This is a genomic window from Metabacillus kandeliae, assembly GCF_021166585.1.
Classification (GTDB): domain Bacteria; phylum Bacillota; class Bacilli; order Bacillales; family Bacillaceae; genus Metabacillus_B; species Metabacillus_B kandeliae.
In genome coordinates, this window is the sequence record NZ_JAJOZE010000002.1 from 173,015 (window position 1) to 284,091 (window position 111,077).

Sequence of the window (111,077 nt, forward strand, 5' to 3'; positions counted from 1 at the left end):
AGCCCTTCCTTTATGAAAAATTCCTGCTTCAGTCTCGTGAAGACGGTCCCGTAGCCTGTCGGAAACTTCAGCTTAAATTTGTATTTCCCCTCAGTCTGAATCAGGTTTTTATCCTTTTGCAGGGTGTTGGAAATATGAAACATGTAATCTCTCGCCTGTTTGATCGGGCTTTTGACTGCTGCCTGCTCGCCCTTCGTGTTGACGATCGTCCAAGTGTCTGTGTTAACTTGCAGAATCGTGTTCTGTGTATAATCTTTTACTTCCAGCAAAACCAGTCCAAGGTCAGGGCCAATAATGACAAAATCAGGATGCCTGCCATGAATTTCAGGTTCATAGTAAACAATATAATCATCAGGCAAATATTTTTTTAAGGTAGAAAACAGCAATCTCTCCCCTGCTGTTGCAGAGCTTCGGATTGTCTCAGGGATTGTGTATGCCACTTGATTTCACTCCAAAAACAGTGTAGGTACTTTTATCATATAACATTTTTTACATAATTGTCGCAATTTGTAAAATATAGTTCTTGTTTTTTTGTCAGATTCGCCAAAAAGCTCTCAAAGCACTTTCTCTACTGTCTTGTTGTCAGTTATATAAAAAACCTCTAACTCTATCCATAAACAGATATTTCTCATCCTTTTTTCCAGCTCCTATACTTAAAGTAATCAACTGAAAGGGGCGAACAGCTTGAGATACAGCAAACTGGGCAACAGCGGACTCACTGTCAGTAAAATTGCTTTTGGGAACTGGATTAACCATGGTGGCAAAATAGATGAGGAGATGGCCCATCAGTGTGTAAAGGCTGCACTTGAGGCTGGCATCACCACCTTTGATACAGCGGATGTTTATTCCGATACGAAGGCTGAAGAGGTTTTGGGACATGCCTTAAAAGGCATCCGCAGAGATAGCATTGAATTGTGCACGAAGGTGTGCCATCCGACAGGTCCGGGACATAATGACAGAGGATTGTCGAGGAAGCATATTTTAGAAAACTGCAAAGCTTCCTTGGACAGGCTGCAAACAGATTACATTGACGTTTATTATGCCCATCGCTATGATCCCGGTACGCCGCTCGAGGAAACCATGCTGGCGTTTGCCGATCTGGTCCGCCAGGGGAAGGTTCATTATATTGGAGTAAGCGAGTGGACGGCAGAACAGATTACAAGAGGAGCGGCGCTTGCCCGGCAGCTGAACATTCCGTTTGCGGCCAGCCAGCCGCAGTATTCCATGCTGTGGAGGATCATTGAGAAGGATGTGATTCCCGCATCACGGAGAGAAGGTATTGGCCAGGTTGTGTGGTCGCCGCTGGCACAGGGGATTCTGACCGGGAAATATTTGCCCGGTCAGCCGCTTCCGGAAAACTCAAGGGCTAACTCGTCTTCTGGTAAACCATTCTTTCAGAGATTAGCCAGCCAGTGGATGAAGGAGGAGGTCCTTCAGGCCATCCAGCAGCTCAAATCCCTCGCAGAAGGAGCTGATTTGACTCTTGCCCAGCTTGGCATTGCATGGGTATTGCAGAATGAGGATATCTCCTCTGCCATTATCGGCGCATCAAGTCCCGAGCAAGTGAAGGAAAATGCCCTTGCTGCAGATGTGGTGCTGGAGGAAGAAATGATGAAAGAGATTGATTCCATTATCTCAAGGCATGCAGAGTTTGATGCCTCTAAAACAGGATAAGGAGAAAGAAAATCCAGCCATTTTATCGGCTGGATTCTTTTATGTCATTTTTCCTTCTCAGCATTTCTAAAAATCGAAGCACCACTGGAGAATCTTCATCCCTCCTCCAAGCTGCATGCAGATGAATCGGTGGAGCAGGCTCCTGTATTTCCTTGAAGACCACTCCTGAAACCGGAGTATCTGCGAGCGTCGAGGGTACAATGGAAAGCCCAATTCCGGTTTTGACCAGATTAAGGATGGTATGCATCTGAATGGCTTCCTGAACCACATTCAGCGAGATGCCGTATTCCCGAAAATAGCTGATAATCAGATCATAGAAATGATTCCCCAAATGACGCGGAAACAGGATAAACGGTTCTCCTGCCAGCATTTTCATCGGAATGCTTTCTTTCTCACACAGAGGGTGGTTTTCAGGCAAGACAAGCAGCAAAGATTCTTCGGAAATGACCTCAGACTGCAAAAAGTCTTGATTCTCCGCAGACCGGACGAACCCGATCTGTATCTGTTTTTCTGCAAGTGCCAGAACTTGCTGCTCCGTTGTCATTTCTTTTAAGGTTAAATGAATACGCGGAAACTGCTCGCGAAACTCCTTAATCAAAGCAACGACCAGATTCGATGAGTCGACGAATCCAACCGTAAGATTCCCCAGTTTTCCATCGCCTGCAAGCTGTGCCGCCTTCACCGCCTGCTGAAATTGAAGGAGTGTCTTGCGCGCTTCCTTAAGAAAAACCTTCCCCGCTTCCGACAGCTCAACTTTTCTCTTCGTCCGGTGAAAAAGCAGCACCCCGATCTCCTCTTCCAGTTTGCGTATCTCCTGGCTTAAGGGCGGCTGCGCCATATTCAGGCGTTCAGCAGCACGGCTGAAATTCAGTTCCTCCGCTACCATGATAAAGTAGCGCATTTGTCGCAGGTCCATTTAAATCACCTCTCTTTCTAATAGGATGGGCAATTGCTAATGGGTATAGAATTGCTTGTTAGTAAGGGTAAATATCAACAACCAGCCTTAACAGAGACAAATAAAAAACAATGGCATATTTATTTTACCATTGCGTTTCTTGAATATAGGCATCCGTTAGTATGAGGTTAATAATTCTATAACACACTTAACCAATCCGTTACACATAAATAAAATAACACAAACAAAATATGCACGAACTTAAGAAAAGAAGAATCATAAATAACTTTATTAAATACCATGGTAATAAATTAACAAGATAAAGTAATATATCCCCTAAAATTTCTGAAGAGCCAGTATTGAAATCTTCATTTTGATAAAATTCTTTATTTTTAAAGGAAAAAAATATTAAACCAAAAAATGAAAAAACAGCAAAAATAATCGTTAAAATAGTCACGCTGATTCCCCTATAATTTAAATTATTATAACATTCCTTATTCCATTAAACTGCCCCATAAATTGCTAGAAGCAACCTTCGCCCGCGCAACCCCAATGTACAGGAGGGACACTCTATTTTCCTCTAACTGAACTTTGACTCAACTCAAAGTGAATCTTTTCGATTTTGATCTGAATTGTAATAGGCGACTTTTAAATCTATGATTCTTAAATTCTTTTTTAAGTCATTAATTTGCCGAAGCACCTCTTTGCGATGAGCCTTCATCATTTCCTTCCGCGTCTCAAAGGTCTTCTCACCTGCCATACTTATTTCCATATAGCGTCTAATTTCTTTAATGGACATACCCGTGTCTTTTAAGCAGCAAATCAGTTTCACAAGTTCTAAATCTCTTTCAGAAAACTGTCTGTTTCCGTTACTGGTCCTTGAAATAAATGGAAGGAGTCCTTCTTTATCATAGAATCGCAAGGTGTGGGCTGATATGTCCCAAATCTCGGCAACTTGATTAATGGTATATATCACTGTTCCTCCTAAAAGCCCTTTTTAAAAAAAAGTTTGACTTTGATCTTACTCTAAGCATTACCATCAAGTATAAACCATGGTTAATTACTTTCAAAGGGGCTTCCAGCTGTCTGGAATGAGTAACTTTTCACCTTATTTTAAAGTGGCTAAAAGCAGCAAACTATACAAAGAAATTCGCTCCACAAGAATTTCTTGGATTTGGAGGATACAAAATGGCTATTGAAAAGTTAGAACATGTTGGAATTATGGTAAAGGATTTGGAAACTTCCATCTCTTTCTATCAAGATATTATCGGACTGGATGTAATCGATAAGTTTCATCCTGCTCCCTCTATCAAAATCGCATTTTTAGGATATAAAACACGCGGAGAAATTATCATTGAGCTCATACAAGGTTCGAAGGAAGGTCTTCCAGCAGAAGGCAAGGTTAATCATATCGCCTTTACCGTAAGTGAAATTGAGAAAGAAATGGAACGCCTTAAGGCTAAGAAGGTTAACTTTACACAGAAAGACATCCATAATCTTTCAGGATCTAAATACATTTTTTTCAGGGGACCTGATGGTGAGCTGCTTGAACTATTCCAGCCTGCAACCTAACTTTAATGCCTGTCATTTTTATTTTTTAAAATTTACGTTTCGGAATCCATGAGACCGATGAATTCCCGGCTCGGCTGTCGTCAATATAAACGAAGGCTTAAATGAAACAAACTAAAACGACGAAGAGGTGTTTTAAAAATGGCATTACAATCCTCATTCACGAGCTTCAACCTGCCTGTAAAAAACGTAAAACAATCCAAAGCATTCTTCACCGGACTCGGATTCGAGCTCAACCCGCAATTCCCCGAGAGCGAGAATTCGGCAGCGATCGTGATCGGCGACAGCCTGCAGGTCATGTTGATCCATCAAAAATTCTTTAATACGCTTACAGAGAAGGAATCCGTCGATACGAGCAAGTACGCGCAGATGACGATCGCCTTGGCCTTCGAGAGCCGGGAAAAGGTTGATGAAATCGTGAATACAGCGGTCTCCTTGGGCGGGAAATTGCATGCTGAACCTGAAGAACATGAGTTCATGTATCATTGGGGCTTTGTTGACTTGGACGGCCATCTGTGGGCCATTAACTTCATGGGCATGGATGCGGAAAAAGGTTAAGGTTAACGGAGAACACGCTCGTACAGGTTTCTAAAGAAAGACGCCGGGCATCTTCCCCAGCGTCTTCTTTGCGATGATTCGTTTCGTTCGGTACTTGAATGACGGCTTGCACGGTTACTTTCGTGGGTTGACTATTCTCACAATCCGATCAGGGAGCCCAAATCTTGAAAATAATGGCGGATGAATGAAGTTTTGAACGTGCAGGATTTGATTTTCTTTGGTTTCGATAACATGGATGCCCCAAGGTACCAGGCCAGAGCCCTCTTTACCCGGCATATACTGTGCCAGCGCCGGATAACCGCCATTCACCGTAATGGGTAACAATCGCGAACCTTCGCAATGCCAGCGGGTAAGCGAATAGAACGCGGCCAAATCGTCCTTGCCGCGGACCCACATCTCGAAGGGCGGCATCGACATGCAGCCTTCCTCATGGAACAACGCGACGAGCGCAGCAATATCGAATTTCTCGAAAGCCTCCACATACCGGGACAGCAGCTGCTGCTCCGGTTGCACGGCCATGCTGCTGAGCTCATCCGAGCGAAGCTGCGCCCGGTCCATCGTCTCCCTGGCTCTTTGCAAGGCGCTGTTCACCGCTGCCGGCGACATCGCAAATGTTTCTGCGATCTGCTTGGAGGGCCATTCAAATACATCCTTCAAAATGAGTACCGCACGCTGCCGCGGAGGCAAGGTCTGCAGGAGAGCGACAAAGCACAATTGAAGGGTATCTCTTCGGAGGAGCCGATCCTCCGGATTGCCTCCAAAGTCGCAAGACGGCCAGATCCAGGCAGAGTCCGGCAGCGTGCCGCGCGGCTCGACGATGGCGGCGGCCGGATCGAACAGGTCAACAGGAAGTGCGCGGCGTTTGGAGTGTCTCAGCTTATCCAAGCACAGGTTGGCGGCAATCCGATAGACCCAGGTTTTGAACGAGGAATCCTGTCTGAACGTGCTCCATTTCTGCCAGACCCGAATGCTCGTCTCCTGAACAGCATCGTCAGCATCATCCATGGAGCCCAGCATTCGGTAACAGAATGAGGTTAAACCCGGCTTTAAGCTTGCAAATAATGATTCGTCAAATGCGGTCTTGTTCATCGCGGCCTCCTTCAACGATTTCTCCAGCAAGAAGTCATTAGCCTATTCTTTTTATTCGATGCTGTATTTTCATATTCCTTTCTTCGGAAGATGCTACTTTAAAGCTTCCCCGCTATTCAATCTTCCAAAATATAGTAAAATAATCATAACCTAACAGATTGAAAGGAACAGATAAAAATGCCAGAACCTAATAAAACAGCAGTTGTCGTAAAAGGGATCATCCTTTACGAAGAGCGGATTCTTTTAATAAAGCGCTCCCCAAAAGATGCTTTCGGGGCTGAGACATGGGAGTGTCCCGGCGGCAAAATTGAATTTGGAGAGAGTTTAGAGGATGCTCTTGTCCGGGAAGTGACGGAAGAGGCGGGACTGGAGGCCGCTGCAGAAAAGCTGGTTTATGCTACTTCCTTTTTAACAGATCCTGCTCGGCAAGTGGTCATCTTAACGTACCTTTGCAGAAGTGAAACCAATCAGGTCCTCTTGTCAGCGGAACATACTGAGTATCAATGGGTTCCGCTTGATCAAGTCAACAAATTCCTCCCTCCAGGTATCCTGGCTGATTTTGAAAAAAATAATGTGGCGGCGCTGCTGGAAGACTGCATGACGAACCGCGCTATCCAGCGAGCAACTTAAAAGGCTGGTGAGAAAAGTTTGTTCCCTTCCCTAATAGAGAGCAACCTGATCGAAAAGCTTCGGACAGCTGGCTCTGTATTTGCTGAAGAAGAAGCCAAGCTGCTGCTTACTGAGGCAAAATCACTGGAAGAACTGAATACCATGACAGATAAGCGGATAGCTGGCATGCCTTTAGAATATGTCATTGGCTGGGCGGAATTTTGCGGGCACCGGATAAAGGTAAGCCCCGGTGTTTTCGTTCCCCGCCGCCGGACAGAGTTTTTGGCTGATCAGGCAGCTTTTCTCCTTAAAGAAGACGCTGTTGTGCTGGACCTTTGCTGCGGTACTGGAGCTGTAGGAGCTGTGCTTGCCTCCTCTCAAAAGATTGACCTGTATGCTGTTGACTTGGATCCGGCCGCTGTCCGCAGTGCCCATGAAAATACGGAAGCTTTCGGTGGTAAGGTTTTTGAAGGTGACCTATATGCCCCACTCCCTCTTTCTTTGAAGCACAGATTTGACCTCATTGCGGCCAACGCGCCTTATGTTCCATCAGGAGAGATCGAGTTTATGCCTCGTGAAGCCCGCCTTCATGAAGAGCGGATGGCGCTTGACGGCGGCGGTGACGGACTGGATGTTCAGCGGAGGATTGCTGCTGAGGCTGATCAATGGCTTGCTCCAGGAGGCTGTCTTCTTATTGAAACGAGCGAACGGCAGGCACCTGTGACAGCTGATATTTTTGCGAGGCATGGGATTAATCCGAGGATAGTACTGGATGATGACCTGCATACTGCAGTTGTTATTGGAGTGGCACGCTAAGACCCTATTGAGCAGGAAGTTGGATCTTTTTCATTTTTGATAAATTACAGGTTAAATGGTGCTTTCAATTGCCTGGGAGAAAAATGCGTAGGTTCTAACTCTGAGGAGACCTTCCTTACAAGGTCTCCTCTTCTATTTAACCCGGCACGCCTCCCCCTTCTCATCAAACGCCCGCTTAAAATCAAAAGCAAAAGGAGTAGACCCTTTCTCCAAATAGTAGTCGTATCTCTTAAATGCCTCCAGCCACGAAACATCCATCACCTTCTCTGTCCACCACAGCACATAGGGCTTGTGGTCCTCATGAGGTTGCATCCATTTGTTCCGGTCCCTGAGTGCCTGGCTGTGAACACCGGAATAGCTGAACTGAAACAGTGCTGAAAGACTTTTCCATATAGTCAAGGTAAGAATAGGGGCACCTTCCCCTTTTGCTGCATCCGGAATCGGCACTCTATTCGAAGGCAGCGCATCGATCATGTCCCCTGTGTTCATTGCCTGCTGAAAGATAGCATTTCCCTTTTCAAAAAAATCCGTTGTGACTGTATGGCCTTCGGGGTATTTCACACTTCCGACGGTATAGATCACAATATAAGCGATAACAAAGCCCTCCCTTTCCCATTTGTGAAGGTTGAAACTACTTGGATCAGGCAAATGAATGACATTCTATCTTTGAAATGAGTTTTTGCGGGTATTTTCGGAGAAATTCGTATAGACCTGCTCTATATTTCGCTAAAAAGATCATGTTTTCCTTTCACAATATAAGGAGAGATAGATATATCGGCGGATGGCATGCTGATATCGGCGGATTTTTCATTATATCGAGCACTTTCCAAGTTATATCGGCGATCTCCTCATTATATCGGCGAACTGATAAAACCGGCCTTTTTATTAACAAAGAGCCGGTTTTTCTGGCGGGTTCTTCATCTGGAAGCCGATTTTGGTAATTTAGCATTATTTTTAATAAATCATCATTAAGTATAAAAAATTCATCATAAAACGAAATGGGGCACAGCAGGATTTCTGCAGTGCCCCTTGTTAGTCATATTTACGTTCTGCTTTTCTATTTCGCCACTCCCATCCTCCGCTGATGAAAAGGAGGACTCCAAATAGGATCAGAAAAATAGAAGGAGAGAAAATTTTTACAAACGAGAGCCCGAGCATGATGATTCCCACTAGTAAATAGTGGTGGACAGCATGCACTCGGTAGGAAGGCTTTTGAATATGCCATGCCCGGAAATACCCTTGCAGAAAGCCCAAACCGATTTGCATGAGAAGTGCTGCATATGGAAGCATTTCGATCGGAAAAACCATCCATCCTGCTGCCATATAGATCAGTCCCATTCCAATATAAATGGAAAAAATATAAGAAGCTGTATATGGCTTTTTTACAGAAAATGTCCGGTATCCCCATGCAGCAGAAAAGGAAAATACTGCAAACAGCCAGGCGAAAAGGGTAAAGCTCATCGAAACTTCTTTTAGCCAGATAATATAATAGGGGAAGATGACAACCTGACCGACTGTTACAATAAGCGGAATCAGCCGCTGACTATTCTTTTCCATGGCAGTCCCCTTAATCTTTCAGGTAATGATCATAAAACAAATTAACAAAAACTTCGTTCGGATCAGCCCTTTTTTTCTGCTCTCTAAATGCCTCCCATTCTGGATAGGCTCTTCTAAACTGATCTTTTGTTTGATAAGGATAATAAGGAAGATAATATGTACCGCCATATTTCAAGGTTGCTTCGGTCCATTTCTGGATCATATTCTCTGCATGCTGCATTTGTTTGTCATTCACTCCATGCTGAATCAGGACGACCAATCCAAACATATCTTCTTTTGCGTAGCGAAGATGTGTAAAGGAATCCCTTTCTGCAAAACGGACGGTTATATTATGAACTTTAAAATCCTCGTTTTTGTCATTGGAAGGAAGGGTATTTTTCAGCTCATTTATGTATTCCTCAAACGAATCAACTGGAACAAAAAACTCCTGCAGGACTTCGACCCTCCCCGGGACAGTGAATTCCATAAAACCAGATTCAGAACGCATGGCATTATTCCGCGTAACGGCGTCCCCGTTAAGTGACCGGCTGAATTGTTTTTGGCTCTCCCAGAAAAGATCTTCAAGCCTCCCGCCGCTTCTTCCCAAGTCAAGTGCGAACTTACTGAGTCTGACTGCACTTTCTCCTTTAAGCGGAGTGGTGTTATCCTTTTCTCCCGTCATATTGTAATCAATCGCATACATTTCATTTAAGAATGAACCAGGCGCCACACTGATTCTTGCATAGTGCAGCCCGACCTTTTCGTTTTTTATTACTTTATGAAAATATTCTTCGTATTCTTTTGTTCGGAGTTCTTTCGTATGCAAAGAATAAACATCGTTGTCAGTAAGTTCAAGTGTCACATCGGCAATCACTCCAAATAATCCATAGCCTCCGAGCACTTCCTTCATCAATTGATCTCCACGTCTTAATTTCTTCACTTCTCCTGCTGGAGTAATTAGCGTCATATCTTTCACAGTACCCGCCATAGATCCATTTCGGATATCTCTGCCATGTGCGTTAACGGATAGGGACCCGCCAACCGTGAATATCGATTGTGATTGAGTTACTTTTAAGGCAAGTCCATATGGATTGATGGCCTCTTGAATATCTCCCCATGAAGCTCCGGCCTCAACACGAACGGTTTTCTCCTGTTCATTGATTTCAAGAATCTTATTCATATTCTTCATGTCAAGTACTGTTCCGTTTTTATAATAGGTATGTCCGCCCTGGGAGTGCTGGAGGCCGGCTATGGATATGTGCTTTCCGTGTTTATTTGAATTTTTTATGATATTTTGCAGCTGCTCAACATTTTCGGATGGAATAGTCTGCTCGATTTTCTCAGGAAGAAGGCCAGTGTAATCTGTAGCAAGCCCGCTTTGCGACAAACCGTATTTTCTTTTTTCAATCGGGATATTCCATGCAGCCATACTTGCAAAAGTAATGACGAGAAGGGCTAGAAACCAAGGTTTCTTAGTGATGCTTATGATTGTTTTCATAATATCTCCTGATTCATTTTTTCAGGTAAGGACTATATTGATTATACCTAAAAAATGGAAGTCGGAGAGACATAGAATTATTTTCGGGAGGAAGATTTCGTTCATCATTTACAGGGAAAGGCTGTTATTCTCACCTCAGCTTCCCAATGCAGTTTCCTTTATAGGCAAAACAACATACAAATACAAAAGACAGCCGATAAGGAGGCGTTACTTTTGTACAATCAACCGTTCTATGATCCTTCCGTCCTTTATGATCAGAGGTATTATTCCGGTTACCCTTATGAGGGGTACCGTCCAGAAAGCTTCGCTGATTCTCCGCAGACTCCGCCGCCAGGTCAGATCCCAACATTGCCTGAGTCGTTTTCTGCTGCACCCCAATCAGGCCAGGTAAGAACGCGCATGTGCTCTTGCTTAGGAAAATGGGGACTGCTGGGCCTAAGATTTCAAAGTCCGTTCGGCAGGGATTTTTGGTTTTACCCGACTGATATCCGCATCAACAGTGTTTCTGGCTATGTCTGGCAAGGAGGGCGTACCCGCAGCGAAACGTACAGGTACTCTCAAATAAGAAATTTCATGTGTGCTACTTAAGCGAACGGATAGAACCTGCTGTTTGAGCCACCAGCAGCCTATTTGCCTGTAGAAAAGCACATTTCAAAGACATGGCCCATAGGATAGATTATCATTTTGAAGGGGCTGAAAAAATTGTACCCTGCTGCAAGTGTAAATCCTTATCAATACAGGCAAATTCCTTACTATACCGGCTATCCGGTTTATGCAAGCTACCCGGATTACAGGCTATTTGGGCACCCCAGAAATCAAACCCGCCTCAAAGATTATGGGCCCAACCCATATGTTGTTAACATCAATCAGGCCGCCAAGCAGAACAATAACTACCGAACGGCCATCTGGACAGGTCAGCATTTGCAGGTCACCTTGATGAGCATTAATGTTGGCGAGGACATTGGTCTTGAAATTCATCCAAACATTGACCAGTTTTTGCGTATTGAACAGGGCCAGGGAATCGTCCAAATGGGCAAGCGGCGAAACAACTTAAACTTTGTCAGAAGAGTCTCCGATGATTCTGCCATCATGATTCCGGCGGGCACATGGCATAATGTCACCAACACCGGAAATATTCCGTTAAAGCTTTATTCCATCTATGCCCCTCCGCAGCATCCTTTTGGAACCGTTCATCGAACGAAAGCGGAGGCACAGGCTGCAGAATAAAACGCAAAAAATCTTTGCCGAGTTTTTGGTAAAGGTTTTTTCACAAAGGACAGGCCTCTCACAAACTCTGTCTTTTGGCAGATGATTTCCATTTAGTTTGCATGTATGATGGAAGAAAAGAATCCGGGAGGGCGCTTTATGTCATTAGAAATGTGGATTGCGATCGGTGTGGCTCTTTTTAGCGGTGTGGCAGGAAGTGTTTATTTGAACAACGGGAAAAAGAAATAGTTCCATTAAATACTTAACTTCATCAGCACAATAATGATTAGAAAAATGACAAGCTGGGGAAAAACTATTTTCAGTAACTCACGATGCTTAAATACTATAACCAAAATACATGAAATCACATTAATACATACCAGCCCTAAAGGAAAATAGCCTGCTATTCCACTGAGCTGAATAGCTTTGCTGTAACTCAGCAGTTCAATGACCCCCGTGGCAAAAAGCAAGGCCCCTCCCTGCACAGTCATTACCCTGACTGAACCGGTCAGTGTCTGATCCGCACCTAAATCCGCCAATTCTTTTAATAGCTTTTTCTCACCATAGAGTACATGTATGACACTCAATATGATTAGGATAATGCCTGTTATTAATTTCACTTGTCTTCCCCCGTGTCTCATCCTTGTAACCGTATATCATTGTATGCTGTGTTCTTAATTATAAAATCTAATTTCACTTCAAATGCCTGGATACCTGCTGTGAATTGGTGCACGAGGAAAGAACAAAACGCATTTTTAAGGTATAGTAGAAGAAGACATTACTAAGAAAAAGAAGGAATGCATCTTGCAGCAAAACAAAACATTGTCCCTGCTTGTGACGCTTTTATACGCGCTCATCGGCGGATGGATATTCCAGCTTATCCACATGCCGATTCCATGGCTGATCGGCTCGATGGTTTTTGTTCTGATCGGCTCAAAGGCAGTCACTAGAATAAGGCCCTATTGGCCAGTACAAATTAGAAATACCGGCATGATCATCGTCGGTTATACCATTGGGCTCTCGTTTACGATGGAAACACTGCAGCAAATCAGCCAGCAGCTGCCTGCTATGATTCTTTTAACTGTTTTATTGCTATTGCTTGCTGCATTTATTGCCTTTATTGTATCGAAGCTGTCCGGCATCCCTTACCCAACCCTGCTGATGGGAAGCATACCAGGCGGTCTCAGCCAGATGATCCCGCTTGCGGAGGAAACGAAGGGCGTTGACATTACCGTTGTCACGTTCCTTCAGGTTTCCCGGCTCATGATGATCGTCTTTTTTGTGCCGCTCCTGATATTCAGCCCTCTCTTAGGCAGTTCAGGCCATCACCCTGTGCACGACGCTGCCAAAGCAGCAGCCACCTTTCAAGGTCTGTCCCCTCACATTTTCGTCTTTGCGATTGCGTGTACGCTATGTGCGATTCTCGGAAACAAAGTCAAAATGCCGACTGCCTTTATGCTGGCGCCTATGATCATCACGATTATCATAAATCTCTCCGGCTACAGCGGTCCGCAGCTTCCTCAGCTGATGCTGAACATTTCACAGGTTATGCTCGGCACGTATATTGGGCTGATGCTGAAGCCTGAAGCACTGGAGCACAAAGTTCGCTTTACGATACTCGCCCTGCTCAGCGGATTTCTGCTGATTGGAGGCTCGATGGGAATGAGCTATCTGCTCGCAAACATCCATCACGTACCATTTATTACAGCCTTCCTCAGCCTTTCACCAGGGGGCATGGACCAAATGGCTTTAATTGCGAAGGAAGTGAACGCCGATCTGTCCATTGTCGTCTGCTACCAGCTGTTCCGAATCCTGTTTATTTTTATTGCAGTCCCTCCTCTTATCCGGCTTGCGTTTAAGACGGTGCTGAAAAAGCAGGTAGCAGAGGCTGCTGGGAAAAGGGGTTAAGGGATGAAAGGAAATTGGAATGAGTTTATGGAGCAGAATTTCCCAGGGCTGCTGCTAAGGCCGCCCCTTTTCTATGAGTGGGATGTTGGGATCCGGTATGAGCTTGGCGTTGAATGGAAAAGAAAATATGATTACCCGGACAACCCTTATTTGAGGGGCTGCAATAAACGAGCATTTGCCCTATTTGAAGCTCTGCATTCTTCTGGGGATGATCTCATAGTGGTGCTCGATGTAAGTGACTTTGATAAGGGCCGCTCCCTTCAGAGGAAGTTAAAGAACTTTTCACCATATGTTGAAAAGTCATTATTATACAAGATAAAACATCAGACAATGCCCTATATTGAAGATGATGAAGAGGAATCCTATCAAACGCATCGATTTACGTTGGGATGTAAAGCCAGGGAATTAAAATACAAGCCCTTATTAAAGGCAATTTGCAACAAAGATTTTGCGCTGCACCCCCGAATGGAGCACAGAGTTTATTTCCTAAACCTGAACAAAAAACCATCTTTCACGTTTACGATGACAGAGGCTGTGACGTATTGGCAGATTCTCCTGAAAAAATAAGAGATCTTTATGTAACATTCAATGACTGGATTTTGGATTATGACAGAGCAGAGATTGATCAGGTCTTTGCTAATTGAGCAGAGGAATCATTAATTAAGCTCGTTGGTTTTAGGAGAATAGAATGAATTACATCTGATTGCCAGACAGCCTTAATGGGGGCTGTTTTTTTTCAGCTTTCCTGCAATTCTTACAAATTCATATATTCTGCAATTGCCTTTTTATTTTAAAAGAAGCTATTATACTTAAACCGCAAAAGCATAAAATATCTTGAGGGGGGATTGGCATGGAAAATCAAGATTTCAACAACCATACAAGGGTTCATCCGCTTTATCATTATGTATTAACCATTCTCGTTCTGGCCGTTCTTGTATCAGCGATTGTTTATGCTGTCTTGGGAGGAGATCTTTTCGCCGCATTATTTATGTTTCTGGTTTCAATCAGCCTTATTCTTATTCTTATTTTAGTGCGGACTTATCCTCTAAAGGCACAGGACCGTGCCATCCGGGCAGAGGAGAACCTGCGGCATTATGTGCTGACTGGAAAGCTTCTCAATCCTGCTCTATCAATGAAACAAATTGTCGCTTTAAGATTTGCTTCTGATGAGGAACTTCAAGCGATCGCAGAAAAAGCAGCTGCTGAGAACCTGTCGGCTAAGGATATTAAACAAAATATACAGTCATGGAAGGCAGATCTGGATAGGATTTAATCTTATTATCTTAATAAACCCTGCTTTAAAAAAGCGAAGAGCATCCATATACGGGATGCTCTTCTTGTGTTATCTCCTGTTATACCGCTTCATAAATGCCTTCCTGCTCAGCGTCTTCCAGTCGTTTTCATTTTTCAGGTCGGAAATTTTATCCTCCATAATGACTCGCATCTCATCCACTTTCTCATTCAAGAGCGCCATATGCTCCAATACTTCATTCATTTTTTCAGGCGGCACGATGTAATTTCCGTTCTCATCCATTTGGACTTCGTCGTAAAAATCCATAGTATGATCTCTCCTTTACTGCTTCTTAGTATGAAGCATTGGGGGAAAGATATACGAAACGGGCTGTCTCCCTATAGGAAGAGTGTGCCTGTACAACTTTAATTGCGCTATTTCTCCTTGCTTTGATTAGGACCAAAAGTTACGCAATAATATAAACCAGAAGCCTGATCAATATGAGGCTTCACCCCATCTTCCAATGACGTCTCAATACGTGTTTTTTCTCCTTGCTCTGCAACACCCTCATAAAATTCAAACTGTATCCCTTCAGCAGAAGTAAAGCCGCCTTTCACAGATGTGCAGTGATGGTCGGCAGTTCTCGTCACTGTTTCTGGTGCCACACTGTTCCAGTTCACTTTGTTATTCTTATCATTAAACAGAAACGAAGCAAATCCAAAGCCTTCGTCTCCTTTTGCCGTTTTAAAATAATATAAGGCAATTTTTTCGCTTCCGACTATCTTTGATTCCCATACGATCCGTTTCATATCTGGTCTTTCCTTTTGTGCCGCTTCAAAAGCCTGCTGTTCGGAATTGTATTCCTTTCCTTGCCTTTTTGACGCCTCCGTATTTGCACAGGCTGTTCCCATTAAAAGGCTGATTACGATGAGTGCGATTTTAAATATCCTCAAACCAATCCCCCATTTGCCGAATGGTCATTATTAATACAAGCATACCTTACAGGTGCACAAAAAGGAATATATTGGAATACAAATAACGGCCTGTTCACCTTTGAACGAGCCATTTTATTTTATTAACTTGCGGGAAATAATCATTTGAGCATCATTTTCATTCATCTTTTTCTTCCAATCGCAATTACAGTAGCAGCGAGCGTCACAAGAAACATCCCAATCAGCCCAAGGCTGTAGCCTGATCTGAAATTCCCGTTTAACATCACCAGGATGAAAATCAGGCACAGCACTTCCATGCCAAGCACAATGTAAAAGGCATATTTCGGGTAGCCTTTAAATACACGGAGGAGACCCATAACGAGGATAAATAGCATAACAAACGTCATCAGCTGCAGAAAGAGAAATATCATATAGTGAGTCAGCTCTGCGCTTCTTGCACATAGGATAGGATTTTCTCTTTCAGTCCGCCCGCGCTTGTGAACAATAAATAAGTCTCATTGGCAGTTTTCACAGAAACCCGGTCCGTATTGCCATATGGATACCCGATTCTCCGTGCCTGGGCATCCTCTCCTCCATACGAATCATCGTTTTTGACTTCTTTGATTTCAGTCAGAGGAATTTTAACTTTGCTCAATTGCCACTGAATCAGCAGGTTTTCACCTTCCTTTGAAACGTGCAGATCATATATTTGCATGGCCGTCCTCCTGTTGTCAATATTTACCTAGAAGTATACTATTAATCTATCAAAAGGAAAACAGTGCGAAATTGGACGATTTTTTGTGCTTTTTGAAGATTTTGAAGCAAATTTGGCCTGTTTTGCAAAGATTTCTCCATTTTCGCTTTATTAAGGTAAAGGATTCCGTCAAATACATGCGGGTTTTCGAAGTTTATATGCGGGTTAGAAGATTTTATTTGCAGGTTTTGGGATTTTAATTGCTACTTTTAAGATTTTATTTGCAGGTTGTTTCATTAAGTTGCAGGCTCGATCCGTTATATGCAAGTTCAGTTTTTTATTTGCGGGTTCATGCTTTTAAATGCAGGTTCTGCTTTTTACTAGCCAAGCCATCTAGAAAAAGTTTCTAAACATGATGTGAAGAATTGACCCCCGCACAAGGATTGGGAATAACTGCAAAAATGATTTGAGATAAAATATATTCTCTACCTTCAATAAAATAGTTTAAGCAGCTGATAAATAAATTTGTAAAAGGCAGCTGATATAAGTTGGATATGGAACAAGATATTTTATGCACGAAAAAGCGAGTTATTTGGGGATGCTTAATAGGGGCAGTTGTTCTAATTTTTGTACCCATTCTTTTATTTGCCGGTTATTTTTATTACCAGACAGAGATTAAGGAACGCACACTTATAGTTAGTCATTCCCCTAACGGTGCCAACACTATTGAAATTGCAGAAAAGGGTGAACCAGCCTTTTTCGGCCCCTCCTCTGTCAGAATTAAATATCAAAATGATCATATAGACCAAAGTATTAGTAACGATGGGAAAACACTCGATGATTCCAATACCTCTATAAAATGGGAAAGTAATGATACTGCCCTTATTACTTTAGAAGGGGAAGAACAATTTCCAGAAACCTTCGTATTTAATAAAAAAAATCGTAAATTTTTCAAGAATGTACAAATTCAAGTCGATTCTAATACTTTATTGACAAGTGAATCGCCCGACCATAAAAAAATAATTGAATTAAGAGAAATAACCAGGTCTCAAGGACAAAAACCTAACAGGCTTTTAAGGATTTATTATGGAGAAAAAGGAAGTAAATTAACTAAATATAAAGAATATAACCAGCTTGATAGAAGCTACGAGGCAGACCAGCTTCGAGTTGAATGGACGAACAACACCCAAGCATCTATCCGAATATTTACAGATAGTGATGTAGATTCTGTTCAAATTGCCTTTAATAAGCAACTTTAAAAAGGCAGCTGAATCGCTGCCTTTTTTGTTGTCCAATTTACTCTTATTTCAATTATTTAAATACATTTTCCTGCTTTTGACGGAACCCTTTAAAAATAGGGGCCCTTTTATCGGTGCTGCTCTTCTTTCTCTTCCTCTTCCAGCTCTTTCATCTCCTGATGGGTCTGCGGGATGCCGTTTGCCACCCACTCAGCACGCTGTGCGGAATCTAGCTTTGACAACCCTTGCTCTTCCGGGTCAACAGTGGCATCCTGGCTTTCTTCTTGATCAAGTTTCACACTGTTGCGCATGTCTGTATCTTCAAGAAATTGCGGCTGCTGTTTTTTCTTCGTTGCCATAACAGCCCAAGCCGTCCCTGCGGCTGCTGCTGCAGATCCTAGAATTGTAAACAAAAGTGATTTTTTCATAAAGCCGATTCCTCCCCATATAAAAAATTTCCTCTTATATGGTTTACCCCATTTTTGTATTTTTAAAAAATGCGTTTTGTTCAGCAGTTATTTTTCAACTGAATTTCGCCTGCATTTCTTTTAAAAATACTTCAGCTGCAGCGGAAAAGATCTGGTGCTTTTTCCAGACAATATTAAGGCCAGACTCAAGTTTAGGCTCCATAGGCCTGAAGCATAGGCTGCTGTCTTCAGAGGTGTTCACCAGCTTATCAAGGGTAACCGCATAGCCGATTCCTTCATCCACCATAATCGCGGCATTGTAGACAAGGTTATATGTTGTCACTACGTTTAATTTTTCAAAGTCATCCCCAAACCATTCTACAAATTCGTTTTTGGACAATGTCTGCTGCATCGCCTGCCGGGAAAAGATGAGCGGTAGATTGATTAAATCAGCAGCTGCAATGGTTTCTTTAGAAGCAAGGGGGCTGTCTTTTCTCATCACAACGCCCCATACATCTGTGTCCGGGATCTCTATAGAATGGTATTTTGATAAATTGGCCGGCTGGATTAACAGGCAAAAATCAAGCAGTCCTTTATCCAGCCGTTCTGTTACATCATCCTCGTTGCCGCTGTAGAGATGGTACCGGATGTTCGGATAGCTTGCCTGCACTTCTTTTGCCGCGCGAGCAAGCTGCCTCATCGCTTCTGTTTCCCCGCTGCCTATGTAAACATCACCGCTTATCGTGTCTTCCATGTCTCTGAATTCCGCCTCCAGCTTGTCAGCCATCTCGAGGATTTCCTCTGCTCTCTTTCGCAGAAGAATGCCTTCTTCTGTGAGGAAGATGCTGTGGCTGCCGCGGGTGAACAGCTTTTTCCCCAGCTCCTGTTCAAGATCCTTCAGCTGTCTCGACAGCGTGGGCTGAGTCACATGCAAAAAATCAGCTGCCTTCGTTATGCTTCCTTCTCTTGCAGCTGTTAGAAAATACCGCAGAACTCTCAATTCCATCAAAAGAACCTCCTTCATTCATAAATGCCTTTATTCTATATCATGACATATGATATAGGTATTTGCTATACCTGAAGAGCAGAGCTAAACTAACAACTAGAAGGAGCTGATCTTCATTATGGCAAAAAAGAATAAATTAATGATTTTCATCTTAACTGTCGGCGTTTTCGGCATTTTAAATACAGAGATGGGGGTTATTGGGCTATTGCCCGCCATCGCTGAACATTTCCATGTGAGCATATCAGCAGCAGGCTGGACGGTGAGTCTTTTCGCGCTCGCCATTGCTGTCTCTGGGCCAACGATGCCATTATTGTTATCCGGATTGAACCGAAAAAAGGTGATGATTCTCGTATTAAGTGTATTTGTTGCAGGAAACATTGCTTCCGTCTTTGCAGCTAACTTTACTTTCCTGTTAATCATTCGCATCGTGCTGGCTCTTTTTCATCCGGTATACTGTTCCATCGCATTTACAGCAGCTGCTTCCTCAGTCAGGCCGGAAGAAGCTCCGAAGGCTGTTTCGAAAGTTTTCATCGGAATATCCGCCGGGATGGTAGCCGGAGTTCCTATTGCAAGTTTTATCAACAATGCAGTTTCGTATGAAATGGCGATGGCCTTCTTTGCTTTTGTCAATATCATTGTGCTGGCTGCTACATTGATTTTTCTGCCATCGATGCCTGTGAAAGAAAAACAATCGTACGGTGAGCAGCTGGCTGTCTTAAAAAAGCCGGTGCTGTGGATTTCGATCACGGCTGTTATTTTACTGAACGCTTCTGTATTCGGGGTGTACAGCTATATTGCCGAGTATCTCGAATCTGTTACAAACATGTCTTCAAACATTATCAGTGTCACGTTATTTGTTTTCGGCGGAGCCAACATGCTTGGAAACATCGCTGCAGGAAGGATGCTCACGAAAAATCCAATGAGGTCTGTTACACTGTTTCCTTTGTTACTGGGTGCCGTTTATATCCTTGTTTTCTTTGCAGGGGCATCTCTCATTCCTATGCTGTTGCTCACATTTCTATGGGGGCTTTTGGCTGGAGGAATCATGGCAAATATTAATCAATATTTAATCTCATCTTCAGCTCCGGAAGCACCGGATTTCGCCAATGGCTTATTTATATCAGCCTGTAACGTGGGAACGACGGCGGGGTCAGCGGCAGGAGGATTCTTTATCGCTCAGATGGGAATTTCTTCGGTCATACTCGCAGGATTAGTGTCTGTCATCCTAAGCCTTGCTGTTCTCTTATTAAGGAATAAAAAATATTTTCCCGCAGAGCAAGGGAAAAAGCAGCTGGAAGCAGTTACAAATTCAAACTCTCACATGTTAAAATAAGGAAAAAAATTCCGGGGGTACTGTATGGCTGAAGACTGGTTTTTCAACTTTATGGAAGGGGCGTTTCCGTTCTTTTTTTTCGGGATTTTTGCTCTTATTGTGATCGTGATTTTAAGCGCCGTCATTGGAGGAATTGTCCTTTGGAATAAAAACAACAAATCGCCGAAATTGGTTGTTCCGGCTAGAGTGGTATCCAAACGGACAAAGATGACCGGCGGGAGCGGGGATTCAAGCAGCTCCACCTGGTACTATGTCACCTTTCAAGTGGAAAGCGGCGACCGGATGGAGCTTCCTGTAAATGGCAATGATTATGGCCTTATGGCAGAAGGTGATCAGGGAAAACTGGCGTTTCAGGGAACAAGGTTTCAGGGCTTTGACCGAAGTGCCTGAGCCTTATTTTTTCATCAAATCCTTAAACGGGCTGTTCTTCATTTTATTCAGAATCATCAGCACTAAAGCAATCGCAGCCCCGAAACCAATCACCACAAAACCTTGCGTGCTTTTCATGGAAAGACCGTAAAAGAAAACGGCAAAAAAGGCCGCAATGATTAAAATATGATAAATGAAAAATTTCTTCATATAAATTCCGCCTCTCTAACTAGCTCCTATCAGTATATCAATAATATGAACTCTTCAAAAGACCGTTCCAAGCGGTCTTTTCTTTTTGTCTAAAATTCAATTTTCTTAGCCAAAAAATAAGAAATATGGCGCAAAAAACCAATTTTGTATTGCTATTAGAAATCGATTGTCCTAATATAAGATTGCCAGAAAATAGAAACTGAGGAAGGAGGTATCAGATCATGAAAAAAGCAACGTCCATTGCTTTGTCCTTTGTTCTTGTGACTGGCTTCTGTTTTAACGTTCAACCTGTTGAAGCTAAAACAAAAATTAAAGCTTATGCCAGCTGCAAGCTTATGAATGCAGTGTATAAAGGCGGAATTGCCATCTCTTCCAAGGCAAAGAACAAGGGAGGAAAACTTCATTATAAACAGTACGTTTCCAAAGAACTTTACCTTAAAAATACGGCAAGAGATCGAGACCATGACGGCCTTGCTTGTGAACGCTAATTTCAAGGGTCAAAGCAACCACTCTCAGCCTGTCGCTTCTGCCCCTGACTCTCCCGTCTCATCCTTCAGCGATTCTAATTCCAGCTCCAGTTCCAGCAATGATTCCAACCAGTCTGAGCCGGATTCAGGATGCTAACGTCTATTACAAAAACTTTACTGACGCAAGAGCCGCACCTCTCCGCACAGGCGATCCAGGATATGCGCCTCATTTGAATCGCGATGGTGATGGCTTGGCGTGCGAATAGCAGCATATAAAAAGCTCGAAGATCCTATCTCCGAGCTCTTTTCTATATCACTGTATGATTCTCTTTCAAATAGCTCACAGACTGCCTGATCATATCCTTCAAAACATCCGTATCAATATCCGCCACTTTATTAATGTACACACAAGCTTTCCCTGTCGTATGCTTCCCAAAGTTCTTCAGCATTGCTTCGCGATTTGGATCCCCTGTGGCAAAGTACAGACTGATTTTCGCTTTTCGCGGAGAAAAGCCAACCAGTGGTGCATCTCCTTCATGTCCCGATTCATACTTATAATGATAAGCGCCAAACCCAATGATGCTCGATCCCCACATCTTTGGCTTATATCCTGTCGCTTCGGTAAAAAGATCCAACAGCAAATAAGCATCTTCCCGCTTTTTGAGGCTATCGACTTTTTCAATAAACTCGATTACACTGCTGTCCGTTTCTTTTGTTTTCAGTTGATATGCCATTTTCCCATCCCCCTCTATTTTTCTATCATTTTAAAAGAATTCGTTTAAATCAGGCTCAAACCTTCATTAACATTTATGGTAAAATTAGGTTTATGAGCGTTTTTAAAAGGAGAAGAATAATTGTTGAACACATCCATTAATTATCCTGATAACCCGATTTCGATCATTGCAACGCTACTGGCCTACTGTGTCATCGCCTATGCTGCTAACCGAATTTTTCAGTCACAATTTCAGAAGCCGCCAATATGGAAGGCAATGGCCGCGGGATTAGCCGGCCTTTTTGCCATAAATATTAATTTCCCCATTATGGGCACTCTTATTGGGCTGCCAATTTTGCCTCTTGGCGCCGGGATTGCCTACTTGTGGCTAAAAAATAGAGAAGGCGGCTGGAGTACCTATCGCCGTTTCATTTGGCTCGGATTCCTATCCAATTTTCTTTTTCTTGCCTTTTCGCTGCTGGCCTTGGGTCTGTTTCATGTTGTCTATCCAGAGAATAAGCCGTCTACTTATCTCTCAAATGTGGAGAGAGCTGCTGTTGTTTCAAGCGTTCCTGTGCCGGTAAAATACAGTCTGGATAAAGAAAGCTTATTAAAACAGGTTCATTCTTTTAAAGAAGAAAAAATCCAAAGTGATTTGTGGTATGAGCAGGCTTCTAAAAGATCAGAAGCTCATCAGCGTTCAGAACGGTTTCCCTTCCTGCTGACAGGAATGCAAAGCAAATGGGGCAGTAATTTTCAGCCGCTCGTGTTTGTTGAAAAGGATGGAAAGGGCCTTTTGCTAACAAATGGAGGAAAGCAGTACTATTTCCGTACTGCGGCTTCGATCCTGAAGGAGGACGTTAATAAATGAAAAAGCCCATGCTTTGGGTTGCTGCAGCAGCCATCTGTGTACTCATCTTGGTTTACTGGTTCTTCTTTTCACAGCCTGATTCCTTCTTAGAAAAGGATCAAACAGTAGAAAGCATCAACAAGTCCTCTCCAAGGGCATATGCCCGTGAGATACAGGACGTTGTTGCGATTGATAACAAGCATATGCTTGTCCCGTATATTTCTAAGCAGAAAAATTATGGGCTTAGTTACTGGGAATGGGAGTTCCATCAGTGGAAACTGAAAGGCGTCGAAAATAGTTTGCGGCCAAACATTTGGATGACCGATGTGAATGACCCTTCATCCTATCGGATTGTATGGAATATTGCCCCAGAGCAGAAACTGCATTCCTTAGATTTTTACTTGCTGATGAAGAGAGGCTACAGCAGTTCTGCTGACAGGGCAACCTACCAGCCAAAAATCCAAATGAATAAAACCGTTGCTCTAACGCAAAAATCTTATGGAGCCGTTCCTCTGCCAAAAGAATGGATAGACTTTCTTACTTCCATGCAAAAGCAGAACCCTGACCAGCTTAATAGCATCCTGTATCAGGATATTCAGCTTGGCTATATCCCTGACAGGGAATTAAACGAGGAAAACATCCACCCTGAACAATTCTTCGGTTCTTTTACTAATTTACAGATGTTTCCTTTAATGGAATTGCGAAAAGAAGACCTATAGCCTTATTCCTTCAACCTGCTTTTCCGATAAATTATGTATTTTTTTCAATTATAGTGCCTAGGGATCATTAAGAAAATAGAAACAGCTGACACAACACTTTGTCTCAGCTGCTTTTTTATTTTCCTGGTTTATTCTGCCTTATCTCCCGGGTATAGTAGCAAAAAGTGACAAAAGTCCCCTGATATTTCCTTAAATAATGATGATTTTCCCATTCAATCACCCTAATTCCATCCTATATCATAGAATAATGATTGCTAGTTTCTTCCTATTTCATCAATAAAGGAGGTTTTGTTGGAGAATGTCGTACATATCTATGCTGAATGAAAATCTGCGGGAGGCTGAAGAGAAGCTTTCAAAGCTTGAAGCTGCCAAACCAAAGCTTGAGGACATTCAGTCTGAATTCAAAGCGAAAGCCCATCTCTGCACAGATCCTGCTCTTTCCGGCAAAACATACAAGGGCGAACATGCGGATGATTTTGAGGAGATCCGCACTGATTTGAAAGAACGCTATCTTCATATAAGCGACACTCAGCTGGAAGGCACCCTGCAGCAAATAGAAAAAGAAATCACGAATGCAAAAAACCAAATAGCGATGCTTAAGCAGCAGATAACAGCTGAAGAAGCGAATATCAAAGCTCAGGAAGCAAGAAAAGCAAAAGCCCAATAAGAAAGGACGTTCAGCTGTATGAGCGAAGAAATCAAAATAGACTATGGTCCGGTGAGCGATGCCCTCTCTGAGATAAAATCGTCTGCCCAAACGTTCCGCTCTTCCCTGCCAAAGGATTTTGCCAGCGGAAATCTCTTGGAAGCCGTTAAAAAGATAGAAGCTCTGCACAGCCAGCTTCAGGAATCAGCGGAAGCTTACAAAAATCTGCTTCTGCAAAACATTGAAGCCACCGAACAATCGGTTCAGGCCATGAAGGAAAAAGATGAGAAGCTTGCCGCTTCAATTAAATAGCTTGATGGAGGTCAGAATTTCATGAAAATATTGGATGCCGACTCTCTGAACCAGGGAATTCAGAATACTTTAAAAGAGATAAAAAGCCAAAAAGAGCAGCTCAGCAAGCTGTCAAAAAGCATTTCAAGCCTTGAAGGCCTGAGTACAAGCCTGACAGGCAAAGGCGGGCAAGCGATCCGTTCCTATTATGGGGATGTTCATCAGCCAATCTTATCCTATTATGATTACTTATTCGACGACCTCTCCCAGTTTCTTGATGATATGAAAGCAAGGCTGAGCGACCTCGAATCTGACAAATCCGCTCATATTCATCAAGGATTTCTGGAGAGCGAACTAAAAAACGGACTGGATAAAACGAAAAACTACACAGCAGACCTGACAGATGAAGCCAATGGAATAATTGACAGCTTAAGCGGAATTGCCTGGCTTTCGCCTCTTGACGACGGAGAAGTCCTTGATAAAGTGGAAGAAGGAAAGAAACACATCAAAGAAACCATAGAACAGCTCAGCGACTTTGACAGCCAAACCTCCTCCTCTCTATCATCATCAGAACAAAACATACATAAATTAAAAAGCTCGATCAATGAAATATCCGGAATGTACAAAAGCGGAAAATTATCCGTTGGCAGCTATTCCCCTTCTCAGCTTTCGGAAGCTAAGAAGTATGATGATTTGAAAGGGGATTTGTTTAAAAAGCGAATAACCAGCCTGGGTGAAACACTCACTTCTCCGTTTTCCACTTTAAATGAGAACCTTAGCTGGGCAGATAATGCTTTAATCCTTTCCCAATTGGGATCACTAGGCACAGCAAGCTACTTTTCAAAGCATTTAAAAATACGATATAAAGGCGGAGTAAAACCCAGCCTTCTGGACCGGCTGCGTGGTAGATATAAATTTACAGTGAGCACAGATCCATCATGGACTTCAAAAGGAAAATACAGCAACAAATGGGCTAAAATGATCCGTAATTTCTTAAAAGCCCCTGAACCGTCAAACCCCTTTCTTAAGCTGGCTTATAAGTACGGCAGCACGTATCAAAGCCCTGCACATCTGCTTAAGCATGTCATGGGGTATCCGAAAAACTTTAATGGGTGGCTTGATGGGAAGTCTTTTAAAACTGGACTAAAAGCTAGGATTGAAACTGGATCTAAAGATATTTTAAAAACAGCTATGGATGCAAAAGGATTTAGAAATGCAGCAAAGCTGGTGCCTGGAGCTGCAACAGCAATTTCCATCATTGGAAACACAGAAGAATTATTCAGTCCAGAGAATGCCAACAAAACTTATGCAGAAAGAGCCGGACGCACCTTCGCCGGAATTGCAACGGATATGGCTGCAATTAGTGCAGGGGCAGAAATCGGCGCTATCGCAGGTACAGCGATTGGCGGTCCGGTTGGAACGATAGTAGGAGGTGCAGTCGGTGGTTTAGCAGGCGGTATAGCCAGTTCCGTAGTAGGCGACAAAGTTAAGGATATTGGGGAAAAGGTTTTTGGAGAAGGGGAAAAGCTGGTTAAAAAAGGATACAAAGAATTAAGCAAAGGGGTAGAAAACACCTTTCATTCTATTAAAGGCTGGTTCAACTAATGCAGCATCTACTACAAAAGGAGAGACATGATGATACCTATTGCAATAATTGAAGTTATTGAACTATGCCTTATCTTAATTTTATGTGCTCAAAATGCCTATGCCTTTGTTATTTTACTATTAGGTCAAGTGCAAATTAAATATTATGAATGGGGTATATTTGAAAATCCAGAAAATTTTTTGCAAAAATCCGTGAATTTTTTTCTGAAATTTTTTGTTGGTGTTGGCCCATATATTTATAAAAAAACTGCCAACCATTCCTGGTTCGTCTCAAAACTTTTATATTTACTTTATTTCTTGCTGTTCGGGATTGTAAGCATCATATTTTTCAACATTTTTAGCCATTTAATCAGACTGCTGTCTTATTAAAAGGTTATATTTATGATTCTAGAAGAAGCACCAGAAATTATAAGATTATTCATCGTATTCCTTCTATCTGCTCAATGTACAATCGCAGGATGTTTGTTTATATTAGGCAACACTCTCTTGCAATATTATGAAGATGCTTTAGTATCTAATCCTAAAAATTGGTTTACCAAATCCTACAATGCTGTCTTTTACATTCTTATGGGTGCCGGATTCTATTTTTACAAAAAGGTACATCAGTATAACTGGATCATGAGAAGGCTTTTATTTGTCCCTTGGTTTTTGCTTATGATTATCAGCAGCGTAATCATTTATTTTGTTTTTAAAGGCCTGCTTGGTCTTATGACAGTACATTAAGTTGATGGGATAATGTAATGGTTCACGATATTATTGCTCTTCTCTTAACTTCTCAATGTGCTTATGCATTTGCTTTATTACTTGTAGGAAATACGCTACTGGAATACTACGAAATGAGCACTTTTGAAAAACCAAAACACCTAGTGCCTAAAGGATTAAACCTTTTCTTTACATTAGTTTTTGGAATCGGCCCTTTCTTTTACAAGAGGCTTCAGCACTATTCTTTTATTAAGAGAAAGATCTTGTTTTTATTTATTTTCATGGGAATGGCGGTTCTGAGTTTCCTAGTTTATCTAGTGCTCAGTTATTTTATCGATCTTATTCTCTCATATCTTTCAATTTGAAAGGAGCGTATCATATGGATTTCCAATTCACCTGCACAACAGAAGAACTGGCTGTGCTCGCCTCCCTTAGCGGCTATCCTGAATTTGCTAAAGGAATTGCGGCAGCGTCCTACAGTGAACGGACGGAAGCAGAATGGAATGTAGCTACAGATGTAACAATCCCGCACCTGATCATGAAAGGGATTTGGAACGAAGAAAGAGAAGCAAACGGATTGAATCCTTTAACAGATAATATGCAGGAATTTATTAAGGCTTACGCTGAATCCCGAAGAATGATCCGCTGCTCCAACCCTCTATACAGCAGCTCATTCGTGTTTCATAAAGTTCAGCAAAACACTTGGCTCGTTCATAGCATCTATAAAGATATCATTCACGACTTTTCTTTCGCTGAAGCTGAGGAGATTCCCCGCCTTATTAAAGAGTATTACAATTTCGAAATAACAGGCGACCACTCTTCTTCTTCTTTCTCGCTGACCGATGCGGAATTTGATGCCTTAAGCCAGGCAGAAAATGCAGAACAAGTCCTGAATGGCAGGGAATTTTCAGAGCAGCACAAAAGCGCTTATCACAAATTCACTGCGGATCTAAAAGAAAATAACTGGTCCTTGTTCAATATCTCAAATTTTGTTCTTGCCGAAAGCGAAGAAGATACATACCTCGAAAATATAATCTTTTTTCTTCCTTCTGATAATGGCGTATGGATTGCCGAATATACGGAGGATCCGGCCTATCCTGTAGCGGTTACCCTGGAGCAGGCAGAAGAATGGACACAGCGGGTGAATGGTGTAGGGTTTATTGCAGCAAATACTGCTGAGTAGGCGAACAGGCTGCAGGTGCCTCCTGCAGTTTTTTTCAATGGAGGAAACATATTAGGAGCTATATTAGAGGAGTTCAAACCATGAAAGAAATAGCAGAATTAACTAAGATGATCATCCTGTTTGTTCTCATTGTTCAATGTACATATGCTTTTTGCCTTTTCCTATTAGGGAACATTTTATTTAGGCAATTTGAGAATGGTATGATAAAACAGCCGAAAAATGGTTTGTTTAAAGCCTGGAATGCTGCTCTTTTTTTACTTTTTGGGATTGGCCCCTTTTTTTATAGTAAGCTATTGCATCATAACTGGATTGTGAGAAGACTATTCCTGCTGATGATTATTTTTCTAATGGTCGCTGCTGCAGAAATTTTCTACCTTGTAATGGGGTCATTTATCCGGGTGTTTTTGAGTTGATTTCACCGAGGTAATCCTATTCCTCAGTGTGCAGGAGTCACCTGCACACCCACTAATTAAAAAAACTTCCGGCATTTCGAACAGAAAGGTGCTCCTTCCCCTCGCCTTACCTGTTGCTTGCAGCTAGGGCAAGTTACAGAGGCACTTTGTCTGGATTCTCCTTCTTCTATGGAGATAACTGTATATTTTGCCCGAAGCCAAATAAAGAACCCTGCCAGAATCAATGTAATCAGCATGTACATAAGAGATCTCCTATTCTAATAAAATGTAAGTATATTCAATATTATACCATTATATGGTTTTGTAATATACTAAAAAAGAGCAGTTCACCTGCTCTTTATGCTACTTACTCCTCTCCGCAGCCGCTATCTCTAATTGCAGCGGAAGCCCAATAGCTTCAAACTGCTCCAGTACTGCTGGCAGATCGGATTTTTTCAGGTAATTTACTTGAACGTTCAAGGCCGGGAAACCTGATTTGCGGCTGAACTTGGCTGTTCTTCTTATTTTGGGCGGCATCTTTTCCAGGTGCTCGTCTTCGTTTTTCAATACAATTCCTATAAATTTTTGTCCATTCAGTTGATAGGGTACCACTCCGTCAATCTCTGAATGAGAAAGTTTTTGAGGGAAGTTTGGAGCCGGGTAGATAGTGATGGCATCATTTTCAAAAATCAGGTAAGGGTTTTTGCTCTTTATTCGGGCGACCGCTTTGGTCATGGCCCATATTGTCAGAGCTACAACTACCAATGAAAGAATAAAAAAAGTGAGTCCGATTGATTCAGGGTCAACTGCATAAAGAATAACCGGAATTAAAAATCCGATGGCAATCAGAATGGTTAATCCCAGCAGCATTCCAAGCTTTGTTTTATTTTCGTAAATTTCAAGTCTCTTCATCTCTTTCCTCCGTCTTATGTACTGGTTTTTCTCCTATTTCTTTACCCACACCCAAGGTAAATTAACCCATAATTAAAAAAACTTACCTTTTTAAGGCAAGCTTTAATACGGCATGTTATATACCAAAAACTTTTCAGAAGGATCTTTTTCATAGAGTCCTGAGAGCTCGATTATTTCTTTCAGCTGGAAAGCCGTCTGAGTGTCGAGAAAGAGCATGTACTCTTCAGAAGGATAGTAAAGCAGCAGCTCCACATCCCGTTCATGGTCCTCCAGCGATCGCATGATGTTGGTGACGATTTTATAAAAAATTTGGGGTGAGAACGGATTAAAAAAATAAAAGCGGTTGTCACCCGGCTGAATGCTGTAATCCTCGGCAAAGCAATGGTAAAACTGAATCCTATCGGCGTCATTTCCATTATAGGATTCTTTATTCATAAGTGCCTCCAAGTGCAGTTCTTCATCCATTTCAACGCCAGCCACATGTGATTGAAACAGATGATTCACATAGAACATCAGCCGCCCTTTGCCTGAGCCAAAGTCCACGATTTGGTCGCTGCGCTTCATTTTATATTGTGAAAACAGCTTTTCAAGTGCCTCATACGGTGTTGGTTCGTATGGATGATAATGAAAATTTCCTACATGATTTCTGTCTCTTAAGCTCATCCCAGTCGAGATGTTCAGGAGCCTGTCGTACTCTTCCTCTTCCATCAACTCACTCCTAATTTGTCAGCCTCCAGACTATTTTACTCTACAAAAGGCCTTGAGGACAGCGGACTCTGCGAAAAGGCTAGAAACTGGGCATAACTTCCTGAACTTCCTCAGCCTGCTTACCCCTGAAAAATTATCCTAAACCTTTTTCGCAAGACATTATTTTCACTCCATCCAACAAGAATTCACCTGAGGAAAGCTATTATTCACAAAAGTTGCTATAATTTAAGATAATCATAATCCACACAAACGAGAGGTTTAAAATGGATCCCAATATTAACGAAACAGAGAAGCTCCATGAAGAAATTCGCCAGCTTAAAGAACAGGTTGATCAGTATGAAAATTTAATCAAAGAGATTTCGGCACCCGTTATTCCCTCTATTGTCCCAGATACGATTCTGATACCGATTGTAGGGAGGCTGTATCCTGAGCGCTTTGATGCCATTATTTCAAAGATTCTTAGTGTTTCCAGCTCCCAGGAGACCAATACGGTTATCATTGACTTTTCTGCGATCACAAAAAATGAGATTGGAGAGCTGGAGGTTTTTGAAGAGTACATTAATCATATTAATTCTGCTCTGACTCTAATGGGGGCGCAAACTCTTTACGTCGGGTTCACCCCTGCTGTTACACAAGCTCTTGTTCATTCAGGACTTCAATCGATTAAAGAGCTTCATACCTTTTCGACTTTCCGGACGGCTCTTGCCTATTTAATGGATGAAAAGGGTATCGAATTTAAGAGCACAGATGCATAAAAGGCGGTTTATTCAGCCGCTTTTTTTGCTTTTCCTCACCTGTTTTTCTGCTGAAAATATAATAAAAATGAAGCCAAAGCCAATGCTGTACGTATATAGGGTAATGATGAATAGGAGTTGATGAAGCATGTTCCTTGATGAATTGCAGCCAGAAGAGAAGGCCGCATTTCTTGAATTGGCTTCTCTGATTGCAAAGGTTGATGGAAAGTTATCGATATTTGAACATACGGTTTTCAAAAAATATAGAGAAGAAATGGGCTTTGAGGAATATCAGGTGAAGGGTTTGGCCATTGAAGAAATTCTTCATTTGTTTAAAGATGAGCGTTCCAAAAATATTGTTTTGGCAGAAATACTAAGGCTCATCTATGCGGACGGGGTTTTTCAGGAAGAAGAGCAGGAATCAATTCGCTTGATTAAGCAGCACTTCGGTTTTCATCCAAATGAATTCAAAAGTTTGAAGGATTGGGTAGGCAAAATTAAAGAATTATCCGCACCGGAATAAGACGTGAAAAGCAGCCTGGCTAAAGGGCTGCTTTTTCATTTGCGCTTCTTTTTTTCCGGTCCTTTCGCCGAGCCGCTAAACGGATTAATTTCATGTGTTAAGTCCCTTCCCGCCTCTCTTTCTTCCCGTGCAATTCTGTAGCCAAGGGCAACATAATACCAGATCCATGCTCCGCCAGCTAAAATCATGCAGATAATAACGGCCCAAGTTACTCCGTCCATGTAAAATTCCTCCAATTATATTTCTTTTAATATACCATTAATAACCATTCCAAACATCCGATATAAAGATAGAGAGTTCAAATTAGGCAGTTCTAACCAACATGAGTTACACTGAAAGTAGTACAAATTAACTATTAATGAAAAGAGGAAGAGTCATGGATCTAAGAAAATTGTCGTTATTTCACGAATGCTTTGGAGCTGTTGAAGGAGAAACAGAGCTGCTTGAAAATGCTTCCCTCAGCCGGCTGAATGCCCAATCCCTTAAGTATGAAACAAGTGTCCCTCAGCTTGAGTACATGTGCCTGATGATGGAAAACATGGTGCTTTCCAAAAAGCTGAAAGGCAATGTATATGCAGGATTTCAAAAGTTTTCCCGCACCGTGAATGTCCTGGATCGGTTTCAGGCAATGACAGAGTATTCCAATGTGCATATTTTCGGAGAGCCTGACATGAAAATGGATCCGGCAGACGGCATCGATTACATTGCCCTGCCGCCAAGAAGCGAGCTCATGAGAGAATGGTTTCTTGTCATCGACACCCCCGTTTTTAAATCAATGATGGTGGCCTACGATTTGGAAGGCTTTGGCGTTCACAAAGTGGAAGAGGGCCGCAAATTCAGAGGAATCAAAACATCAAGCCCTGCCGTGGTGAAAAAAGCCGTTGAGCTTTTAGAACCTCACACTTCAGGGCTTGTGCTGAAATAAACCAACAGAACGGCAGCTCCTGCAGCTGCCGTTTATTTAAAGGAGCTATAAACATGCCAAAGCTGCAGAAAACGATCACGATTGCCCTGATGTCTTCCATCAGCCTTCTGCTATATTACTTTAAAATACCGCTCCCCTTATTCCCGGGCTTTTTGACATTGGATTTCAGCGACCTGCCATCTCTTGCCGCTGCCTTTATTCTCGGTCCGGTTGCCGGCATTGTTGTCCAGCTTGTCAAAAATATTCTGGATTACCTGCTGCACGGAAATTACGCAGGTCTGCCGATCGGACAATTGGCCAATTTTCTTTCCGGTTCGATTATGATCGGCCTTATCTCTGTTTTTTTCCTCTGGCGAAAAAAGTTGGATTGGAAAAGCTTCGCTGGCTCCATCATTCTTTTCCTTGCTGCTATGTATGCGCTGAACCTGTATTTTATATTGCCCGCCATTATGAAGCTGCTCGGTTTAAGCACAGCGCAGTATCTCGGCGCCTTTACGCCATTCAGCCCTTTTGTGAAGAATCTTAGCAGTGCTGTGCTGTTTGTCGTTTTACCGTTTAACCTGCTGAAAATCTCTCTCGTTTACCTGATCGGCATTCCCTTTGCCATCAAGCTAAAGGGAGCATTGCAAAAAAGGAGATTTGCGATATGAAAAGAAAGATTCTTCCCTTCATTGGTCTATTGGCAGCAGAGGCTGCTCTCTCCCTTTATAATTACTTTATTCCCGCCTTATGGGCAGCCCTTTTAGGAACATTGGTTTTTACAGGCATCCTTTCATTTTTCCTTTTTCGTAATAGCAGTCCTTCTTCTCCTGAAACAGAAGAGGCGCCGGATAATGAAAACATGGTTGCTGCGCTGGAAGAATTGCGCCATCTGGAAGCTCACGGCAAGCACCTTCAGACGATGAACTCCCAGGTGAGCACATCTACCGAGCAGGTTACGATGCAGCTCATGGGGATGGGCCAGGATATTGACCATCAGAAGGAAGTCATTATTACATTCGGCGAACGTCTCGGTAAAATCAACGGCATGATTCAAAATCTTGATGCCATTATTGAAGTAACCAATTCAACCGTGAAGGATGTTACAAACTTATCTGCATCAGGGCTTGAAAAGTCTCACGCCTTTGGTGAAGCCTTCTCAAGGATTATGGCGAGCACCGACGAGCTGTCCTCTTACAATGATGAGCTCACGGGAAAAATGAAAGAAGTCACACAGGCACTGGGCGCGATTGACTACATTGCAAGCCAGACCAACCTGCTCGCTTTAAATGCGGCCATTGAAGCAGCAAGGGCCGGCCAGCATGGAGCAGGCTTCGGCATCGTTGCCGGCGAGATCCGGAAGCTTTCCGCACAGGTTAAAGACAGTGCTGTCGCGATCGAAACCATTATCGAAAGCGTCCATATCAAAATGAAGGAGCAGGAAGACGCCTTCAGCCTGAACCGGGAAGTCATCGAAGAAGGAAAGTTCAAAAACAAAGAAGTTCAGTCCATTTTCCAGGATGTTAAAACAGCCATAATCGGAGTAGCTGACCAATCAGAACTCGTGAAAAAAAGTTCAGAAGAAGTAGAAGCAGAAAACCAATTTTTAATAGATCAAATGGCTGCCATCGTTCAGCTTGCTGAAAACTTAAGCACCGCAACAGAAGGTTCTGCAGGCATGACAATGGAGCAGCAATCCTACATGATGGAGCTTGAAGTAACAGCAGACACCATTCTTCAGCATATGGAGGAGATCCAAAACAGCCTAAAGAAACAGATTGGGACGGATGATAACGTCACTTGGATCCGCCCAGGTGAATTGAAAGAGAGAAAGCTGCAAACAGCAGCAAATGAATAATGCTAATAAAAAAAGGAGCACTTCCCATTGGATATGGGGAGTGTTCCTTTTTTATATGGTGATTGTCCAAATACTACATAATCGCCTAACTCTTCTATCCATTTTTTTACACCAACCAGCTATAATAGAACAAGGAGGGAACCAATGAAAAAAATCATTCTTGCTCTAACATTTGTATCAGCTGCTGCCCTATTATATATTCTTTTTCTATCCATTTTTCAATGGCCATCACTATCAAATGGCAACATCCTGATCGTCTGGTTTGCCGCAACCATTGTCGGCTTCATTTCCTTTTTTGCTTTAGGAAAGCCTGACAGCAAAGCAGCAGCAGCCAGCAGAGCGGTTGCCTTTGGATCGTTTCTGTTAAGTATTTGCATGGCTGTTGCTTTAATTGTTATTTCTTCGATTGTTCATTCTATGCCGTGATAAAGGGAAAACCGCTTGGTTAGCGGTTTTTTTGCGACTAAATTTCCGGAACAGGTATTACTTTTTTGTACGTCATATAATAGTTGCCATCAATATCAGCAAGATATGCCGTTTTTCTTTCTATCTCTCTATCTTTATTTAATAAAACAGCATGGACTTCAGCATTCAGCCAAAAGACTAGTAATACATTCTCTAATTTAGACATTTGTTTCGCTTTAACAATCAGTTCTTCCATTTTCTCTTCAGTCTGGACTTTTAGAATCCCAATCGCATTTTGAGGACTCAGCATGTCCCTTTCATCAAAAAGTTTATGCAGGGTTTCTACATCTTTGTTAAAATAATTCTCCCGTTCTAAATGCAGAATAAAGTCATTCCATTGATCATCTTCATAGTTATCCCACCAGGTTAAATCCATTGGACGATACTTGCCGTTGCATGTATCTTCTGTAAATGGATCATAACCTATCATGGATCCTAGTCGGGAAAAATACTCAATTTCCGTCATTGTAAAGGAGTGCTTTCCATGGTTAACAGTTAATTTCAGTGTATGATAATTTTTCACATATCCGTCAAACAGCTTCATTAATTGAAGAGGCATAATAACCTTCCTTTGAATAGTTATATTTACCTAATATATTCTAATTTAAATCTCTTGATTTTTCCACACCCTCTTCTTGTTCCAAATCTGCCAATCTCCCTCTTGTAATTGCTATACAGCAAAATCCTCTCTATACTGTAATGTAAACGCTTTATCATTACGAAGGGAGAGGTCTTTTTCATGCATGTACCGCTGTTATTGACTGATTTTCTCGACAGAGCTGCCGACTTATATGGGGATAAGAAAGCGATTTTTGATGATCATCGTGTTTTTACGTACAGCGAAATGAAGAAAAGGAGTAACCAGCTTTCCAGGGGGCTTGTTTCATTGGGGGTTGAAAAAGGAGATAAGGTGGCGTTTTTAGCGCCGAATTCGTCTGAAATGCTTGAAGGCTTTTATGGTGTCTTTCAGGCTGGAGCTGTAATGACGCCTTTGAACACACGCCTTCAGCCAGGTGATTATCAGTTTATTTTGGAGCACAGTGAAAGCAAAGTTCTTTTTGCGGACTATACTCTTTTTCCTTTGATACAGCCTACTTTGCCGAATCTTCCAAGCCTTGAGCATGTGTTTGTACATGGCGGGGAAACTGAAGGCGCTCCAAGCTATGAGGCCTGGCTCTCCTCTTTTTCAGATGCTCCTTTTGAAAATGTTTCTCTGGAGGAATCGGATATTGCCTCCCTTCTCTACACAAGCGGCACAACGGGAAATCCTAAGGGGGTTCTGCTGACCCATCGGGCGAATTACCTGCATGCGATGTCTGCGATGCATCATTTGCGCGTCACTGACAAGGATACCCTTCTCCATGTGCTTCCAATGTTCCATGTGAACGGCTGGGGCTCCCCCTTCTACTATACGGCAAACGGCGCCAGCCAAATTATGCTCAGGAGGACAGATCCGAAGCTGATTCTGGAAAAAATTCAAAAGTACGGCGTAACCGTCCTCCATATGGCTCCGACGGTGTTAAATATGGTCATTGAGGCGTTTGAAAAAGAAAAGCCGAATATTCCGCAGGACGTTCGTGTGGTGATTGCCGGTTCTGCTCCCCCTCCTGCTTTTGTAAGAAAAGTAGAGGAAACGCTAGGCTGGAAATTCGTACAGGTTTACGGCATGACAGAAATTGCCCCGCTGATCACAACATCAGAACTGCGGTCAATGGACCTGGATCTCTCTGCTGAAGAAAGGTACCGCCTGAAAGCAAAAGCAGGCTATGCGATGATTGGCAGCAAAGTAAAGGTTGTCGATGAACTCGGTGATGAAGTGCCGCATAACGGCAAGGCAATTGGAGAAATTATTACCCGCACCAACAACACGATGGAAGGCTATTATAAAAATGAAGAAGCAACAAGCGCAACCCTTCGGAACGGCTGGCTTTACACGGGGGATATGGCAGTTGTGGACGAAAACGGCAACATTGAAATTGTTGACCGCAAGAAAGACGTGATCATCAGCGGCGGAGAAAATATCTCTTCAATTGAGGTGGAGGGCGCCTTGTACGAGCATCCGGCGATCCTCGAAGCAGCGGTCGTGGCCATTCCTGATGATAAATGGGGCGAGGTCCCGCATGCTGTCGTTGTATTAAGAGACGGCGCGATACTGACAGACCTGGAACTGATGGATTACTGCCGCGGCAAGCTGGCCCATTTTAAAGCACCGAAAAGCGTTTCATTTATTGAGGAGCTTCCAAAAACCGCTTCAGGGAAAATTCAGAAGGTGCTGATCCGGAAGTCATACTGGGTTGACAAGGGCCGATTAGTGAACTAATGAGAAAAGACTCCTTTTGCAAGGAGTCTTTCTTCTATAAAATATGCTTTACCATTAATACCTGAAGTCCTTTTTCAGCATGATTGTATCTTTCCCCGCTGTCCTTAAAGCCAAGATGCTCATAATATGGCAGGTTGGAGGCTCTTGTTTTGCACCAGAGAATATGGATTTCTTTTTGAGCAAGCAGATTTTCTCCAAATAAAATCAGCGTCTGTCCCCTCAGCTCATTGCGGTGCTCCGGATCAATCGCAAGCCCCTGCAGGCGGTACATGTTCCCGCCCTTCAGCTTTGCATTGTGCTCTTTATAAAAGGAAGCTGTCCCAACCAGCTGCTCTTTTGCAAAAGCCCCGATATGCATCGTTTCTTTATGGTCGTCTCCTAAGTACCGGCAGTCTTCAAGGCTTGCACTTGGCATAATAACCTTTTGGCGGAGCGGCATCGCGTCCGTTAACTCAATCTTTTTTAATTCAAACACTCTTTTGCCTCCTATTTCAGAGTACAAACATAGGAAACTTTATTTTATAAGAGGTTTGAGGGGATGTAAAGTTACAGACTATGAGAAATGACTGTATTTCTATCTATGAAATGGTTCCCTGTACGGATAAGGTGGATACGGCAGGTAGTGTCCTGTGCGGCTGCCTTGCTGACTGCAGTTTGCATATGGTCCGATATAGGTGGAAGGCTGAATGGGCGCGGTCGTCTTTTTCCACTGATTTTCATCAAGGCAGTAAGTGTGCGCCATAACAGAGGCAGGAGTGAATTTCAAAATGTCTGAGCCCAGCACAACTTCCGGATTCGGCGCATCAAAAATGGCGAGGATATGCGTCTGGTCAGCATTGGCGATTTCAAAGTGCCACCAGCCCTGCGGGACATTGGCTATTTGACCAGGGGTAATAGTGAACGTTTGAAATTGGCTTGTGGCAGGGTTCATCATGGAAACACCAACAGAACCGGATATGCAATAAACGAGTTCCGCTGCGTTTGGATGGTAATGCGGCTCAATCACATTGCCGCGTGTGAAAAAAATATCTAACAACGATGTGTTTTTTAATGAATTGACTTGCTTATTTCCCGCAATATTAATGTAATTTTGATTGTCTTTTTGGAACAGCGGGCTTTTGTTTAAGTCGAAGGTGTACTGTTGCGATGATTGATCTGCATAGGAGTGCACAGCTGCTTTCACCTCTTTTTCCAAAAAATACGGCACAGTAAGCCTATAGGCATTTTATTCATTTGCACTTTTTTTGTGTTTTTCCTTTTCAAATAATTGTCATGATTCCAACGGAAAGACTATGCTACTATGAATTTATCCATCATTAGCAAAAAGAGGTCGAAACGTTGAAATACAATCAAATTAAGTGGCTGATTCTTATTATCCCTACTCTCACGATTGCGTTATGGGAGTACACCAGGCATGCGTTCCTGCTCCCTTATATCTCAATGGAGGCCGGAAACATTCTTTCCCCTATTCTTGTTTTTGTGATCACGCTGATCTTTGTCAGGCATTTATTTCATCTGCTGGAAAAGATCCAGGAAGAGCTGCGGACAGAGAAAGCGAAGAAAATGGTGCTTGTGGAACGGGAAAAGCTGGCGCGAGAATTGCATGACGGTATAGCCCAATCCCTTTTTCTGCTCTCTGTCAAAATGAATAAACTCGGGAGAAAACATGACCTTGATCACGATCCGGAATTTCAAAAAGCCCTGCAGACCATGCAGCATGTTCACAGTGATACAAGACAAGCCATTTCCAATCTTAAATACGAGTCAAATGAAGAGCTTTTCAGCTGGACAGACAGCATTCAGCACAACATCACAGAGCTCGAAAACACCCATTCCGTCAGCATTGATCTGGATTGGCATATTCATGAAAACTCCCTTTCTCCAAAAGAAAAAGTAGAATTGATGGCCTGTATTAAAGAAGCTTTCATTAATGTCATCAAGCATGCCGGCACTGATCATGTATGGATTGAGGGAAAAGAAACAAAAAAAGGGTGGATTTGCCTCATTAAAGATCAAGGCATTGGCATAAATCAACAAACAATAGAAGAAAGCAGGGGCTTTGGACTTCGGATTATTCAGGACAGAGCACGTGAAATGGGATGGAGCTTTTCGATCGGCCGCATACATGAAGAAACCATTATGGAAATTAAAAAGGAGATGGCTTAATGCAGCCATATCGAATATTGCTTTCGGATGACCATATTCATGCCAGAGAAGGCATCCGGGAAATATTAGAAGAATACGAGGATTTTCTAATTGTCGGGGAAGCCGTAAACGGGGAAGAAGCTCTTTCCCTTGCCGAGGAACTGATGCCGGATATTATCCTCATGGACATTCAGATGCCTGTTATGGACGGTTTAGAAGCGACAAAAAGAATAAAAATGAAACTGCCTTATATCAAAGTTGTGATGATTACGGTCTCAGACGACATTAAAGACTTGTTCGATGCTCTGAAAAAAGGCGCACAGGGCTATCTCCTGAAAAACATTCAGCCTGAAGCCTGGTACGAATACTTAAAAGCCTTTGCTCTTGATGAAGTTCCGATGTCAAAAGAGATTGCCTATCAAATTCTAAAAGAATTTCCGCAGGAAAAAAAAGAAGTAAAGGAAGAAAAAACACCACTTTCTTCCAGAGAATTAGAGGTGCTTCAGCTAGTAGCGAAGGGATTCTCGAACAAAGAAATTTCAGAGACCCTTTTCATATCCGAGCACACCGTAAAAAGCCATTTAAAAAATATCTTAAGCAAACTGCATCTCGCCAATCGGGTGCAGCTGACCTATTATGCTTTTCAGCAGAAACTGATCTAAATGAGAACTGCCTTTTTCAAACAGGGCAGTTTTTTTATGTTGAAAAATCGTCAAACTCCCTCCGTGAAATCACTCTAAAGAGTGATTAGTTCTCCTTTCTATCAAAATATAATGAAGATGAATCAGGAAATGCGAGTCTGGGAGGGGAGCCTCCATGCATGGATTAACTGAAGGAAGGCGATGCTGTGTATAAAAGAATTTTAATGGCATGCTGTCTGATAGCAGCGGCGGGATGTTCAGCAAGCATGAGTGAAACTGAGACACCGAAAGCGGTGGAAGCGAGCATCCTTCTTCCTGACAAGATTGAATTGAACAAGCCCAATCTTCTGAAGGTTCAAGTTGCCCAAGACGGAAAAAATGTCGATGACGCAGAAGATGTGGAGTTTGAGATTTGGCAGTCAGGAAGCAAGCAAAAAAGCGAATTAATAAAAGCCGCTCATGTAAAAGACGGCGTGTACCAAGTTAAAAAAACATTCACAAAAAACGGCATTTATTTTATCCAAACTCACGTTACAGCACGCAGCATGCATGTGATGCCTAAAAAGCAGCTGGTTATCGGCAAACTCTCAAAAAAAGACCTGCAGCCGCTAATGAATTCAGACTCGCAAAACCATAAAGAGATGCACCACCACTAACAAGATTGGAGATGTTCTAAAAATGAAAAAAACAGCCAGTATCGTCTTTTTACTCTTACTGCTTTTTTTAAGTGTAGCCAGCGCTCATTCAAAGCTCGTAGATTCCAACCCAAAGGCTGGCGCAACAGTAACAGGTGAACTTTCGCAAATTCAGCTGACATTTAACACACCTGTAGAAGAAACAAGCAAAATTTCTCTCAGCGACGGTAAAAATGACATTCCGGTTACAGATCAAAAAATTGACGGCAGCAAGCTATCCGGCAGCATCCCAAAAGACTTGAAAAACGGCACCTATCAGCTTTCCTGGGATATCATCGGGGAAGACAGCCATAACGTGAAGGACTCCATCTCTTTTACAATAGACAGAAAAGAACAAGCACAAGCTCCGAAGCAAGAAGAAAAAGCACCGGCAGCGGAAAAAAAGACTCAGCAGCATGAGCACACAGAAAAACCAGCGCCTGAAAAGACTGGGAATGCCCAATCGGCTACGCCTTGGGTGATTGGCGGGATTCTTGTGATCCTGGCCGTAATTGTTATTGCATTAACCCGAAGAAAATAATGGAAAGGGCTGCCCTGAAATATCAGGGCAGCCCTTCCGTTTTATTTAAGGATTCACATCTATCCCAGTAGGTCCGTCACCAACAGGTACGGAAGTAATGGCTGTATTGGTCACAGCATCAATGACTGAAACGGTGTTATCAAATTGATTTGTCACATAGACCCTGTTTGTCAGCTGGTTAACAGCTATTTCCGAAGCACCGCTTCCCACCGGCACAGTGGCAATAATGGTGTTGGATACCCCGTCGATGACAGAAACATTGGAAACGCCCGCATTAGCCACATAGATTTCGTTAAGAGCCAAATCAATTCCTGCAACAAACGGATTGGACCCTACTGCTACTGTAGCCACAACAGTGTTGGACGCACCATCAATGACTGAAACATTGTTAGTGCCGGTATTCACCACATAAATGCGGTTATTTCTTGAATTGACGGCAATTCCAAATGGAGTCAGCCCTACGGAAACTGTCGCTATTACCAGGTTTGTTACACCATCAATGACCGAAACATTATTGCCTCCAAGATTCACCACATACACTCGATTGGTGGCTGGATTCACGCCTATTAACTGAGGTACAGCCCCAACTGGTATAGTAGCAACAACAGTGTTGCTGAGCGCACTGATTACAGAAACATTATTACTGCCAGAGTTGGAAACATAGACAGTATTTGTTGAAGGATTGACGGCAGCCCCATCTGGATTAGTGCCGACTGGTATCGTAGCAATAATCGTGTTGCTTGCTCCATTAATGACAGACACATCTGCTTCCCCGTCGTTCGTTACATAAACCCGGTTTAACGCGGAATTAACAGCTACTGCAAAAGGTGTATTTCCGCCTGGTATGGTTGCAATCACTGTATTTGTCACACCATCAATAACTGAAATGTTATTTGAATTTTGATTGGCGACGTAGATTCGGTTAACAGCGGTTGCTCCTCCTGTTGGACCAGTAACACCTGTTGCTCCTGTTGCTCCTGTTGCACCTGCTCCGGTTGGGCCGGTTGGACCTGTGCTTCCGGTTGCTCCGGTTGAACCTGTTGGACCTGGGTTTCCGGTTGCTCCGGTTGAACCTGTTGAACCTGTGTCTCCCGTTGAACCGGTTGAACCCGTGCTTCCTGTTGCTCCCGTTGGACCTGTTGGACCTGGGTTTCCGGTTGCTCCTGTTGAACCTGGTGAACCTGTGTCTCCCGTTGGGCCGGTTGGACCCGTGCTTCCGGTTGCTCCTGTTGGGCCTGTTGGACCTGGGTTTCCGGTTGAACCTGTTGTACCTGTCGCTCCGGTATTTCCTGTAGCTCCTGTGCTTCCTGTTGGGCCTGTTGGACCGGTTCCACCCGTTAAACCTGTTGAACCGGTTGATCCAGTAGCTCCCGTTGGACCTGTGGCTCCTGTTTCTCCTGTCACTCCGGCTGCACCAGTTCCTCCTGTTGGCCCTGTGGTTCCAGTGTTTCCTGCCGTTCCGGTAGCACCGGTTGGACCTGTAGAGCCAGTTGCTCCCGTACTTCCAGTTGCTCCCGTACTTCCAGTTGCTCCCGTAGATCCCGTGCCGCTTACATTAAGGAGGGCAGCATCGTCAACTAATATGTCAGATGTTCCTGGAGCTGGGAGAGTATAGATTAATACATTAGCAAATGCTGTTCCAGCTGGTGATAAAGAGGTCGTTTCATAGACTTCCAGCCACGATGCATCAGAAAAGGCAGGAATATGTCCTTCTGGAATAGTAATAAGAAAACCTGTGCTGAGCAGGCCAAAACTCGCATCTAAAAACAATACCTCAATTTGTACTGGCGATGATGGGAGGGCATCTGTTGCCCTTTCCAATGAAACTAAAAACTCATAGCTGTTTCCCGGTGCGGCCGGCACAATTTGCGAAATATACGAAACGGCACCCGCCTGCAGCCTTGCTGAAAAAGATCCCGTATGGGCATTAAGTGTGGTAACTGTCGCACCTGAGAATGTCCAGGGCGCCAGTGTCCCGGTTTCAAAACTTCCATTCACAATCAGGTTTTGAATTGGCATTTTTCCTCCTGCATTTCTTCTGATATTTGACTTAAAGCAAAACAGTCCTTTTGCATTATAGTCAGTCGCAGAAAAAATGGTCAGAGGTTTCCATTAAAATCTGGAAATCGGGCTTATACTGCTTGCTTTCCGCACGTTTCGATCACTGGGTCTTCAGAAAAAGATCCGATGCAGACTCAAAAATTGGCTGAGAGCTGCCTACCTATTAAAACCGGCTCTTCCATTAACTAAGGGCCGGTTTTAAGTGCCTTAAAAGATGGCACTGCCTTTATTTTTAGATAATCGCTCATAAAAGAGCCCGTGCTAATATCGCATATGGGCGGATTGCTTCTGGATATCGGCGGATTTTTAATTATATCGAGCACTTCTTTCAATATATCGGCGGATGGGCTTTCTGCCCTTTAAAACCGGCTCTTCCATTAACAAAGTACCTGAAGGATGCGATAGAAATAAAAGAAACCCCTGAAAGCAGGGATTTCTTGTGATTTATTTCACTCCTAAAATATCTGTATTCGGCGGCTCGTATCCCATTTGACGGAGCATCGCTGCCACTTGCCCTTTATGGTGAAATTCATGGGTGACAGTATGCATCAGAAGTTTGGCAGGAGTATCGGTTATTTCCTCCGAGCTCTCCCTCCATGGAATAGGCCGGACAATTGGCTCATCCATTCGTTCAGCGAGACTTTGAAACAGCTGATTCACATAGGAATCAGCCAGTTCAAAACGCTCCCTCACCTCTTTTATTCCCAAGCCTTGCATATTCCGGATAATTGGGTTCGTTGTTTCCAAAAGCACAAAGGAACCAATCCACGCATTATAGCAGTCTGCTGTATGCATCAATGTCTGTCTGATGCTTGTCGTCCCAAACCCGTCCAGCTCTCTCGAAAAGTCTTCTGCCGAAATATCCTCACAAAAGTTAAGCATGAGCTGACGTGTTTTTCTAACCCATTCATATTCTTTCTGATTCATGAAAAATCCCCCGCATTCACCCTCTGCTTAGTTCCCTTTATCCACTTCTTTGCTGCTGGCATCTTCTTTAAACACAACATCTTTCGGATCCCTTGCCTGGCTGTATTGCTTTTGCAATGCGATATAGGCTCTCACCACTCTGTCCGCAATCTTTAAATTCGCACCCGATTTGTAACCGTATGGCACGACGACGCTGAAGGCGATCTCTGGATTGGAGGCAGGATAATATCCGACAAAGTTGATGTTCTCTGAATATTTCCCATGTATATTTGTCTGCGCTGTACCTGTTTTTCCGGATACATCAATTCCTTTAAAAGCTGTGCGCGCTGTCCCACTCGCTCCTTTTGTAACTAGATGGAAGCCTTCTTTTATCCGGTTGATATCACTTTGGGTGCTATCGATCCGGTTCAGAATCTTCGTGTTTTGTTCTTTAATCATCGGTCCGATTGCTGCATCGTTTGTTGGCTGATGCACAGATGACAGCATGTGCGGCTGGACCCGGTAGCCGTTATTTGCAATTGACGAAACATACTGGGAAAGCTGCAGCGGTGTATAGGTGTCAAACTGGCCTATGGCATAATCCAGCAGATTACCCATTTGGCTCGGCTTTGTCTGCTGGCCGCGCGATTCATTTGGCAGATCAATTCCCGTCTTTACGCCAAGTCCGAATTGGCTGAATTCATTGCGGACATATTGCACATCATTTAGATCTGCCGGGAACTTCATTTCTGGATAATATGCTCCTCCGCCCACAATCCGGATCATCGTTTTCCACATATAGACGTTGGAACTTTGTTCCAGGGCATGAATATCGTTAATTGGTCCCAGCGATCTTTTGCCATGAGAGGTTTTAACAGGAGTATCTTTTAGTTTTAATGGTCCGTCAATCTGAACTTCCCCATGCCTAAGCCCTTTCCGGTACCCCGTCAGCACGGTAGCCCCCTTTACAACAGATCCCATCGGATACTGGGTCGTAAAGGTTCCGGGCGAAAATTCCTGGATGCTGCCCTTTGTGATTTGCTTGCCCGCCATGCTAAGAACCTCACCTGTATGCGGGTCCATCACAACGACGAACGCACTGTTTAAGTTGGCGCCTGAAACATTACTGCTCCACTGCGTGTTCTTCCCCTTGTAAATCTCTTCTTTAATAATTTTCTCTACTTCCTTCTGAAGCTCCATATCAACGGACAGCTGCAAATCATAGCCTCTGCTGCCGGGATCGATAACCTTTTCTGAAATTTGATTTCCCTTGCTGTCTGTCACGTATTGCACCTTCATTTTATGAGACTTTAAAAACTGCTCATACTGCGACTCGAGATATCCTTTTCCTACCCTGTCATTTCTCGCGTAGCCGAGAGATTCAAAGTAATCTTTTCTTTCCAGCGGAATGCCCTGTTCAGGTGTCGTGACGCCGCTCAAAAGGCTGCGCATCGTTTCACCGAAAGGGTAAACCCGGTCCCAGTCTGTAATCACGTTAACACCAGGCAGCCTGTCAAGCGATTCCGCCACCCTTGACAGCTCAGTCTCATCCAGCAGATCGGCAGGTTTTTTGCTTTGAGGAGTGTTGCTGGACTTAATGATTTGCGGTTCGTAGGCATAGCCGGAGTTAAACTTTTTAAAAATGGCCACGATGTTTTTCACATGATTGTCCTGCTTCATCCGGTCAATCTCCTCTTTTGGAACCCGCTCCAGCTGAAGCTTGTACGTTTCCTTGGGAGATTTCTTTAATTCTTCCTTCGTTAGCAGCTTAACAGCCATTTTCGGATAGGCCGCAGTCCAGTAAATCTGAAAATCCTTATCCTTCAGCTTGCTTGCTGCCACTGGAATAGAGATCAGGCTTCCGAGCTCATTGGCCGCTGCCACTTTTTCATTTGCCTTTGTTTTGCTTTCCGCCGTATAGGTGATCGCTTCAACGCTTTTGTTATCTACCATCACTCTTCCATATCTGTCGAAAATCTTACCCCTTGGCGCAGGATACTGTGCCACATTCGCATCTGTCTTTGTGACAGCTTTCGTATACTGCTCGCCCTCTACAATTTGAATCAGCCCGAGACGAAGCACCATGACGGTAAATACAAGAAATACGGCGAAAAATAAAACATTAATGCGCAGCTGTCTCGATTTTTTCGCCTTCCGGTGCTCAGAAACATTTGTTTTTTGCTGTTCCGTCAACTCCCATGTTCCCCTCTCTGTCCTAAAAACTTCCTATTCTGAATTGTACCATATTTTTGAAATATAGGTTTTTTTTGCTCCATTAAAAAGAAACAGGAATACGGACAAGTCACGGTAAATAGGAGATAAGGACTTGAAGCACCATTTGAGGTAAGCGCTTGGGTATGCTTCTTATTTCATTTTGTAACAAGCCCGTTCACTTCCTCCTATGTAAAAATGTGTAAAATGAGGCTTGCTATCTTTTTTGTATTCTCTAAACTGATGAGTAATATAAAAAAACTCCTTTCAACAATCGAAAAGAGTTCAATCCAAATAATAAATCATCATATTCAGCCGGGTCATTTCTTCCCCTTTGTTGTGATACGTATGTGGCTTATCCGCTTTAAAGCGAATGCTGTCCCCCTGTGATAAATGGTATTCGTCCTGATTCAGCATAATGGTTAATTCACCCTGATAGACGGTGATGTATTCCTCGGTTCCTTCTCTGTGGGCTTCTGATTCCAGGCTTCCCTCTGGCTCCATTTCCACGCTGTACATTTCAAATTTTTTATCATCCTGAAATGGAAAGTACGGATATACCCGGTATTTCCCGTTGTCGTCGGAAAGAACCTGAACGTCCTTTTTCAGCACCAATGTGGCCTCTGGCTGCGGACGGTTGATCAGAGAGGTAAACGAAATCTTCAGTCCGTTCGCTATTTTCCAGACCGTGCTGATCGTTGGACTTGATTCCCCTCTTTCAATCTGCCCGATCATCGTTTTGCTGACCCCTGTCAATTCGGATACCTTCTCAAGGCTCAGTTTTTTCTTTTCTCTATAGTTTTTTAAATTTTTAGCGACGATTAAATTTAATTCTTCCAAAAAATGTCCCTCTTTTCACTTGTGCAATATAGCGACCATGTCATACAATATAACAAACGCATTCAGCCGTTATCTTGTACATATCATCCATTTTAACATACGAAAGAGGGGGACATCTATGTCTGTTCTGTCATTTTTAATTTATGTATTTGTAACTTCGTTTACACCTGGCCCCAACAATATCATGGCAATGGCGAATGCCCATCAATTTGGCTTAAAGCGGACGATGAGGTTCTGCCTTGGGGTCGGAGCAGGCTTTTTTGTTCTGATGCTGCTGTGCAGCTTTTTCAACCTGCTGCTGAAAAACTTTGTGCCTAAAATGGAAATGGCGATGACGTTGCTCGGTGCCGTTTACATGCTGTATCTCGCTTATAAAATTTTGAAAAGCAAGCCTGGTTCAGGCAGTGAAGAGGATCAAAAAAGAAACTCCTTTTTCACCGGAATGGTCTTGCAGTTTATTAACCCGAAAGGCATTTTATACGGCCTTACCGCCCTGTCTGCTTTTATTCTTCCTTATTACTCGTCCAACGGCAGTCTGCTCTTATTTTCCTTTTTCCTTGCCTTTATTGGATTTGCCGCAACCGTTCTTTGGAGCACGTTCGGATCGGTTTTTCAGCGCTTTCTAACAGTCTACCGAAAGCAGTTTAATATGTTAATGGCATTACTGCTCGTATACAGTGCAGTATCCATCGTATTGCATTAAAAAAGGGGGGCAGTCTACCCCCTCAAGCTTCCTTTCAGCCAGATTCTGCTCTCATAAGGTCCAACCGGGATCTGGATGAGGCAGGTTTTCCCTTCCCTCTGAAGATCGTACAGCCTGTCGCATGCATTCACATCAAACCCGAGAAGCGGGTGCCCTCCCATGCCGAGTGCCGATGCCGCCAGCAGCAGCTTCTGTGTCATCATTCCGGCCTCCATCTGCTGAATACGATACCCTCTGTAGCCAAGCTCATCAATCATATGCGAACGCTCGCCTGCTATGTGAAAAGTGAGCGGCACCTGATAGAGATTGAGGTTATCCAGTGTCATCGCTTCCTGCAAATAAAACCGAAAATCCCCTTCTGATAATAGCCTCAAAGAATGGCTCTCCATGATATATTGATAGGCGCCGTTACGGATACCTTCCACGTTATAACAGCAAAGATACATAGAAGTTCGGCCGCTCAATTCCAGATCATTTGTATGCCGGAAAGCGGCGGAAGCTTCACCTAACAAAGCTCCAACTGTACCCAGCGATATTTTCCCCAGGCGAAAGTCCATCTCAGGCGAATACCGGTTTCTGCAAGCTTCCGCAAAGTCATAACGCAGCCTCCCAGCAGGCGGCAGAGGTATCCCAGCTGGATATTCCCCTTTTCTCATAGGGAGTGTTGTGAAAAAACGGCTATGGTCCATTTCAGAAAGGTCACTGGTCTCAAGCAGGGCGGGGTATGGAAGGATGCGCTTTGACCGTTCATAGCGGGCAGGCCTGACAGGCGGAATTTCCTGACAAAGTTCCTCTGAGCCCGCATCAGCTTTCATTACCTGCGGCGCTTCTAAAAAAAGCGGAACAGCCGCATACACCCGTTCTTCCATAGGATCAAGGCCAAGCAGATGATTCACGGCTTTGTCTAAAAATTGATAATGAACAGAGGCAGAAAAACCAAAATAGTCTGCTGTCTCTTCCATCTGCCCGATCAGGACACCGGCATCAAGCCCCTGAAGCCGGTAAGAAAACTCGTTATATTTAAAGAAATTTTTCCAGAACACCGCTGACACAAACCCGACTGCAAAGCAGGATGTCACATCATGGCCGAGACAGCTGGAAAGATACTCATCCGCATTCCCTTCCCTGACAAGCAGCAGCCTGTGATGCGCAGTGTCATAGTGATAGATGCCCTCCGGCACTTCTGCCATGCGCACATACACATACAGCTCATTCGGATAAAGCCCGCCGCCTGAAGGGGGATATCTTCTCTGTGACTGGTGCACTTCTGATGCACCTGGATCTTCTCCTTCATATATAACCTGCGAGACCTCTGAAAGGCCATAGGAGTACCAAAGAAACTGCCCGAGCCGCTGAAAATCCGGAATATGCCGCTCCCCGTTTTTCTGAAGAGAAAGCGGAACATCACCCGTAAACGGGAAAGCAGGAAGCCCTCTGTAAAGCTTATAGGGAAGGGGCGCATCCTCCCAGTCAGGCTGCCAGTTCGGAGGCGACGCCTGATCGGTATCATAGTGCAGGTTGTATAAAAACTTCTCGAGGTTCATGCCGTGCCTCCTCTACGGAAACGGATGCGGATAAGGGTTCAGCTCTTCCGGCAAAAGCGGTTCTTTCCGGTAGCCGAGGAGCGCAGGAACCTTCAGTACTCTTTCCAGCCCCTCAATACGCCGCAGGTGATGCCCGAATGTCATCGGCAGGAGCCCAGGCACAAGAACCTTTACACAATAAAGGCCATTTTTCGCAAGCTCTGGTGCTGTCTGGTCCACCACGATCACGTCCAGGTTCTGCTCGTGCAGCCTGCTGATCACATCCTCCAAATCCTCCCTCAGATCACGGCGGACCGGAATCTCCGGAAAAGCTTCTGCGAAAGTCAGCATCGGCTTAGTTTCATCCATTAAAAAGCTGAACCTCTCCTCTGCCTCCTTCAGCCCGTAAAGCATGCCGTGGTCATCCATCTTCCTCACAAGGGAAGAATCCTTCAGCATTTCCAGGCATTTTTCCTTGTTGGAAAGAAGCCGCTCCTCCTGCATCCCGAGCATGCCCGCAAGTTCAAACACAGCGCTTTTGACCGCCTTCACCGGATCAAGATGGGCTCCTGCCGCACATGTTAAATTGAGCCCTTCCCCTTTTGTATTTTTCATCAATGTCCAGATACTCGGGATGCCGTGCTCCATTGTAGACTGGTAAAGGTAGAGCTCATAGCCTGATACCGCCTGAAGCCTGTCGAGCATTTGATTCAGTTCATCATCGCCTGACGAACGCGGATCAATGCGGGGTAACGGAAGCTGCGCATACCAGGTTAACAGGAAGGAATCCCTTTCTGCCGCTTCCAGGATGCCATGGAAAATCGCTTCCTCAAGGCTTCCTCCGACAGCGCAGCCATTTGATGTCTCATATACAAACCCGCCCTGATGACCGCAGCCCAGACTGTAATAGGCCAGCAGCTCCGGTACCAGAACCGGCTCCTTTTTTTGAAAAGAATAGCCCCACACCCAGTTCATTTTGCGCTCAGGATCAAACGGGCGGAATGGAAAGCCCGGCTTTTCATACTCCTCCGGGTGGTGGATTCCAACAGAGCGGGGATCAAGCGCGATATCCTTGATTTCCCTGTAGGAAGAGTGCACCGCTGTCTTTTTTCCGCGCGGAGCCACGCCGCAATACCGTTCGAGTCCTTCCAGAATGGCCGTTAATTCGCTCACTTCATAGGAGGAAGTTCTTCCTGCTGTTCCCTCGTCTCCTCCAAACAGCGGCAGGTTCACGCTCACATCGGCATAAGGCGTTGATAAGTCAGCCATTTTCCCGTTAAAAAGACCAGCCCGGAAATCGAGGTAATCCCTTGGCAGCACTTCTTTCAGTTCGTGGAGTGTTCTTGTACGATAGCTGCCAGTGCTGATTTTTGGATTTGCCTTCAGCTGGATGACCGCTGCCTCTTTTGTATCCTCCGGGACGTCTCCGCAGACAGGGCAGAAAGGATCCTGCAGAAAGCGGTGCTTGGAGTGGGAGAAGGTTTTTAAATTCATCAGATGGAGCGTCCCTGCTTCAGGTTGATTCAGCACATGTTGGAGCAGGTGCACCATTTGCAGCATGCCGTTCCTGCCAGCCCATGCCTCAGGAGAGTTTCCCGTTCTTTCCGCTAAGAAGTGCATCTGTTCCCTGTCGCGGCCCGCCATCAGCTTTCTCGTTTCCGCGCACTGTGCACAGCCCTCTTTGACAACCACTCCTTCTCCATAAGAAAAATGGCTGGTTATGAAAGGAACTCCTATCTCTCTGGCTGCTTCCCCGTAATCGGCTGCATCCCAAGAATCCTGCAGAAAGAGGAGGGCATCGGGTTTTTCCTCCTGCACAATGGTGAATTCTCTGGAGAGATGCTCTTTGGCAAATTCAGCGTAGCGCCCATTTCCTTTTATGGAAAGCCTCATTCTCCTCCCTCCTTTCGCAGGCTGACTCCGGCAATTCCGGCAAGGCCATGCTGAAAAATTGGATCAGGCGTGACGTCCTGAATGTGAAGCTTCCATCCTTCTTCTTTTAAAACCTCTTCCGCATGAGAGAGAATCTCTTTCATATCATCTCTGCTGCAGGACGGGATGCTGAGCGGCAAACTGTTTTCCAAAAGAAAAGGCTTCAGCACGTGAGCCTCCTGTCTATGGAGCTGCAGTTTTTCCGCTTCCTTCAGCAAAGCGCTGCGGACTGCCTCGGTCAGCGTCAGCCCTGTGCTTCGCGACCAGCCTTCAGCTGACCCTGCCCACACCACAGGAAAGCCGCACATTTTCTGTCCAAGTCCGATAACAGGCTCCCTGCCTGCTGTCTTCAGGACTTGCAGGTAATAGCTGCACTCTTCATCAGACACTTCTCTCAGCACGACAGGGTAGACCGGCGCCTCAGCCGGCTCATCCAGCAATGTTGCCTGCAGGCACTTTTCAAGTCCTCTTGCGGCTGCTTCCTCCCATGTCCCGCCTGCCCCGCAAGCATGATGGCCGTTTGTATGTGCTTCGGCAAAGGCTTCAGCCCCTAAAAGACCTGCCTCCCGCCTTGCCTCCTCATGTGTCATAGCTGACACGGTTATCTCCGGAAGCAGCCCTCTCCCGTCAGGACTGACCGGCTGTACCCTGCACAGGGAAAGCGGCAGCTGCTCAAGGCTTCCCTCATCCCATTTGCGGAAAACCCCGTATTCCGATGAAGCGAGACGGCTGAAAAATTGAAGCAAGTCTCCTGACCGCTCTATTCCGTGCGCTTCATTCCAAAAGGAGTGCCAGCGCCCCTCAAGAGTTTCGGGATTCAGCACATAGAACTGGCGGTTTTGCTCGCGGTCCTTCACCCCTGTGACTTCCTTCAGCCACTCAAAAGCGATCAGATTCGCAAGCATCGCTGAGGCTGCCGAGGAAGCCGGAGCATCAAGAAAATTGTTCGTTTGAAGAGTTTGGAGAGCTCTCTCCAAATCTCCGCTTCTTCCAGGATAAAGAATCGGACCCGCCATTCCGGCATTCGCTGTGAAAAGGGCGGGAATCAGAATTTTCCCCTCTTGCCGGCAAATATCACGGAGCGCCTTCAGCCCTTCTATGTTCCCTTCTCCCGAAACGTACAAAACGGCATCAAACGGCTGAACAGCACTTTCCCAATCTTCAAAGTTCAGCTCCTCAGGAGAGACTTCAGGGTCGTGCCTCCCTGCTTCGTATATAAGCTCATTTAACCGGCCGCGGTCTGTAGGAACAGAATCCGTTACTAGGTAGGAAAAGGAAGGATGGCCGCTTTCAAGCAGTGCGAAAATGAGCGAAACAAAAAAAGGACCGGAACCCGCTGCCAGAACCTTTGATTGCCTGTACTCCTCAAACCTCGCCGCCCCGGAACCGCCAAAGGCATCGAGAAATTCAACCTGTGAGCTATATCTTTTTAAGGTTTGAGCTGTTAGACGATGCGGCCTGTCATAGCTTGTATCCCGTACATACCCATTTTTCAAAAGCACCTCTGCAATCTCCAAAACCCGCTCCCTATAGGCAGGCGTCAGACCATTCGTCAGCTCATCTAAACGGCGCTCCCCGTTAAACAGCGGCATCAGCCTCTCGACCCACTGAGAAATCGTACTGCCCTCCATCTTAAAGGAGCTCTCATTGTTGCGGAAATAAACGCCGCCAGAAGGATCCGGGATATACAGCGTATCCCTGTTCACCTTCAGCCGCGCCGAAGGATTCAAATTGGCCATGCTGCCCCTCCTTACTGAAATACCTCTATCATTTGAATGTATTCGGCAGAAATTGTCCGGTATGTTACGGATTGGGGCTCGTTTTTGGGATAAATGATGTCTTCTGAATGATTTTCACACGCTTTGGATGTTGAAAAACCCCCTTTATATGCGGGTTTTGCGATTTTATGTGCAGGTTTTCGTTTTTTATATGCGGCTATTTGAATTTTATTTGCAGGTTTTGGAAATTTATATGCAGGATGACTTGCTTGCTTTCAAGTTTTTGAGGAAACATGCGGGTTGCTTTGCTGGCTTGCAGGTTTCAGAGAAGCCATGCGGGTATGGCCGTTTATTTGCAGGCTTCCCCATTTATTTGCGGATCCCCCTTCTTATTTAAATAGGCCGCCGGCTCCTTATTTGAAGGGTTCGCCCTATTTCTCACAACGCCCACTCTATGTAAAAAACCCCGCAGCTTCCCGCGGGGTTTTCCTCATTCTTTCCTTATCTGCAGCGTGCACATCCGCCGCATCTTGCACATCCGCCGCAGCCGCCGCATCGTGCGCATCCGCCGCATCCCGCGCATCCAACACAGCCTGCACAGCCGCCGCAGCCTGCACAACCTGCACAGCCGAAGCATCTCCACAATCCGCCGATCAGGATGCGGGAATCTTCATAACCCTGGCCGCCCCATGTCTGAAGCTGGCCTGCCTGGTAATCTCCAAGCTGCAGGGATTGCAAATCGTTTTGGTATTGGTACATAAAGTATAACCTCCAAATTTTTATATTCTCTGTTATTTTCATGGACAAAGACAGCAGAATCAGACCTGTAATGGTCTATTCCACAACAGCCTATGTCAGGGGACGGCGCAGAGTTCATTGGAGGAAAGCCCATTCTTGCTGGAAACGAAAAAAGGAGCAGGCCCCTGAGGCTGCTCCTTTCGATTCTTATTCTTTTATAAATACTTTATCACTGCGGACTGTATCGATCGGGCGCACCATTCCTTCGATTTGCTCCCGCTTGTTTTCCAGGAACGGCGGCAGGGACAGCTTTTCACCCAATGTTTCGTATGGCTCATCACCCATGAAGCCCGGTCCGTCTGTAGCAAATTCGAACAAGATCTGCGGTGCCACGCGCGCGTACAAGGATTCAAAGAAGTGGCGGTCCACATAGCCTGATGTATGGAAGCCAAAGCCTTCCATACGCTCTATCCATTCTTCCAGCACACTGCGGTCTTCAACGCGGAACGCTGCATGATGGACAGTGCCGAAGCCCTGCACGGCCTGAGGAAGAACGGCATTGTGTTCCACAACAATCTGTGCACCGTTGCCGCCTTCGCCCACTTCGAACAGGTGATAAGAATCTTCCTGGCCAATTTCTTTGAACAAGAGCACCTTTTCCAGCATTTCTTTAAAATAGCCGAACTCGGCGATGCGGACAAAAATCGGTCCAAGACCTGTAATTGCGTATTGCAGCGGAACAGGTCCGTCCTGCCAAGGTGTGCCGCTTGCCACACCCTGATTGTTTTCATCAGAAATGAGCTGGTACTGCTGATCATCAAAGTCAGCGAAGGAAAGCGTCTTTTTGCCAAACTGCTCTTTCACGCCCGTGTGCTTCACCTGCATGCGGTCAAAGCGCTTTACCCAGTACTCAATCGCTTCATCTGTCGGAACCCTGAAAGAAGTTTTGCTGATTTCATTTGTTCCATGGCTGCCTTTCGGGATGCCCGGAAAATCAAAGAATGTCATGTCTGTTCCAGGACCTCCGACATCATCAGCAAAGAATAAATGGTACGTTTGAATGTCATCCTGATTAACCGTTTTTTTCACAAGCCGCATTCCCAGTACATACGTAAAGAACTCATAGTTTTTTTCAGCACTGCTTGTAATAGCTGTTACGTGGTGGATTCCTTTTAAATGATTCATGTCGAATTCCTCCTGATTTATGGTTAGTTTCATTTATCTTGAATTAAGTTATCTTTACTTCAAAATAAAAATATCATGAATTCGAGATAATGTCAACTGCAGAATGACCATTTGATTTAATTTGATTTCGGCACTCACCTATCCGCCGATATATTGGATGACACCCTTTCCTATTGAATAAAAAGCCTTGCTGTGAGCTGCTTTTTGTATCAAAAGTGTTCATTTGGTCTTTAGCTTTCGTCAAATACAGAGAAAAACAGAGCCCAAAAGAGCTCTGTCTTAGTTCATCACCCATTTATCCTTCTTAAACATCACTCTTCCAGCTGCAAACAGGATGCCCATGCACAGGATGTTCGTTCCAAATCCGACAAGGATATGCTCCCAGCTGATGATGCCGAAGATCAGTTCTTTCATCATACAGAAAATGTTCATGATCGGGATGGCAAAGTGAACGGTAGACAGTTCGTTAATGCCCATTGTGGAGATAAACATCACTGGGAAAACGGAAACCATCATCACCGGGGTGCTATAGCTTTGCGCTTCCTTAATTGACTTGCCCGCGATGCTTGCCAGCATGAGCAGAGAGGCATTGAACATGGAGTACACAATCGCAATAAGAATGCCGAGCAGAACGATCAGAAGGGTATGGTCGCCAAAGGAAACAGCCTTCTTCAGGTTTTCGGTCAGAAATGTAATTTCAAGTGCCACGACAATAAGGGTGATCAGGCCAGTGATGGTTCCGATGGACGAGATTGTCAGCCATTTGGCGAGAACAAGAGGTCCTCTTTTCACAGGTGTCATGAGAAGCGCCTCCATCGTCTTTTTCTCTTTTTCTCCTGCGAAAAGGTCCAATGCTGCTGGACTTGCCCCAATTCCAATCGCGATAGAAAGGATCAGCGGGATCAGCATCGCCAGCATGCTCGTGCTCGTGTCTTCATTGGAAACACCTTTTTGCGAAATCGTAAATGGTTCTGTTACAGAGGGATCTGTTCCTTTTTCTTTCAGTCTCTCAGAAACAATCGATTTTTCATAAAGATTAAGCTGGTTTGTCACGAGCGTCATCAGGCTTGAGGATTTTTGGCTGAAATTATCTCCCATCAGCGTCACATCCGCTTTCTCTCCAGCACTGATTTTCGCTTTAAAATCTGAGCCGAAGATCAAGGCTGCCTGCGCATCACCGTTTTTCACGGCTTCTTCCGGCTGATCGGTTTCCACTAGCTTAATGTTTTTCATTCCGTCAAACATCCGGGCTTCATCAGCTGACTGCTTGATGGCAAGGCTGTAAACTTCCCCTTCTCCGCTCCCCAATATTTTTTCATAAAAAATCGTAAGCCCTGTCATCATAATAATCGGCAGCAGGACGGTCAGGAAAAGGGTTCTACTGTCACGGAAGCAGTCCTTCATTTCCTTCAGATAGATGTTAAGAAGCATAATGCTCCCCCTTTCTGACAAGCTTGCTCATAAAGATATAGTTCAGGTCCTTGCTGTCCTCTGATTTGTAAAGCTCTTCAAGGCTGCCTTGGTACACGAGCTCGCCCTTATGCATCATGGCAGCGGAGTCGCAAAGCAGGGCAACCTCCTCCATGATGTGGCTCGAGAAAATGATCGTCTTTCCCTCTCGCTTCAGCTGGTGCACAAGCTGCCGAAACACATTGGAGGACGTGATATCAAGCCCTGTTGTCGGCTCGTCAAACAGAATGATCTCGGGATTATGAATCAGCGTTCTTGAAATCGCAACCTTTTGGCGCATTCCCTTGGAAAACCCGCCTACTTTCCGGTTCAGGTAATCTCTCATGCCGAACATTTTGGCGAGGTCGTCAATCCTGACCTTTGTTTCATGCTTGCTGAGTCCGTAAAGCATCGCAAAGTATTCAAGATTTTCCCGTGCTGTCAACCGTTCATAAAGCCCTGTTTCACCTCCGAAAAGGACCCCGATTCTTTTTTTGACCTCGTCTGGATGGACAAGCGTGTCATGGCCTCCGACGGAAATTCGCCCTTCTGTTGGAGAGAGCAGTGTTGCAATCGTTCTGAGCAGTGTTGTCTTTCCTGCGCCGTTTTCTCCAAGCAGGCCGACTGTCTGTCCTTTTTCCACTGAAAACGTCACATGCTTTAAAGCCGTAATGGACGTCTTTTTATCCTGAAATTTCTTTGTGACTCCCTGAATCTCAATCATCTTTTCACCCCATTTGTTTGTTTTCCTGGTTTTATCATACAAACTGCGGCGGTTGATTTCTGCCCTTCTGTCGCGAATACGCCTTTTTTTGTCGCGAAAATGCCAAAAAGGCCCCTTTCAGATGGTACTATAAAGGAAATAGACTCGTTATGAAGCAAGCAGGTGAAACCTTCCATGTTAAAAATCGGCCTTGTTGATGACCGGATGATTGACCTTGATAAGCTGAACGCCATTATTTCCGGTATGGAAAATGTGGAAATCGTTTTTTCCACGCTTTCTGCAGAAGAAGCCTATGAACAAATTAAAAAAGAAACTATCGATCTTTTAATCGCAGATATTGAAATGCCGAATTTGTCAGGCTATGAGCTTGCTGACATTATCCATTCGCATGCCCTCAGCATCGCTGTTATCTTTGTGACAGCAAACAGCGGCTATGCCGTCCATGCCTTTGAACTGAATGTCCACGATTACATCATGAAGCCTTATTCAAAGGACAGACTGACCACCTCCATCGAACGGCTGCTGGAAAAAAACCAGTCAGCAGAGATCGCCGGCAGGCTGTATTTAAAGCAGAAAAACGATATTCATATTATTCAGAAGAAGGACATCATCTTTATTGAGCGTTCAGGCAGATCTTCAACCATTCATACGAAAAAGGATCAGCTTAAAACGTATTTAACTTTGAATGAATTGGAAGGAGAGCTCAGGGAGCGCGACTTTATCCGCTCGCACCGATCCTTCATTATCAACATTCACTATGTTAAAAATTTTTCCCTCTATGCGAAAAACTCCTATACTGTGGCTTTTGAAGGAATTGAAGCACAGGCTATGATTACAAAAGAGAAAGTTGATTTTTTGCAGGAGTATTATTTTTAAAGGGGGCACTCTGGTGTGAAAGTAAAAACAGCCTATTGGGCGTTTCTTGCCCTTTTCCTCTTTCTGCACGGATTTTTTCTAACAGCAGCTGTTCTTCCATTTTATCCAGCTCTTATTTTCTCGATATTAGCCGGTTATTGGCTGTTCCAAAAGCTCCCTCTTTCCATCGTTTCTCTTGGATGGAAGTGGAACGGGGTATTATTCGGAATACAGGTATTGCTCCTGCTCTTGTATACAGCTGACCCCTCCCCGCTTTTGGCGATTCCGGCTGTTCTCTTTTTAGGCATTGAATACATAAGGCTTTCACTTTCAAATAGATTGAGAGATTTAGAGCTGCAGGCAAAACTTTTTGATGAGGAACGTGCAAGGGTCAACGAAACCTTCCGCATCGTCCGGAGCGAGCGGCATGATTTTTTAAAGCACATCTCTGTGCTGCACTTCATGCTGGAAAACGGGGAAAACCAAGAGGCAAAGAGATACCTTGATCAAATGGTTGACGGCTATAAGGAGACGAATCTTTCCATTAAAGGGGAAAAAGGCACAGTGGCCGGGGTTCTTCATCAAATGTATCAGCGGGCTCAAAAAGCTGGAATAGATTTGGTCTATGACCTCGATGTTCCAATTTCAAGCCTGCCTATTTCGGATCAGCAGCTTGTGGCTTTACTTGGGAATCTTCTTTCGAACAGCCTTGATGCCTCTGAAGAGTGGCAGCAGAAACGGAATGCAAAGGCGCAAATCTCTCTGCAATTTCACAAGCGGAGCGGCCTTTTTCTGCTGATCTGTAAAAATACGTGTCTCCCTGTTCCATCTGACCTTCTGGATTCTTTATATGTCTCATACGGGAGAACAACTAAAGGAGGCAGCCATGATGGACTCGGCACGAAAATCATCTCTGACACAGTCAAGAAACACCAGGGATACTTGGATTTTGTATACAAGGAAGAGGAATTTACTGTGAAAATCAAAGTCCCTTCCATCCAGCAAGTCCGTACTATTTGAGTGCGGACTGTTTTTATTAGGAATAAAAGACCTCCTTTTCGCCTAATTTCGTCAAAGTTTCCAGCTCATTCTATGGTACTATGAGGAAAAAGAGGAATAAAAGGGGTTTTCCAAATGAATCCACAGCCAAAAGTAAAATATCCAAAAGCCTTCCAATCTCTCTCAATCACGATTCCTGCTTTAATTTTATTGCTTCACGCCATCCTGCAAGCTGTTTATCCTGCCATCAGTCCTCTATGGGCTCTTCCTGCCCTGCTGCTCGCGGCGAGTGCTCTGTTTGTCTTTTTTTCAATCGACAGGAAACTGAAGATGTTTGGGTATGTGAGTTTTATGCTGTCATTTTTGACGGCGGCCATGATTTTTCATTAAGATAGGTAGAGGCACAGTGAGAGGATCACTGTGTTTTTTTATGTTAGGCTCTGAAATTGAGCTGTTTATTTCCGCTGCAGGAGTCTCCCGCCTGCCACTCCAATCAACAGGTGCTCAAAAATTAACCTTCTTCTTTAACAAAGTCTTATTTTAAGGAGAACCTTTTCAATGAAACAAAAAGCCAGAGCCGTGCCGCTTCTGCTGACAGCTATTTTGACCGGGCTGTTATTGTACGGATGCAAGCCGGGGCATGAAATGAACTTATACGTATCCCCATCCGGAAATGACGAGAACCCTGGGACGAAAGATAAGCCGTTTAAGCATATTCAAAAAGCTGTGAATTCGGCGAAGCCTGGCACTGTCATTTTGGCAAGGCAGGGCGATTATCAAGAGCAGATTTTGATCAAAAAGTCCGGGCAAAAAGGTGCGCCAATTGTTCTTAAGAACTATCCTGGAGAGAAGGCAGTGATTAACGGCAAAGGCGTTCCCGTTTCCTCTGACAATCAAGGCTTAATCTCCTTGCAGAACAGCAGCTACGTTACGATTGAAGGCTTGGAAATCAAAGATTACCAGACAAACAAGGAAGATTTGGTTCCAGCCGGCATTTTTATCAGCGGAAGCGGGAAAGGCATCCGTCTTGTAAACAATCATCTTTATCATATTGAAACGCATCATAAAAATGGAAATGCTCATGGAATTGCCGTCTATGGCAGCAAAGCACCTGAGGCGTTTGAAGACATCGTCATTTCAGGAAACACTCTGGAAAATATGAAGCTCGGGGAAAGTGAAGCACTCGTGCTGAACGGCAATGTGAAGGATTTTAAGATTACCAATAATACCGTTAGAAACATGAACAACATTGGAATTGATTTGATCGGCTATGAGGGCACAGCACCAGATGAGAGATATGATCAGGCACGAAACGGAATGGTCAGCGGCAATACGGTGAGCGGCATTTCAAGCTACGGCAATCCTGCTTACGGAAATGATTATTCAGCAGGCGGAATCTATGTGGACGGCGGGAAAAATATCACGATTGAGAAGAATAACGTCTTTCAAAACGATATTGGAATCGAAGCAGCCAGCGAGCATGCGGGGAAAACTACAAGCGGCATCATCATCCAGAAAAATACTATCTATGAAAACAGCAGCGCCGGCATTGCGATTGGCGGATACGATGAAAAGAGGGGCAGCACAGCGGACAGCGTGATAACGGGAAACATTCTGTATAAAAATGATGCCAGGCAGCAGGAAGCCGGGCAGATCCTGCTTCAATATCATGCATGGCACAATAAGATTGAAAACAATACCCTGGTCGCTGGGGAATCAAATCTCATGATCAGCAGTCCATTTAAGGGAAACGATGAGAATATAATTAATAATAATGTCTATTATCTCGATAAAGGAGAACAGAGTGCGCGCTGGATCTGGGAAGACGTGGACATTACTGGATTTTCGGTTTATCGGGAGAGAAGCGGGAAGGACGCGGGGAGTGTTTTTAAGAAGGAAGAGTTACGGGGCATCAAATAAAAACGGCTCGATACTGCTCGAGCCGTTTTGCTTTTTCAGCTAGTCTTTTCTCCTCATCTCCTTATAAATCTTCCGCAGCGCCTTCTTTGAGCCCCGCTCCATATCATGCTCCATCTTTCTGCTCTGATAATCGGTGAAAAGCTGCTCCAAATTATAGCCGTCCGGATACAGATCTGCGGCTTTAATTTTCAGTGAGAGACGCTTGTCGTTCACTTCAAGCATTTCTCCTTTGTAAAAAACCGTCACATTCCGGTATTGGTCCCGCTCTTTGTATACAATGCCTGTTTCCTGATAATCGAGCAGTTCCACCTGATCTCCCTTTCCATAGTCCACCAGCACATGCTCTTCTATAACCGCTTTCGGCTTTCTGATTTTATTCGCATCCACTTTTTCAAGCCTGTAGGCTTTGTTCTCCATGTAGGCCTTTGCCCTATCCAGCACAGCTTCTTTCATGCTCATTTTTTTAGAAATCCAGAGAGCATTGCTGTCTCCCGATGTTCCGATAATCAGCTTGTAAAGCGGCTCAAGGGTTTCCTGCTGAAATTGCATGGCGGCATTCATGAAGTCCGGGTGGAGTTCGGAAAACCGTTTGATTTCACCATAATGAGTTGTCGCAATGGTGATGCAGCCCATGTGGTAAAATTCCTCGAGAATGGAGATGGCAAGGGCCGCTCCCTCATTCGGTTCTGTTCCGCTGCCAATTTCATCAAACAGGAGCAGCGTCTTGTTGTTCGCCGAGCTCATGATTTCAGACAGGTTTTTCATATGAGAGGAGAAAGTGCTCAAAGCATTCTCGATGCTTTGGTTATCGCCTATGTCGGCAAACACTTTTTCAAATACGGAAATTTCAGTCCCCGTGCCGGCTGAAATATGAAAGCCCGACATCACAGCAAGGGTAAGCAGGCCGATTGTTTTCAGTACAATCGTTTTTCCGCCGGCATTTGGCCCTGTGATGACTAAGCTCCTGTACACGTTGCCGATTTCAAAGTCAAGCGGCACAGCCTTTCCGCCGAGCAGCGGATGCCGGCACTGGACGAGCTTGATGTGCCCCGTTTCATTCAAGGCAGGTTGTATTCCTTTAATGTGCTGGCTGTACTTTCCTTTTGCAAACACTAGATCATACTGGCTGATCAGTTCAATATTAATGCTGATGCCATGAAGATTTTCAGAAATGAGGCCTGTGAGTGCAGCAAGGATTTGATATTCCTCCATCGCTTCCTCGGCCTTCAGCATTTCCAGCTCTCCGTTCAGCTTCGCGACAGCCTTCGGTTCCATAAAAACGGTCGATCCTGTTGAGGAAACCTCCACAATGGATCCTGCCACCTGGTTTTTAAAAGACGCTTTAATCGGGATCGTAAACCGGTCATTCTTCCGGCTGATAAAGAAATCCTGGATGACCTTCTTGTTTTCGCTGCTGTTCATAAATTTCGTCAGAAGTGCCGTAATCTTTTCTTCCTTGCTCTCAATCTGACCGCGGATCCGGCGCAGCTCCCTGCTTGCTGAAGAATCCACTTTTCCGTTTTTAATGGCAGCGTTAATTTCCTCTTCCGCCTCCATATACTCTGACATGGACTGGGCGTAGGAGGCGAGCACAGGGGCGAAAAATTCGCGTTCCAGCATAAACCGCTTCAGCCTGCGGCAGCCTCTCAGGAAATCGGATAGGCTCATCAATTCACCAGGATTCAAAATCATGCCCTTCTCCGCATTTTGGATGATTCCTTCAATATTTGTGACGCCTGAAAACGGAACGTGTCCATCCGCATCCAGAATGGCCCGTGCTTCAGAGGTTTCATTTAAACGGGTTTTAACAGCTTTCAGGGTTGATGCCGGCTCAAGCTTATCCAGCAGCTTTTTCCCAAGCCCGCTGACGCAAAAGGATTTGATGATGTCCTTTAACTCTGTGTACTGCAATTTATTAAATGTATGATGATTCATTTTTTTAGCTCCTCATTCTGATTTTTTATGATCAAAAATGAAGATACCTGTATTCAGATTTGAACGATCCAATAATAAACGCAAAAAAGCTCCGGAGATCCCCCCGCAGCTTTCCTTATAGTAGAGATAGGCAAATAAAACAGAAATGCCTGCTTTTATAAGGGTGTAGGTATCTTCATAGGTTAAAATGAATCCATAGCAAAATAAAGGAGCAACGTCCCCATTTTTACTGCGTATTCATTTTATTCAATTCGCCTATTTAGAACCTATGCACACTCACAAAAGCACCTTCTCATTTTATTTGGCTTCGTTCATTGCAATCTGAATTTCTGCTTTCATCTTATTATATGTTCCAGAAATAGTAAAGAGGCAGTCGTATAGATTTGCTTCAACTGCACATTCTTTTCATAAGGCTTTGTTTTAAATGTGGCTGTTGATTTCCGTTTCAGGCGTCCGCTTTCCGCGGGGCGGGCGGTGAGCTTCCTCGGCGCCTTAGCGCCTGCGGGATCTCACCTGTCCCGCTGCTCCCGCAGGAGTCTCCCGCCTGCCACTCCAATCAACAGGTGTGGCAAAATCAGCATTCTTCTTTAACATAGCTTTTTAAAAAAGGAGATGAGTGAAATGAAAAAGAATACGGATCAGTATGTAACGCCATCTGGTGAAAATGAACAATTGACAGTCCAGTCAGACGGAGCATTCCCGAATCAAAAAAATGTTGCTCGCGATTCGGTTGAGGAGCATAAGAACCTTGAAACAGCCAACATCCTTTTAGGGGAAGATGAAATCAGACAACAGAATGAAAATTTGTAGAAACAAAAAAACAGTCATTCGGTATGACTGTTTTTTGCTGTTAAGCCTTCTTTTCTATGTACTTAATGATCCGGGCCGGGTTTCCTCCTACGACTGCATAATCCGGTACATCCTTCGTTACAACTGCCCCTGAAGCGATGACGGCGTTGTTTCCAATTGTGACACCCGGATTTATCACTGCTCTGCCGCCGATCCAGACATTGTCTCCGATCACAACTGGCTTCGCAAATTCCGCGCCGCTGTTCCGCTCAATCGGATCCAGAGGATGTGTGGCCGTATAAATATGTACCCCAGGCGCAAGCATACAGTTGTCACCGATCGTAACTTGGCATACATCCAAAATGGTGCAGTCAAAATTGGCGTAGAAGTTTTCGCCTACATGGATGTTATAGCCATAATCACAGCGGAATACAGGCTCAATGTAAATAGTTTCCCCCGTTTTCCCGAACAGTTTTTTTAAAATATCGATCCTGGTATCTTCATCTGTTTCAACAGATTGGTTGTACAAGCGGGTCAGCTTTCTAGCGCGGACTCTTTCTTTGACAAGTTCAGGATCAGCGGCTAAATATAATTCTCCGTCCAGCATTTTTTGTTTTTCCGTTTTCATGGCGGGCAGCCCCTTTTCTGAGTTTCTTCTTGTGCAGTTTAATGGACTTGGGCTGTACTTGCAATAATTACTCCGAACAAATAAAAAACTGACCTCCCATCTAGGAAATCAGTTTTAATGCCGTCTTATTTCAACCCGGCCGACAAATCCTTCAGCTGCTGCATAAGTTTTTCTCTGGCAGAACTTGGCGCAGGCGATTCCTGTCCACCCCATGTTTCTTCTTCCAACAATTCCTCTTCGGCTAGTTCATTCCATTCTTCTTCATCCAGCAGTTCCTCTTCGGCCAACTCGTTCCATTCTTCATCCAACTGTTCCTCTTCGGCCAGTTCAGTCCATTCTTCTTCCAGCAGTTCCTCTTCGGCTAGTTCATCCCATGCCTCTTCATCCAGCAGTTCCTCCTCGGCCAGTTCGTTCCATTCTTCATCATCAGAGGGATCGATCATCGGCATGCTTTTCACCCATACCTCACAGCCCTGAAACGGATTGGCTGTTCCTAAGAAAAGGTCTCCGTTTACAGAAGGAAACAGGTTTCGCACACCGTAATTTCTTCCATTGCCAAGGCCGTTTGTTGAAATGGTCTCCCATTTAAATCCATTATCTGATTTCCAGAGCCCAAAGCCAAAGAGCGGATTTGGGATAGCTGTAATGAAATTCAAGGTAGCCAGAATCACGCTTTCAATTACCCTGAACGGAAGAAAATCCGGCAGTTTTTCAAATAAGGCCTGCACGAGAGATTGGACAGAAGGCGGAATAACGACAGACCAGTCAAAGGACCCGGCATAGATGCTCTCTCCGTAGCTTTGAATCTGCCAGCAGTATGCATTGAATGGATTGCCGAAACCGGATGGATAGACTCCTTCGTTACGGGTTCCAGTAACAGGATCTGTTGCAATGAGCGGCTTGCTTCCGACCACTACCTGCCACTGGTCATCCGCTCCAATCCGTACAATATCAAATCCTTTAGTGATAACTGGTGTTCCTGAAAGCAGCGGCAGAAACGGAACCATACCAGTGCCAAGGAAAATGGAGCCGTTGTAGAATGTCATTTCAAATGGAATGATGTTAATGGCGTCTCCTGCGCCCTTATCGACGACAAGCTGCCATCCAGAGGAAGGATCGCTTCCAATTGTCCGCCATACTTCAAAGCCGCCCTGCTTTGCCAGGCCAATATATAGATGCCCAAATATGCTGATCATGCTTGTAATTTCGCCAGTAATCTCAGCAGGCAGCGCGATTTGGTCAAATCCTGATTCCGACTCATTCAGCACATACACTCTTGGTACATTATCGGTCGAGGTCAATGGAACTGTTGCAACATACAGTCTGCGAAGATGCTCCACCATAGAGCGGGAAGTGCCGCCCTCCAAACGGGCAAGCTCCGACCAGGACAGCCTCTCTGTTCGTCGATAAATGATGGCAAATCTGCCGTCGCTCGACGTCGCTGCCGTATACAGCTTCGCAGAGATTCTATTTTGCGGATACTGGATCATAAAACGGAAGCCAAACGACTTCTCCGTTGTTTTAAAATCCAGCTCCCAGTCTGTACTGCCGTCCTTTTTCACGCGCCAAATTTCTGCCCTGTAATCATCATTCGGCAAAAAAGAGGCCGGAACCGGCAGCCCAAGCCCGTCAAAGGCCAGATTTGGTATGTTTCTCCCTGTCCCAACGTACAAATACTCTCCAAGCTCGCTCATCGCCCAGGCATAATCATTCTGTCTTGCATCAGCCGTCTCTTCAGAAAATCCGTTAATCGGCGTGATCTTCATAAATTTGCTGAAATCCATCACCCTGCTCCCTTCCCATTCGCTTACCTTACAGCTTATGTGAACAGGCTGTTATGGACAGGGCTTGTGAAGGAGGGGAACGGCGGATATATACTGTCCCTGCTTATTTACTCTCCAGCACTATTTTGTCTGCTTCAGCGTTGGCGGGGTTCGGCATGTCAATTGGGCCTTGAAAAACAGCCGTAATTTTATCTCCTGCCTTGATATCCTCTGCGTTTTTGCTTTTGAGCCAAATCATGGGGGCAGCCGCTTTTACCACGATGTCTTGAGCAGACAGATCTTTTACCTGCTCATACTCTGAGAATGTCATATTTTCCCCAAGCAGCACCCTGCCCTTTTCCGTTTTCAGGACATATCCGCTGGCAAGCATTTCATTTGTTTTTCGGACCTTCAAGGGTTTGGCTCCACCCGGGAAAGAGGCGTCCTCGCTATCTCCCTTAACAGTTACTTGCACCTTTTCCCCTTCCCTTAAAGCAGATGTGTCCCGATCCAGCATCCAGTAAAGCTTGTATCTCTTTGGATCGATTCCGTTCATTATTTCTCCCGTCGTTTTGCCTTTCAGCTCTACATATTTCTCAACAGGAATAACAGCAAATAGGAAACGGGTTTTTTCGACTTTGAAAATATAGCCTTCAAGTGTCCTTTCAGTTCCGCATCCGCTCATGACGATTCCTATCAGCAGCACACTCAGAATTAAATATAATGATTTCTTCATCCATTCCACTGCCCCTTTCTGCTTCTAATTAACAAGACGCAGCCGGCAGGAAAAACGTTACCTTTTTTTGGTAAAATAAAAAAGCTATTTCAGATGTTGACCATAGACCACAATCTGAAATAGCTCTTTCGCTTGTTTATCAATCATGCCTCTTCTCCAGCAATTTTCCCAGCTTTTCTTCAATTGAATGTAAACGCTCATTCTGCTTTTTCATGGAACGGGCAAAACCCGCGATTATGACAATCACGAAAATGACCACCATAATGGCAATCAGCTGAAAAATAATATCTCCAATATTCCAATGAGCTCCCATTGTGTCTGCCTCTCTTTTTTCTAATGTACTATTGTATACAGCGACGGCATAAGGCTATATCAATCTCTTGAAAATTCAGCTTTCCATTCAAGAAACCTTGCTCATCGCGCATATCAAATCATTAATATAGGAACAAAGCTCTTCTAAGTGATCTTCTCCGACTTCGTCCTTCTGGAACTGGCGCAAAAACGCCGTGTGGCTTTTATAAGCTTCTATGTAATCGGCTGCAGTCTCTTTTAGGGGCACCTTAATGGCTTCCTTTTGCTCTCTGGCAATTTTGATGAGGCAGATTTCGCTGTTATGCTTTTTCATTATGAGGGAATTTCCTGCTCCATATCCTTCGTGAATGGAGGGTTCTCCAGCCAGGATAAGGTTTTTCATTCGATCAGCCAGGTCTGCCAGTGTTAATTGATGATGCTTTGTGTAAAATTCAATGCTTTGCCCGCGGTAAAGAAAGTGAATCGTTGCGCTAAGCTCCAATATTTTTGACCAATGCACCTCGCCGGAATGAATTTTCCTCAGGGAATCGTCCGCTTCTAACAGAATCTTAATCACACAAACATACGCCTCCAGTCCTTCTGCATCTATGCTATAGAAGCTAATTCCCCGTTATTTGGAAGTTCAATCCAATTTTACTTTCATTATTTTTCTGTGCCAGTTTGTTTATATTTTTCACCAATAATGTAACCAAATTAAGGAAGATGCGTCAAAACATAATAAAGAGGTGCTTGATGAAGAAAATACCATTATTCTTTTTAATGCTTTTTGCACTCGTCAGTTTATCAGCCTGTGCTGAAAAAATGCTATATGAAGCTGATTATCCAGAAAAAACACTAAATGAAACTGTAAATATAAAAAATCATAAGGTGACTAAAATTGTCTTTGAAGACGGCAGAGGCCGAAATCATCCGTTTTTCCTTGCCGACCAGCAAAAGATTTCGGAATTTATTAAAATGATGGACGGAGTTGTGATAAAAAAAGAAAATTCCCATGAACCCAGTGCAGGCTGGACGCACTCGGCTTACTTTTACAGCGGCAATAAAAAGCTTTTCCACATCGTGTTTAACAACCCCCTGCAAATAGATAATGATTCCTATGTTGTTGTGAGCGGACAGCTAGAACCAAAGGAGCTGGATGAGTTTATTAAATCCGCTGACCCGGACTGGAAGTTCTAATAATCTTTTAAAGCCTTAATAGTATTTTTCCGCGGTAATTCCGGCTTTCTGCCAGGCGATGAGCTTCTGCGGCATCTTCCAATTTAAACACATCAGCAATAGATAGTTCCGCCTGGCCTGAGGCAAACAGTTCAATCACCTTTGCAGCAGGTGCAGCCAAGCGCCCCGGATCGTGCTTTCGTGTTGTTCCAAGACTGAATCCTTTAATACTCCGGCAGCTGTTATGTACATCACTCGTTTTAATGGTGCCCGCCTGTCCGCTGCTGTTTCCGAATTGAACAAGCGTCCCGTAAAGCGCAAGACAGTCCAGGCTCTTACCCGTCACCTCTCCGGCGACGGAGTCAAAAATTACATTTGCACCAGCCCCATCGGTCAGGCTGTTCACTTCTTCTGCAAACGTGTCATATGTAAAAACTTTATCAGCACCCAGCTTTCTGACGTAATCTTCTTTTTCCAAACTCCCGACAGTTCCGATGATGCGCCCTACGCCCGCAAGCTTTGCCAGCTGCACAAGCATGGAGCCTGCTCCGCCTGCTGCACTGTGGACAACGATACAATCCGTTTCCTTTACCTGCCCGATTTCATGCAGCAGGATATAGCCTAAAATAGAAACAGTCGGCATCGCTGCAGCCTGCTCAAATGAGAGCGTGTCCGGAATTTTGAAAACCAGTTGTTCATTTGCCGCTGCATACTCGGCATAGGAACCGTTCATTGGAAAAGCCACTACCCTGTCTCCTTTTGAAAAAACAGTGCTTTCGCCAGCCTCTTCAATCGTCCCAGCGCAGTCAAGCCCGAGAATTTGTGGAAACTTCCCCTCCCCTTTTTTGCCATTACGCTTCTTAATATCTGCATAGTTCACACTGGTATAATGGACTTTGATTAGTACTTCTTTTTCACCAATAGCCGGTTTTTCTATACTTGAGTATGTCAGCACACTCGCATCGCCAAATTCATCCTGAATGATGGCTTTCATGTATATCTCCCCCTTTAACAGAAATCGGAGGCCAAGTAATGGCCTCCTGAAAAACGCCTACCCATTCATCTCCAGCTGCATGTTATATAAATACGCATAAGTGCCATTTTGGGCGGCGAGCTCTTCATGTGTTCCCTGCTCTTCAATGCCTCCGTCCGTTAGAACGATAATCCGTTTAGCATTGCGCACTGTGGATAACCTGTGGGCAATGACGAAAGTGGTCCTGTTTTCCGAAAGCAGATCCAGCGATTCCTTGACGACCCGCTCACTTTCGTTGTCAAGTGCGCTTGTGGCTTCATCAAAAATGAGAATTGGCGGATTTTTCAAGAGAACGCGGGCGATGCTGAGCCTCTGCTTCTGCCCGCCTGACAGCTTGACGCCCCTCTGTCCGATGTCTGTGCTGTATCCTTCAGGAAGCGCCATGATGAACTCGTGGGCATTGGCCCTTTTTGCAGCCTCCACGATCTCCCATTCGCTTGCCTCTGGTTTTCCGTAGCGAATATTCTCCAGCACTGTTCCTGCAAACAAATACACATCCTGCTGTACAACGCCGATCTGCTTTCTCAGCGAATGAAGAGCTATATCCTTTATATTGATGCCGTCAAGCAGCACTGCTCCCTCGTTCACCTCATAAAAGCGCGGAATCAGCGAGCACAGAGTAGTTTTCCCTGCACCGGAAGGGCCAACAAGTGCCACGAACTCTCCCGCTTTCACATCCAGTGATAAATTGTGCAGAACATCCCGGCTGTGCCCTTCATAACCGAACGACACATTTTGAAAGGTGACATTTCCTCTCACATCAGCCAATTCAATGGCATCCGGGGAATCCTTGATCTCCGGTTTTTGCTTCAGCATTTCCATAAAACGCTCGAAGCCAGTTATACCTTCCTGGTAAATGGTCGTCATCCCCGTCAGTTTCTGTATCGGTTCAACAAGGAAGCCAACGTACAGCAAAAATGTGATCATGTCAGCTAAATCAAGTGAGGCATTCACAATGGAAGCCCCGCCGATAATGATGACCGTCAGCGTCACAAGCTGGATGAACAAGTCCATTCCATTGGAGAGGTAAGCCTCATTCCGGTAGGTGTCTTTCCGGCTTTCAAGAAACCGGAAATTTTCGCGTGCAAATTGGTTTTTTTCCATTTCTTCATTCGCAAACGATTGAACAACCCTGATGCCGGACAAGCTGTCCTCCAGCCTGGCATTTATACCGCTGATTCTTTCCTTGTTTCTCTTATACGTTTTATTGAGCTTTTTATTAAAATACCAAGCGTAAAGCCCCATCACAGGCAAAAAGAGAAAAACTGCCAGTGTCAGCTGCACATTAATGGTCAACAGGATGATGAATGTGCCGATAAACCGGATGGAATACCGGAAATAATCCTCTGGCCCGTGATGATACAGCTCTGAAAGCCAGAAAAGATCATTCGTCATCCGGCTCATGAGCTGCCCTGTTTTTTGCTGATCATAAAAAGAATAGGACAAGGTTTGGAGATGATCAAACAGCTCCTGCCGCATATCGCTTTCCATCATGGCCCCCATCCGGTGGCCATGATAATCCGTAAAGTAATGGCAAAACGCCTGCACAAGCAGAAGCCCAAGCATCACCGCACCAATCATCATGATTTTGCCAAGCGCATGTTGAAGATCTCCTTCCAGCACATCTTTAGTGACATAACGTGTCAGAAGCGGATAAACAAGCGATATGCCCGATACAAGGGCTGTGCAGCCCATAATGGTTAAAAACAGCCTCAAATAAGGCTTATAATAAGAAAGAAACTTTTTGTATTTGCTAGTCATTCTGCTGCCCCTTTATATTCGCTTTTTCACAAGGCGCATATAAGGGGGGAACCCATTTATAACTGGCTAAATGAATGCCGCACCCTTATATGTTAGTCCGATGCTCATTCTTTTGTTTTTCATTTTATTTCCTCCTTAGTGTTGGTTATTTACAGTATACGAAATTTTCCAAAATCTTTATATATAGAGTGACGAAAAAGAAAGAGATAATTTTCCAGAAAGCAAGAAAAAAAGCCCCTAACCAAGGGGCTTTCTTCTACAAGCATGAATTCAAAATATCTCTGACACTTTCCCGGTTCATTTCTTTATACGTGCCGACGCCCGGTTTAATAAATGTTTTCTCCACAATCGCATCAAACTCTCGATCGTCAATGCCGTAATCCTTCAAAGTACTTGGAGCACCGAGTGAGTTCCAGAAGTCACGGAGTGCCTTTGCTCCTTCTTTTGCAACTTCGCTTTCGTCCTTCCCTTCAGGTGAAATGCCAAAGACGTTCACAGCAAGCTTTTTCACTTTGGATGGATCCTCTTTCAGGACATGCTCCAGCCAGTTCGGGAAAAGAATCGCAAGCCCTCCGCCATGAGGAATATCGTAGATGGCAGAAATGGCGTGCTCAATCCGGTGCGTTGCCCAGTCGCCGCCGTCTGTTCCATTGGCGAGAGAACCATTGAATGCGGTTGTGCTGATATACATCATTGTTTCTCTATGCTCAAAAGAATGCAAGTCATTCAAAAGCTTTGGTCCTGTTTCGATCGCTGTCCGCAGCAGTGATTCAATAAACCCGTCAATCATCGGGGTATTTTCTGTGCGGTGAAAGTACGATTCCAGCGCATGCGACATGCTGTCTACAATGCCGTATACCGTTTGATCGCGCGGCACAGAAAACGTGTAGCCTGGATCCAGTATCGAAAATGCCGGGAACACAAGCGGCGAACTCCAGCCAAGCTTGTCCTTTGTCTCCCAGTTGGTGATCACTGAAACATCGTTCATTTCAGACCCTGTTGCTGCAAGAGTGAGAACTGTTCCAAACGGGAGAACCTCTGTAATGGGAGCTTTTCTCGTAATAAGATCCCAGGCGTCCCCTTCATATTTGGCACCTGCTGAAATGGCTTTCGTGCAGTCAATCACACTGCCGCCGCCAACAGCGAGCAGGATATCAATGCCTTCTGTTCTGCAGATTTCCACACCTCTATGGACAGTTGAAAGACGGGGGTTTGGCTCTACACCTGAGAGCTCAAAAACCTTGGCATCAATTTTCTGCAATTCCGCCATGACATCATCATATACGCCGTTCTTTTTAATGCTGCCGCCGCCATAGACGATCAGCACCTTCACGCCTTTTTCCAGCACAGCAGACAGCTGCCGGACTTCCCCTTTTCCGAAATAAAGCTTCGTTGGGTTATATTGTAAGAATGTATTCATATTGTGCACCTCTGTTTTTATTTATCGGTCTTATTCTAGCATAATAATAGTCTCCATTATGATGCGTAGTTTCGATCACAATAATCAGGAATTCCGATTTAACATGGCAGGGAAAGAAAAGATATAATAGAGGCAATACATAATCATAAGAATTTGAAGGGGAATAGAGGACATGATCCAAATCGCACCATGGAAAAAGGAAATCTCGGCCTGCTTTTTCAGCTTAATTCCCCTGTCATGACCGTGCATCTCGGCGGTCCTGAATCAGAAGAACAAGTCTATAAGAGACACGAGCGGTATCTGGAACTAGATGAGAAGGGAAAAATGTATTGTATTCTGTATGAAGGGAAAACTGCCGGTGCGATTGGGTTCTGGGGCCTCCCTTTTATTCGTTTCTTTCTCTATTTCGGGGCTCTTTGGCATTTCTCCTTTTTTCAAGTTAGAGTATAGTTGGAGACTCTTAAGGTATGCTGTCCCTGTACCGTCCTTATTTTTCTATCACAAACCGCCGGTTTCAAAGTTGACTTTATCCAACTCCCCGGCGGACAATAAAGCTTTATAAACTACTCAATAACATTCAGGAGGCTTCTATGCTAACGATCGGTTATATTGGAAATGGAAAAAGCACGAACAGATATCATCTGCCGTTTGTCTTGCAGAGAGATAACATAAAGGTCAAAACCATTTATCAGCGGAATCCTGACCATGAGAGCTGGGACCGGATTGCAGGCGTAACTTATACTTCTCAGCTGGATGAATTATTAAATGACAAGGACATTCAGCTTGTTGTGGTTTGCACAAAGCATGACAGTCATTATGAGTACACAAAGTCAGTTTTGGAACATGGTAAGAACTGCCTTGTTGAAAAGCCTTTTATGGAAACCTCAGAACAGGCAAAAGAAATATTTGCGCTCGCAAAAGAGAAAGGACTGCTCGTTCAAGCGTATCAAAACAGGCGTTTTGACAGTGATTTTTTAACTGTCCAAAAGGTCATGGAAGAAGAAAAAATGGGAGACTTGCTGGAGCTTGAAATGCATTTTGACTATTATCGCCCCGAGGTTCCTGAGTCGGTTCACGCGTTTAATCCTTTAGAGTCTTTTTTATATGGGCATGGCTGTCATACCCTGGATCAGGTCATCAGTCTTTTTGGAAAGCCGGATCACATCCATTATGATGTGAGACAACTATTGGGCGAAGGAAGAATGAATGATTATTTTGATCTGGATTTGTATTATGGCAAGCTAAAAGTATCTGTCAAATCCAGTTATTTTAGGCTGAAAGAACGGCCAAGCTTCGTTGTGTACGGGAAAAAAGGAAGCTTTGTAAAAGAAACGAAAGATCGCCAGGAAGAACATTTAAAGTTGTTCCATATGCCTGATAACAAAGATTTTGGTGTGGATACAATCAGCCATTATGGCGTCCTGACCTATGTGGACGGGGAAGGAACAATCCATGAAGAAAAAGTGAAATCCGTTCATGGCGATTACGGAAGGGTCTATGACGATTTGTATGAAGCCATTATTAATGGAAAAGAGAAAACTATTACAGACGAACAGACACTGCTGCAAATGGAGATTTTGGAAACGGGAATCAAGCATTTGAAGTGAAAAAGCAAAAAGAGCCGGACATCCGGCTCTTTTTCCTACTTCTTTAAATTTTTCGAGATATATTGAACAATTTTCCGAAGTTCTGTCGCAGATGGACGGCCAAAAGGGCTTGTCTGCCTTTGCTGGTAGAGCAGTTCCCCATTTTCATTAATAAGGAAGTACGCTGGTTCGCCGTGAGCCCCATGATCCTCATAAGGAGCGTCCTCGCCGTGATAATAAACACCGTATTCTTTCGAAACCTTTAAGTCCTCGTCTGACAGCATGGTGAGTGATAGGCCTTCCTCCTCTGCCATCTTCTGCAGATTGTCCAGCTTATCGGAAGAAACGGTAATCAAATGGACGTTTTTCCCTTCAAAGAAACCGGCATTTTCCTGAAGATTTTTTAAATCCTCTACACATACCGGACACCAGGCACCTCTGAAAAAAATAATGAAATGCCAGCTGTTATGCTCCTCCTGATGGGAAGAAAGAGTCAACTCCTCCCCTTTTACCGATGGCAATCGAAAATCGGGTACCTTCTCTCCTAATTGAAACATCTGATCCGCCTCCATTACTCATATGTCCTCATCTATCTCTTTTCCCTTTATGGAAAATGATAATCTTTCTAAGTATGCTGGCGTTATTTTTCTATCACCTGAAACATTCCCGTCATCCCAGGCGAGTAGTCTTGAAAGCCAAAATTCTCATAAAACTGGGTTTTTCCCTCTGAGGCGAACAGGCCGACAAACGCTTTATCCGGTGCATGATCTTTCAAATACTGAAGAAGCGCCTGCATGATTTCCTTCCCAATCCCCTTCCCCTGATAATCAGGGTGTACGACAATGTCCTGTATGTAAAAATAAATCGCTCCGTCTCCGATTATTCTTCCCATGCCGATCACCTGATCGTTTTCTTTTACGGTCACTGCAAAGAGCGATTGGTATAAAGATGTCTCTGCTGCCTTGTAGTTCATAAAATCTGTCCAGCCGACGCTGTCACAAAGATGGATGTATTCTTCTATTGATGGTGTTCTGTTTAGCAATTGCACTTCTTATTTCTCCCCTTCCAGTTATTACATTTTATCATAGTGTTTGGGTACTTGATTGCTGGTTTCGTGAAATGCGAAACACAAAAAAAGACAGCCTATTCTAAGCTGCCTCTAAGCCTATTTTCGCGCAAGGAAACACGATCGAAACCAGGCTCTACAATTTTATCAGTACGCTCGTTCCATCCTGAGCCTTAATATCTGCCAGAACCGTCCCTTTGCACTGCTTGAGTTCCTTAATGAGCTGCCTGACAACAGGCTTCGTGCTTGGATGTTCAAGAATCATCAGCACCAGTTGAATTCCGAACCGGCTGCTTTCCGATTCCCAATCGTGCTTTCTGGCCGCATCTTCCTCTTGCTTGTTCAGCAAATCCTTCAGCGGGCGCTTGACTAAACTGGATCTCATGATGCTGCTTCCCATGTGCAGGGCAGCATATGGGACAGGAATTGTAAATGAGTGCTTTTTGTTCTTTATCTTAACAATCAGCATTTTTAATCACTCAATTACAACAGTGACAGTGTCCTCTTTACCGGACCTGATGTCAACAATTTGCCCATCAAGCTCATTCTCAATTGCATCAATCAGCAGGTCAATATCAATGTCTTTCACATATTTTGCCGCCTGCGGAATATTGGAAGCAATCCCATGCCCTGCTCCTAGAACAGCCTTCACCAGTTTAATGGGCAAATTTACGCTCACATGATCGTTTTCTTTTGATGTTACACGGATTTTCAGTGTTTTGTCTAAGTAAGATGCGGGCTTTCCAAGCGCTATTGCATTCGGTGAAGATGCCGTTTGCTTTTCCCTCAGAGCGTCAATCAGTTCTGAAGCTTTATCAGAATCAATTTTCCCTTCCTCCATCATCGTCAGCACTTTGCCGATTTCTTCTTTCATTGCTCTTCCCCCTTATTCATTCTTTAGCATTTTAACCGCTTCATCCGCGGTGATATCGCCATTTTCAAGCATGGCAATAATCTTCTTTTCATCCACTTCAGCTTTTTTCCGAGTTTCATAGCCAAGGGCCTCAATAATGTCATTCAGCTTGCCGCGCACTGTGGGGTAGGAGATGCCGAGCTCCTTCTCCACTTCCTTGATGTTGCCTCTGTTCACAAGAAAGGTAATGGCAAAGCGGAGCTGCTCCGGAGAAAGCTGAGCGAGCTTTGATAATTCAAATGTATTTTCAATCGTTGTCCTGCAGTGGCCGCATTCCAGCTTAACAGCGTGCAGCGCGTGATCGCATACAGGACATTGCGTAAGGATAGGATATTTCATACTCTGCTCCTTTCTGTTATTGAAATTATAAGTGGAAATACTTAATTTGTAAATATTAAAAATTGATTTTATTTATTTATAGATTTAATTTATTAATTTTTTACCTGTAAATACTTAATAATATTTAGATGAGTTGCTTATAGAGTTTGATAGGACCTTATTTATGCTCAAAATATGGACAGCTCCTTGTAACCGGCTGTTGGTGAATATAAAGAGCAGTTTCGTGAATAACAGAGCCGGTTTCGTGAATATCTGCTTCATTTTGGTGAATATATTGGCTGGATCGGTGAATATGAAAGGGTGCCGGCTTCTGAAAAGCAGGTTTCACCTTTTAAAAATAATTTTTGCACATCAAAAAAGCATCCGATTCATTCGGATGCCCCACATTTCAGCTGCTTTGCTTCAATACCTCAACCGCATGCTTCGTTTTCTTCTTCCTCAACACCAGCGCGAGCGGCACCGCGAACAGCAGGGCTGCGGCTGCAACCAGGAATGTGTCGTTTGATGCCAGCAGAAAAGCCGATTGCTTCAATTCTTCTCCCGCTTTTCCGGCACTTAATTCAGACATGTGAGCAGCAGTCCGGACAGCCAGGATCGAACTGAATACCGCGATGGACAAAGCAGCAATTGCCTGGCGCAGCCAGTTAGAAATAGCAGATGCATGCCCCACATATTCTTTCGGAATAACGCTCATGGAAATGCTTGTCGCAGGCGATGTGGCAAGCCCCACTCCAACGTATCTCACAATCATCCAAATGGTAATAAAGGCTGCGGAGGATTCTTCTGTTAAATGGCTGAACTCCCATGTTGCCGCAATAATCAGCAAGGCGCCTCCGAGGACAAACCAGGCAGGATCTATTTTAGCTTGCAGCTTGCCCGCGAGAATCGTGACTCCAATCATGATCAGCGCCCCTGGCAGCATGACGAGTCCTACTGTGAAGGACGTCTCCCCTTGCGCTTCTTCCATAAAAAGCGGAATTAAAAACACACTGGAATAAAGGCCGACAGAAATCAGGCAGCTCACCATCGTTCCGATCGCAAACTTCGGGTATTTCAGCACTCTGATGTAAAGGAGCGGCTGCTTTGCTGACAGCTCTCGTTTAATGAAAATAGAAATGCTGAAGAGACCGAGCACTAGTATCCCGATAGCCGGTGCTGAAAACCAGCCGAGGCTTGAAGCTTTTGAAAAATACATCAGGATGGAGACATTTCCGATGACGACGGTCAGCAGTCCAAGCTTATCAAGAGCCGCTGATTTCCCCTTGGCGCTTGCAGGAAGAAAGCCTGCTGCACAGCACACTGCCGCCACACCGACAGGCACATTTGAAAGGAAAAGCATTTTCCACCCAAAATAGTTCGTAATCAAGCCGCCGACAGTCGGCCCGATGGCTGGGGCCACCATAATAGAAACGGTCCATAAACTGATCGCCATCGCCTGCTTTTCTTTTTCCACTGACTGGTAAATAATTGTCATCGTGGATACCTGAATTAACCCTGAGCACATTCCCTGCAGGATCCGAAAGGTGATCAGCGATTCAATATTCCAGGCCATGCAGCAAAGTGCTGATGAAATGGTCAGCCCGACGAGCGCCAGGACATAAAGCCGCTTGTACCCCGCTTTGCTTCCCAAGTAGCCGCTAAGAGGCGCTATCGTGCCGATCGCAAGCAAAAATCCCGTTATAATCCACTGTACGGAATTGATGTCAGCGTTTAAGTCATGCATGATGGAGGGCAGCGCCACGTTCACCGTTCCTGAATTCAGCTGAGCCAGGAAATTTCCTAAAAATACCGCCAAAATGATAAATGCAAAAGAGTTCCTTTCTTTTTTCACTAACCCAATTCCTCTCCTTTTTTTCCTCTATGATCCAGTATATATATAACTTGTGCTAATGAATAATTATCATTTTTAATGGTATTATTAGTACAGCTAATATATAAAGGAGGCTGATTCTATGAATTTGGAACAAATGGAGTACATAAAGGAAATTATCCATACCCGCTCGATCTCCGTTGCCGCACAGAATCTGCACATCTCCCAGTCGGCCATCAGCCAGTCCATCTCTTCTCTGGAAAAGGAGCTCGGGATCACGCTGTTTAAACGATCCCGGTTCGGCACAACTCCGACAGAAGAGGGAAAAAGCATTATCAACAAAGCACTGAAGATTGTCGAAAACATAGATAAAATTAAAGAAGACGCCCTCACCTTTAATACGTCCTACACCGGAGAACTGAAGATCGCTTCCATTCCAAGCCTGATGGCATTCTTGCCAAAAGTGCTCTCCCTGTTCAAAAAGGACTTTCCGCAAATCAAAGTGACAATCCTTGAGATGGAAAGCAGCCGGATCATTGAGGAAGTGAAAGAAAATAGGCTGAACTTTGGGCTGACCACTATTCAAAATCCGGTGGAGCGCACGCTTCCCGATCAATGCATTTTCAAGCCTATTCCCTATCAAACTGACATCAAAGTCATTGTTCCAAAAGATTCGCCGCTTGCTTTTCAGGACGCGCTGTCCATGCAGGAGATTCTCGATTACCCAATTGTTATGCACACAAGCCACTACTGGGATAAGCTCATCACCTCATATGAAACAGCTGAAAAGCCAATCAATCTCGTGTTCCGGACCTCCAACTTTGAAGTAATCAAAAAAACTGTCGCAGAAGGGCTTGCGATCAGCATGCTGTCCCATTACTTATTAACGGACGATCCTTATGTGGAAAGCGAGCGCATCGTACCGGTCACCATCGCGGACCCTGATATTGTGTCTGAAGTCACGTTCGGATGCCTGTACTCCGAAAAAAATCCGCAGCTGCCTCTGGTGAAAAAGTTTTTGGATTACGTTGAGCAGTATATGTATTGAAAAACGGCTGATTTTATTCGTTTTTAGCGAATATGGAACAAAAATGATCCTATTTCAGGCTATTCTGTTCATTTTCGCTTTATCACACTAAAGAAATTCGCTGTTTACATGCGGGTTTTCGAAGTTTATATGCAGGTTTGAAGATTTTATTTGCGGGTTTTGGAATTTTATTTGCAGCTTTCGGCTTTTTATTTGCAGGTTTTTCCAACTTCATGCGGGATTGGTTATTTCCATGCGGGTTCCGGCCAATACTTTGCAGGTTGTACCGTTTATATGCGGCTTTAAAATACAAAAAGGCAGGTCACCCTGCCTTCAAAAAGTTAAATCTCCATCCCCCAACGTTCCTGCTCCGTTTCTTTCAGCTGCTTCTCTGTTTCAGGCGGATGCACCGTACGGAATTTGTGATGATCGGCTGGAATGATTTCAATCATTTTTTGAATCATATCTTCCGGATCAAATTGATCTTTCAATCCTGCTTCCTGTTTTTCCATATCCTCTGCTCTTGTCAGGTGCTTCTCTCTGTCGAACCATTTCCATTTCTCTTCTGCCGATCTGTCATTAAAGCCTGTAGCATAGGCGCCAGGATTAATCGTCGCCACTTGAACGCCGTGCTTTTCAAGCTCGCTCTGCATGGTTTGGGCAATGCCTTCGATGGCATGCTTCGTTGCCGTATAAGGGCCGACGTACGGAGTCGCGGAAATCCCTGCCATAGAGCTCATGAAAATGATCTTGCCGCTCCCCTTTTTCATAAATTTCTGTGCTGCGAACTGAACGGTTTCCAGCGTGGCAAAAACGTTGATCTCAAAGAGTTCCCGAAACCGGTCCATCGGCACTTCTGCCAGCGGCCCGCCCTCATTGATGGCAGCGTTCGCTACAAAGATATCAAAATCATATTTCTTCATCTGCTCCCGGTCGCGTTCGTTCGTAATATCCAGCTTGAAAACTTCCATATCAAGCCCCTTGTCCTTTGATTCCCGCATGAGTTCTGTTTTTTGAGAAGTCGTTTCCGTAGTAGCAATAATTTTATGCCCTTTTTCAGCAAGTCCGATGGCCGCACCTTTTGCGAGCCCGCTGCCTGCACCTGTGATAAAGATTGTTTTGCTCATGTAAGCTGCCTCCTCTATTACTGATGTTACTTTTTTCCCATCATGGATAGAGGCAAAACATTAAAACAATAGCGGAAGCCGCTCGTTCAGCCCCGACAAGCGCTGGAGGAAAATCCCGAAAAGTCTGGTTTTAGACTTTTCCGGGATTTTCTGGTGCGACTCGAGGGGCTAGCGGCCGGAGCTGGACAAATTTACACAAAGAAAAACCAGGAGCTGACTCGCTCCTGGCATTCATCAAGTCCCGCAATACGTACGGTAAGGTTCATCCGGCGTATCAGGCAGCTTCGCATATCCCTCCTGCTCAGCTGAATACGCATAAGGATCCCGAAGCACAGCAAGCAGGCGGTTCATCACTTCATAATCCCCTTTTCCAGCTGCTTCCAATGCTTCTTCCACGCGGTGGTTTCTCGGAATGATGGCAGGGTTGCTTTTTTTCAGCAGCGCTGTCACTTGTTCATCTGATTCCTCTTGCTTCTTCAGTCTTTCCCGCCAGCGTTCCTGCCATTTTGCATACTCAGGATCCTTTGATAGCGCCTCTTCATGGATCCCTTTCGCGAGAGCGGAAAAGGTATTGGTATAGTCTGCTTTGTTCTGGTACATCAGCCGCAGCAGATCTTCTATCAGTTTTTCGTCTTCTTTTTCTTCTTTAAACAATCCAAGCTTCTCTCTCATGCCGTCCAGCCAGTTTTGCCGGTAAAGCTTCGGATATTCCGTGATGACGGCCTGGGCGATTTCCACTGCTTCCTCCTGGCTGTCATGGAGGAGCGGCAGCAGGGTTTCTGCAAAGCGAGCGAGATTCCAGCCGCCGATCGCCGGCTGATTTCCATACGCATAGCGGCCTTGAACATCAATGGAGCTGAAGACGGTTTCCGGATCGTAGCTGTCCATAAAAGCGCATGGACCATAGTCGATCGTTTCCCCGCTGATGGCCATGTTATCCGTGTTCATCACACCGTGAATAAACCCTGCGAGCTGCCATTTCGCAATAAGGCTTGCCTGACGTTCGATCATTTTCTTTAAAAAGGATAAATATTTTTCAGAATCCGCTTCAAGCTCAGGGTCGTGCCGCTTAATCGCATAATCCGCGAGCGCCTTTAACTCTTCCTTCTCACAAAACCTTGCTGCATATTCAAAGGTTCCAACGCGCAGATGGCTTGCTGCGACCCTTGCCAGTACGGCTCCAGGCAATGCGGTTTCCCTTGCCACATGGTCGCCAGTTGCTGTTACGGCAAGACTTCTCGTCGTCGGGATTTTCAAGCCGTGCATCGCTTCGCTGATGATATATTCCCTGAGCATCGGACCAAGCGCCGCGCGGCCATCGCCGCCGCGGGAGTACCGTGTCCTGCCAGAACCCTTCAGGTGGATATCGTATCGTTTGCCGGAAGGATCAATCCTCTCGCCAAGAAGTATGGCGCGGCCGTCTCCAAGCATGGTGAAGTGGCCGAACTGGTGTCCCGCATAAGCTTCCGCAACAGGCTCGGCACCTTCCGGAAAGCGCGCTCCTGCCAGAATTTCAGCAGCAAGATCACCTTGAAGCATTTGTTCATCAAGCCCCAGAGCTGCTGCAAGCGGGCTGTTGAATACAATTACTTCCGGTGCGGCAGCTGAATTTGGCTGCATTTCAGTATAAAAAGCGTTCGGAAGGCTTTTGTAGCTGTTTTCCAGTCTCCAGCCTGTTAAAGCTGTCTCTTCGGCCATAATTGACTCCTTCCATGCTGCTGTATTTTTAAAAGGTATTTACCTTATAAATTTTTAGTGCTGAACCTTTATTATACCTGTTCCAATGCCAAAATTCGCCTAAAATGCAGTGAAAAAGAAAAAGCTCCCTAAGGAGCTTCATTTATTTGGTTTCCAAAATCCGGCTTTTTAATTCATCAATCACTTCTGTCAGGAGACGGATATCTTTTTGCAGCTCTTTCTTTATCCTTTCGCTGCTGCCTCCTTCATATTCTTTTTGAAGACGCTGGAGCTCGCTCACAAACATTGTCAGTTCGATGTCTTGATTCATGTTCCCAACCCTTTCATCTTAGGATGGCCATCGGCTCGCTAAAAAAAGAAAAAGCCGAAAAGAACAGGAGACTCCTGCTCTTTTCGGCTTATGTCCGGCACAAATTTGTCCAGCTCATTACTGCCTATGATTCATTTGGTTTTAATATAAAAGAAATAACACTGTTATCAAGTTCAAAGTTCCAGTCAACAAAAACGTCCAGCACTTCGGCATTCAATACTTCTGAGAAAAGCGTGCTGCTCTTCAGCATACCGCCTTCCAGCTGTCTCTTTGAGACGCGCAGGGTTTCATCAAAACCGAGAGAAATAAGCTGCTTTTCAATCGGAACCAGAATACCGCTGCGAAATACAACAAGTGTACGATTGTTCATCATATGGGAATGTACCTGATCAGGGCATTTTTCTGCCTGCTCGCTGATTCGGACAATCTCCTCGTCTACCTCATCTTTTCCTTCAAAAGAGGTATCCCGTTCATCAGATCTCTCAGAGTCAATTCCTACAAATACACCTGTCTTATTTTCCAGATTCCAGTCATAATACAAATGCTGGATATCCATTTCAGTTATTGCTTTTATCTGCCCGCGCATCTCAGGATCAAGAGTAGCCATCAAATGCTCCCGTGTTGTCTTCACGGTTAAATCCTGGCCTTGATCCAAAAGCACCTGCTCCATTGCAGAAACAAAACCGTTCACATATACAAGGACATACGGCTCTGAGATAGAAACATAAATGGCTTCCGGTCCCTTTCCGAATTTGTCCCTCAGCAGTCTGCCGAAATTATTTGCAAGCTTTGACTGCTGTGCTTTAATATCCATTTCGAAGCTCACCTTTTGTAGAAAGAAGCATCGTATCCTCTCTCCTTTTTTCATCTTACCATCTTACATGGCAAATATATAGATTTTGTCATCATCTTTTACCCTCTTTTTTTCGCCAATAAACGCGGTATACGAGAAAACTTTTAAAAGATAAAGGATTTCTTTGCCAGAGTATAGAAGTATAAAGCATAGTCATAGATTCTCTTTTCCGTTATAATAATAGTTGCTTGTGTTTCGCAAAATGACATTCTGGCACTGACGGATTTGGGACACGAAGCCTGGATTTTTGCAAAGGATGGCGAGAATGGAATTTAAGCGAAAAGAAAGAGAACTTGGAAGTTATATCGGAAGAATGCTAAGAGAGCATTACGGAAAAGGACCCGGCTCAGTATTTGCAACAGTATCCGAACCGTATGTAGCTGTGTACATTAAAGATTTTCTGTCTCCAATGGAAAACAAGCTGCTGGAAACAGAGCAGGGAAAGCATGTACAAAAAATCCGGGATATGATGATGCCTGCTATTATTGAAGAAATCAAAGCTTATATAAAAGTAAATATAGATTTAGAGATTACTGACTTTTATTATGACTGGAATTTAGAAACCCATACCGGCATGATGCTGGGGATTACAGCTGACTCGTTGGAGGAACCATCGTCAGAGTTTTCCGGCCAGGCTGGAGTTAATAATGAGATTTATGAGCTGAGCGTTGAAGCGGAAAAAGCGCCCGGAAGCATTACTTCCACTCTGCTCAATGCAAGAACCCTCGTGGTCACGAGGAAGAAAATCTTGATTGCCGTTGAAAAAGAATTAATTCACATGGGATTTGATGAAGCCCTTAGACTTTCTAAAAGAAATCTAGAGAAAAGGCTGATCCACAAGCATAAAAGTCAGCTTGAAGCCTATTTGCAGGCAGAAATTGAAAACTCCTTTGTTGCCTGGAATTTTAAAACGGATAAAAGTGTGATGTTGTTAATATTAAAGCCGCATAATGATTGGCAGCAATGAGCTAGGCAATAGAACTAGACATAAGCCAAAGGAAGGGCCTTGCCCTTCTTTTGGCTTTTTTTGCATCCATAACAGCGACAGCCATCTCCTTTGGAATGAACGGAAAAGACATTAACTGATTGGGGAGGGGAAAGCATGGAAACATTGGCTGTGATCCCTATAAGGACGGAAGAGGACATTATTATAGCCCGCAAGATGGGCAGAGAGCTTGCTCAGTCGCTGCATTTTGATTCCATCGATAAAGCCAGAATCGTAACGGCAGTTTCAGAACTAGCCCGCAACATTTACCGCTATGCCGGAGACGGGCACATTCAGTTTGAACCGCTTGAGGAAGCATGGAGAGTGGGCTTGAAAATTATTGCAGCCGATAACGGACCAGGTATACCGGATATTCAAAAAGCATTGTCACCCGGCTACTCGACATCAGGCGGACTTGGGGCAGGCATCCCAGGGGTAAAAACGATGATGGATGAATTTTATATTGAATCACACCATAATGAAGGAACAAAAATTACAGCTGTCAAATGGCAGACAATAAAGGAAGCAAAGCGCCTTGGCTAACCCCCAGGGCGCTTTTTATGCCTATGCCCTCAGCTGATGATGAATGAGGTATCTTTTCAGCAGCAGCAGCTCTCCATCATTGATATAGCGAATTTCAGAGCCGTAGCGGTATAAATTGGCCGGCAGCTTTTTTTCATTCTGCAGGGAAATTTTGACGCTCGTTTCCTGAAAATCCTTTTCTTCCAGTTTTAGCTGATAGGTTCTTTCTATTTCAAGAGGCTTTTCCGTTAAAAAACCGAACCCCATCAGGCTGATATCAATCAGTGTGATCTCTTCCTGTTTTTCCCCGATATACAGGCTGCCTTTTAAATGGCAGGGGTGGCGCGGGAAACGCCTTCGTTCATTCGGGGCCTTTTCTTCCTGAAGCGGTACATACAGATACAAATTGAATGCATCAATTTTTAAGATATGTGCCTGAAAGGTGAAGTTTTCATACTGGCAAAGCAGCGGGTCTCCAAGGTTCAGCCCTGTGACATCCTTGACCACCACGTTCATCAGTTCGCCATCAATACTTGCAAGGCCTGCCGTTATCCTTCTTCCGTCTTTTGCGGTTAATAGAATGTATTCCATATCGTCACCTGATTTCCAGCTTCGGAAGCATTTCCTTCTGATCCAAATGGTAGATGAGCGGCGTAATGTTCCGGGTGATTGTATCAATGAGCAGGATTTCCTCATCCTTCAAATTCTCAGCTGTTTCTGTCACGATTAAGTAGCCGTATGGAGGCTGGACCTCATCTGGAGGCACGTAGCCGCTATGACCCTGAATCGGTGCAATCACAACACAAGAAGACTCTCCAAGCTTTCCGCACAAACTTTCATTCGTAAAATAAGCAGGCAGCCTGCCGGCAAAATAATCATAATACACCTCATCATTTATGAGGCTGTTTGTATCCTCATCAAACAGAAAACGTTCTTTCTCAAGTGATACCCCAATAGAGGCGGCAGTTTCATAAGCCTCTCCGTTGTAAAAAGCGAAAAAGGCTTTTTTAATCCCAAATCCGAGTTCCAGCGTTTTAAGGGAAAGCTTCAGAATTTCTTCTGTCGTCCGGCATGAATTGATGGTGCGGATCAGACGGTTATACAGGTGCATCACATCGAGCTTTGCTTCTGCTTCAAGTTTTTGCTTCTGCAGTGTTTCAAAATGCCTGGCATTGCTGAGGGCAATATAGGTGGAAGAAGCGAGCGTTTCAATCAGTTCAATTGTTCCGCTGTCATAGGAGGAGGCCTGCCTTGAGTCACTTAGGAACACCATTCCGATCAGCTCTTCTTTTTTAATCAAAATGATATATTCTGCTTCAAGTTCCGTCAGAACTTCCGTGTTTTGGATCAGCTGCTGCACAAGCTCCTGCTCTTCCTTCACACGGATCACGGTTTTCACACCGCAGCACTGAACCTCGCCGATTGAGAGCTCTGCGTATTTCTTTTGAAAGGAATGAACATTTCTATAGCCCTTTATTTTAAGCTTGTTCGTCAGCGCGTCGTAAAGGCCGAAGGAAGTGACCCTGCTTCCGGAGATTTCGCTGAAGACATCTGTAGCCATTTCGCAAAGATGTTCCGCATTCCGTTCTGACAGCAGTGCCTTCGTACTTTGATTGAGCACAAACAGGCTGAAAATTTTCCGGTCAAGCTCCGCCGTTACTGATTGGAAATCATGAAGGCGCTGGTTGTTTTCAAGCGAAGCATTCACAAGGCTCATCATCATTGTCGAGACAATCCGGTCCCCCTCTGTGAGCTCCCCTTCTGCCAAGCCTGCTGTCACGATAAAACCAGCAAGAACCGTATCATTAATAAGCGGGATCACATGAACGGCAGAAAAATCACGGATGAAATCCGGTGAGAAATAATCAGGCAGCTGTTCTTCCGAGAGCGGCCTTCCATAAAACAGCGGCAGCTTTTCCAGTTTTTCAGTTACGGGAATCCGATAATCGTGCATCATGCCGTTCTGTGTTTTTAAAAGAATAAACTCGTCATTTACTCTTTTAAATAATGCGGATCCAGCAGGATTCAGCAGTTCATTGGCAAATGAGAAAGCAAAGTCAAATAAGGCAGCGGATTCGTATCTTTGTGTGAAAACTTCTATGGCTTGAAGCAGAATTTCATACCGGGATGATTTTTCAAGATTCATTCTGGATGCTCCTTATTCGTATTTGAGTTCTCTTCCTGCGGCGTAAAAGGTTCCCTTCGTAATGCTGTTCACTTTCTTTTTCATATTCCTGATTTCGATGTAAGTTTCCGGATACGCTTTTTCAAAAATAGAGATTTCCCCGTCTCCCTTAATTTCGAGCATCTGCAGCATGGATTTGCGGCGCGCTTCGAGTGCTGAAATCTCCTTCATCTGCAGATCATACGCCATTTTCAGGCTGTCCATTTGGCCTTTTTGGCTGCTGTTTAACTGGTTGGCGAAAGTTTCATAGATTTCCGTCTGGCGATGAATTTCTTCGAAGACTCCAATCGCTTTCTTGTACTCTTTCAATAATTCATTGTATTGCTCTTCCAGTTCGCCCCGCTCAAAGCCTTCTACCTGGATGATCGTTTTGTGCTCAATCTTTGAGCCGATTTCGTTAGCGAAAACTTTGCCTTGTGCCGTAATCTGTCCGCCCATTATCTTGCCGTTCGTCTTTTCCGTTATCACATTCCGGGCTGTCAGATCGCTGCTTTTCGCATAAAATCCGATATGTATGTCTCCGCCGGCCTCTAAGCTGCATTCATTGGCGTGCTTGACGTAAATGTTTTTCGCCGCTTTGATGATTCCTTTGCCGAAGACACCGCCCTTAAGATAAATATCGCCGTTTAGCGACTCTATCCGTCCGACCTGCCTGACTCCAAACTCTGACTTGACGGCCACATCAAACCCGGCAACAACGGAAAAGCCTTCGCACACTGTGCCTTCAACTGTAACAGAACCATCAAACTCGATATTTCCAGTGGCAATGCCTACATCTCCATCAATGACAAGATGGTCGGCCACAGAAATCCTGCCTTCTTTTTTTGAAACAATCCCTTTTGCTGCTGCTTTTAACAGGCTTTTTCCGCCTTCTTCTACAAGAAGGACCGACTTTGGATCATAGATAAGGCGCTTATCTTTCCCCTTTCTTGCCTTCAGCGGCTCTCCCAGAACGTTTCTGCCGTCCCTGCCGGCAGTCGGGGGAAGCTTTTCACCAAGCCAGTCCCCTTTCTCTACCTCATCTACAAAATTCATATGATAAAAGTTCGCTTTGCCTGTCTCTTCAATCACAGGCTTTCTTTCTGACAGCTCAAAATAGCGGATGGCAGCATCTTCCCCGTGCAATGGCTCAATTCCTTTAGCGGCCGCGACCGACTTAAGCGGGGGAATTTCACCATCGATGACCTCCATAAGAAGGCCTTCTGTCACTCCCGCCTCTTGAAGCGTTTCCAGAATCATGCCTGGCAGTTCCTTTTTCAGACTATCCAATTCCCCGTCAGAAGATAGCAGCTTAATGCTTGCCGTCATCTTATCCTGGCTGATCGTGCAGGAAATGAGCGGCAGATACCGGCCGATCGTAATGGCTTCTCCAGCCGCCTCCTCTATCCCCTTTTTTAAGTTAGGAAAAGAAGTAATCGAGATTCGCGGGAACTCAGCCAGCACCCGATTAAAATCGGCCAGAGAGTAGCCCTTCTTAAACACATTCAGACTAATAGAATCACTGTGATTTTCTAAAATGAAGTACTCATTTTTTACAAGAATCATGCTGATCTCTTCTTCCTGTGGTGACATAGTTTTACAAGTATTTAGGGCAAAAGGACTTAAATCGTTACCATGTTAACTAAAATATACCACGAATAAGGAAGTTTTATGGTTCTTTTTACATAATTTTTAATTTGATTTTACATGAGCTGAGCAAGAGGTTATTTAATTCCATATTTTGCTAAAAGTATAACCTTGTTATACTGTTGATAGGAACGAACATGGATTGGAGTTAAACACACGGGGGAGATTTGGATGACACAAAGGGGAATAGTTTTAGTAGCAAGTGTCTCAATTGTTAGGGATGATAAAGTTCTGATGATCAGAGAGAACAAACCTGCTGCTTTTAACAAGTGGAGCTTTCCGGGCGGACATATCGAATATGGGGAAGACATTCTTTATTCAGCTATAAGGGAAGTTAAAGAGGAAACTGGGTTTGATGTCAGCCTGACCGGCACTACCGGTGTATATAATTTTACAAGCAGTTTCAACGATCAAGTAATCTTGTTTCATTTTATTGGAGAGGTAACTGGAGGTTCTTTGAATCTTGAAGAAGAAGGAATAACAGACAGCCAATGGATCAAAACAAATGAACTTGCAGCAATTGCAGATGAGGCCTTGAGGGACCCGTATGTGCTGCAGCAAATAATTGATAACCTGGTAAAAGGGAAGTTTTACTCCATTAGTTTGTTTAATAAACAGCAGTGAGACACCTATATCAGTGAACTTTAAAATATATCGATCCACACTCTTCTGAGCAGAAAGAAACAGCTAAATCGGCTCTTTAGGAAAATTAGTTTTCAGCGGTGAAAATGATTTTTTGCACGCTGACCTTGTGACAAAGAACAGCCTCAGTTTCAGATATCGGCGGATTCTACCGAGATATCAGCGGATTTCAAAATATATCGGCCACTTCTCTTCATATATCGGCGAACTTCAAAGTATATCGACCACTTTCCCTTATATATCGACCAACCTCTTTGGATCAGGGAAAAAGAACGGAAATGAGCCCTATTCCAATAGATTTCTTGTCATTCTGTCCGGTTTTCTTGCCTTAAAACACCGTCCAAAGGCCTTTTATGTGCGGGTTTTGGAGTTTTATTTGCTAGTTTCGAATTTTTATTTGCAGGTTTTGAAATTTTATATGCGGGTTTTCGAATTTTTCATGCGGACTTGAGAGGTTTCATGCACGCTGAGGCTTTTGCGTGCGGCTTTAATCTTTTATGTGCAGGCTTCGCATTTTATTTGCAGATAAGAGAATCAAAAGCCGGCCCTCCTATATAAGAACCAGCTCTCCTTCAATAAATCCGAAACCCATTCTTTCCCTTTTCCTTCGTCTCATACAAAGCGTCATCTGCTGCTTTCAGCAGTTTTTTCAAATCGCCATGATGATCCGGTCCATAGGCAGCAATCCCAATACTGGCAGAGATCTGGATGCCATACGGAAAGCCGCTCCAATCGGCAAACTCCCTCATGAGAAGCTCCGCCTGCAGACTGAGTTCAGAATGATCAGCACCGCCCTGCACATTTAAAACAAACTCATCACCGCCGAGGCGGACAGCCATTCCGTTCCGGGTTTTTATGTATTGTTTCAGCCGTGAGGCCGTTTCTTTCAGCACCAGGTCACCTGTGTCATGTCCATATCGGTCATTCACACTTTTAAAGCCATCCAAGTCGATGAAAAACAGTGCTCCTTCTGTTTCTGATCTAAAAGATTTGTATAGAAATTCCCTGTTATACAAGCCTGTCAGCGAATCCCGGTAAGCCTTCCGCTCCAGGTCCAAATAATAGGAAAACATTTTCGCAATCCTTTGAAACATTTTAATGCTTTGCCTGCTGAAGGAGGCGGCTGATGTGTCGACTGCGCAAAGCGTGCCGAACGTCTCTCCGCTTCCGAGTTTGATGGGCACTCCCAGATAAGAGTTAATATTGGCATCAAGCAGCGTTTTCCTCAAATAAACCAATCGGCTTTCCTTTTTCATATCCTCGTAAACTAACGGCTCGTTTTCTATAAAATTAATCCTGTTGCAGACCGTATCCGGAAGGTCGAGCGTCATTCCTTCATCTATATGAACCCCGCAGTTATGATGCAGCACTTTTAAAATGATCTGCTCGGTTTCACTGATCGCACTTAAAAAAATCGTTTTATCCGGCATAAATTCATGGGCCATTTCCAGAATATCCAATGCCAGCTCATCAAAATTTTCATACTCCTGCAATTCATTCAAAGGTATCCCCACAGATGCACCTCCACTAGCAATCGTCAGTAACCATTATATAAAAATACCTGTATCTCTTCATGATTAAACCGTTCTATATAAAAAAGGCAGGAAAATTTCTCCTGCCTCCTCACATCGGACTATTGATCCTGATTATTAGCCAAATACCTGAACGGCGGTTCTGTTTGGTTATAATACCCGTTTCTCACGTGCGCGTTCCAGTTGGCGAAGGCTGAACGCCACTGGACAATCTGGAAGAAATCATCGAGCGGCTTAGTTGAATCCCACTCCAGGATAATAAATGGGGAATTCCCTCTTTCCCAGATTCCTCTCGCTGTATCTGTCCCGATTTCTCTGACAAGAAGAAGCGGAAGGCCGTACTGGTAAGCCATGGAAGGTTCAATTTGTGCAAAAGCCGAGCCTTCCCAAAATGGCGTTGTGGGAACAAACTCCCCAACATTTGTCCTGATGCCCTGTACAAAAAATCTTTGAAAATCAACCGCCAGTAATCCATAGCTTGAATATACAACACGCCGGACGCTTGTTAACGTCGTTTCAGGGTATTGCTCTGTTCTTGGAAGCGTCCTTGGAAAAAGCAGCGCATTCTCCATTTCAAGAATCAGCCTGTTGAAAAACGCCATTTGAATCTCATTCATTTGATTGGCAGAGCTTAAAAATACCGGGATGCGGAACGTATTATCAATGCTTGTCTGGTAAGGCGAAGGAAAAGCATCAGATGGCTGTCCGGCTCTCGGATTTGCTGGAGCCTGTGCTTCTCCTGACAGTCCGCTGATCATGCGCTTTGCAGCATGAAGGCCTGTCCCGGCAATGGCAGAAGCCAAAGAACCAAGCTCCCTTATTACTTGATGACCCATTTCGCTCAAATCTCTTACCTCCTGAAAAATATCTTATCAGGATAACTTATTCAAAAAGCTAGAGATTGACTGCTCACTTGTACCAGCAGCAGAAAAAAGTGTGCCATGAAGTTTTAAACTATTGTAGACACTTTTCAGTTCTTGCGGAAAAGATACAGGCCAAATCCAAGAGTTTCTCTTCCATATTTCAGGTACATTTCCCGCCAGCTTCTGATCCTTTCAAGCATTTCTGCACAATCGGGGTCGTCCGGGTTGTGATAGCAATAATCCTCTATCGACTTAGAGTAGAGCCACTCATAGCAATCCCAGTCATCCTCGCTTGCAGTCGCTGACCAGAGCGGGGTTAGCCCATGTTCCTCTGCAGCAAAAATATTTCCTGCATGTGACAGCACATCCCCTTCCTCTCCGCCGAAAAAGTCGAGGTATTCCGCATCTGGTTTTTTCCGCCAGTAGATTTCTCCCATCAGAATGAACCCGCCTTCTACGACGATTCCTTTTAGGATCTCAATGGTCTTCTGGTAGTTTCCGAGAGCATGGGAGGATCCAATGCAGATGGCTGCTTGGAACTCCTGATTCAGCTCTTTTACTGTCTTAGCGGCATCTTCATTCAGGATTGTCAGCCGGTCAGAGAGCCCGAAGTTTTCGCTTCTTGCTTTCATTAAATCAGTAAAGCCTTTATATTGCTCAACTGCCAGGCAGCGGGAGCCATACCTCTCTAGGATTTTTAGAAGCATTTCACCCCTCCCTGCTCCGATGTCGAGGATGCGGTCGTCCTTTTTTAAAGAAAGCAATTCTATGACCCGCTTCCACTTGTCTTGGCTGATAGGATTGTAGAATAGATGATCCTTGTGCGCAATCGCAGAAAATTTATTTCGGTCCATTTTCATAGCCTCCATAGGTTTTGACTGGTTTTAAGCGGATCTTGCTGTATTGGCGGGAAAGGTCAAAGGCAGATGGAAAAAGCTGCTGCACGGCAAGGAAGAGAAAACTTCCAAGGAATGTCCCTGCCGTATTCAATATCATGTCATCTATATCAGCCGCCCGGAGCATCGGCACAGCATATTGAAAAGCTTCAACAAAAAAAGATAAGAAGAGCCCCATCACCGTGACATAGGTAACCAGCTTTTCTTTATTTTCCCGAAGCCATGAAAGGAAAAAGCCGAATGGAAGAAACAGTAGAATATTAAATCCCAGGTTGCGAAGAGGAACGGAAGCATCGACAGAATGAAAAACCATCATAACCATCCCTTTAAACGGGATCACATTTAAAATGCGCGGCAGTTGCTCGTTATAGGATCCTGGATAAACGGTTATTAGCAAAATCGTAAAAATAGACATATTGTATAAAATGCTGACGGCTGTTTTCTTCGATCCTGTTCTTCTTTTTCTAAGAAACAAAGACAGAATGATGATCAGGACCCCGCCTATTAAAAATTCCGGGAGCAATCCCCCAAACGCTCTCCAAAGCTGTGTCATTTTTTATCCCCTTACCATTTTACCTAAATTTTACCATACATCAGATTTTGAAAAACCCCTTTTCTCTCTTTGCCTGTACCATTTTGATCTGCAAGGAATACAGTAGAGTATTGTTTTTTGAAGAGAATACCACTTAAAATGCGGGGTTAATAGGAATGAAAATACTTTGCATCGGCGACAGCTTGACGAGAGGGGTTACTTTTGTCAAAGGGCGGCTCAGAATTACGAAAAAGAACTATCCTTATTACCTGCAAGACTTCCTTCAGGATTCAGATGCCGCTGTGATCAATAAAGGTGTGTTTAATGATCACTCGGGTTCTCTGATGAAAAGACTGCAAAAAGACGCTTTGGAGGAACAGCCGGATTATGCGATTATTGAAATCGGAGGCAATGACTGCGGCTTTTCTTGGAAAGAGGTCGTGGAAAATCCTGAAGGAAAGCACGAAGCCATCGTGCCGATTGACCGCTGCCTTGAAAATGTAGAATCTATGATCAGTGCGCTTAAGGAAGGTGGCATTGTCCCGATCGTCATGACACTCCCGCCGCTTGATCCTGTGCGCTATTATCAATTTTTACTTAACCAGTTCGGCAGTTCCATCAGCCACTTGATTTGTTCAAAAGGCGGTGCGGATTATTGGCACGGGATGTACAACCGCAGCTTAGCAGGACTGGCCCATGAGATGAAAACAGATGTGATTGATGTCAGAGCAGCTTTTCTGCAGGAGGAAAATTACTCAAAGTTTATTAGTGATGATGGGATTCATTTAACTTCTGACGGCTACCGGATTATGGGGAGAACTGCAGCAAATTATTTTAAAAATCAAGATTTGTAAAAAAAAAGCCGGCCACTCACTCCTTGAGCAGCCGGTTTTTGCCGTGTTTTACGAAAAGTCACTATTAGCCTGAATGAAGAAATGTGCCTCTTCAAAATTGTAGGCAATTTTTGAATAATCAAAGGGCAGCCCGTTGGTTAAATGAAAGATGCTTTCTCCGTAAAGCTTCGGATCGCCAGGCTTCAGCCCTAGCAAATCTGCTTCTTCTTCCGTTAGCATGTCCACCTTTAAGTACAGATCAGAGAATCCAATTTTAAGCCCAAGGCCTTCTTTTATATAGGTGAAAATCGATACTTCTGCAATTTCTCTGTTTAAGTAAGGCACAATGGCTTTATTAAAATAAGACTCTTCTACACAAAGCGCATGTCCATTTATATAACGGATTCTTTTCACATAATAGACATCATCATCCGCTCCGAGATTCAAGCTGTATGCTGCTTCCTCCGTCGGCTTTGTCACTTTAAGATCAAGCACCTTTGAGGTAACGGACGCATTTTCAAGGTCCTTTTTAAATCCCTGATTGCTGAGCAGGCTGATATACCCTTTCCGTTTATGGCGCCTGACAAAAATGCCGCTTCCCCTTACTTGATAAACGACTCCTTTTCTTTCAAGCAATTCCAGAGATTTGGTAATCGTGCTTTTGCTCACCTTAAACTGCGCCATCAGCATTTCCAAAACAGGCAGCTTGTCCCCTTGCTGAAGCTCATTATCTTCAATATATTTTTCCAATTCTGCAGCAATCTGCTGGTACTTTAACATATACATTCCTCTTCACTTTCAAATTCTCTACCGGAATTATATCACAGGCATCCTGTAATCATATCCAATAGTTTTATACCCTTATTTTTACATTATATACTTCTTGATAAATTATACCGGTACAATTATAATGTAAGCGTATACTAATTGAACAAAGGGGGGTTTTGTATGTCTGGAAAGGTTAGAAATTATCCTAAGCTTGCTGGAGATATATTAAAAGCGGTAGGCGGCGAGGAAAATGTAATCGGGGCAACACGCTGTGCCACAAGGCTCAGACTTGTTCTGAAGCGGTCCAAGCCTGAGGCAAAGGAAGCCGTCAGCTCCATGCCTGGCGTTATTACGGTTGTGGAAAACAGCGGTCAGTTTCAGGTCGTCATCGGCCAGCACGTTGGGGAAGTATATGAGGAGTTTGCTCAGTTAGTGAACGTTGAAGAAACAGGAGAAGCGAGCGAGAACAAAGGGACGGTTTTAAACCGGATCATTGCGACGATGTCAGCTGTTTTTGCTCCGTTCGTGTATATTTTGGCTGCAGCAGGAATTTTGCAGGGTGCCTTAATTATTATTAATCTATTTTTTAAAAGTTTTGCAGAAACCGGCACTTATCAGGTATTCAGCTTTATTTCATGGGCACCGTTTACGTTCCTGCCCATATTCATTGCCATTACGGCTTCCAGGCATTTTAAATCCAATACGTATATCGCTGTTGCCTGCTGTGCGGCACTTGTCAGCCCCACTTGGGCAGAGATGGCAGCAAAAATTGCCCAGGGAGACAGCATGTCCTTCATCGGAATGCCTTTAACCCAGACGGTTTACACATCATCCGTCCTGCCTCCTCTCTTTCTAGTGTGGATCCTTTCCTATCTTGAAAGATTTTTAAACAAAAGCATACATGAAGTGATCCGCCCGCTGTTTGTACCGTTCTTCAGCTTGGTCATCATGGTGCCTTTAACAATTCTTTTAATCGGCCCTTTGTCTACGATGGGTGCAAACGGAATTGCAAACGGCTACAACTTCCTGGCTGAGAATGCGCCGCCGCTTGCAGGGGCCATTATCGGAGGGTTTTGGCAAGTTATTGTTATCTTCGGCGTGCATTGGGGCGTCACGCCGATGGTGCTTGCGAACTTTGATCAATATGGACGCGATTCCTTCCAGGCTTATCAGACAATGGCTGTGATCGCACAAGTCGGTGCAGTGCTTGGCGTTATTTTGAAAGCGAAAAATCAGGAAACGCGCAAAGTCGGAATTTCCGCTGGTATTACAGGGCTGTTCGGTATTACAGAACCAGCTATTTACGGAATCACGCTGCGCTTTAAAAAGCCATTTATCTTCGGCTGTATTTCAGGGGCGGTCGGCGCCGTTGCCGCAAGCTTCTTCAGTCCATACTATTTTGCTTATGCCGGTCTGCCAGGGCCTTTGACCATTGTTAATGCGATTAACTCCGAGTACCCGACTTCCATATGGGGAATGGTTGTTGGAGTGGCGATCGCCATTATTCTGCCGATCATCCTCGTTCAGATTTTTGGATACGGGGAAGACACAGCTAAGCAAGCTGAACCAGAAGCTTCTGAAAGCAAGCCAGCAGCTGAAAATGAAGAAAGCATCAGCGCTCCACTAAACGGTGCCATCCTTCCCCTTTCAGAGGTTCCGGACGAAGTTTTCCGTTCAGGGGCAATGGGAGAAGGCGTTGCCATTGATCCGGCAGACAGCAAAATCTTTGGCCCGTTTGACGGAACTGTTGTAATGACAGCTCCTACAAAACATGCGATCGGCCTTCGTTCTGATTCAGGCATTGAAATGCTGATTCATATCGGGCTTGATACCGTCACATTGGATGGCAGCCCGTTTACTCTTTACGTAAAAGAAGGCGACTCTTTTAAAAAGGACGATCTTCTTATGGAGTTTGATAAAGAACTGATTGCAAAGCATGGCTTACAATCCATCACACCCGTCATCTTAACCAATTCAAATGCCTACCAGGAAGTCATTATTGAAACCGCAGCAGCTGCTTCACAGCATCAAGATCTGATTACTATCATCAAATAAGGAGGAAGTAAAAATGACGAAATTACCAGAAGGATTCCTATGGGGCGGCGCCCTTGCCGCCCACCAATTCGAAGGCGGCTGGAACGAAGGCGGCAAAGGACCGAGTGTTGTCGATGTGATGACTGCAGGAGCACACGGTGTTCCGAGAAAAATCACAGAAAAAGTGGAAGAAAACGAGTTTTATCCAAACCATGAAGCCATCGACTTCTACCATCAATACAAAAGCGACATCGCTCTTTTCAGCGAAATGGGCTTAAAATGCCTGCGCACCTCGATCGCCTGGAGCCGCATTTTTCCGCGCGGCGATGAAGCGGAACCGAATGAGGAAGGCTTGAAATTCTATGATAATGTGTTCGATGAACTGCTGAAGCATGGCATTGAACCCGTCATTACCCTTTCCCACTTTGAAATGCCGCTCTACCTTGCGAGAGAATTTGGCGGCTTCAGAAGCAGAAAAGTGACCGATTACTTTGTGAAATTTGCAGAGGTCTGCTTTAAGCGCTACAAGGACAAAGTGACATACTGGATGACCTTTAACGAAATCAACAACAAAATGGATGTGAACAACCCGATTTTCTTATGGACTAACTCCGGTGTCAGCGTAAAAGAAGGGGAAAACGCAAAGGAAATTATGTACCAGGCAAGCCACCACGAACTGATCGCTAGCGCCCTTGCTGTGGCAAAAGGAAAAGAAATCAATCCGGACTTCCAAATCGGGGCAATGGTTTCCCATGTTCCGATCTATCCATATTCCTGCAACCCGGAAGACATTATGCTTGCAGAAGAAATGATGCGCCAGCGCTACTTCTTCCCTGACGTGCACGTCCGAGGCTATTACCCGGCATATGCGCTAAAAGAATTCGAGCGCGAAGGCTTCCGCATTCCATTCGAAGAAGGAGACGAAGAAATTCTCCTAAACGGCAAAGTCGATTACCTTGGCTTCAGCTACTACATGTCAACAACCGTGAAAAGCGATGTGAAAAAAGAAAACACCGGTGACATCGTAAACGGCGGACTTCCAAACGGGGTGGAAAATCCGTACATTAAAGCAAGCGACTGGGGCTGGGCCATTGACCCGACAGGCCTGCGCTATACGCTGAACCGCTTCTATGACCGCTACCAAATCCCAATGTTTATCGTCGAAAACGGCTTTGGTGCCATCGACAAGATTGAAGAAGACGGCTCCATTCATGATGAATCAAGGATCAGCTATTTAAAATCCCATATTGAAGCACTTGAAAAAGCCGTCAATGATGATGGCGTCGAGCTGATCGGCTACACTCCTTGGGGCATTATCGACATTGTTTCCTTTACAACAGGAGAAATGAAAAAACGCTATGGCTTGATTTATGTTGACCGTGATAATGAGGGCAATGGCTCGATGAAGCGGTATAAGAAGGATTCTTTTAAGTGGTATAAGAGAGTGATTGAGAGTAATGGCGGGGAATTATAAATACAGAAGGCAGCGGGATTCGTTATCCTGCTGTCTTTTTTTAATCCTTAAAGTAAAAATATGGTAGAATAATAGATATTGCCGAACAGGAGAAAATACGATGTCATTGACCTTACTCACTGGATTCCTCGGAGTTCTTCTTATCCTATTTTTCAAAAGTCCCTTGGGAACCAGCATACAAAAGAGCAGCCCGCTCGTCAGCAAGCTCAAAAATGCCCAATGGTTTCAAAACCACTGGTTCTCAGGCGTCTTTCTCTTCCTTACGAACGCTGCTCTATTTTTTCTTACATGCCTTCTGCTTCTGAGTTTAATGTTTTTCACCATCCCCTACCTTCACTTAGCCATCATGCTTGCAGCAGTGATCGCCAGTATTTTCATATGGATGGTGATTTCCGCTGCATGGAACGGCTCTAGAAAAAACCGGTTCATTATGAGTACCGTCGGAAGCAGCTTTTATCTGATTTTGGCTGCTCTCTTTATCTATTGGTTTGTTACCTTAACACCCTCCTACCAAGGAGATGATACGTTTATGAGGGCCATCGGGCTGCTGTTCGCTTCAATTGTGACCTGTGTGGCATTTGCTGCGTGTTTGATCATAACCGGATTTTCGAAAACTAAAAAAGCAGAGTGAAACCGGGTTTCACTCTGCTTTTCCTATTTAGCTGGCAGGACCGCTGTCAACGCTTGCTTCAATCGCATTCTGTACACTCGCCGGTACAGCAGAAAGGAAATTATAGCCTGTCATTGCTTCAATGCTGTCAACACTCACCCTGTAAGAAGACCAAGGCTTGCTGGAAGCTGTCTGATCATTCGGCATCACAACAGCGATGACTCTTGTTGAGGTGGAAACACGGCTTACATCGTTTGTGCCTTTAGGCAGAACTACGATGACTTTCCATGTTTTCGCTGGAACGGCTACACCGTTTCCGACTGTTGTTTTGTATCCGTTAGAACCTGTGCCGCCAGTTCCGTAGCCGCCGGAAATGATATACAACTCGTTGCCGGCATCTGCGAGAGAACGGCTGTAGTTTTCCAGATTCGCCCAAGTAATCTGGTTATTTTTTGGCGCTTGCGGAATCATGTTTGTCATTAGGAATGTGGCACTGTTATCTGTCACAGAAGCGGTGCGATCAGCAGAAGGACACATGTGGCCTCTGTCAAATCCTGATCCGGAAAATTCAGTTTCTTGTACTTGATACCAGCCTGCCGGAAGGGATGTATCTTCACGGAAAGTATCCTGGCGTGCAGTGCTTCCTTCATCTGCCGAATCTAAATGCCAGCTCACCCAGTTCGGTATATGCTTGCTGTTGTTATAAGAAAGATCGTATTGAGACTTTGTCATTAAGTAGTCTGCGGAATTAGACGTGCTTGCTGTTGCACTGCTTGGATTTCCCATTCCCATATTGTCATCATCCATGCCGGATGGAACGGTGCCAGTGTCTGAACCTGTTCCTCCTGATGAAGAAGTTGAGCTCTGAGGATCCAGACTGCTTGTGACGACGATGTCAGAAGAGTTATTGTTTGTGTCCCAGCCATTGCCCTGCCCATCTGCTGTTCCGCCACTATCATTTTTGCGTTCAGCACTTTTTGTCGCTGAAACCGTTCCGGAAGGAGCTCCTTCATAATCATTGGCAGAACCGTACCCGATAAAATCGACTACATTGGCATTGCTTGAACCTGAAACAGAAGAAGTGACTTTAGCAAGCGCCACTTTTCCGCTGCTTGCGCTTAAATTAATATTGCCTGCTGCATCAGCTGCTGGCAGATCAGCTGTTCCGCCGCCGCCGCTTGCCTGTTTAACAAGATAGTACTCATGAGGTCCGATGCTTCCTGTTAAATTCGTGATATTGCTGAATGAACCGGTTGAAGAGGCATATTGCACAGACCATCCAGATAAAGAAACACTGCTGCTGGTTGGATTGTAAAGTTCAATATAATCATTTTTGTAGGAAGAACCGCTGTTTCCTCCTCCGCCATACACCTCGCTGATGACAACATGTGATGCACTTGCAGCCTGTGCCGGCGCATTAAAAAAACTTCCAGACGATAAGAAAAGCACTGAACTTAATACCAATAATGAGAGCTTCTTGTTTTTGAACACCATTCATAACCTCCTATTCAATCTAAGAAAAGTATAGAGATACAGCCATCCCGATTGAAGGTACCAATGGTAACGCTCGAAGTCACGATTATTTTTGGCGCTTTTGTGCTTTCGGCACGATTCTGACCCGAAACTCCTATTTTTTTTAACTGAAAATTAACATATCCAGTGTGGAAGAATCATACTCGGTTGCTATGATAAATTTGAGTTTCTATAAGGAAGTGCATCCAGAATGATAAATGTGCTGATGGTTAACGGGACAAGGCTATTAAGGGAAAGCTTAATCTATCTTATTGAAAAAGACAGCGAACTGAAGGTCATTGGAAGTGCCGAGAACGGGGTGCAGGCTTTGGAGCTGTGCAAAACCCTTGCTCCAGACATTGTGCTGATTGATGTGGACAGCTCCGGCTGTGAGGAAATCGACGCTGCAAGACTGATGAAAACGAGATTTCCCCATATGAAAATAATCATTCTGACAAGCCACAAAGACAGCAAAATCTTTACTGCCGGCGCAGACGGATACTTGTTAAAAAGCATAAAAGGTTCAGAGCTTATTCTTGCAGTCAAATGCGTCGCTAATAACATGAAGCTTTTTCACCAGGATGTCCTCGACGGCAGCGAAATGTTCTTTGAGAACTACATGAATAAGTATGAGCCTCGCCCTGACAGCAGCCTTACCATCAGAGAAATTGAGCTCATCAAATACATTGCAGAAGGCAAAACCAACAAGGAAATTGCCGGAATTCTTTATTTAAGCGAAGGCCGGATTAAAAATATCGTGACGGGAATTTTGAAAAAAAGCGCTTTGCAGGATCGGACTCAGCTTGCGGTATATGCGATTAAGCAGCGGTATGTTTGAGCGCGGAAAATTTTTATAAAAAAGGCCCTATAGAAAGACCCTTTCTCAAGGATTTTCTATAGGGCAGATTTTGACATAACCTTTATTTGGCTGGACGTTTCAGCATGCTTTTGAAATGGGTGAACGTATCGAAGCTTGCTTGGCCGTGATAGGCCCCCATTCCGCTGTCTCCTACTCCGCCAAATGGGAGGTAGTGAGAGGTCATATGGCTGATCGTATCGTTAATGGCCCCGCCGCCAAATGAAATGGTATTTAACACTTCATCCTGAACGGCTTCATCATCTGAGAAAAGATACAATGCCAATGGTTTCGGGCGTTTCACAATGGATTCAATGGCTTCGGGCAGCTCATCGAATACAAGAACCGGAAGGATTGGTCCAAAAATTTCATCCTGCATCACGGGATCTTCCCAAGTAATGCCGTCCAAAATGGCTGGTTCTATAAATAGCTGCGCTTTGTCTGAATAGCCGCCAAGTACAAGTTTTCCGTTTCCGAGAAATTTTTGCAAACGGTCAAAGTGCCTTTCACTCACTACATGCGGGAAATCAGGGTTTTCTGAAATATTTTCGCCATAAGTCTCGGTGACAGCCTCTTTCAGTTTAGCAATCAATTGATCCTTCACATTACGATGTGCAAGGATATAATCGGGCGCTACACAGGTTTGTCCGGCATTGGCAAATTTCCCTCGTACAATGCGGGCTGCTGCTTCATCCAAGTCCGCATCCTCACTCACGATTACTGGACTTTTTCCGCCAAGCTCCAGTGTAACAGGAGTCAAGTGCTTTGCAGCTGCTTCAGCGACGATTCTCCCTACTCCCGTACTGCCGGTGAAGAAGATATAATCAAATTTCTCTTTAAGCAGGGCAGTGCTTGTTTCCACTTCCCCTTCTACGACGTGCAGGTATTCTTCCGGGAAGTTCTCATTGATCATTTTAGCTAGAAGCCGCGATGTATGAGGTGTTAGCTCAGATGGTTTTAATACGGCGCAGTTTCCAGCTGCGATGGCTCCGACAAGCGGATTAACAGCAAGCTGAAACGGATAGTTCCATGGAGCAATGATCAAGGCTGACCCATACGGCTCAGGGACAATAAAGCTGACAGCTCCTGCATGGCTAGCTGGTGTTTTCGCTTCTTTTCGTGCTGCCCATGAAGAAAGGTTTTCCATCATAAAATTAATTTCTCCTAGAACCAGCCCCGCTTCCGCACGCTTAGCCTCTGCTTCTGGCTTATTCAAATCCGCTTTTAATGCGTCAATAATGTCCTGCTCATGGGAGCTAACAAGGTCTTTTAGTTTCGTTAGCATTTCCATTCGGAATGTCAGATCTTTTGTTTTTCCGCTCCGGAAAAAGGACTGCTGTTTTAATGTGAGTTCCTGGTAGTTTTCCATCATCCATTCTCCTTTAAGCTTTATAGTATGCAGGGAACCAATTATCCTGTTCCACACGGCAAGTTGCTTATCAATAACGATTTTAAAGATACTCCTCTGTGAAAAAATGTTCAATTTTTTTGTTTCGAAAAAGAGTGTTTTAAGAACCAACTTTTGATGTTTTCCTGAGAAAACGTTGAATTTACGGCTATTTCATTCCGCTTCTTTTTCCTGCTATCCCCTTTATTTACCATTAAAAAAACAGCTCCCGCCGGAAGCTGTCTTTTGATTAGCTGCTAGATAACTGGAACAGTTCCCAAAATAAACTCCTCCACAACCTTCGCCACACCATCATTCATATTCGTATCCGTAATATAATCTGCCTTCTCCTTCACTTCTTCCGCTGCATTTCCCATTGCAACGCCAAGTCCGGCAAACTCAATCATTGATAGGTCGTTATGACCGTCGCCGACCGCAATGACTTCCTCGCGGTTGATGCCAAGCTTTTGAATAAGAGAGTTCAGGCTTGTCCCTTTTGTGACGCCATCTTCTGTGAATTCCAGGAAGTACGGCTTTGAACGCATGACTGCTAAGCTTCCTTCAAATTCCTTCTGAAGCTTCTTTTCTACATTTTTCAGATAGTCAGGTTCACCAAGCATCAGTGCTTTAACAACAGGAACTGAAACAGCCTTTTTGAAATTTTCCACAACTTCAATTGGCAGATCTGTCAGCTGCCCTTCGATATCCGTATACTGATTATCGTCTTCTGTTACAATCACATCTTCAATGTATGTGTGGATCCAGACGTTTTCCCTGCGGCTCACATCATATAAGTGATGAATGGTATCAGCCGGCAGCGTTGAGCTGAAAAGTGTTTCCCCTGTTTGGCAGTTATTAATTTTTCCGCCATTGAAGGAAAGAATAAAGCTGCCGTATTCCTTTAACCGCAGCTCTTCCGCAATCGGCAGCATCGCTGTTGTCGGCCTTCCTGAAGCGAGCACCACCTTCGTTCCTGCTTCCTGTGCAGCCATTAAGGCTTCCTTCGTCCGGGGAGAAATTGTTAAATCATCGCGCAGCAATGTATCGTCTAAATCAAGAACAATCATTTTATATGTCATGTTAGTTAATTCCTTTCATCAAGTACATTCCATATGCCATTTTACTATATTTATAGAAGCTTCGCCTTGGATGAGCTTACTTTTGCAAAAATTAACTATTTCACTATGAAAACGAAATAGCAAATTCCAGCCTTCCTTCATACGATACAGAAGCAAGTCCATCCCCTGCTTTTTTAGCGGGACATTGCTGACGAAGGGAGATTTTAACTTGTCCATAGTCAAACTCACGCCTTTTCGTGTAGGAGCAACGATAGATACCCCAACAGCTGTTCCGAAGGGAATCAGCATGATTGACGCGCCATCATACTGGCAGCAAGGCTTTCAGGGAGAAGGAATCGTCATCGCTGTTCTTGACACCGGCTGCCAGACAGGCCACCCGGATTTAAGAGGCCAAATCATCGGCGGACGGAATTTTACGAATGACTACCTCGGGATTCCGACAAGATATCAGGATAACAACGGCCACGGCACCCATGTGTGCGGCACCATTGCAGGCCGGGGAGAAAACGGCGGTGTTGCAGGAGCTGCCCCAAAAGCCAAATTGCTTGTGCTGAAAGTTTTGGACGGCTCCGGCAAAGGAAAAACAGAGAACATGACAGAGGCTGTAAAATATGCCATTAAGTGGCGCGGGCCGAAAGGGGAAAAAGTCCGGGTCATCTCCATGTCACTCGGAGGACCTGATGACAACCCAAACATGCACGCTGCCATCAAATCTGCCGTCCAAAACAACATTGCCGTTGTGTGCGCTGCCGGAAATGACGGTGACGGAAATGCGAGAACAAGCGAATACAGCTACCCTGGGGCATATGAAGAAGTCATCGAAGTCGGTTCAGTCAGCCTGCAGCAGCGGATTTCTCCATTCAGCAACTCCAACAGCGAAATTGACCTCGTCGCACCAGGAGAACAAATTCTATCCACTTATCCGCACAGCAAATACGCGCTCCTCTCCGGCACCTCCATGGCCACACCGCATGTATCAGGAGCACTCGCCCTTATAATTGAAAAATACGAGAAAAAATTAAACCGGACGCTGACAGAGCCGGAGATCTACAAACTGCTTCTCCAGAATACTGTCAAGCTGGGATTTTCGAGAGCAGATGAAGGAAACGGCATGCTGAAGCTGAGGAGCTGAAGGGAGTTGGGGAGTGAGATGGGGATCTCACTTCTTTTTTTATAACCGGTTACTCTTTTTAAAAAAATTACATCACTACCTTGCAATAAACAGTACTAAGTGGTAAATTAAATATGCCATGGTACTTCTTATTGACCAGTACTATACATTATACAGTAGCAAGCATGAAGGAGTGTTTCCGCTTGAATGTTCAATTTAAAAAGGGAGTGCTGGAGTTATGCGTGCTGGTTCTGCTTGATAAAAAAGACCGGTACGGCTATGAGCTCGTACAGAAAATTTCGGATCAGATTGAAATATCTGAGGGCTCTGTTTATCCCTTGCTGAGACGCCTAACGAAAGAAGAATACTTCACAACCTACCTCCAGGAATCTTCAGAAGGCCCGTCCCGGAAATATTATTCCCTTACTTCAAAAGGGCGGGAGTATTTATACAGCCTCATCGCTGAATGGAGAGCGTTCTCAAATGGTGTTAATTCATTAATAGAAGAAGGTGTAAGAAATGAGTAAAGAACAGTTTTTGCAGGAGCTGAAAGCTGCTCTCAAGAATCTGCCGCAGCAGGAGCGTGAGGATATTTTAAGAGATTATGAAGAACATTTCCAGTTTGGACTTGAGGAAGGAAGATCAGAAGCTGAGATTGCAAAAGAGCTGGGTGCTCCGCAAAGTATCGCTAAGGAAATTACGGTGCAGCATCATGTGGAAAAAGCAGAGTCTAAAGGAACTGCCGGAAATTTGTTCCGCGCTGTATGGGCTGCAATTGGGCTTGGATTTTTCAATCTGGTCATTGTGCTTGGCCCCTTTATCGCATTAGCCGGCCTCCTGTTTTCAGGCTGGGCTGTCAGCGCCGCCTTTATTCTGTCTCCTCTATTGGCTATTTTCGATGCTGTTGTTTTCGCCGATCAGTTTGAGCTTTTCACACTGTTCTTTTCTCTGGTGCTTGCTGGTGCAGGAATCTACATCGGAATCGGCATGTATTATGCCACAAAAGCCATCTACAAAGGCTTTTTGCGGTATCTGAAGTTTAATGTATCTTTAGTGAAAGGCGGTTTAAAAGCATGATCAGCATGAAAAAATTATCCATTGCGGCCGCCTTTTTGATACTGATTGGAGCAGCAGGTTCCCTCGCCACATTTGGGCAGCGCGACAAGCTAAAATCAGTCAGCGAGAGCAAAAGCATTCCTGCAGCCAGCATTACAGATATAAGCGTTCAGGCTGAAAATGCCAAAATAGAAATTCTGCCAACAACTGGGCCGGACATTCAAATTTCTTTAAAAGGAAAAGTGAAATCCAAAGTCAAAAACCCTTTAGGAACCACTGTAGAGGGACATCAGCTGACCATAAAAGAAAACACGAATACAGATCCATTCTTTAATCTCAGTTTTGATTTTTATGAACCTAAAAGCATCAAAGTGCTGCTGCCTAAAAAAGACTACCAGTCTTTTAGCATTGAAAATGACAATGGCAATGTTTCACTGAAGGATGCCTCGATCAGCAGCATCCATGCCCGCACGAATAACGGGCAGATCAGCCTGTCCGCGCTTTCCGCAAAGGAAACAGATGCTGAAGCAGATAATGGCGAAATCATCTTTAATCATGTCACAGGGAAAATCAAAGCCATCACCAATAACGGCAAGCTTTCTCTTAAAACAGAAGAACTCAACCAGCCTGTCCAGCTGGAAAGCGACAATGGCGCTATCCTGATTACAACAGAAAAAGAACCGGACAATGTAACTTTTGATACATCAGTAGATAATGGCAAGGTCAATATCTTCAATAAGTATCAAGGAAACGCCGTGATCGGAAACGGGAAAACGCTAATAAAGTTAAAAACAAATAACGGAGAAATTAAAGTATCGAAATAGACCAAAGAGACGGTTCAAATGGAACCGTCTCTTTGCTTATCTCCTAAACCCACACCGAAACAAGACCATATCCATAAACTGTACAAGCAGAAAAATCAGGAGAAGGGGCTGTCCGTATTGGCTGCTTATACAGTGGATGTGTATGCTTTTTTTGTGAATGGTGCTGATCACGGGAGTAATACCTTGCGGGTGAAGCAGGATATTCAAAAAGCGAATGAGGTGTGGAATGATTGTGTGACCTTTCAGTTAAAAGGAGTAACGACCAGTAAGAGGCGGGTCAATGCGGGCTCCATTTCCTCTGACTACGTCCTTATTCACCCAACTATTGAAGCTTTGTTTCAGGAGGCGCAAACGCTTGAAGGCCATAAAACGGGAATTTATGTGCTCTACCTGAGCGGCGAATATTTAGCCCCGGGCAGAGGCAAAAAAGTCGTCGGCGTTGGCGGCACAGAGCTTGTTTCATTTCAAAATGAAGACGACTATGAACTGACAGGGCGGATTCTTCTCACTGAAAAAGCAGCCGGCCGCTACACATTGGCCCATGAATTAGGGCATGTGCTGTTTACCCGCTATGATGCTAAAAGAGCCGCCCTCATTCAGGACGACCCTTCAGGCCCTTACATTTACCCTTCCGGAAGGCAAAATCCCGGCCACAACAATGACAAACGAAATCTTATGTACCCCGTCTCTCCTAGCGAACGCCCGCGCATCACCGGCAGACAATGCCACACCGCCAGGAACAGCAAACTCACCCGGCGGCAAAAGGGCATCTAAATCACCCGCTTTCCCCCAACAAAAGCTGACTTCCAATACGCATTGATTTCCGACACCATGACCTTCTTGCCCTCCTTGTACGTATGAAGCATATGCCCCCTTCCAAGATAGACCCCAACATGTCCAATTTTCGAGGGCAGCTGGCGGTCTTTTCGTGTCTTCGTTGTAAAGAAGAGAAGATCCCCTTTCCTGATCTCTTCAAAAGAAATGGGAGTTCCCACACTATACTGCTGGCGTGAGCTTCGCGGAAGAGAAATGCCGTGAACACCGTAGATGTACTGCATAAAGGAACTGCAATCAAAGGTTTTTGTTTGATGGGGTTTGGCGTTGAACACATAGGGTGTACCGAGGTATTTAAGGCCTGTGAGAATGATCTGGTTGGCTAGCATGTGTTGTCCCCCCTGAAGCGTGGGGACGGTTCTTGTGCTTCCTCAGCAGCAGAACCTGTCCCTTATGTTTCTTTTTATGTAGCGAGGAGGGTGTTTGATTGGACATGTTTGGATTAAATCCGCATATAAAGAAAAACCGAATCGTGAATGATCCGGTTTGAAACCCATGCTTTTACATTTTACATTACTTAATCCCAAATTTTTGCTCGATCTGCACCAGCTGTTCTTAAATAATCAAGAAGCTGCCCTGTATGTATTGATTCGTGATAAGCAATTCGTAAAAGCATATCACCAAGCCCTCTTATATAGCCGGCATTAGAACGGTCAATTTTCACATCTGATAAATCACTTTCGCTAAAAGAAGAAATCGTTTGAATAAAATCCTCTCTTATTTTTCTTGCATATTCCATCTCTTGCTGCGGAGACACTAGCGGACTATTCTGCAGCGGTGATTCATAGTTCGGAACATCGCCCCTGTTTTCAATTGCCTGGTGGTAATAATGCTCAGACTCTATAACATGCCTGATCATCTCCAAGCAAGTCATAGCATGGACATCCGGCCGCCAGCTATAGGCCTCTTCGGGCAGTGACTCCCAAATTTTCAAGCTGCGTCTTCTAACCTCGTTTAAATTTAAAATGGCTAAATCGATAGAATTCATTATTTTCTCTCCTCTCTAGGAAGCATGGGGACGGTTCTTGCGCTTCCGAGGAAGCAGCAGAACCGTCCCTATGCTTCCTATTTTACACCAACAAAAAAGAGCGGGCACTAAGCTCCGCTCACTCCATTTATAGCCTGCCATCATTCCAGAAATTACTCACTACATGATGACTCGGATTATACGTCACCAGTGTATATCCCCTGGCCTTTAAGTAGTCGATAATCTGCGGCAATGCTTTTACCGTTTGCGGCCGCTCATGTACGAGGATAATAATAGGTTCTTTTTGCTTTTCTACTGCCAGCACCCCGGATTTTACATTCCGGATAATCGTCGTGTACTGGCTGGTAGAATACCGCCAGTCATTTGAATCAATCGTCCAGTCCCACATTTTAAAGTTGTATTTCACGAGCCAATCCCTGAAGGACTTTGTCATATAAGGCTTGCTGCCGTATGGTACACGGGTTAAATAATGGTTCACACCTACCACTGATCTTAACGTTTTCCGCGTTATTTCCATTTCTCTCGCCACATTTTGTGAGCTTCCTTTGTACAGCTTCGTCGCATTATGAGAAACACTGTGCAATCCGATATAATGCCCTTCCCTGTTCACTCTGATCATATTAGTCTTATAAGCTCTAATATTTGGCTCGATCGCAAAAAACGTTGCTTTCGCATTCTTCTTTTTCAAAATATCCAGTATTTGACCTGTATATTTGCTTGGCCCGTCATCAATCGTGAGGTAGGCCACCTTTAGCTTCTCTGCAAGGTTGACCCAGCCAGTCCCCTTTGTTGACTCGACCTTCAGCCAGCTTTTGCTTGCGGCTAAAACCGTGATGTACTGCGGCTCAATGACAGCTTTCTTCTCGCTGTTAGAGGATTGGGCTGTATACAGTGACAGAGACGTTGCAATATAAATGCGATGCCTTCCGTACTCATCCTTAAAATCTGACGGGTGAATCCAGTACCTTCCTTTTGAAGTCCTTACCTTGTAGAAGTCCCCGTATTTCGAAAAAACCGAAATTGTTTGAGGCGCCAAAGTGGCAATCCTTGCTGAAGCTGTAGAATTGGATTTGTAGAGGGGTGTTTTGTGGTACAGGTAGATGGTACGAGACTTTTCAGCTGCCTCTGCAGGCTTAAAGCTGATGGAGAACAACAAAGCAAAAATCAAAGCGAATATCCCGAGCCGGACAAGTTTCATATGGTTCCTCCCGTGATTATGATTCCAGGGTGCATTCCCTGCCTTCAATATTGTATTGGCGGGAGGAGCCATTTAGTCCGGGAGGGGTTGGTGATTTTATCCAGGAAGCATGGGGACGGTTCTCGTGCTTCCCTGAAGCAGAAGAACCGTCCCTATGCTCTCTTTGGAAAAAATTGTTTACTAATGTTTCCTATAGGTAAAAGAATAGAGGGAAGTTCCACAATTTGTGAGAAAAGATTGAGCTAAGGGAGTGAAAATAGTGCCGGATCTTGTTGCGGTGGAAGCGAGGATGGCCGAGGTTGAGGAGATTTTCAAGAAAGTTGATGCTCTTAGGCAGTACAGAACGGCTGTAGATGAAGGACTAAAGGAAGCAGTGGCTGGCATTCAATGCTTGATCAAAGCAGAGGATCACTATCTGCTGCAATGGAAAGGAAAAGCTGCACAGGCTTATCAAAAGCAGACAGCCCACTTTAGGGAACTGGAAAAGGAAATAAAAAATTACGGCAGCTCTACCAGTGATGAAATTGACAAAGAAATCAGCCGGCTTTTGCAGGAGCTGACAGCAAAATGAGCGAAATCCAGATCAAACCGGAAGAACTATTGGCTTTTGCAGAACAGATCGGCAAAGCTCTTACGAAAATGGAAGAGGCAGAAACCTTAATTCAAACAGCATCAGCTTACAGCAGTACAAAAACGATCGAGAAAGAAAAAACACTGATGCTGAACAGCCTTACTAAGTATAACAAGGAGTTGGATAACGCCCACCAGCTCGTTTATTTTGCCCGAGAGGAAATGATGATCACCGACCAAGGCCAGTCAGCCCAAATATTAAGTGCATTCGGAGCAGCTTACGGCTGGCCAGGCATAAAGGAAGATCTGAAAAAGTGGACAGGCGGAGAAGTCACGGAGGCAGATCAGCTAGTTTTGACCTATCTGCTCCTTCAGACCAACGTTTTGCAAAATTCGTATGCACTAAGCGGACAGCCCCTAAACACATTGCTTCCAAGTCCAATATCCGAAGAAATGAAGGCCATCTACAAACAGCTCTTTAAAGGCCCGCTTGCCGCCACAAGAATGAAAATGAATAAAGATATTCAGCAGCGTCGACAGCAGCAAATTGAATGGAATCGCAAACACCTGCACTTCGAAAATGGGAAACTGGTCAACCCTCTGGGCATCGAGGTCGCGAAAACAGTCAAAGTCATCGACGAATACGGAGAGTACAGCGGCACATACCAAGTTTATAAAAATGGACAAATTGCTTACTTGGAAAAGAAAACGTTCGTAAAGTCTATTCCGTCGGACCGCATAGGCGGGGCCAGGGAGGAAGGCGGAGAACTGCTATCTGATGCCATGGATTTTGCCCCGCTCCTCTCCAACTTAAAAGGATTCGGAGAAGGGGTTGGAGGAAAAAACCTGATCACTGGAGAAAAACTGAGTGATGCAGAAAGGGCATTTTCCCTCATGACAGTGTTTGGAGGTCCTATTTTAAAGGGCGGAGGGAAATTTCTTAAGAAGGGTTCAGTGGTTTTTAAGGTTGATAAGGGGCTTGGGAAGGTTGAGCGGGTAGGGGTAAAGGGTACAGGTAACTTTGTTAATAAAAATTTTGCTTCTAGAGATTTACTAGAGTCTCATTTTGACAAACATGCAGTTAAAAACAATGAATTCCATGGTGCTTATAATAATGCAGATGAATATGTTCAAGGTGCTAGGGATGTTATGAGCAGCGGCACAAAAGTGGGATATCAGTATAAAGGTGAGACTCGAATAGGCTATGTGAAGTTTATGGGTAACTCTCGTAAAGGAGAGGCAAAATTTAAATTTGTAGGAACCAATGCCACTGGTGATATTACAACTTATCATGTAAAACGCGGTGAGGACTTATGGAAATTATTAAATAACAATAAAAGAGATAAAACAATTAATCCTATAGAA

The 111,077-nt window shown here is 44.4% G+C and carries 123 protein-coding genes and 1 pseudogene (2 of these 124 running past the window's edge); 58 read left to right on the forward strand and 66 right to left on the reverse strand.

What is annotated here, in order from left to right; genetic code table 11:
• Nucleotides 1-440, reverse strand: partial view of a DEAD/DEAH box helicase gene (locus LRR81_RS07850; RefSeq protein ID WP_231788792.1) — the beginning only. The gene continues 1,477 nt to the left of window position 1, outside the view; only the first 440 of its 1,917 coding nucleotides appear in the window; it begins with the start codon at nt 438-440; its stop codon lies beyond the left edge, outside the window.
• 244 nt (nt 441-684) lie between these two features.
• Here LRR81_RS07850 and LRR81_RS07855 point away from each other — a divergent pair, with 244 nt between their 5' ends.
• Nucleotides 685-1,674, forward strand: coding sequence for an aldo/keto reductase family protein (locus tag LRR81_RS07855; protein ID WP_231788793.1), 990 nt, complete (start codon nt 685-687; stop codon nt 1,672-1,674).
• 22 nt (nt 1,675-1,696) lie between these two features.
• On the opposite strand, the gene LRR81_RS07860 is transcribed toward LRR81_RS07855, so the two are convergent.
• Nucleotides 1,697-2,590, reverse strand: a complete 894-nt coding sequence (locus LRR81_RS07860) for a LysR family transcriptional regulator (protein WP_231788794.1) — start codon at nt 2,588-2,590, stop codon at nt 1,697-1,699.
• A 580-nt stretch (nt 2,591-3,170) separates the two neighbouring features.
• A complete protein-coding gene (locus tag LRR81_RS07865; RefSeq protein ID WP_231788795.1) occupies nt 3,171-3,545 on the reverse strand; it encodes a MerR family transcriptional regulator in 375 nt (124 codons plus the stop codon).
• A gap of 212 nt (nt 3,546-3,757) precedes the next feature.
• Between LRR81_RS07865 and LRR81_RS07870 the strand changes: the two genes are divergently transcribed.
• Both LRR81_RS07870 and LRR81_RS07875 read left to right on the forward strand, forming a co-directional pair.
• Nucleotides 3,758-4,141 carry a VOC family protein gene (locus LRR81_RS07870; RefSeq protein WP_231788796.1) on the forward strand — a complete coding sequence of 128 codons (384 nt, stop codon included), beginning with the start codon at nt 3,758-3,760 and terminating at the stop codon, nt 4,139-4,141.
• Between the two features lie 138 nt (nt 4,142-4,279).
• Nucleotides 4,280-4,696, forward strand: coding sequence for a VOC family protein (locus LRR81_RS07875; RefSeq protein WP_231788797.1), 417 nt, complete (start codon nt 4,280-4,282; stop codon nt 4,694-4,696).
• A gap of 114 nt (nt 4,697-4,810) precedes the next feature.
• On the opposite strand, the gene LRR81_RS07880 is transcribed toward LRR81_RS07875, so the two are convergent.
• Nucleotides 4,811-5,815 (reverse strand): sigma-70 family RNA polymerase sigma factor, encoded by a 1,005-nt coding sequence (locus LRR81_RS07880; RefSeq protein ID WP_331716327.1) that lies wholly within the window; start codon nt 5,813-5,815, stop codon nt 4,811-4,813.
• Between the two features lie 147 nt (nt 5,816-5,962).
• Here LRR81_RS07880 and LRR81_RS07885 point away from each other — a divergent pair, with 147 nt between their 5' ends.
• On the forward strand, nt 5,963-6,415 hold the full coding sequence (locus tag LRR81_RS07885) for an NUDIX hydrolase (protein WP_231788799.1): 453 nt from the start codon (nt 5,963-5,965) through the stop codon (nt 6,413-6,415).
• A gap of 18 nt (nt 6,416-6,433) precedes the next feature.
• The gene (locus LRR81_RS07890) at nt 6,434-7,210 is read left to right on the forward strand and encodes a putative protein N(5)-glutamine methyltransferase (protein ID WP_231788800.1); all 777 of its coding nucleotides are present in this window, start codon (nt 6,434-6,436) and stop codon (nt 7,208-7,210) included.
• A 132-nt stretch (nt 7,211-7,342) separates the two neighbouring features.
• Here LRR81_RS07890 and LRR81_RS07895 read toward each other — a convergent pair whose 3' ends face one another.
• From LRR81_RS07895 to LRR81_RS07905, 3 genes are all read right to left on the reverse strand, one after another.
• Nucleotides 7,343-7,858 carry a DUF3291 domain-containing protein gene (locus LRR81_RS07895; RefSeq protein ID WP_231788801.1) on the reverse strand — a complete coding sequence of 172 codons (516 nt, stop codon included), beginning with the start codon at nt 7,856-7,858 and terminating at the stop codon, nt 7,343-7,345.
• Between the two features lie 384 nt (nt 7,859-8,242).
• Nucleotides 8,243-8,767 (reverse strand): hypothetical protein, encoded by a 525-nt coding sequence (locus LRR81_RS07900; RefSeq protein ID WP_231788802.1) that lies wholly within the window; start codon nt 8,765-8,767, stop codon nt 8,243-8,245.
• 10 nt (nt 8,768-8,777) lie between these two features.
• Entirely contained in the window at nt 8,778-10,244 is a 1,467-nt protein-coding gene (locus LRR81_RS07905; protein ID WP_231788803.1) for an FAD-binding oxidoreductase, read from the reverse strand.
• 213 nt (nt 10,245-10,457) lie between these two features.
• Here LRR81_RS07905 and LRR81_RS07910 point away from each other — a divergent pair, with 213 nt between their 5' ends.
• Nucleotides 10,458-10,832: a hypothetical protein gene (locus tag LRR81_RS07910; RefSeq protein ID WP_231788804.1), complete on the forward strand. Its 375-nt coding sequence runs from the start codon at nt 10,458-10,460 to the stop codon at nt 10,830-10,832.
• 114 nt (nt 10,833-10,946) lie between these two features.
• On the forward strand, nt 10,947-11,471 hold the full coding sequence (locus LRR81_RS07915) for a cupin domain-containing protein (protein WP_231788805.1): 525 nt from the start codon (nt 10,947-10,949) through the stop codon (nt 11,469-11,471).
• Between the two features lie 233 nt (nt 11,472-11,704).
• Here the strand turns inward: LRR81_RS07915 and LRR81_RS07920 are convergent, their stop codons facing one another.
• Nucleotides 11,705-12,070, reverse strand: a complete 366-nt coding sequence (locus tag LRR81_RS07920; protein WP_231788806.1) for a hypothetical protein — start codon at nt 12,068-12,070, stop codon at nt 11,705-11,707.
• A gap of 184 nt (nt 12,071-12,254) precedes the next feature.
• Between LRR81_RS07920 and LRR81_RS07925 the strand changes: the two genes are divergently transcribed.
• From LRR81_RS07925 to LRR81_RS07935, 3 genes and pseudogenes are all read left to right on the forward strand, one after another.
• Complete coding sequence (locus LRR81_RS07925) at nt 12,255-13,358, forward strand: AbrB family transcriptional regulator (protein WP_231788807.1); 1,104 nt, start codon at nt 12,255-12,257, stop codon at nt 13,356-13,358.
• 27 nt (nt 13,359-13,385) lie between these two features.
• Nucleotides 13,386-13,909, forward strand: a pseudogene (locus LRR81_RS07930) (DUF3885 domain-containing protein); the annotation flags it as partial.
• A 299-nt stretch (nt 13,910-14,208) separates the two neighbouring features.
• Nucleotides 14,209-14,631 (forward strand): DUF6526 family protein, encoded by a 423-nt coding sequence (locus tag LRR81_RS07935; protein WP_231788808.1) that lies wholly within the window; start codon nt 14,209-14,211, stop codon nt 14,629-14,631.
• A gap of 69 nt (nt 14,632-14,700) precedes the next feature.
• Here the strand turns inward: LRR81_RS07935 and LRR81_RS07940 are convergent, their stop codons facing one another.
• The 4 genes from LRR81_RS07940 to LRR81_RS07955 all read right to left on the reverse strand — a co-directional run bounded on the left by LRR81_RS07940 (nt 14,701) and on the right by LRR81_RS07955 (nt 16,236).
• Nucleotides 14,701-14,916, reverse strand: a complete 216-nt coding sequence (locus LRR81_RS07940) for a hypothetical protein (RefSeq protein WP_231788809.1) — start codon at nt 14,914-14,916, stop codon at nt 14,701-14,703.
• A 107-nt stretch (nt 14,917-15,023) separates the two neighbouring features.
• Complete coding sequence (locus LRR81_RS07945; protein ID WP_231788810.1) at nt 15,024-15,542, reverse strand: hypothetical protein; 519 nt, start codon at nt 15,540-15,542, stop codon at nt 15,024-15,026.
• 161 nt (nt 15,543-15,703) lie between these two features.
• Nucleotides 15,704-15,952 carry a hypothetical protein gene (locus tag LRR81_RS07950; RefSeq protein WP_231788811.1) on the reverse strand — a complete coding sequence of 83 codons (249 nt, stop codon included), beginning with the start codon at nt 15,950-15,952 and terminating at the stop codon, nt 15,704-15,706.
• An 8-nt stretch (nt 15,953-15,960) separates the two neighbouring features.
• Complete coding sequence (locus tag LRR81_RS07955; RefSeq protein WP_269448560.1) at nt 15,961-16,236, reverse strand: SunI/YnzG family protein; 276 nt, start codon at nt 16,234-16,236, stop codon at nt 15,961-15,963.
• Between the two features lie 527 nt (nt 16,237-16,763).
• On the opposite strand from LRR81_RS07955, the gene LRR81_RS07960 reads away from it, so the two are divergent.
• On the forward strand, nt 16,764-17,474 hold the full coding sequence (locus tag LRR81_RS07960; RefSeq protein WP_231788812.1) for a hypothetical protein: 711 nt from the start codon (nt 16,764-16,766) through the stop codon (nt 17,472-17,474).
• A 107-nt stretch (nt 17,475-17,581) separates the two neighbouring features.
• On the opposite strand, the gene LRR81_RS07965 is transcribed toward LRR81_RS07960, so the two are convergent.
• A complete protein-coding gene (locus LRR81_RS07965; RefSeq protein ID WP_231788813.1) occupies nt 17,582-17,881 on the reverse strand; it encodes a hypothetical protein in 300 nt (99 codons plus the stop codon).
• Between the two features lie 94 nt (nt 17,882-17,975).
• Entirely contained in the window at nt 17,976-18,866 is an 891-nt protein-coding gene (locus LRR81_RS07970) for a LysR family transcriptional regulator (protein WP_231788814.1), read from the reverse strand.
• 118 nt (nt 18,867-18,984) lie between these two features.
• Here LRR81_RS07970 and LRR81_RS07975 point away from each other — a divergent pair, with 118 nt between their 5' ends.
• Nucleotides 18,985-20,199: an MFS transporter gene (locus LRR81_RS07975; RefSeq protein ID WP_231788815.1), complete on the forward strand. Its 1,215-nt coding sequence runs from the start codon at nt 18,985-18,987 to the stop codon at nt 20,197-20,199.
• Between the two features lie 24 nt (nt 20,200-20,223).
• On the forward strand, nt 20,224-20,589 hold the full coding sequence (locus LRR81_RS07980) for a DUF2500 domain-containing protein (RefSeq protein ID WP_231788816.1): 366 nt from the start codon (nt 20,224-20,226) through the stop codon (nt 20,587-20,589).
• Nucleotides 20,590-20,592: 3 nt separating this feature from the next.
• Here the strand turns inward: LRR81_RS07980 and LRR81_RS07985 are convergent, their stop codons facing one another.
• The gene (locus tag LRR81_RS07985; protein WP_231788817.1) at nt 20,593-20,778 is read right to left on the reverse strand and encodes a hypothetical protein; all 186 of its coding nucleotides are present in this window, start codon (nt 20,776-20,778) and stop codon (nt 20,593-20,595) included.
• Nucleotides 20,779-20,999: 221 nt separating this feature from the next.
• Between LRR81_RS07985 and LRR81_RS07990 the strand changes: the two genes are divergently transcribed.
• Together LRR81_RS07990 and LRR81_RS07995 are read left to right on the forward strand one after the other, a co-directional pair.
• Entirely contained in the window at nt 21,000-21,266 is a 267-nt protein-coding gene (locus LRR81_RS07990; RefSeq protein ID WP_231788818.1) for an excalibur calcium-binding domain-containing protein, read from the forward strand.
• Nucleotides 21,267-21,364: 98 nt separating this feature from the next.
• Nucleotides 21,365-21,511, forward strand: coding sequence for an excalibur calcium-binding domain-containing protein (locus LRR81_RS07995; protein ID WP_231788819.1), 147 nt, complete (start codon nt 21,365-21,367; stop codon nt 21,509-21,511).
• Between the two features lie 42 nt (nt 21,512-21,553).
• On the opposite strand, the gene LRR81_RS08000 is transcribed toward LRR81_RS07995, so the two are convergent.
• Nucleotides 21,554-21,979, reverse strand: a complete 426-nt coding sequence (locus LRR81_RS08000) for a DUF1801 domain-containing protein (protein ID WP_231788820.1) — start codon at nt 21,977-21,979, stop codon at nt 21,554-21,556.
• Between the two features lie 120 nt (nt 21,980-22,099).
• On the opposite strand from LRR81_RS08000, the gene LRR81_RS08005 reads away from it, so the two are divergent.
• From LRR81_RS08005 to LRR81_RS08040, 8 genes are all read left to right on the forward strand, one after another.
• Nucleotides 22,100-22,828 (forward strand): hypothetical protein, encoded by a 729-nt coding sequence (locus LRR81_RS08005; RefSeq protein WP_231788821.1) that lies wholly within the window; start codon nt 22,100-22,102, stop codon nt 22,826-22,828.
• Nucleotides 22,825-23,526, forward strand: a complete 702-nt coding sequence (locus tag LRR81_RS08010) for a hypothetical protein (RefSeq protein WP_231788822.1) — start codon at nt 22,825-22,827, stop codon at nt 23,524-23,526. Before LRR81_RS08005 ends, LRR81_RS08010 begins: the two co-directional genes overlap by 4 nt.
• Before the next feature lie 298 nt (nt 23,527-23,824).
• Complete coding sequence (locus tag LRR81_RS08015) at nt 23,825-24,193, forward strand: YwqH-like family protein (protein ID WP_231788823.1); 369 nt, start codon at nt 23,825-23,827, stop codon at nt 24,191-24,193.
• An 18-nt stretch (nt 24,194-24,211) separates the two neighbouring features.
• On the forward strand, nt 24,212-24,484 hold the full coding sequence (locus LRR81_RS08020; RefSeq protein ID WP_231788824.1) for a YwqI/YxiC family protein: 273 nt from the start codon (nt 24,212-24,214) through the stop codon (nt 24,482-24,484).
• A 21-nt stretch (nt 24,485-24,505) separates the two neighbouring features.
• Nucleotides 24,506-26,068, forward strand: coding sequence for an LXG domain-containing protein (locus LRR81_RS08025; protein WP_231788825.1), 1,563 nt, complete (start codon nt 24,506-24,508; stop codon nt 26,066-26,068).
• A gap of 381 nt (nt 26,069-26,449) precedes the next feature.
• Nucleotides 26,450-26,791, forward strand: coding sequence for a hypothetical protein (locus tag LRR81_RS08030; protein WP_231788826.1), 342 nt, complete (start codon nt 26,450-26,452; stop codon nt 26,789-26,791).
• Between the two features lie 358 nt (nt 26,792-27,149).
• Nucleotides 27,150-27,953, forward strand: coding sequence for a hypothetical protein (locus tag LRR81_RS08035; protein ID WP_231788827.1), 804 nt, complete (start codon nt 27,150-27,152; stop codon nt 27,951-27,953).
• Nucleotides 27,954-28,033: 80 nt separating this feature from the next.
• Nucleotides 28,034-28,366: a hypothetical protein gene (locus LRR81_RS08040; protein WP_231788828.1), complete on the forward strand. Its 333-nt coding sequence runs from the start codon at nt 28,034-28,036 to the stop codon at nt 28,364-28,366.
• 342 nt (nt 28,367-28,708) lie between these two features.
• Here LRR81_RS08040 and LRR81_RS08045 read toward each other — a convergent pair whose 3' ends face one another.
• Complete coding sequence (locus LRR81_RS08045; protein WP_231788829.1) at nt 28,709-29,257, reverse strand: STM3941 family protein; 549 nt, start codon at nt 29,255-29,257, stop codon at nt 28,709-28,711.
• Between the two features lie 102 nt (nt 29,258-29,359).
• Complete coding sequence (locus LRR81_RS08050; protein ID WP_231788830.1) at nt 29,360-29,965, reverse strand: SAM-dependent methyltransferase; 606 nt, start codon at nt 29,963-29,965, stop codon at nt 29,360-29,362.
• Nucleotides 29,966-30,228: 263 nt separating this feature from the next.
• Between LRR81_RS08050 and LRR81_RS08055 the strand changes: the two genes are divergently transcribed.
• Nucleotides 30,229-30,720: an STAS domain-containing protein gene (locus LRR81_RS08055; RefSeq protein WP_231788831.1), complete on the forward strand. Its 492-nt coding sequence runs from the start codon at nt 30,229-30,231 to the stop codon at nt 30,718-30,720.
• Between the two features lie 127 nt (nt 30,721-30,847).
• Nucleotides 30,848-31,222, forward strand: coding sequence for a hypothetical protein (locus LRR81_RS08060; protein WP_231788832.1), 375 nt, complete (start codon nt 30,848-30,850; stop codon nt 31,220-31,222).
• Between the two features lie 35 nt (nt 31,223-31,257).
• Here the strand turns inward: LRR81_RS08060 and LRR81_RS08065 are convergent, their stop codons facing one another.
• Nucleotides 31,258-31,443, reverse strand: coding sequence for a hypothetical protein (locus tag LRR81_RS08065; protein WP_231788833.1), 186 nt, complete (start codon nt 31,441-31,443; stop codon nt 31,258-31,260).
• Between the two features lie 155 nt (nt 31,444-31,598).
• Here LRR81_RS08065 and LRR81_RS08070 point away from each other — a divergent pair, with 155 nt between their 5' ends.
• From LRR81_RS08070 to LRR81_RS08085, 4 genes are all read left to right on the forward strand, one after another.
• A complete protein-coding gene (locus LRR81_RS08070) occupies nt 31,599-32,147 on the forward strand; it encodes a DICT sensory domain-containing protein (RefSeq protein ID WP_231788834.1) in 549 nt (182 codons plus the stop codon).
• A gap of 53 nt (nt 32,148-32,200) precedes the next feature.
• Entirely contained in the window at nt 32,201-32,797 is a 597-nt protein-coding gene (locus tag LRR81_RS08075; RefSeq protein ID WP_231788835.1) for an ECF transporter S component, read from the forward strand.
• Nucleotides 32,794-33,984, forward strand: a complete 1,191-nt coding sequence (locus LRR81_RS08080) for a methyl-accepting chemotaxis protein (RefSeq protein WP_231788836.1) — start codon at nt 32,794-32,796, stop codon at nt 33,982-33,984. Before LRR81_RS08075 ends, LRR81_RS08080 begins: the two co-directional genes overlap by 4 nt.
• 144 nt (nt 33,985-34,128) lie before the next feature.
• Nucleotides 34,129-34,410: a hypothetical protein gene (locus LRR81_RS08085; RefSeq protein ID WP_231788837.1), complete on the forward strand. Its 282-nt coding sequence runs from the start codon at nt 34,129-34,131 to the stop codon at nt 34,408-34,410.
• Nucleotides 34,411-34,447: 37 nt separating this feature from the next.
• On the opposite strand, the gene LRR81_RS08090 is transcribed toward LRR81_RS08085, so the two are convergent.
• A complete protein-coding gene (locus LRR81_RS08090; protein ID WP_231788838.1) occupies nt 34,448-35,008 on the reverse strand; it encodes a hypothetical protein in 561 nt (186 codons plus the stop codon).
• A 180-nt stretch (nt 35,009-35,188) separates the two neighbouring features.
• On the opposite strand from LRR81_RS08090, the gene LRR81_RS08095 reads away from it, so the two are divergent.
• On the forward strand, nt 35,189-36,769 hold the full coding sequence (locus LRR81_RS08095) for a long-chain-fatty-acid--CoA ligase (protein WP_231788839.1): 1,581 nt from the start codon (nt 35,189-35,191) through the stop codon (nt 36,767-36,769).
• Between the two features lie 34 nt (nt 36,770-36,803).
• Here LRR81_RS08095 and LRR81_RS08100 read toward each other — a convergent pair whose 3' ends face one another.
• Both LRR81_RS08100 and LRR81_RS08105 read right to left on the reverse strand, forming a co-directional pair.
• Nucleotides 36,804-37,244: a GNAT family N-acetyltransferase gene (locus tag LRR81_RS08100; RefSeq protein WP_231788840.1), complete on the reverse strand. Its 441-nt coding sequence runs from the start codon at nt 37,242-37,244 to the stop codon at nt 36,804-36,806.
• Nucleotides 37,245-37,343: 99 nt separating this feature from the next.
• Nucleotides 37,344-37,940 (reverse strand): cupin domain-containing protein, encoded by a 597-nt coding sequence (locus tag LRR81_RS08105; RefSeq protein WP_231788841.1) that lies wholly within the window; start codon nt 37,938-37,940, stop codon nt 37,344-37,346.
• A gap of 167 nt (nt 37,941-38,107) precedes the next feature.
• Between LRR81_RS08105 and LRR81_RS08110 the strand changes: the two genes are divergently transcribed.
• The 4 genes from LRR81_RS08110 (at nt 38,108) to LRR81_RS08125 (ending at nt 40,770) form a co-directional block, all read left to right on the forward strand.
• The gene (locus LRR81_RS08110) at nt 38,108-38,935 is read left to right on the forward strand and encodes a sensor histidine kinase (protein WP_231788842.1); all 828 of its coding nucleotides are present in this window, start codon (nt 38,108-38,110) and stop codon (nt 38,933-38,935) included.
• On the forward strand, nt 38,935-39,576 hold the full coding sequence (locus LRR81_RS08115; protein ID WP_231788843.1) for a response regulator: 642 nt from the start codon (nt 38,935-38,937) through the stop codon (nt 39,574-39,576). The genes LRR81_RS08110 and LRR81_RS08115 overlap by 1 nt, the downstream gene beginning before the upstream one ends.
• Before the next feature lie 245 nt (nt 39,577-39,821).
• Nucleotides 39,822-40,211: a FixH family protein gene (locus LRR81_RS08120; protein WP_231788844.1), complete on the forward strand. Its 390-nt coding sequence runs from the start codon at nt 39,822-39,824 to the stop codon at nt 40,209-40,211.
• A 22-nt stretch (nt 40,212-40,233) separates the two neighbouring features.
• The gene (locus LRR81_RS08125) at nt 40,234-40,770 is read left to right on the forward strand and encodes a copper resistance CopC family protein (protein WP_231788845.1); all 537 of its coding nucleotides are present in this window, start codon (nt 40,234-40,236) and stop codon (nt 40,768-40,770) included.
• A 45-nt stretch (nt 40,771-40,815) separates the two neighbouring features.
• Here the strand turns inward: LRR81_RS08125 and LRR81_RS08130 are convergent, their stop codons facing one another.
• From LRR81_RS08130 to LRR81_RS08145, 4 genes are all read right to left on the reverse strand, one after another.
• Complete coding sequence (locus tag LRR81_RS08130; protein ID WP_231788846.1) at nt 40,816-42,789, reverse strand: NTTRR-F1 domain; 1,974 nt, start codon at nt 42,787-42,789, stop codon at nt 40,816-40,818.
• 486 nt (nt 42,790-43,275) lie between these two features.
• A complete protein-coding gene (locus tag LRR81_RS08135; protein WP_231788847.1) occupies nt 43,276-43,758 on the reverse strand; it encodes a DinB family protein in 483 nt (160 codons plus the stop codon).
• Nucleotides 43,759-43,785: 27 nt separating this feature from the next.
• Complete coding sequence (locus tag LRR81_RS08140; protein ID WP_231788848.1) at nt 43,786-45,930, reverse strand: peptidoglycan D,D-transpeptidase FtsI family protein; 2,145 nt, start codon at nt 45,928-45,930, stop codon at nt 43,786-43,788.
• A gap of 303 nt (nt 45,931-46,233) precedes the next feature.
• The gene (locus LRR81_RS08145) at nt 46,234-46,788 is read right to left on the reverse strand and encodes a helix-turn-helix domain-containing protein (RefSeq protein ID WP_231788849.1); all 555 of its coding nucleotides are present in this window, start codon (nt 46,786-46,788) and stop codon (nt 46,234-46,236) included.
• A gap of 118 nt (nt 46,789-46,906) precedes the next feature.
• On the opposite strand from LRR81_RS08145, the gene LRR81_RS08150 reads away from it, so the two are divergent.
• Entirely contained in the window at nt 46,907-47,491 is a 585-nt protein-coding gene (locus LRR81_RS08150) for a LysE family transporter (protein WP_231788850.1), read from the forward strand.
• Between the two features lie 14 nt (nt 47,492-47,505).
• Here LRR81_RS08150 and LRR81_RS08155 read toward each other — a convergent pair whose 3' ends face one another.
• From LRR81_RS08155 to LRR81_RS08185, 7 genes are all read right to left on the reverse strand, one after another.
• Nucleotides 47,506-49,035: a SagB family peptide dehydrogenase gene (locus LRR81_RS08155; protein ID WP_231788851.1), complete on the reverse strand. Its 1,530-nt coding sequence runs from the start codon at nt 49,033-49,035 to the stop codon at nt 47,506-47,508.
• A 12-nt stretch (nt 49,036-49,047) separates the two neighbouring features.
• A complete protein-coding gene (locus tag LRR81_RS08160; protein WP_231788852.1) occupies nt 49,048-50,907 on the reverse strand; it encodes a TOMM precursor leader peptide-binding protein in 1,860 nt (619 codons plus the stop codon).
• A complete protein-coding gene (locus tag LRR81_RS08165; protein ID WP_231788853.1) occupies nt 50,904-52,685 on the reverse strand; it encodes a bacteriocin maturation protein in 1,782 nt (593 codons plus the stop codon). The genes LRR81_RS08160 and LRR81_RS08165 overlap by 4 nt, the downstream gene beginning before the upstream one ends.
• A gap of 480 nt (nt 52,686-53,165) precedes the next feature.
• Nucleotides 53,166-53,423 carry a heterocycloanthracin/sonorensin family bacteriocin gene (locus LRR81_RS08170; RefSeq protein WP_231788854.1) on the reverse strand — a complete coding sequence of 86 codons (258 nt, stop codon included), beginning with the start codon at nt 53,421-53,423 and terminating at the stop codon, nt 53,166-53,168.
• A gap of 186 nt (nt 53,424-53,609) precedes the next feature.
• Nucleotides 53,610-54,587, reverse strand: a complete 978-nt coding sequence (locus tag LRR81_RS08175; RefSeq protein WP_231788855.1) for a ring-cleaving dioxygenase — start codon at nt 54,585-54,587, stop codon at nt 53,610-53,612.
• A 279-nt stretch (nt 54,588-54,866) separates the two neighbouring features.
• Nucleotides 54,867-56,018, reverse strand: coding sequence for an ABC transporter permease (locus tag LRR81_RS08180; RefSeq protein ID WP_231788856.1), 1,152 nt, complete (start codon nt 56,016-56,018; stop codon nt 54,867-54,869).
• Nucleotides 56,008-56,760: an ABC transporter ATP-binding protein gene (locus LRR81_RS08185; protein ID WP_231788857.1), complete on the reverse strand. Its 753-nt coding sequence runs from the start codon at nt 56,758-56,760 to the stop codon at nt 56,008-56,010. Before LRR81_RS08185 ends, LRR81_RS08180 begins: the two co-directional genes overlap by 11 nt.
• A gap of 174 nt (nt 56,761-56,934) precedes the next feature.
• On the opposite strand from LRR81_RS08185, the gene LRR81_RS08190 reads away from it, so the two are divergent.
• The 4 genes from LRR81_RS08190 (at nt 56,935) to LRR81_RS08205 (ending at nt 60,534) form a co-directional block, all read left to right on the forward strand.
• Nucleotides 56,935-57,636 (forward strand): LytR/AlgR family response regulator transcription factor, encoded by a 702-nt coding sequence (locus LRR81_RS08190; RefSeq protein ID WP_231788858.1) that lies wholly within the window; start codon nt 56,935-56,937, stop codon nt 57,634-57,636.
• A gap of 15 nt (nt 57,637-57,651) precedes the next feature.
• Nucleotides 57,652-58,635, forward strand: a complete 984-nt coding sequence (locus LRR81_RS08195) for a sensor histidine kinase (protein ID WP_231788859.1) — start codon at nt 57,652-57,654, stop codon at nt 58,633-58,635.
• Between the two features lie 114 nt (nt 58,636-58,749).
• A complete protein-coding gene (locus LRR81_RS08200) occupies nt 58,750-59,004 on the forward strand; it encodes a hypothetical protein (RefSeq protein ID WP_231788860.1) in 255 nt (84 codons plus the stop codon).
• A gap of 168 nt (nt 59,005-59,172) precedes the next feature.
• Nucleotides 59,173-60,534: a right-handed parallel beta-helix repeat-containing protein gene (locus LRR81_RS08205; protein ID WP_231788861.1), complete on the forward strand. Its 1,362-nt coding sequence runs from the start codon at nt 59,173-59,175 to the stop codon at nt 60,532-60,534.
• A 39-nt stretch (nt 60,535-60,573) separates the two neighbouring features.
• On the opposite strand, the gene LRR81_RS08210 is transcribed toward LRR81_RS08205, so the two are convergent.
• Nucleotides 60,574-62,469 carry an endonuclease MutS2 gene (locus tag LRR81_RS08210; RefSeq protein ID WP_231788862.1) on the reverse strand — a complete coding sequence of 632 codons (1,896 nt, stop codon included), beginning with the start codon at nt 62,467-62,469 and terminating at the stop codon, nt 60,574-60,576.
• Between the two features lie 621 nt (nt 62,470-63,090).
• Between LRR81_RS08210 and LRR81_RS08215 the strand changes: the two genes are divergently transcribed.
• The gene (locus LRR81_RS08215) at nt 63,091-63,279 is read left to right on the forward strand and encodes a hypothetical protein (RefSeq protein ID WP_231788863.1); all 189 of its coding nucleotides are present in this window, start codon (nt 63,091-63,093) and stop codon (nt 63,277-63,279) included.
• A gap of 40 nt (nt 63,280-63,319) precedes the next feature.
• On the opposite strand, the gene maa is transcribed toward LRR81_RS08215, so the two are convergent.
• From maa to LRR81_RS08240, 5 genes are all read right to left on the reverse strand, one after another.
• Nucleotides 63,320-63,886 (reverse strand): maltose O-acetyltransferase, encoded by a 567-nt coding sequence (maa, locus tag LRR81_RS08220; protein WP_231788864.1) that lies wholly within the window; start codon nt 63,884-63,886, stop codon nt 63,320-63,322.
• A gap of 125 nt (nt 63,887-64,011) precedes the next feature.
• Entirely contained in the window at nt 64,012-65,670 is a 1,659-nt protein-coding gene (locus LRR81_RS08225) for a hypothetical protein (RefSeq protein ID WP_231788865.1), read from the reverse strand.
• Between the two features lie 103 nt (nt 65,671-65,773).
• Nucleotides 65,774-66,385 (reverse strand): DUF3221 domain-containing protein, encoded by a 612-nt coding sequence (locus tag LRR81_RS08230; RefSeq protein WP_231788866.1) that lies wholly within the window; start codon nt 66,383-66,385, stop codon nt 65,774-65,776.
• Between the two features lie 139 nt (nt 66,386-66,524).
• The gene (locus LRR81_RS08235; RefSeq protein WP_231788867.1) at nt 66,525-66,698 is read right to left on the reverse strand and encodes a DUF4083 domain-containing protein; all 174 of its coding nucleotides are present in this window, start codon (nt 66,696-66,698) and stop codon (nt 66,525-66,527) included.
• 87 nt (nt 66,699-66,785) lie between these two features.
• Entirely contained in the window at nt 66,786-67,253 is a 468-nt protein-coding gene (locus tag LRR81_RS08240) for a hypothetical protein (RefSeq protein ID WP_231788868.1), read from the reverse strand.
• A 176-nt stretch (nt 67,254-67,429) separates the two neighbouring features.
• Between LRR81_RS08240 and LRR81_RS08245 the strand changes: the two genes are divergently transcribed.
• Entirely contained in the window at nt 67,430-67,873 is a 444-nt protein-coding gene (locus LRR81_RS08245) for a hypothetical protein (RefSeq protein ID WP_231788869.1), read from the forward strand.
• A 7-nt stretch (nt 67,874-67,880) separates the two neighbouring features.
• On the opposite strand, the gene LRR81_RS08250 is transcribed toward LRR81_RS08245, so the two are convergent.
• The 3 genes from LRR81_RS08250 to LRR81_RS08260 all read right to left on the reverse strand — a co-directional run bounded on the left by LRR81_RS08250 (nt 67,881) and on the right by LRR81_RS08260 (nt 72,066).
• The gene (locus tag LRR81_RS08250) at nt 67,881-68,846 is read right to left on the reverse strand and encodes a quinone oxidoreductase family protein (RefSeq protein ID WP_231788870.1); all 966 of its coding nucleotides are present in this window, start codon (nt 68,844-68,846) and stop codon (nt 67,881-67,883) included.
• A 57-nt stretch (nt 68,847-68,903) separates the two neighbouring features.
• Nucleotides 68,904-70,646, reverse strand: a complete 1,743-nt coding sequence (locus tag LRR81_RS08255) for an ABC transporter ATP-binding protein (protein WP_231788871.1) — start codon at nt 70,644-70,646, stop codon at nt 68,904-68,906.
• 256 nt (nt 70,647-70,902) lie between these two features.
• The gene (locus tag LRR81_RS08260; RefSeq protein WP_231788872.1) at nt 70,903-72,066 is read right to left on the reverse strand and encodes an iron-containing alcohol dehydrogenase; all 1,164 of its coding nucleotides are present in this window, start codon (nt 72,064-72,066) and stop codon (nt 70,903-70,905) included.
• A 590-nt stretch (nt 72,067-72,656) separates the two neighbouring features.
• Here LRR81_RS08260 and LRR81_RS08265 point away from each other — a divergent pair.
• The gene (locus LRR81_RS08265) at nt 72,657-73,673 is read left to right on the forward strand and encodes an oxidoreductase (RefSeq protein WP_231788873.1); all 1,017 of its coding nucleotides are present in this window, start codon (nt 72,657-72,659) and stop codon (nt 73,671-73,673) included.
• A gap of 35 nt (nt 73,674-73,708) precedes the next feature.
• Here LRR81_RS08265 and LRR81_RS08270 read toward each other — a convergent pair whose 3' ends face one another.
• From LRR81_RS08270 to LRR81_RS08295, 6 genes are all read right to left on the reverse strand, one after another.
• A complete protein-coding gene (locus LRR81_RS08270; protein WP_231788874.1) occupies nt 73,709-74,209 on the reverse strand; it encodes a peroxiredoxin family protein in 501 nt (166 codons plus the stop codon).
• Nucleotides 74,210-74,292: 83 nt separating this feature from the next.
• Nucleotides 74,293-74,700, reverse strand: a complete 408-nt coding sequence (locus LRR81_RS08275) for a GNAT family N-acetyltransferase (RefSeq protein WP_231788875.1) — start codon at nt 74,698-74,700, stop codon at nt 74,293-74,295.
• A 154-nt stretch (nt 74,701-74,854) separates the two neighbouring features.
• Complete coding sequence (locus tag LRR81_RS08280) at nt 74,855-75,103, reverse strand: hypothetical protein (RefSeq protein ID WP_231788876.1); 249 nt, start codon at nt 75,101-75,103, stop codon at nt 74,855-74,857.
• A 90-nt stretch (nt 75,104-75,193) separates the two neighbouring features.
• Nucleotides 75,194-75,592, reverse strand: coding sequence for an SHOCT-like domain-containing protein (locus tag LRR81_RS08285; RefSeq protein WP_231788877.1), 399 nt, complete (start codon nt 75,590-75,592; stop codon nt 75,194-75,196).
• Nucleotides 75,593-75,604: 12 nt separating this feature from the next.
• Nucleotides 75,605-75,970, reverse strand: a complete 366-nt coding sequence (locus LRR81_RS08290; protein WP_231788878.1) for a DUF2089 domain-containing protein — start codon at nt 75,968-75,970, stop codon at nt 75,605-75,607.
• Between the two features lie 388 nt (nt 75,971-76,358).
• On the reverse strand, nt 76,359-77,801 hold the full coding sequence (locus LRR81_RS08295; RefSeq protein ID WP_231788879.1) for a DHA2 family efflux MFS transporter permease subunit: 1,443 nt from the start codon (nt 77,799-77,801) through the stop codon (nt 76,359-76,361).
• Nucleotides 77,802-77,922: 121 nt separating this feature from the next.
• Here LRR81_RS08295 and LRR81_RS08300 point away from each other — a divergent pair, with 121 nt between their 5' ends.
• On the forward strand, nt 77,923-78,828 hold the full coding sequence (locus tag LRR81_RS08300) for a LysR family transcriptional regulator (protein ID WP_231788880.1): 906 nt from the start codon (nt 77,923-77,925) through the stop codon (nt 78,826-78,828).
• Between the two features lie 320 nt (nt 78,829-79,148).
• Here the strand turns inward: LRR81_RS08300 and LRR81_RS08305 are convergent, their stop codons facing one another.
• From LRR81_RS08305 to LRR81_RS08320, 4 genes are all read right to left on the reverse strand, one after another.
• On the reverse strand, nt 79,149-79,934 hold the full coding sequence (locus tag LRR81_RS08305; RefSeq protein ID WP_231788881.1) for an SDR family oxidoreductase: 786 nt from the start codon (nt 79,932-79,934) through the stop codon (nt 79,149-79,151).
• Between the two features lie 234 nt (nt 79,935-80,168).
• A complete protein-coding gene (locus LRR81_RS08310; protein WP_231788882.1) occupies nt 80,169-81,632 on the reverse strand; it encodes a protein adenylyltransferase SelO in 1,464 nt (487 codons plus the stop codon).
• Nucleotides 81,633-81,774: 142 nt separating this feature from the next.
• Nucleotides 81,775-81,942, reverse strand: a complete 168-nt coding sequence (locus LRR81_RS08315) for a hypothetical protein (RefSeq protein ID WP_231788883.1) — start codon at nt 81,940-81,942, stop codon at nt 81,775-81,777.
• A gap of 124 nt (nt 81,943-82,066) precedes the next feature.
• Nucleotides 82,067-82,756 (reverse strand): Na-translocating system protein MpsC family protein, encoded by a 690-nt coding sequence (locus tag LRR81_RS08320; protein ID WP_231788884.1) that lies wholly within the window; start codon nt 82,754-82,756, stop codon nt 82,067-82,069.
• Between the two features lie 304 nt (nt 82,757-83,060).
• On the opposite strand from LRR81_RS08320, the gene LRR81_RS08325 reads away from it, so the two are divergent.
• Complete coding sequence (locus LRR81_RS08325; protein ID WP_231788885.1) at nt 83,061-83,762, forward strand: DUF2294 domain-containing protein; 702 nt, start codon at nt 83,061-83,063, stop codon at nt 83,760-83,762.
• Nucleotides 83,763-83,897: 135 nt separating this feature from the next.
• Nucleotides 83,898-84,323: an anti-sigma regulatory factor gene (locus LRR81_RS08330; protein WP_231788886.1), complete on the forward strand. Its 426-nt coding sequence runs from the start codon at nt 83,898-83,900 to the stop codon at nt 84,321-84,323.
• Between the two features lie 21 nt (nt 84,324-84,344).
• Here LRR81_RS08330 and LRR81_RS08335 read toward each other — a convergent pair whose 3' ends face one another.
• The 3 genes from LRR81_RS08335 to LRR81_RS08345 are packed head-to-tail and all read right to left on the reverse strand — an operon-like array spanning nt 84,345 to nt 88,032.
• Entirely contained in the window at nt 84,345-84,893 is a 549-nt protein-coding gene (locus LRR81_RS08335) for a PilZ domain-containing protein (RefSeq protein WP_231788887.1), read from the reverse strand.
• A 4-nt stretch (nt 84,894-84,897) separates the two neighbouring features.
• The gene (locus LRR81_RS08340) at nt 84,898-86,448 is read right to left on the reverse strand and encodes a hypothetical protein (RefSeq protein ID WP_231788888.1); all 1,551 of its coding nucleotides are present in this window, start codon (nt 86,446-86,448) and stop codon (nt 84,898-84,900) included.
• A gap of 12 nt (nt 86,449-86,460) precedes the next feature.
• Entirely contained in the window at nt 86,461-88,032 is a 1,572-nt protein-coding gene (locus LRR81_RS08345; RefSeq protein WP_231788889.1) for a DUF342 domain-containing protein, read from the reverse strand.
• A gap of 252 nt (nt 88,033-88,284) precedes the next feature.
• Between LRR81_RS08345 and LRR81_RS08350 the strand changes: the two genes are divergently transcribed.
• Nucleotides 88,285-88,737, forward strand: coding sequence for an NUDIX hydrolase (locus LRR81_RS08350; protein ID WP_231788890.1), 453 nt, complete (start codon nt 88,285-88,287; stop codon nt 88,735-88,737).
• A 590-nt stretch (nt 88,738-89,327) separates the two neighbouring features.
• Here LRR81_RS08350 and LRR81_RS08355 read toward each other — a convergent pair.
• The 4 genes from LRR81_RS08355 to LRR81_RS08370 form a co-directional block, all read right to left on the reverse strand.
• Nucleotides 89,328-90,269, reverse strand: a complete 942-nt coding sequence (locus LRR81_RS08355; protein WP_231788891.1) for a sensor domain-containing diguanylate cyclase — start codon at nt 90,267-90,269, stop codon at nt 89,328-89,330.
• 119 nt (nt 90,270-90,388) lie between these two features.
• Complete coding sequence (locus tag LRR81_RS08360) at nt 90,389-91,123, reverse strand: hypothetical protein (RefSeq protein WP_231789086.1); 735 nt, start codon at nt 91,121-91,123, stop codon at nt 90,389-90,391.
• 134 nt (nt 91,124-91,257) lie between these two features.
• The gene (locus tag LRR81_RS08365; RefSeq protein ID WP_231788892.1) at nt 91,258-92,004 is read right to left on the reverse strand and encodes an SAM-dependent methyltransferase; all 747 of its coding nucleotides are present in this window, start codon (nt 92,002-92,004) and stop codon (nt 91,258-91,260) included.
• Nucleotides 91,991-92,599 carry a VanZ family protein gene (locus LRR81_RS08370; protein WP_231788893.1) on the reverse strand — a complete coding sequence of 203 codons (609 nt, stop codon included), beginning with the start codon at nt 92,597-92,599 and terminating at the stop codon, nt 91,991-91,993. Before LRR81_RS08370 ends, LRR81_RS08365 begins: the two co-directional genes overlap by 14 nt.
• 155 nt (nt 92,600-92,754) lie before the next feature.
• Here LRR81_RS08370 and LRR81_RS08375 point away from each other — a divergent pair, with 155 nt between their 5' ends.
• Nucleotides 92,755-93,432, forward strand: coding sequence for an SGNH/GDSL hydrolase family protein (locus LRR81_RS08375; RefSeq protein ID WP_231788894.1), 678 nt, complete (start codon nt 92,755-92,757; stop codon nt 93,430-93,432).
• A gap of 48 nt (nt 93,433-93,480) precedes the next feature.
• On the opposite strand, the gene LRR81_RS08380 is transcribed toward LRR81_RS08375, so the two are convergent.
• Nucleotides 93,481-94,191: a GntR family transcriptional regulator gene (locus LRR81_RS08380; RefSeq protein ID WP_231788895.1), complete on the reverse strand. Its 711-nt coding sequence runs from the start codon at nt 94,189-94,191 to the stop codon at nt 93,481-93,483.
• A 168-nt stretch (nt 94,192-94,359) separates the two neighbouring features.
• On the opposite strand from LRR81_RS08380, the gene LRR81_RS08385 reads away from it, so the two are divergent.
• From LRR81_RS08385 to LRR81_RS08395, 3 genes are all read left to right on the forward strand, one after another.
• On the forward strand, nt 94,360-96,234 hold the full coding sequence (locus LRR81_RS08385) for a beta-glucoside-specific PTS transporter subunit IIABC (RefSeq protein ID WP_231788896.1): 1,875 nt from the start codon (nt 94,360-94,362) through the stop codon (nt 96,232-96,234).
• Between the two features lie 13 nt (nt 96,235-96,247).
• A complete protein-coding gene (bglA, locus tag LRR81_RS08390; RefSeq protein ID WP_231788897.1) occupies nt 96,248-97,687 on the forward strand; it encodes a 6-phospho-beta-glucosidase BglA in 1,440 nt (479 codons plus the stop codon).
• 100 nt (nt 97,688-97,787) lie between these two features.
• The gene (locus tag LRR81_RS08395) at nt 97,788-98,318 is read left to right on the forward strand and encodes a hypothetical protein (RefSeq protein ID WP_231788898.1); all 531 of its coding nucleotides are present in this window, start codon (nt 97,788-97,790) and stop codon (nt 98,316-98,318) included.
• A 27-nt stretch (nt 98,319-98,345) separates the two neighbouring features.
• On the opposite strand, the gene LRR81_RS08400 is transcribed toward LRR81_RS08395, so the two are convergent.
• Entirely contained in the window at nt 98,346-99,791 is a 1,446-nt protein-coding gene (locus tag LRR81_RS08400) for a DNA/RNA non-specific endonuclease (protein ID WP_231788899.1), read from the reverse strand.
• A 229-nt stretch (nt 99,792-100,020) separates the two neighbouring features.
• Between LRR81_RS08400 and LRR81_RS08405 the strand changes: the two genes are divergently transcribed.
• The gene (locus LRR81_RS08405; RefSeq protein WP_231788900.1) at nt 100,021-100,647 is read left to right on the forward strand and encodes a response regulator transcription factor; all 627 of its coding nucleotides are present in this window, start codon (nt 100,021-100,023) and stop codon (nt 100,645-100,647) included.
• A gap of 82 nt (nt 100,648-100,729) precedes the next feature.
• Here LRR81_RS08405 and LRR81_RS08410 read toward each other — a convergent pair whose 3' ends face one another.
• Together LRR81_RS08410 and LRR81_RS08415 are read right to left on the reverse strand one after the other, a co-directional pair.
• A complete protein-coding gene (locus tag LRR81_RS08410; protein WP_231788901.1) occupies nt 100,730-102,034 on the reverse strand; it encodes an aldehyde dehydrogenase in 1,305 nt (434 codons plus the stop codon).
• Nucleotides 102,035-102,309: 275 nt separating this feature from the next.
• A complete protein-coding gene (locus tag LRR81_RS08415; protein ID WP_231788902.1) occupies nt 102,310-103,131 on the reverse strand; it encodes a Cof-type HAD-IIB family hydrolase in 822 nt (273 codons plus the stop codon).
• Between the two features lie 208 nt (nt 103,132-103,339).
• Here LRR81_RS08415 and LRR81_RS08420 point away from each other — a divergent pair, with 208 nt between their 5' ends.
• The 5 genes from LRR81_RS08420 (at nt 103,340) to LRR81_RS08440 (ending at nt 106,896) form a co-directional block, all read left to right on the forward strand.
• Nucleotides 103,340-104,263 carry a S8 family peptidase gene (locus tag LRR81_RS08420; RefSeq protein ID WP_331716328.1) on the forward strand — a complete coding sequence of 308 codons (924 nt, stop codon included), beginning with the start codon at nt 103,340-103,342 and terminating at the stop codon, nt 104,261-104,263.
• Nucleotides 104,264-104,445: 182 nt separating this feature from the next.
• Nucleotides 104,446-104,769: a PadR family transcriptional regulator gene (locus tag LRR81_RS08425; RefSeq protein WP_231788903.1), complete on the forward strand. Its 324-nt coding sequence runs from the start codon at nt 104,446-104,448 to the stop codon at nt 104,767-104,769.
• Nucleotides 104,762-105,319, forward strand: a complete 558-nt coding sequence (locus LRR81_RS08430) for an HAAS signaling domain-containing protein (protein WP_231788904.1) — start codon at nt 104,762-104,764, stop codon at nt 105,317-105,319. The genes LRR81_RS08425 and LRR81_RS08430 overlap by 8 nt, the downstream gene beginning before the upstream one ends.
• Nucleotides 105,316-106,122 (forward strand): DUF4097 family beta strand repeat-containing protein, encoded by an 807-nt coding sequence (locus tag LRR81_RS08435; RefSeq protein ID WP_231788905.1) that lies wholly within the window; start codon nt 105,316-105,318, stop codon nt 106,120-106,122. Before LRR81_RS08430 ends, LRR81_RS08435 begins: the two co-directional genes overlap by 4 nt.
• Before the next feature lie 117 nt (nt 106,123-106,239).
• Nucleotides 106,240-106,896, forward strand: a complete 657-nt coding sequence (locus LRR81_RS08440; RefSeq protein ID WP_231788906.1) for a hypothetical protein — start codon at nt 106,240-106,242, stop codon at nt 106,894-106,896.
• Here the strand turns inward: LRR81_RS08440 and LRR81_RS08445 are convergent.
• The 3 genes from LRR81_RS08445 to LRR81_RS08455 all read right to left on the reverse strand — a co-directional run bounded on the left by LRR81_RS08445 (nt 106,893) and on the right by LRR81_RS08455 (nt 109,142).
• Nucleotides 106,893-107,285 (reverse strand): C40 family peptidase, encoded by a 393-nt coding sequence (locus LRR81_RS08445; RefSeq protein ID WP_231788907.1) that lies wholly within the window; start codon nt 107,283-107,285, stop codon nt 106,893-106,895. The genes LRR81_RS08440 and LRR81_RS08445 overlap by 4 nt on opposite strands.
• Nucleotides 107,286-107,473: 188 nt before the next feature.
• Nucleotides 107,474-107,944: a DinB family protein gene (locus LRR81_RS08450; RefSeq protein ID WP_231788908.1), complete on the reverse strand. Its 471-nt coding sequence runs from the start codon at nt 107,942-107,944 to the stop codon at nt 107,474-107,476.
• 127 nt (nt 107,945-108,071) lie between these two features.
• Nucleotides 108,072-109,142, reverse strand: a complete 1,071-nt coding sequence (locus LRR81_RS08455; RefSeq protein WP_231788909.1) for a polysaccharide deacetylase family protein — start codon at nt 109,140-109,142, stop codon at nt 108,072-108,074.
• A 259-nt stretch (nt 109,143-109,401) separates the two neighbouring features.
• Between LRR81_RS08455 and LRR81_RS08460 the strand changes: the two genes are divergently transcribed.
• Nucleotides 109,402-109,713, forward strand: coding sequence for a hypothetical protein (locus LRR81_RS08460; protein WP_231788910.1), 312 nt, complete (start codon nt 109,402-109,404; stop codon nt 109,711-109,713).
• Nucleotides 109,710-111,077, forward strand: the 5' portion of a protein-coding gene (locus tag LRR81_RS08465) for a pre-toxin TG domain-containing protein (RefSeq protein WP_231788911.1). It continues 3 nt past the right edge of the window; 1,368 of the gene's 1,371 nt are visible here — the first part of the coding sequence; its start codon is at nt 109,710-109,712; its stop codon lies off the right edge, out of view. Before LRR81_RS08460 ends, LRR81_RS08465 begins: the two co-directional genes overlap by 4 nt.

What these genes read in the sequence shown, in the direction of transcription:
- LRR81_RS07860 (WP_231788794.1), bottom strand. Translation starts at nt 2,590, where the DNA reads ATGGACCTGCGACAAATGCGCTACTTTATCATGGTAGCGGAGGAACTG.
- LRR81_RS07870 (WP_231788796.1), top strand. Translation starts at nt 3,758, where the DNA reads ATGGCTATTGAAAAGTTAGAACATGTTGGAATTATGGTAAAGGATTTG.
- LRR81_RS07875 (WP_231788797.1), top strand. Translation starts at nt 4,280, where the DNA reads ATGGCATTACAATCCTCATTCACGAGCTTCAACCTGCCTGTAAAAAAC.
- LRR81_RS07885 (WP_231788799.1), top strand. Translation starts at nt 5,963, where the DNA reads ATGCCAGAACCTAATAAAACAGCAGTTGTCGTAAAAGGGATCATCCTT.
- LRR81_RS07900 (WP_231788802.1), bottom strand. Translation starts at nt 8,767, where the DNA reads ATGGAAAAGAATAGTCAGCGGCTGATTCCGCTTATTGTAACAGTCGGT.
- LRR81_RS07905 (WP_231788803.1), bottom strand. Translation starts at nt 10,244, where the DNA reads ATGAAAACAATCATAAGCATCACTAAGAAACCTTGGTTTCTAGCCCTT.
- LRR81_RS07935 (WP_231788808.1), top strand. Translation starts at nt 14,209, where the DNA reads ATGGAAAATCAAGATTTCAACAACCATACAAGGGTTCATCCGCTTTAT.
- LRR81_RS07940 (WP_231788809.1), bottom strand. Translation starts at nt 14,916, where the DNA reads ATGGATTTTTACGACGAAGTCCAAATGGATGAGAACGGAAATTACATC.
- LRR81_RS07950 (WP_231788811.1), bottom strand. Translation starts at nt 15,952, where the DNA reads ATGATATTTCTCTTTCTGCAGCTGATGACGTTTGTTATGCTATTTATC.
- LRR81_RS07955 (WP_269448560.1), bottom strand. Translation starts at nt 16,236, where the DNA reads ATGCAAATATATGATCTGCACGTTTCAAAGGAAGGTGAAAACCTGCTG.
- LRR81_RS07965 (WP_231788813.1), bottom strand. Translation starts at nt 17,881, where the DNA reads ATGAAAAAATCACTTTTGTTTACAATTCTAGGATCTGCAGCAGCAGCC.
- LRR81_RS07970 (WP_231788814.1), bottom strand. Translation starts at nt 18,866, where the DNA reads ATGGAATTGAGAGTTCTGCGGTATTTTCTAACAGCTGCAAGAGAAGGA.
- LRR81_RS07975 (WP_231788815.1), top strand. Translation starts at nt 18,985, where the DNA reads ATGGCAAAAAAGAATAAATTAATGATTTTCATCTTAACTGTCGGCGTT.
- LRR81_RS07980 (WP_231788816.1), top strand. Translation starts at nt 20,224, where the DNA reads ATGGCTGAAGACTGGTTTTTCAACTTTATGGAAGGGGCGTTTCCGTTC.
- LRR81_RS07985 (WP_231788817.1), bottom strand. Translation starts at nt 20,778, where the DNA reads ATGAAGAAATTTTTCATTTATCATATTTTAATCATTGCGGCCTTTTTT.
- LRR81_RS07990 (WP_231788818.1), top strand. Translation starts at nt 21,000, where the DNA reads ATGAAAAAAGCAACGTCCATTGCTTTGTCCTTTGTTCTTGTGACTGGC.
- LRR81_RS07995 (WP_231788819.1), top strand. Translation starts at nt 21,365, where the DNA reads ATGATTCCAACCAGTCTGAGCCGGATTCAGGATGCTAACGTCTATTAC.
- LRR81_RS08000 (WP_231788820.1), bottom strand. Translation starts at nt 21,979, where the DNA reads ATGGCATATCAACTGAAAACAAAAGAAACGGACAGCAGTGTAATCGAG.
- LRR81_RS08010 (WP_231788822.1), top strand. Translation starts at nt 22,825, where the DNA reads ATGAAAAAGCCCATGCTTTGGGTTGCTGCAGCAGCCATCTGTGTACTC.
- LRR81_RS08015 (WP_231788823.1), top strand. Translation starts at nt 23,825, where the DNA reads ATGTCGTACATATCTATGCTGAATGAAAATCTGCGGGAGGCTGAAGAG.
- LRR81_RS08020 (WP_231788824.1), top strand. Translation starts at nt 24,212, where the DNA reads ATGAGCGAAGAAATCAAAATAGACTATGGTCCGGTGAGCGATGCCCTC.
- LRR81_RS08025 (WP_231788825.1), top strand. Translation starts at nt 24,506, where the DNA reads ATGAAAATATTGGATGCCGACTCTCTGAACCAGGGAATTCAGAATACT.
- LRR81_RS08030 (WP_231788826.1), top strand. Translation starts at nt 26,450, where the DNA reads ATGATTCTAGAAGAAGCACCAGAAATTATAAGATTATTCATCGTATTC.
- LRR81_RS08035 (WP_231788827.1), top strand. Translation starts at nt 27,150, where the DNA reads ATGGATTTCCAATTCACCTGCACAACAGAAGAACTGGCTGTGCTCGCC.
- LRR81_RS08040 (WP_231788828.1), top strand. Translation starts at nt 28,034, where the DNA reads ATGAAAGAAATAGCAGAATTAACTAAGATGATCATCCTGTTTGTTCTC.
- LRR81_RS08045 (WP_231788829.1), bottom strand. Translation starts at nt 29,257, where the DNA reads ATGAAGAGACTTGAAATTTACGAAAATAAAACAAAGCTTGGAATGCTG.
- LRR81_RS08050 (WP_231788830.1), bottom strand. Translation starts at nt 29,965, where the DNA reads ATGGAAGAGGAAGAGTACGACAGGCTCCTGAACATCTCGACTGGGATG.
- LRR81_RS08055 (WP_231788831.1), top strand. Translation starts at nt 30,229, where the DNA reads ATGGATCCCAATATTAACGAAACAGAGAAGCTCCATGAAGAAATTCGC.
- LRR81_RS08060 (WP_231788832.1), top strand. Translation starts at nt 30,848, where the DNA reads ATGTTCCTTGATGAATTGCAGCCAGAAGAGAAGGCCGCATTTCTTGAA.
- LRR81_RS08065 (WP_231788833.1), bottom strand. Translation starts at nt 31,443, where the DNA reads ATGGACGGAGTAACTTGGGCCGTTATTATCTGCATGATTTTAGCTGGC.
- LRR81_RS08070 (WP_231788834.1), top strand. Translation starts at nt 31,599, where the DNA reads ATGGATCTAAGAAAATTGTCGTTATTTCACGAATGCTTTGGAGCTGTT.
- LRR81_RS08075 (WP_231788835.1), top strand. Translation starts at nt 32,201, where the DNA reads ATGCCAAAGCTGCAGAAAACGATCACGATTGCCCTGATGTCTTCCATC.
- LRR81_RS08080 (WP_231788836.1), top strand. Translation starts at nt 32,794, where the DNA reads ATGAAAAGAAAGATTCTTCCCTTCATTGGTCTATTGGCAGCAGAGGCT.
- LRR81_RS08085 (WP_231788837.1), top strand. Translation starts at nt 34,129, where the DNA reads ATGAAAAAAATCATTCTTGCTCTAACATTTGTATCAGCTGCTGCCCTA.
- LRR81_RS08090 (WP_231788838.1), bottom strand. Translation starts at nt 35,008, where the DNA reads ATGCCTCTTCAATTAATGAAGCTGTTTGACGGATATGTGAAAAATTAT.
- LRR81_RS08095 (WP_231788839.1), top strand. Translation starts at nt 35,189, where the DNA reads ATGCATGTACCGCTGTTATTGACTGATTTTCTCGACAGAGCTGCCGAC.
- LRR81_RS08115 (WP_231788843.1), top strand. Translation starts at nt 38,935, where the DNA reads ATGCAGCCATATCGAATATTGCTTTCGGATGACCATATTCATGCCAGA.
- LRR81_RS08120 (WP_231788844.1), top strand. Translation starts at nt 39,822, where the DNA reads ATGAGTGAAACTGAGACACCGAAAGCGGTGGAAGCGAGCATCCTTCTT.
- LRR81_RS08125 (WP_231788845.1), top strand. Translation starts at nt 40,234, where the DNA reads ATGAAAAAAACAGCCAGTATCGTCTTTTTACTCTTACTGCTTTTTTTA.
- LRR81_RS08130 (WP_231788846.1), bottom strand. Translation starts at nt 42,789, where the DNA reads ATGCCAATTCAAAACCTGATTGTGAATGGAAGTTTTGAAACCGGGACA.
- LRR81_RS08135 (WP_231788847.1), bottom strand. Translation starts at nt 43,758, where the DNA reads ATGAATCAGAAAGAATATGAATGGGTTAGAAAAACACGTCAGCTCATG.
- LRR81_RS08150 (WP_231788850.1), top strand. Translation starts at nt 46,907, where the DNA reads ATGTCTGTTCTGTCATTTTTAATTTATGTATTTGTAACTTCGTTTACA.
- LRR81_RS08155 (WP_231788851.1), bottom strand. Translation starts at nt 49,035, where the DNA reads ATGAACCTCGAGAAGTTTTTATACAACCTGCACTATGATACCGATCAG.
- LRR81_RS08160 (WP_231788852.1), bottom strand. Translation starts at nt 50,907, where the DNA reads ATGAGGCTTTCCATAAAAGGAAATGGGCGCTACGCTGAATTTGCCAAA.
- LRR81_RS08165 (WP_231788853.1), bottom strand. Translation starts at nt 52,685, where the DNA reads ATGGCCAATTTGAATCCTTCGGCGCGGCTGAAGGTGAACAGGGATACG.
- LRR81_RS08170 (WP_231788854.1), bottom strand. Translation starts at nt 53,423, where the DNA reads ATGTACCAATACCAAAACGATTTGCAATCCCTGCAGCTTGGAGATTAC.
- LRR81_RS08175 (WP_231788855.1), bottom strand. Translation starts at nt 54,587, where the DNA reads ATGAATCATTTAAAAGGAATCCACCACGTAACAGCTATTACAAGCAGT.
- LRR81_RS08180 (WP_231788856.1), bottom strand. Translation starts at nt 56,018, where the DNA reads ATGCTTCTTAACATCTATCTGAAGGAAATGAAGGACTGCTTCCGTGAC.
- LRR81_RS08185 (WP_231788857.1), bottom strand. Translation starts at nt 56,760, where the DNA reads ATGATTGAGATTCAGGGAGTCACAAAGAAATTTCAGGATAAAAAGACG.
- LRR81_RS08190 (WP_231788858.1), top strand. Translation starts at nt 56,935, where the DNA reads ATGTTAAAAATCGGCCTTGTTGATGACCGGATGATTGACCTTGATAAG.
- LRR81_RS08200 (WP_231788860.1), top strand. Translation starts at nt 58,750, where the DNA reads ATGAATCCACAGCCAAAAGTAAAATATCCAAAAGCCTTCCAATCTCTC.
- LRR81_RS08205 (WP_231788861.1), top strand. Translation starts at nt 59,173, where the DNA reads ATGAAACAAAAAGCCAGAGCCGTGCCGCTTCTGCTGACAGCTATTTTG.
- LRR81_RS08210 (WP_231788862.1), bottom strand. Translation starts at nt 62,469, where the DNA reads ATGAATCATCATACATTTAATAAATTGCAGTACACAGAGTTAAAGGAC.
- LRR81_RS08215 (WP_231788863.1), top strand. Translation starts at nt 63,091, where the DNA reads ATGAAAAAGAATACGGATCAGTATGTAACGCCATCTGGTGAAAATGAA.
- maa (WP_231788864.1), bottom strand. Translation starts at nt 63,886, where the DNA reads ATGAAAACGGAAAAACAAAAAATGCTGGACGGAGAATTATATTTAGCC.
- LRR81_RS08225 (WP_231788865.1), bottom strand. Translation starts at nt 65,670, where the DNA reads ATGGATTTCAGCAAATTTATGAAGATCACGCCGATTAACGGATTTTCT.
- LRR81_RS08230 (WP_231788866.1), bottom strand. Translation starts at nt 66,385, where the DNA reads ATGAAGAAATCATTATATTTAATTCTGAGTGTGCTGCTGATAGGAATC.
- LRR81_RS08235 (WP_231788867.1), bottom strand. Translation starts at nt 66,698, where the DNA reads ATGGGAGCTCATTGGAATATTGGAGATATTATTTTTCAGCTGATTGCC.
- LRR81_RS08245 (WP_231788869.1), top strand. Translation starts at nt 67,430, where the DNA reads ATGAAGAAAATACCATTATTCTTTTTAATGCTTTTTGCACTCGTCAGT.
- LRR81_RS08250 (WP_231788870.1), bottom strand. Translation starts at nt 68,846, where the DNA reads ATGAAAGCCATCATTCAGGATGAATTTGGCGATGCGAGTGTGCTGACA.
- LRR81_RS08255 (WP_231788871.1), bottom strand. Translation starts at nt 70,646, where the DNA reads ATGACTAGCAAATACAAAAAGTTTCTTTCTTATTATAAGCCTTATTTG.
- LRR81_RS08260 (WP_231788872.1), bottom strand. Translation starts at nt 72,066, where the DNA reads ATGAATACATTCTTACAATATAACCCAACGAAGCTTTATTTCGGAAAA.
- LRR81_RS08265 (WP_231788873.1), top strand. Translation starts at nt 72,657, where the DNA reads ATGCTAACGATCGGTTATATTGGAAATGGAAAAAGCACGAACAGATAT.
- LRR81_RS08270 (WP_231788874.1), bottom strand. Translation starts at nt 74,209, where the DNA reads ATGTTTCAATTAGGAGAGAAGGTACCCGATTTTCGATTGCCATCGGTA.
- LRR81_RS08280 (WP_231788876.1), bottom strand. Translation starts at nt 75,103, where the DNA reads ATGAGATCCAGTTTAGTCAAGCGCCCGCTGAAGGATTTGCTGAACAAG.
- LRR81_RS08285 (WP_231788877.1), bottom strand. Translation starts at nt 75,592, where the DNA reads ATGAAAGAAGAAATCGGCAAAGTGCTGACGATGATGGAGGAAGGGAAA.
- LRR81_RS08290 (WP_231788878.1), bottom strand. Translation starts at nt 75,970, where the DNA reads ATGAAATATCCTATCCTTACGCAATGTCCTGTATGCGATCACGCGCTG.
- LRR81_RS08300 (WP_231788880.1), top strand. Translation starts at nt 77,923, where the DNA reads ATGAATTTGGAACAAATGGAGTACATAAAGGAAATTATCCATACCCGC.
- LRR81_RS08305 (WP_231788881.1), bottom strand. Translation starts at nt 79,934, where the DNA reads ATGAGCAAAACAATCTTTATCACAGGTGCAGGCAGCGGGCTCGCAAAA.
- LRR81_RS08310 (WP_231788882.1), bottom strand. Translation starts at nt 81,632, where the DNA reads ATGGCCGAAGAGACAGCTTTAACAGGCTGGAGACTGGAAAACAGCTAC.
- LRR81_RS08315 (WP_231788883.1), bottom strand. Translation starts at nt 81,942, where the DNA reads ATGAATCAAGACATCGAACTGACAATGTTTGTGAGCGAGCTCCAGCGT.
- LRR81_RS08320 (WP_231788884.1), bottom strand. Translation starts at nt 82,756, where the DNA reads ATGGATATTAAAGCACAGCAGTCAAAGCTTGCAAATAATTTCGGCAGA.
- LRR81_RS08325 (WP_231788885.1), top strand. Translation starts at nt 83,061, where the DNA reads ATGGAATTTAAGCGAAAAGAAAGAGAACTTGGAAGTTATATCGGAAGA.
- LRR81_RS08330 (WP_231788886.1), top strand. Translation starts at nt 83,898, where the DNA reads ATGGAAACATTGGCTGTGATCCCTATAAGGACGGAAGAGGACATTATT.
- LRR81_RS08335 (WP_231788887.1), bottom strand. Translation starts at nt 84,893, where the DNA reads ATGGAATACATTCTATTAACCGCAAAAGACGGAAGAAGGATAACGGCA.
- LRR81_RS08340 (WP_231788888.1), bottom strand. Translation starts at nt 86,448, where the DNA reads ATGAATCTTGAAAAATCATCCCGGTATGAAATTCTGCTTCAAGCCATA.
- LRR81_RS08345 (WP_231788889.1), bottom strand. Translation starts at nt 88,032, where the DNA reads ATGATTCTTGTAAAAAATGAGTACTTCATTTTAGAAAATCACAGTGAT.
- LRR81_RS08350 (WP_231788890.1), top strand. Translation starts at nt 88,285, where the DNA reads ATGACACAAAGGGGAATAGTTTTAGTAGCAAGTGTCTCAATTGTTAGG.
- LRR81_RS08360 (WP_231789086.1), bottom strand. Translation starts at nt 91,123, where the DNA reads ATGGGTCATCAAGTAATAAGGGAGCTTGGTTCTTTGGCTTCTGCCATT.
- LRR81_RS08365 (WP_231788892.1), bottom strand. Translation starts at nt 92,004, where the DNA reads ATGGACCGAAATAAATTTTCTGCGATTGCGCACAAGGATCATCTATTC.
- LRR81_RS08370 (WP_231788893.1), bottom strand. Translation starts at nt 92,599, where the DNA reads ATGACACAGCTTTGGAGAGCGTTTGGGGGATTGCTCCCGGAATTTTTA.
- LRR81_RS08375 (WP_231788894.1), top strand. Translation starts at nt 92,755, where the DNA reads ATGAAAATACTTTGCATCGGCGACAGCTTGACGAGAGGGGTTACTTTT.
- LRR81_RS08380 (WP_231788895.1), bottom strand. Translation starts at nt 94,191, where the DNA reads ATGTTAAAGTACCAGCAGATTGCTGCAGAATTGGAAAAATATATTGAA.
- LRR81_RS08385 (WP_231788896.1), top strand. Translation starts at nt 94,360, where the DNA reads ATGTCTGGAAAGGTTAGAAATTATCCTAAGCTTGCTGGAGATATATTA.
- bglA (WP_231788897.1), top strand. Translation starts at nt 96,248, where the DNA reads ATGACGAAATTACCAGAAGGATTCCTATGGGGCGGCGCCCTTGCCGCC.
- LRR81_RS08395 (WP_231788898.1), top strand. Translation starts at nt 97,788, where the DNA reads ATGTCATTGACCTTACTCACTGGATTCCTCGGAGTTCTTCTTATCCTA.
- LRR81_RS08400 (WP_231788899.1), bottom strand. Translation starts at nt 99,791, where the DNA reads ATGGTGTTCAAAAACAAGAAGCTCTCATTATTGGTATTAAGTTCAGTG.
- LRR81_RS08405 (WP_231788900.1), top strand. Translation starts at nt 100,021, where the DNA reads ATGATAAATGTGCTGATGGTTAACGGGACAAGGCTATTAAGGGAAAGC.
- LRR81_RS08410 (WP_231788901.1), bottom strand. Translation starts at nt 102,034, where the DNA reads ATGGAAAACTACCAGGAACTCACATTAAAACAGCAGTCCTTTTTCCGG.
- LRR81_RS08415 (WP_231788902.1), bottom strand. Translation starts at nt 103,131, where the DNA reads ATGACATATAAAATGATTGTTCTTGATTTAGACGATACATTGCTGCGC.
- LRR81_RS08430 (WP_231788904.1), top strand. Translation starts at nt 104,762, where the DNA reads ATGAGTAAAGAACAGTTTTTGCAGGAGCTGAAAGCTGCTCTCAAGAAT.
- LRR81_RS08435 (WP_231788905.1), top strand. Translation starts at nt 105,316, where the DNA reads ATGATCAGCATGAAAAAATTATCCATTGCGGCCGCCTTTTTGATACTG.
- LRR81_RS08445 (WP_231788907.1), bottom strand. Translation starts at nt 107,285, where the DNA reads ATGCTAGCCAACCAGATCATTCTCACAGGCCTTAAATACCTCGGTACA.
- LRR81_RS08450 (WP_231788908.1), bottom strand. Translation starts at nt 107,944, where the DNA reads ATGAATTCTATCGATTTAGCCATTTTAAATTTAAACGAGGTTAGAAGA.
- LRR81_RS08455 (WP_231788909.1), bottom strand. Translation starts at nt 109,142, where the DNA reads ATGAAACTTGTCCGGCTCGGGATATTCGCTTTGATTTTTGCTTTGTTG.